This window comes from Micromonospora yongxingensis (assembly GCF_052601155.1).
Window position 1 is genome coordinate 114997 of sequence record NZ_JBQXEO010000001.1, and the last position, 113196, is coordinate 228192.

A 113196-nucleotide genomic window follows, 5' to 3' on the forward strand; every position below is an offset into this window, starting at 1 on the left:
ATCCGGCCCACCGGCTTCTACCGCAACAAGACCGACTCGCTGCTCAAGCTCGGGCAGGCCCTCCTCGACCGGTACGACGGCCGGGTCCCCGGCCGGCTCGTCGACCTGGTGACGCTTCCCGGGATCGGCCGCAAGACCGCCAACGTCATCCTGGGCAACGCATTCGACGTCCCGGGCATCACGGTCGACACGCACTTCCAGCGGCTGGTGCACCGGTGGCGGCTGACCACGGAGACCGACCCGGTCAAGATCGAGCACGCGATCGGCGCGCTGTACGACAAGCGCGACTGGACCATGCTGTCGCACCGGATCATCTTCCACGGGCGGCGGGTCTGCCACGCCCGCAAGCCGGCCTGCGGCGCGTGCACGCTGGCCAAGCTCTGCCCGTCGTACGGCACCGGCCCGACCGAGCCGGCTGCCGCCGCCAAGCTGCTCAAGGGCCCCCGGGCGCGTGACCTGGCAGCGGCGGCCGGGGTCGACCCGGCGCTGGTGCCCGCCCAGGCGGTCGCGGCGGAGGTGCCGTGAACCGGCGCCTCGCCCTGCTGCTCCTGCCACTGCTCCTGCTGGTCGGTGCCGGTTGCACCGACGGCACGGCCGGCGAGCCTCCACCCCGGCCGGCGGCCGCCGAGCGCCCGTCCCCCTTCCAGGACTGCGCCGCGCTGAGCACGGCACCCCCGTCCGCCGCGGGCGTGGCGACACCCGCCTCGGGCGGTCAGGCGCTGCCGGAGCTGACCCTGGCCTGTTTCACCGGCGGCGCCCCGGTCACACTGCCGTCCATCGTCGGTCCGGCGGTGATCAATGTCTGGGCCTCCTGGTGCCCGCCGTGCCGCAAGGAGCTGCCCGCCTTCCAGCGGCTCAGCGAGCGGGCCGCCGGCCGGCTCCAGGTGGTCGGTGTGAACAGCCGGGACAGCCGCAGCGGCGCCCAGTCCATCGGGGAGGACTTCGGCGTCCGGTTCCCGATTCTGGTGGACCAGGGCGAGGCACTGCAACGGGAGCTGCAGCGCAACGCCATCCCGCTGACCCTCTTCGTCGACGCGCAGGGCCGGATCCGGCACGTCGACGCCACCGGCGCGCTCGACGACGCCCGGCTCGCCGAGCTGGTGCGCCAGCACCTCGGCCTGGAGGTGGCGGCGTGACCCGCCGACCGCCCGACTGGATCGAGCCGTTGCTGACGCGGCTCGGCACCGCCCGCGCCGAGGACTTCACCCGGCTGACCACCCCGGCCGAGGGCGGCCGGGAGAGCGCCGTGCTGGTGCTGCTCGGCGAGCAACCCGGCATCGGGCCAGACGTGCTGGTCCTGCAACGAGCCGCCACCCTGCGTAATCACGCCGGTCAGCCGGCCTTCCCGGGTGGCGCGGCCGACCCGGAGGACGCCGACGTCCGGGCAACCGCTCTGCGCGAGGCGAACGAGGAGGTCGGCCTCGACCCCTCCAGCGTGACCGTGCTGGCAGAGCTGCCGAAGCTCTGGATCCCGGTCAGCGACTTCGTGGTCACCCCGGTGCTGGCCTGGTGGCACGACCCGCACCCGGTGCACCCCCGGGAGCCCGCCGAGGTGGCGCACGTGGCCCGGCTGCCGGTCAGCGAGCTGGTCGACCCGGCCAACCGGCTGCGGGTCCGCCACCCCAGCGGCTGGATCGGGCCGGCGTTCTCGGCGCGCGGCATGCTGGTCTGGGGCTTCACCGCCGGGGTGCTGGCCACCCTGCTGGAGATGGGCGGCTGGGCCCGGCCGTGGTCGCGCGGCAGGGTCGTCGAGCTGCCGCCGACCGGGGCGACACCCGCGCCCTCCGCCGGCACCGACGACGTCGACCAGACGGCCCTGCGCTGACCGCGCGGTCACCTTCAGCGAGCGATGGTCATCTGCCGGGCGCGCTGCCCGTACGCTTGACCCGTGTCGGTCGTGGATCTCGTCCTGCTGCTGCTCATGCTCGTGTTCGCGATCAGCGGATACCGGCAGGGTTTCGTCATCGGAATCACGTCGCTGTCCGGGTTCTTCCTGGGGCTGCTGCTGGGCCTCCAGCTCGGGCCGCTGTTCGCCCGACAGTTCGCGGACGCCGGCACCCGGGTGCTGATCTCCCTGGTCGTGGTCTTCGGCCTGGCCGTGGTCGGTCAGGCGCTGGCCGGCTGGCTCGGTTCGCACCTGCGCAAGACGATCACCAGCGACGTGGGTAAGCGGGCCGACGATGTCGGCGGGGCCTTCGTGTCGCTGTTCGCGGTGCTGCTGCTCGCCTGGCTGGTCGCCGTGCCGCTCGGGTCGTCGTCCCTGCCGTGGCTGGCCGCGTCGGTCCGCAACAGCGCACTGATCACGGTGGTGAACCGGGTCCTGCCCGACCAGGCCCACCAGTTCTCCACCGCACTGCGGGACACCGTCGACACCGACGGCTTCCCGGACGTCTTCGGCGACCTCGCACCTACCCGGGCGCGGCAGGTCGAGCCGCCCGATCCGGCGCTGGCCGGCTCCCAGGTGGTGGTCAACGGCCAGCGGTCGGTGGTCAAGGTGCTCGGCTCCGCGCCCAGCTGCTCGCGCCGGATCGAGGGTTCCGGCTTCGTGTACGCCGACGACCGGGTGATGACCAACGCGCACGTCGTGGCCGGCACCCGCTCGGTGGCGGTCGAGCTGGGCGGCGACCGGTACGACGGCGAGGTGGTGGTCTACGACCCCGACCGCGACCTCGCCGTGCTGCTCGTCCCCGGGCTGCCGGGGCCGTCGCTGCGGTTCGCCGCCGGCAACGCGGGCAGCGGTTCCGACGCCATCGTGCTCGGCTTCCCGCTGGACGGCCCGTACAACGCGCAGTCGGCACGGGTTCGTGACGTCGACCGGATCAAGGGGCCGGACATCTACTCCTCCGGTGACGTCACCCGGGAGGTCTACACGATCCGGGCGCTGGTCCGCAGCGGCAACTCCGGCGGCCCGCTCCTCTCCGCCAACGGGCTGGTGCTCGGCGTGATCTTCGCGGCGGCGGCCGACGACCCGAACACGGGCTTCGCGGTGACGGCGGCCGAGGCCCGTCCGGTGGCGTTGGCCGGCGCCGAACGCAACCGGCGCGTCGGCACCGGCGAGTGCACCTGAGCCTCGCCCGGGTCAGCTCCGGGCTGGCGCCGCCGGCCTGCTGCCGGTGGGCAGCTTCGCCCGTCCCCACCTCACCCCCCGGTCGAGCACGCTGCGCGCCATGATCGCCACGCAGGTGCCGCCGTTGAGGAAGGACGCCACCACGTCGCTGGGGTGGTGCATCCCCCGGTACATCCTGGTCAGCGCCACGCCCAGGGGCACCACCAGCAGCAGCGTCCACCAGGCAACCTTCGCGCCGGTGCTCCGTGCCCGGAGCGCCAGCAGCAGCGCGATGCCGACGTAGAGCGCCACCGCCGCCGAGGTGTGCCCGGACGGGAAGCTGGACGTGGGAGGCGAGACGTCCATGTGCTCGACCGCCGGCCGCCGCCGGTCGATCGCCAGCGTGGTCAGCAGGAACACCAGCGCCTGGGCGGTCACCGCCGCGCACAGGAACAGCGGCTCCCGCCAGCGGTTCAGCCAGAGCCGCAGCGCCAGCGCCACCAGGACGGTCACCACGACGATCATCTGGGTGCTGGCCAAGGTGCTGAACACCAGCGACACGTCGTTCCAGCCGGCGGTGCGGTCCCCGGCGAGCTCCCGGTTCACCGAGTCCTCCACCGTGAACGGCCAGGTCCGGGCGAACACGCGGGTGACCAGCAGACCGAGCAGCACCATGACGCCGAGCAGGAGGGACACCGGCAGCAGCACACGCCGGACGATCTGGACCACGGTGTCGGACATGGCCGGCCAGTACCCTGTCGCGGTCGTCGGCACGCCTCAGGTCGCTCCGGGGTGCCGCTCGACCTCCGGAGCGACACCGTCGCGCGTGGGCCGGACGGGCCGCAGACCGGTGTGCGCCCGCCAACTGGTGAAGGCGGCCGTGGTGGCCGCGACCACCGCCGCGCCGAGCAGCCAACCGCCGAGCACGTCGCTGGCGAAGTGCACGCCGAGCGCCACCCGGCTCAGCCCGGTCACCACGACGAGCAGCACCGCGGCGACCCAGAGCACGACCCGCCACACCCCCCGCCCCGCGTACGGCAGGAGCACCAGCAGCAGCACCCCGGCCGCCAGGGTGGCGTTCAGCGCGTGCCCGGAGGGGAACGAGTAACCGGCGGCCCGGGCGACCGGGTCGAGCAGCTCCGGCCGGTCCCGGCCGACGAGCAGCTTGAGCAGCGGGCCGATCAACCCGCCCACCACCATCGTGGTGGTCACCCAGAGGGCCAGCCGGCGCGCTCCCCGGCGCAGCAGCCAGATCACCACGAGCAGGACGACCGCCCGCAGCGGCATCGGTGCGAACACCTCGGTCCAGATCCGCATCAGCGCGACCCAGGCCGGATGGTCGAGCGCATGCCCGTGCAGCGCGGCGGTGATCGTCGCGTCCAGCCGGTGCAGCGGCGCCCAGGCCCCGAGCACCAGCAGGGTGAGCAGCGCGAACGGCACCAGCACCAGGAACGCCGCCGTGGCGGCCAGCGTCAGCCGCAGGCCCAGCGAATGATCCGGGTCGAGACGGCGCCGCCGCCAGGACGGATGGTCGGCGGGGGCCAGGGTGCGCGGGCCGGGCGTACTCATGCGGACGGTTCTACCCCACGGGCGGCGCGATCAGGCCTGCGGGCGGCGGCCGCGATCAGCGGGCGCGCTGGCGGAACCGCCGCACCATCAACACCGCGCCGGTGGCCAGGGCGACGAAGAGCGCGGCCCCGGTCCACAGCTGCTCCGGTGCCGAGTCGTCCTGCGCGCCCGCCGCCCGGGCCGTCCACCGCGTCTGCTGCCGGGGTGCGGTGAGACCGAGCGGGTCACTGCCCGCGCCGGTCACCGCATCGTCGTCGGCGGAACCGGGGGCGGGACCGAAGCCGACCACGCCCGGCGACGTCGAGTCGTCCAACGGGTTGGTGGTCACCGGCGGCACCTCTGCGGTCAGGGCGGCCACCGGATCCACCACCCCGTACCCGAAGCGGTCGTCGCGCCCGGTGGGGCCGAGGTCACGGGCGGTGGCCAGCAGCCGGTTGACCACCTCGCCGGCGGGCATCCGGGGGTAGCGGGAACGGACCAGCGCGGCGGTGGCGGTGACCAGCGGCGCGGCGAAGCTGGTGCCCTGCACCCGCCAGTACCCGCCAGGGGACTTGGCGCCGACCAGGCCGGTGGCGGGGGCGGTCAGCACCGTCGCCCGCCCGGTGATCGAACCGGACCAGAGATTGTCGGTGCTGCGCTCCAGGCCGGCGACCGCGATCACGCCGGGCTCGCGGGCCGGATACCACACCTTCGAGTTGCTGGAGGTGGCCAGGTTGCCGGTGCAGGCGACCACCACCACGTCCCGGGCGAACGCGTAGTCCAGCGCGGCCGCCAGCGCCGGGCTGTCACCACTGCCGCCCAGCGACAGGTTGATCACGCGGGCGCCGTTGTCGACCGCCCAGCGGACTCCCTTGGCGACGATCAGCGCGTCGTCGTACCGGTTCTCCTCGTCGAGCACACGCACCGGCAGGATCCGGGCGTCCGGCGCCAGGCCGACCACGCCCCGCTTGTCGTCGTTGCGCCCGGCGATCAGGCCGGCGACGGTGGTGCCGTGCCCCACCGGATCGGGCCCGGCGCCGCCGTCGGGACCCACCAGGTCCTCGCCGGGCAGCACCTGACCGGCCAGGTCGGGATGGTTGGCGTCCACTCCGGAGTCGACCACCGCGACCGTCACGCCCCGTCCCGTCGAGGTGCGCCACGCCGTCTCGGCGCGCAGCTCGTCGAGCTGCCACTGCTCGTCGCGGACCTGGTCGCCGCGGGCCACGCTGTCACCGGGGGCGAACGCGACCGGCGCGCCGGCGAGCTGTCCCCCCGCCGTGGGCACGGCGACGGGCGTGGCGGCTGCGGCCGGGGCGACGACAGCAAGCGCCGCCACCACACCGAGCACGACGCGGCCGGTCGCCCGTCGGGCCGCTGCCGGACCGCTGTGCCGAACCCCAGTCACATCCTCAGCCATTCATCCCGACGGAACCATGACGATCGGAGATTACCGGTTTCCCCACGTGTCACGGGAGGAACCGGGGAGACAGGTCACGGTGGCGGCAGTTGAGCGAGCTGGACGAGGCGCACGCCCTCCCGCCGAGTGACCAACCGACCACGCCCCGGCGGCAGCGGCCCGGGCCGGACCGGCCCGACGAGCGCGCCCTCCTCCGGGCTGCCCGCCATCACCAGGCCGGCGGTGGACAGCTCCCGCAGCCGCTGCACGATCGGCTCGTACTGGGCGCGGCCCGCACCGCCGGAGCGGCGGGCCAGCACCAGGTGCAGCCCGACGTCGCGGGCGTGCGGCAGGTGCTCCTCCAGTGCCCGCAACGGGTTCGCCGGCCCGGCCGCCACCAGGTCGTAGTCGTCCACCAGCACGAACAGCTCCGGTCCGGACCACCAGGACCGGTCGCGCAACTGCTGCGGAGTGACCTCCGGCCCGGGCGCCCGCCGCTCCAGGTAGCCGGCGGCCGACTCGACGAGGTCGGCGGTGTGCGCCGCCGCGGTGCCGTAACCGATCAGGTGCGGCGTCTCGATGACGCCGAGCAGGCTGCGTCGATAGTCGACCAGGATCACCCGGGCCTGCTCCGGGGTGAACCGGGTGATGATCGAGGTGGCCAACGCGCGCAGGAACGACGACTTGCCGCACTCCGAGTCACCGAAGACCACGAAGTGCGGCTCGGTGGCGAAGTCGAGCACCACCGGGCGCAGGTCCGCCTCGGCGATCCCGATGGGCAGCCGCAGCCCGGTTGTCGCGGAGAGGTCCAGCTCGGCGTACGGCAGCACCGGCGGTAGCAGCCGGACCCGGGGCGCCGGAGGACCGGCCCAACTGCCGGCGACCCGCTTGACCAGGTCGGCGGTGTCCCCGCTGGTGAGCTGGGGCAGCGCGGTGAGGAAGTGCAGGCTCTCCGCGGTCACCCCCCGACCGGGGCGCTCGGGCACGTTCGCCGCCGCCCGCCGCGCCACCAGGGAGTCGGACGGGTCGCCGAGCCGCAGCTCCACCCGTGAGCCGAACAGATCCCGGATCGCCGGGCGGAAGTCCAGCCAGCGCAGCGCCGTCGCGACCACGTGCAGCCCGTACGACAGGCCCCGGGTGGCCAGGTCGGTGACCAGCGGTTCCAGGTCGTCGTACTCGCCGCGCACGGTGCTCCAGCCGTCGATCACCAGGAACACGTCGCCGTACGGGTCGACGCCCGGCTGGCTGGCCGTCCCCACGGCGGCCCGGCGCTGCCGGTACGCGGCCATCGACTCCACGCCCACCTCGGCGAAGCGGCGTTCCCGGTCGGCCAGCAGGGTGGTCATCTCGCCGACGGTGCGCCGCACGGCGGTCGGGTCGGCGCGGCCCGTCACCCCACCCACGTGCGGCAGGTCCCGCAGCGCGGCCAACCCGCCACCGCCGAAGTCGAGGCAGTAGACCTGCACCTCGGTCGGGGTGTGGGTGAGCGCCAGCGCGCAGATCAGCGTGCGCAACGCCGTCGACTTGCCGCTCTGCGGCGCACCGACCACCGCGACGTGCCCGGCCGCGCCGTCCAGCGCCAGCCAGAGCAGATCCCGGCGCTGCTCCAGCGGCCTGTCCACCACGGCCACCGGCACCCCGAGCGCGCCGTGCAGCTCGGGATTGCCCACGCTGAGCCCGCGAGCCGGGTCGACCTCGACCTGGCCGAGCAGCTCGTCCAGGGCGGGCGGTTGCCCGAGCGGCGGGAGCCAGACCTGGTGCGCGGGCGGGCCCTGCCCGACGAGCCGGTCGACCAGCAGGTCGAGCAGGGTCTCCCGGGCACCGTCCTCGTCGGACTCGACGGGCACGGCCGGCGTCGCCGGCTCGGGCACCGGCACGACGTGGGTGGTGAAGGCGAGCAGGCGGGCACCGCCACCGGCGCTGGCACCGGTCGCCGTGGCTCGGCGGTGGACCGCGCCGGAGACGTACGCGGCCTTGAACCGGGCCAGCGGGTCGGTGCCGGCGCGCAGGTAGCCGTGGCCCGGTGACCGGGGCAGCTCGTGCGCGTCCGGCACCCCGAGCACGGTGCGCGACTCCAGAGCGGAGAAGGTACGCAGCCCGATCCGGTACGACAGGTGCGTGTCGAGCCCTCGCAGCCGCCCCTCCTCCAGTCGCTGGCTGGCGAGCAGCAGGTGCACGCCGAGTGACCGGCCGAGCCGGCCGATCTGCACGAACAGGTCGATGAAGTCGGGCTTGGCGGAGAGCAGCTCGGAGAACTCGTCGCAGATCAGCAGCAGCGACGGCAGCGGTGCCAGCGGGCTGCCGGCCGCCCGGGCCCGCTCGTAGTCGCGCACGCTGGCGAAGTTTCCGGCCCGGCGCAGCAGCTCCTGCCGGCGCACCAGCTCCCCGTTGATGGCGTCCACCATCCGGTCGACCAGGGGCAGCGCGTCCGCCAGGTTGGTGATCACGGCAGCGGTGTGCGGCAGCCGGTCGAACGAGGCGAACGTGGCGCCGCCCTTGAAGTCGACGAGCACGAAGTTGAGCTGCTCGGAGCTGTGGGTCGCGGCCAACCCCAGCACCAGCGTGCGGAGCAGCTCGGACTTGCCGGAACCGGTGGCCCCGATGAGCAGGCCGTGCGGGCCCATCCCGTCCTGGGCGGATTCCTTGAGGTCCAGCTCGATGGCCCCGCCGTCGACGCCGACGCCGATCGGCACCCGCAGCCGGTCCCGCGCCGAGCGCGGCGCCCAGCCCTGCTCGGCGGTGAAGCTCTCCGGGTCGCCGAGGCCGAGCAGCTCGGGCAGGCCCAGGTCGGCCTGGAGCGGGGCGTCCGGGCCACGAGCCGCGCCGGCCAGCCGCAGCGGCGCCAGCCGCCGGGCGACCGCCTCGGCGTCGGTGGGGTCGAGCTGGTCGGCCGTGCCCACCTCGGCGTGCCCCTCGACCGACCAGGAGTGCAGCCGCCGGCCGCGCAGTTCCAGCAGCAGCGCGTACCGGTCGAGCAGGCGCGGCGGCGGCGTGTCCAGGTCCAGGACGGTGACCGCGTCGATGCCGCCGTCGCCGGTCAGGTCGGTGGCGCCGGTCAGGTCGCCGCCGTCGAGGACCACCACCACGTGCGGGCCGTCGGTGGCCGGGCCGGCCGGGCTGAACCGGGACCGGCTGGCCAGCACGTCGCCCAGCAGGCGTTCCAGCTCGGCGGCGGAGCTGGCGACCAGTCGTACCGGACCGAGCGCGTCGGTGCGGCCGGGATGGTGGGCGTGCGGAAGCCACTTCACCCACTCCCAGCCGGCCCGGCGTTCCGGCCCGGCGCAGATCGCGAGCAGCAGCTCGTCGGGGGCGTGGAAGACGGCCAGCTGGGTCAGCACGGCCCGGACCAGCGCCTGCGCCGCCGGGTCGCCGGTGGGCGGCCCGCCGGTGGCCGGGCCGGTGCGGCTGCCGGCGGTCCGCACGTGCACCCGGGCGAAGCTGCGCAGCGACAGCGCCACCGGCAGATCCGGCACCACGGAGTACGCGTCCAGGAAGCGGCGCAGCGCGCCGGCGGTCATCGGCTCCAGCTCCTCCAGCGGCCGGGTGACCGGAGGAACGAGCGGGGTGGCCAGCGTCTGCGGCCCGACGGCGACGCGTACCACCGCGAAGTCCGGGTCTGCGGGCCGCCGCTCCCACACCCGGTGGCTGTCCACGGTCGACCACAACCGGCCCGGGTCCGGGTGTCGGTAGTAGAGCCCGGCCCGCTGCTGTCCGGCGGTCTGCCGGACCCGGCGGCGCAGCGTGGCCAGGTGGCGCAGGTACTCACGGCGGGCGGCCATCATCTCGGACTTCTTCGGAGTGCCCGAGGCGCTGCCCCAGGAGGTCACCAGCATCGCCAGCGAGGACAGCCCGAACATCCCGCCCACCACGTACGAGTAGGCCCCACCGCCCCGGCCGAACATCATCGCCATCGCCACCGTGCCGCCGAGCATGGGCAGCAGCATGAGCATCTGCTGCCACCGCCCTCCGGTCACCGCGGGGATCTCCGGCGGTGCCTCGACCGGCAGTTCGCCGGCGGGGATCTCGGGCGCCGCCCGGCGGGGCGGGCGCTTGATGACGACGGTGGACACTCGGCCTCCTGACTGCGCTGGGTAACCCGAGCCTGGCTCATGGTAGGTAAAGTCCTGTCGTCCGCGCAGCCTCCGACCCCCCTCGATATGGAGATCAGTCGATGACAACCGGGCTGGCCCGCGTCACCATCAGCGCTCCGCAACGGCGGGTGGACGTCGCCCTGCCGGAGCAGGTGCCCCTCGCCGAGCTGCTGCCCGACGTGCTCAGGCACGCCGGTGAAGGGCTGGCCGACGACGGTGAGCGGCACGGCGGCTGGGTGCTGCGCCGCACGGACGGCGCACTGCTGGCGACCGCCCAGGCGCTGCTGCCGCAGGGCGTCCGCGACGGTGAGGTGCTGCACCTGGTGCCGGCCCGCGCCCACTGGCCCGAGCTGGAGTACGACGACGTGGTGGAGGCGATCGCCGACGGTGCCCGCCGCCGGGGCGGGGCATGGTCGCCCGCCGCCACCCGGGCGGCCGGCCTGGCCGGCGCCGCCGTGCCGCTCGGCGTCGGGCTGCTCGCGCTGCTCACCGGGGGCCCGGCGCACCGGCCCGGCTGGCTGGCGGCGGCCGTGGTGGCGCTGCTGCTCACCGTGGCCGGCACGGTCGCGTCCCGCGCCAACGGGGACGGCGCCGCCGGGGCGACGCTCGGCGGCTACGCCCTGCCGTACGCGTTCGCGGCCGGCGCCCTCGCCGTCGGCTCGGGCGACCCGGTCGGGCCGCTCGGCCCGGCGCGCTGGGTCGGTGCCCCCGAGCTGCTGGCCGGTTCGGTGGCGCTGCTGTTGGTCGCACTGCTCGGGCTGCTCGGCGTGGCCAGCCGCCTGCGGGTCTTCGTGGCCGGCGTCACGGTCGGCCTGATCGGTGCCGGTGCGGCGCTCGGCGGGCTGCTGCTGACCCCGGCCGGCACGGCCGCGGTGCTGCTCAGCGCGCTGGTGTTCGCCGTCGGGGTGATCCCGCTGCTGGCCATCCGGTTGGGCAAGCTGCCGTTGCCGCCCATCACCCTGCCGGCCGCCGCCCCCGCCGGGGAACCGGAGCGGGTTCGGGACCTGCCGGACCGTGGTCGGGTGCACGCGGCGGTGACCCGCACCGAGGAGATGCTCACCGGGATGCTGCTCGGGCACGCCCTGCTGGCGGTGGCCGCGGCGGCGGTGCTCGGGCTGGCGGGCGGGACGGCCGGCCGGGTGCTGGTGGCCGTGGCCTCGGCCGTGCTGCTGCTGCGGTCGCGGCTGTTCGTGGCGCTGCGGCACCGGGTGCCGCCGGTGCTCGCCGGGCTGGCCGGCTACGCGATCCTGGGCGCGGTGCTGGTCGGCCGGGCCGATGACACCGGGCGGCTGGCGCTGGTCCTCGGCGGCGCCTCGCTGGCGCTGGTGGCTGTCGCGGCCGGCACCGGGTACTCCCGGCGGCCGGTCTCGCCGTACGTGGGCCGGGTGGCGGATCTCGCCGACACGGCCCTGGTGGTCGCCGTGGTGCCGGTCGCCTGCGCGGTGCTCGACCTGTACGACCGGGCCCGGGGGCTGCTCGGTTGAGCGGCCCCCGGGCCCGGTGCGTCAGTGCTCGTCAGTGGTTGGTTTCGCCGCGCGCCTCGGCGTCGCGGGCCCGCTGGTAGGAGGCGTGGATCTCGGCCTCGGCCTCGGTGCGGCCGACCCAGGTCGCGCCCTCCACCGACTTGCCCGGCTCCAGGTCCTTGTACACCTCGAAGAAGTGCTGGATCTCCAGCCGGTCGAACTCGCCCAGGTGGTGGATGTCACGCAGGTGCTCCTGGCGCGGGTCCTCGTAGGGCACGCAGAGCACCTTGTCGTCGCCGCCCTTTTCGTCCGTCATCCGGAACATGCCGATGGTGCGGCAGCGGATCAGACAGCCCGGGAAGGTCGGCTCGGGCACCAGCACGAGAGCGTCCAGCGGGTCGCCGTCCTCTCCCAGGGTGCCCTCGATGAACCCGTAGTCGGCCGGGTACTGGGTGGAGGTGAAGAGGGTGCGATCCAGCCGGATCCGGCCGGTCTTGTGGTCCACCTCGTACTTGTTCCGGTGACCTTTGGGGATCTCAACCGTCACGTCGAAATCCATCTGCACGCTCCCTCGTCTGCCCACGCTGGCTAACGGAAACCACTGGCGGCCCCCCGGACAGGTGAATGCCCACCCGCCGACTCCGGCCGCCGCATAGTCTTCGGACCGAAGTAGTGTCACCCAAGCCGATTTTCGCTGGGGGAGGAGGGGGTCGTGGGGAGGGAAGATTCACACTACCGCCCGGACGGGGGCGACGCGCGCGGTAACGGACGATCCGGCTCCGGCGGTGCCACCGGGCGTGTCCCGGTGCCCGACGCCCACCTTCCTCGGGCGGCCAGCCCGTCGCCCCAGGGCCCGGAGACGGGACCTGAGCGTCCCGCACCGCTGCCCTGGCGTCCGCCGGCAGGGTCGGCACCCACCGGCCCGAGCAGCGGTCGGTTCCCGGTCCTCGGCGGTGATCGACCCACGAGCGCCCCGCCGACCGGGAGGGCGACGATCCCGACCAGCCCGGTGTCCGGCGACGGCCCGACCCCTAGGGTCCCGACCGGCGTCCCGCCGCTGGGTCCGCCGATCTCCGCGCTGCCGGCTCCAGCGGGCGTCCAACCGCCCACCGCCCCGGAGCCCGCGTCCGCCGCGCCACGGCGCCGACGGCTCCCGGTCGTGCTGACCCTGGTGGTGCTCCTGGTGCTCGCCGGTGTCGGGGTCTTCGTGACCCGGCCCGGCCCGGTCGCCGGCTGGCTGGGCGACGACGCCGCGCCGGCGCCGGCCGCCGCCGGCGCGACTCCGGAGCCCGACCCGTCGGAGGTGCTGGCCGCGTCGGACCCGAACGCCCCGCTGCCCACCCCCGAGGGCGTACGCGCCGCACTGGACCCGCTGGTCACCGCCGCCCCCCTGGGCGACCGGGTGAACGTCTCGGTGGCCGACGTGACCTCGGGCCAGACGCTGTTCGCCAAGGGGGCGGACGACGGCACCGTGCCCGCCTCGGTGACCAAGCTGGCGACCGGGGTGACCGTGCTGGCCGCCCGCGGGCCCGGGTACCGGATCCCCACCCGCGCGGTGGCCGGTGCGAAGGACGGCGAGGTCGTGATCGTCGGCGGCGGGGATCCCACCCTCGCGGTCGACAAGAAGGGCTACTACCCGGGGGCGGCGCGCCTCGACGACCTGGCCGCCCAGGTGCGCACCGCGCTCGGCGGCACCGCCCCGACCAGCGTCATCGTGGACGGCTCGGTCTACTCCGGCCCGGTCTACGGCCCGGGCTGGGACGACGACATCCCCACCGGCGGGTACGGCGGCGCGATGACCGCGCTGATGACCGACGGCGCGCGCAAGGACCCGGGTGCCGAGAGCGGTGGCGCCGAGCGGGTCGCCGAGCCGGACCTGGCGGCCGGCCGCTCGTTCGCCCGACTGCTCGGCGTACCGGCCAGCGCCGTCAAGCGCGGTACGGCCCCGGCGCAGGCCCCCGCCACCGGAGGCACTCCGGCGCCGGGCACCGAGCTGGGCGTGGTGCAGTCCCCGCCGCTGATCCGGCTGGTCGACATCATGATCAGCGAGAGCGACAACCTGGTGGCCGAGGGCCTCGCCCGCCAGGTCGCGCTGGCCCGCAACCAGCCGGCCTCCTTCGACGGGGCGGCCGCCGCGATGGACGCGGAGGTCGCCGAGCTGGGCCTGCCCGCCGACGAGATCACCCTCTCCGACGGCAGCGGGCTGTCCCGCCGCAACCGGATCAGCCCGTCGCTGTTGACCGACCTGATCCGGTTGGCCGCCAGCCCGGACCATCCGGAGTTGGCCGGCATCTTCGGTGGCCTTCCGGTGGGTGGCTGGTCCGGCACCCTGGACGACCGCTACCGGGGCGCTCCCGGCACCGCCGCCGGGGCGGGCGCCGTGCGGGCCAAGACCGGCACCCTGACCGGGGTGCACTCCATCGCGGGCCTGGTCACCACGGCCGACGGCCGTCTGCTCACCTTCGCGGTGCTCACCGACCACGCGTCCGGCGGCACGGACACCGCCCAACCGGCGCTGGACCGGATCACCGCCGCGCTGGCCGGCTGCGGCTGCGCCTGACGGCCGTCGTCCCGGCGTTCCCCCCGGTCGACCGAGCCGGGAGGACCGTCGAGCGCCGACGCGAGCCCGGGCCGGGGTGTTGCGGCGCGGGTACGGTGGGTCCATGGCGCAGTTCGTGGACTGGGATCTGGCCGCCGCGACCGCGGGGGCGTTGAGCAAGTCGGGCCCTCGGGTGTCGTACGCCGAGGCCACCGACGTGGTCGGCGACCTCCGTCGGCTGACCGATGAGGCGGCCGGGCACGTTGCCGACTACACGGGGCTGCGGGCGCAGGTGTCGCACCCGCCGGTGCGGGTGGTCGACCGCCGGGACTGGGCCGCCGCCAACATCGCCGGGCTGCGTGAGGTGATCACCCCGCTGGTCAGCCGGCTCTCCGGCGACAAGCAGCCCGGCGCCCTGACCGAGGCGATCGGGTCGCGGCTGACCGGCGTGCAGGCCGGCACTGTTCTGGCGTACCTCTCCGGCCGGGTCCTCGGCCAGTACGAGGTCTTCTCCGCCGACCCGGGCCAGCTGCTGCTGGTCGCACCGAACATCGTCGAGGTGGAGCGGAAGCTGGGCGCGGACCCGCGGGACTTCCGACTCTGGGTGTGCCTGCACGAGGTCACCCACCGCACCCAGTTCACCGCCGTGCCGTGGATGCGGGCCTACTTCCTGAGCGAGGTGCAGGCGTTCGTGGACGCCTCGTCCAGCGGTGGCGAGCACCTGGTCGAGCGGCTGCGGCGCGGGGTGGCCACGCTGTCCGACGCGGTTCGCGACCCGGAGAGCCGCACCAGCGTCCTGGACATCGTGCAGACCCCCGCCCAGCGGGCCGTACTCGATCGGCTCACCGCGCTGATGACCCTGCTGGAGGGCCACGCCGAGTTCGTGATGGACGGCGTAGGGCCGCAGGTCATCCCGAGCGTGGAGCGGATCCGGGCGTCGTTCAACCGCCGCCGCGAGGCGGGCAACCCGCTGGAGAAGGCGATCCGCCGGCTGCTCGGGGTGGACGTCAAGATGCGCCAGTACGCCGAGGGGCGCAAGTTCGTGCACGGCGTGGTCGAGCGGGTCGGCATGGAGGGCTTCAACTCGATCTTCAACTCGCCGCTCACCCTGCCGCGCCTGTCCGAGCTGGGCGACCCGGATGCCTGGGTGGCCCGTGTGCACGGCCCGGCCGGCACCGTCCCGGCCGCCGGCTGACCGTCCGCCGGTGGCCGCGCTCGCCCCGCCGGTGGCGGCGATCCGGGTGGCGGTCCGTCGCGCGCTGACCGGCCTGCCGTCCGGCGGGCCGGTGCTGGTCGCCTGCTCGGGCGGGGCCGACTCGCTCGCCCTGGCGGCGGCCACCGTGTTCGTGGCGCCCCGGCTGGGCCGGACCGCCGGCCTGGTGACCGTGGACCACGGCCTGCAGACCGGTTCGGCACAACGGGCCGAGGCGGTGGCCGCCTGGGCCAGGGAGACCGGGTTCGCGCCGGTGACGGTGGCCCGGGTCGAGGTCGCCGGGCGGTTGGGCGGGCCGGAGGCGGCCGCCCGGGAGGCCCGCTACGAGGCGTTGACCGAGGTGGCCCGGCAGCACGGCGCCGTCGCGGTCCTGACCGGGCACACCCGCGACGACCAGGCGGAGACCGTGCTGCTCGCGCTCGCCCGGGGCGCGGGTCCGCGCGGGCTGGCCGGGATGCCCGCCCGGCGCGAGCTGGCCGGGGTGCCGCTGCTGCGCCCGCTGCTGATGGTCGGCCGGGACGAGACGCGGGCCGCGTGTGCCGTGCTCGGGCTCACCGCGTGGGAGGACCCGCACAACACCGACCGGTCGTACGCCCGGTCCCGGGTACGGGCCGACGTGCTGCCGGCGCTGGTCGGGGCGCTCGGGCCGGGGGTCCTGGACAACCTGGCGCGTACCGCCCTGCTGGTGGCGGCCGACAACGCCGCACTGGACGAGTTGGCGGAGACGGCGCTGGCGGCGGCCCGGCATCCCGACGGTGGGCTTTCCGTGTCGGCGCTGGCCGGCCTGGTTCCCGCGGTGCGCGGCCGGGTGCTGCACACCTGGGCGCGTGAGCTGGGCGCCCCGCCGGGTGCCCTCTCGCACCGGCACGTCAACGCGCTGGACGCCCTGATCACCGAGTGGCACGGTCAGGGCCCCGCCGACCTGCCCGGGGGTGTTCGGGTGCTCCGCCGCGACGGCCGGCTGTCGCCGGTGAATCCCAGCTGATCCGCCGCCGGTCCGCGCCTCGAACGCCCCAAGCCGACGACCCGCCCCCACCACCCTGCGGTCCCTTTGCTCTGCTTCAACCGGCGCAACGCTTGTCGAGCCGCACTGGTGCGTGGGTTGAAGCAGAGCAAAGGCGCCTGGTGGTGCACCGGGGGTCGGCCACCTGCCCTGGTCATCTGGCTCTACGAGGCGGTGTCGGCTGGCTTCAGGCGCTGTGCGCCCGGTCGCGAAAGGTGGTGCGGTAACTGTGCGGGGTGGCGCCGACGCGGCGGCTGAAGTGGTGGCGCAGTGCCGCCGCGTCGGTGAAGCCGGCCTGGTCGGCGACCGCCTCCACGCTCAGCGGGGTCTCCTCCAGCAACCGCCGGGCGAGCAGCACCCGCTGGTTGGTGAGCCAGTCGTGCGGGGTGGTGCCGGTCTCGGCCCGGAACCGCCGGGCGAACGTGCGGGGTGCCATGCCGGCCCTGGCGGCCAGCTCCTCCACCGTGATCGTCCGGTCCAGGTGCCCCATCAGCCACTCGAGCACCGGCTCCAGGGTGGGCGCCTCGGGGGCCTTCGGGATGGGTGCCTCGACGTACTGCGACTGGCCGCCGTCGCGGTGCGGCGGGACGACCATCCGCCGGGCCAGCCGGGTCGCGGTGGCCGAGCCGTGCTCCTGGCGGATCAGGTGCAGGCAGGCGTCGATGCCGGCGGCGGTGCCGGCGCTGGTGAGCAGGCGACCGTCCTGGACGTAGAGCGAGTTGCAGCGGACCCGGGCGCGCGGGTGCCGGTCCTGCAGCTCGTCCACGTACCGCCAGTGGGTGGTGCACTCCCGGTCGTCCAGCAGCCCGGCCTCGCCGAGCAGGAAGGCCCCCGAGCAGACGCTGAACAGGTACGCGCCGCGCGCGGCGGCCCTGCGTAGGGCGTCGAGCACCGGACCCGGGACGCTGGTGCCCTGGCTGTGGGCCGGTACGGCCACCAGGTCGGCGTCCTCCACCGGGCCGAGATCGGCGTGCGGGGTGAGGTGGAAGCCGGACGAGGTGCGTACGGGCGCGCCGTCCGGGCTGCACACGTGGAAGCGGTAACCGGGGAATCCGTCGGCCGTCCGGTCGGTGCCGAACACCTCGGCGAGCACGCCGAGCTCGAACGGAGCGACCTGGTCGAGGGCGAGGACGGCCACGGAGCGAAGCATGTGACGAGGGTAACCCAACAGGTGGCAGGAAATCGATGCCCGATGGCATCTCTGCCACTGTCCGGTCGGCGCGAGTCGTCGCAGACTGGTCTCAGTCCGGTGCGCACCGGCGGCGAAACCGACAGCAATCATGCGAAAGTGAGCGCCGCCATGGAGTTCCTGCTCTTCCTCCTGTTCCTCGTCCTGCTCGTCGCCGCCTCGGCCTCCGGCCTCACCGCCGACAGCCACGATTCGGCCGACTGGAAGCCCAGCGATGACGGCCGCCGCTGGCGGTCCCGTACCAGCTGATGTGTTTGATGGTTTTTGCGGCGAAAATCCCCGGCGGGACCGCGCCAAAAGGTGCGGCCCCGCCGACGGAGGCCATCCGACGTACGGCAGGCTAGGAGTCATGGCTGATGGCTCCTGGTACGACGCCGACATCGACCACGTGATCATCTCCGAGGCGCAGATCCGCGAGAAGACGGCGGAACTGGCCAAGCAGGTCTCCGCGGACTACGCCCACGTGGGCGACGGGCTGCTGCTGGTCTGCGTGCTCAAGGGCGCGGTGATGTTCATGGCCGACTTCGCCCGGGCGCTGGGCCGCAACGGCCCCCCGGCCGAACTCGACTTCATGGCCATCTCCTCCTACGGCCAGGGCACCACCTCCTCCGGCGTGGTCCGCATCCTCAAGGACCTGGACCGGGACATCGCCGGCCGGCACGTGGTGGTCGTCGAGGACATCGTCGACTCCGGGCTGACCCTCTCCTGGCTGCTGCGCTACCTGGAGTCCCGTTCCGCGGCGAGCGTCGAGGTGGTCGCGCTGTTCCGCAAGCCGGACGCGGTCAAGGTGCCGGTCCCGGTGAAGTACGTCGGCTTCGACATCCCGACCGAGTTCGTGGTCGGCTACGGCCTGGACTTCGGTGAGCGCTACCGGGAGCTGCCGTACGTCGGGGTGCTCAAGCCCGAGGTGTACGCCCGCAACTGACGCCGGCCCGGCCCGCGCGTCCGGGCGGTGTGAGGCCAACTCGCATCGGCATCCGTCAAGCCGACGTTCAGCGCACTCTCAGGTGTTGCGGTTACCGTGGAGCGCGGTGGCGCGGAGGCTCATCCGCGCCCGACCCCCTCGACCGCGTGACCGGGCGTTCGGGTGGGCGGGCCGGACTCTCCGCCACGCCGGCTTCTGCCCGGACCCGCCGTACGTGTCGGTGCGGGGCTGGCGAGCCTGCCCACGGTGCGCGCCGTCGATGGCGAACGTGCGCCGAGTGCGGGGCTCGCAAGCTCACTCCTCGCGTACACGGTGTACCGTCGAATGACCGCGGCGCGGCAGTTTGCGCGCTTCGGGGTCGAGGCCGGCCCGCACGGCGGCTCCGGCCGCCGCTCATCGCGGCAACACCATCAGACGGTCAGGACGTCGATCAGGAGGATGCGGGCGCTCCGGCGCTCGACAACAGTATGGAACGTACGCGTTTCTTCCGCCGACCGGTGGTCTGGATCATCCTGGTCATCCTCGGCGCCGTTGTGCTCAGTCAGTTGTTCACCGCTGGTCCCAGCTACCACCGCGTGGACACTTCCGTTGCGCTCGACCAGCTCCACACCGCCAAGATCAATAAGGTCGTCTTCCAGGACAAGGAGCAGACGCTCCAGCTCGACCTGGCCCAGAAGACGAAGTTCGGCGAGACCACCACCAACAAGATCGAGGCCCAGTTCCCGTACCAGGCTGGCGACCAGGTCTGGAACGAGGTGCTGGACGCCAAGGCGAACAACCGGGTCACCGGCCCGGCCGACGCCAAGGTCTCGTCGGACAGCATCTGGGTGAGCCTGCTGGTCAACCTGCTGCCGATCGCGCTGCTCGTGCTCCTTCTGCTGTTCTTCATGTCGCAGATGCAGGGCGGCGGCTCCCGGGTGCTCAACTTCGGCAAGTCCAAGGCGAAGATGATCACCAAGGACACTCCGAAGACGACCTTCGCGGACGTCGCGGGTGCCGAGGAGGCCGTCGAGGAGCTGCACGAGATCAAGGACTTCCTGCAGAACCCGGCGAAGTACCAGGCACTGGGCGCCAAGATCCCGAAGGGCGTGCTGCTGTTCGGCCCGCCCGGCACCGGCAAGACCCTGCTGGCCCGCGCGGTCGCCGGCGAGGCCGGGGTGCCCTTCTACTCCATCTCCGGTTCCGACTTCGTCGAGATGTTCGTCGGTGTCGGCGCCAGCCGGGTCCGTGACCTCTTCGAGCAGGCCAAGGCGAACGCCCCGGCGATCGTCTTCGTCGACGAGATCGACGCCGTCGGCCGGCACCGTGGCGCCGGCATGGGCGGCGGTCACGACGAGCGCGAGCAGACGCTCAACCAGCTGCTCGTCGAGATGGACGGCTTCGACACCAAGGGCGGGGTCATCCTGATCGCGGCCACCAACCGGCCGGACATCCTCGACCCGGCGCTGCTGCGTCCGGGCCGGTTCGACCGGCAGATCCCGGTGGACGCCCCCGACATGGAGGGCCGCAAGGCCATCCTGCGGGTGCACGCCAAGGGCAAGCCGTTCACCCCCGACGTCGACCTCGACTCGGTGGCACGGCGCACCCCGGGCTTCAGCGGCGCCGACCTGGCCAACGTGATCAACGAGTCGGCCCTGCTCACCGCCCGCAAGGACCAGCGGGCGATCAGCAACGACTCGCTCGAAGAGTCGATCGACCGCGTGATCGCCGGTCCGCAGCGGCGGACCCGGGTGATGAGCGACCAGGAAAAGAAGATCACCGCGTACCACGAGGGTGGGCACGCGCTGGTCGCCTGGGCGCTGCCGCACGCCGCGCCGGTGCACAAGGTGACGATCCTGTCGCGTGGCCGCTCGCTGGGTCACACCCTGGTGCTCCCCACGGAGGACAAGTACACCCAGACCCGCGCCGAGATGATCGACACCCTGGCGTACGCGCTGGGCGGTCGGGCCGCCGAGGAACTGGTCTTCCACGAGCCCACCACGGGTGCCGGCAACGACATCGAGAAGGCCACCCAACTGGCCCGCGCGATGATCACCCAGTACGGCATGAGCTCCAAGCTCGGTGCGATCAAGTACGGCACCAGCGGGGACGAGCCGTTCCTCGGCCGCAACATGGGCCACGAGCGGGACTACTCGGACTCGGTGGCCGCCGAGATCGACGGCGAGATGCGGGCGCTGGTCGAGCTGGCGCACGACGAGGCCTGGGAGATCCTGGTCGAGTACCGGGACGTCCTGGACAGCATCGTGCTCGAGCTGATGGAGAAGGAGACTCTCTCCACCGCCGACATGGCCCGGATCTGCGCGCGGGTGGTCAAGCGCCCGCCGCTGGCGCCGTACAACGGCTTCGGCAAGCGCCAGCCCTCCACCGAGCCGCCCGTGCTCACGCCCGCGGAGAAGGACAAGCTCAAGGCACAGGCCGAGGCCGACGGCGCGCAGGCGGCGGTCGGCGGCGGCTCCACCGGATCGAACAACTCGGACGGTACGCACTGAGCAGCGACTCGACGGCCAGCTCCCCGCACCGGGAGCTGGCCGTCTCCGCGACTGAACCCGACGGCGACGACGAGCTGGACTACGTGGCCGCGCGGCTGATCAGCGGCAAGCTGACCGGCCGCCCGGTCGAGGACGCCGTCGACCTCGGCCGGATCGAGAAGGCCGTCCGGGAGATCCTGATCGCGGTCGGCGAGGACCCGGACCGGGACGGGCTCCAGCAGACCCCCGCCCGGGTCGCCCGGGCGTACGCCGAGCTCTTCGCCGGCCTGCGGGTCGACCCGGCCCAGGTGCTCAGTACCACCTTCGAGGCCAACCACGAAGAGCTGGTGATCGTCCGCGACATCGACGTGATGAGCCTCTGTGAGCACCACCTGCTGCCGTTCCGCGGCAGCGCGCACATCGGCTACATCCCCGGGCCGGACGGACGGATCACCGGTCTGTCCAAGCTGGCCCGGCTGGTCGAGGTCTTCGCCCGCCGGCCGCAGGTGCAGGAGCGACTCACCTCCCAGGTCGCCGACCTGCTGATGAGCAAGCTCGCCCCGCGCGGCGTCGTGGTCGTGCTGGAGTGCGAGCACATGTGCATGGCGATGCGCGGCATCCAGAAGTCGGGAGCCAAGACCATCACGTCGGCGGTGCGCGGCATCCTGCAGACGGACTCCAAGTCGCGGGCTGAGGCGATGGCGCTGATCATCCCCCGCTGACACACCGGACACGCGAACGGCCGGCCGACCCCTTCCGGGACGGCCGGCCGTTTCGTCTCCGAACCCGCGCCCTCCGGCCCGGTGCGGTCGGTCAGCCCGCCAGCAGGGCCAGCAACAGGCCGGCCGTGACCAGCACCGCCGGCACCAGGCAGACCAGCGCACCGAAGCGCACCGTGCGATCCAGCCGCTCACCCGGGCCGGCCCGGAACACCCGCCCGACACCCACCCAGGCGGCCACGAAGGCGACCGCCGGCATCGGCAGCCCACAGATCAACGCGGCCACGCTTGCCGCGCCCGCGCCGGTCGCCACGTACACCACGACCTGGATCAGGGGTACCAACAGCGCCAACGGCCCGTACACCAGGAGGTTGCGGGGCCGCGCGGGCCAGGACCCCGGGCGCACCCGACGGCGCGCGGCCAGTGCCGCGTCCGCCGCCTCGGCCTGCCCGCGTGCCACGCGCAGCGCCGCCAGCACGGCCGCCGGGCCGCCGGCCATCGACCGGGCGGCCTCGGTCAGCTCCGGTGGGGACGGCACCAGCGAGATCGCCGGTACGCCCAGCTCACGCAGCCGCTCCTGCTGGCTCGCCAGACCGGTGCGGACGATCGTCAGCTCCTCCCGGGCAGCCTCCGCCGAGCGCGCCTGCTCACCGGCGGCAGCCGCCGCGCTGCGACGTACCCCGTCCAACTGGCGGGCGGCGGCGAGGTACTCCGACCAGGCCGGCACCGGCTCCGCGCCGACCGGCGCGAGGTCCCCGCCGGGCTCGGCGACCCGCTGCCGACCCGGCCCGGTCACCGTCGTCTTCGGACCCATGCCGACACCCCCCGCACGCACCACCGGATCACCCGGCCTCGTCGGCGAACGGCACCAGGACCGTGCCCCGCTCGTCCGGACCATCCCAGAGCACCGCCCGGTCGGGGCGCGCCCGCCACTCCACCGGCCGACCGAAGACCGCGGTGAGCTGGGCCGTCGGCACGTCCAGCACGGCCACCGCGGCGAGCTTGTCCACCTCGCCCTCCGGCTCCAGCAGCGCGGCGAACGGCGGCACCGCCCGCCACCAGCCCAGCAGGTGGCGGCCCGCCGGCGGTCCGTCCCGCAGCAGCGCGCGCAGGCGGTCCACCGGCAGCTCCCGAGGGCCTGGCCGGTCCAGCCCGAAGACCACGAGGTACGTGGGCAGAGCCGTGTCCCCGTCCGCGAGCAGCGTCGACAGGTCGACCATGGTGGCCGGATGCCGGGCGGCCAGCTCCGCCGTCAACGACTCCGCCAGCGGTCGGGCGCCCGGGTCCGGCGCCGCCACCAGGAACCGGGCCGTGCCCGGCTGATGGTGGTCGCCGGTGCTCCGGGCCGCAGTCGCCAGCAGGCCACCCGCCGCCGGACCCGACCCCAGCACCGCCAGGTTGCGCCCCGCAGCCGGACCCAGGGGTACGGCGACCGTCGAGCGGGCCACGTCCACCGCTCTGCCGAGCAGGGCGGCCGGCCCGTGGGCCTGCCCGGCCAACGCCGCCCGGTGTCGCGGATCGTTGGCGAGCAGCGGCCGGGCATAGCCGGCGAAGACCACCGGTGGCACCGACCCGGCCGGCCGGGCCCCCCACAGCTCGTGCCGCAGCCGCTCCACCACCTCCGGGTGGTCCTGCGGATCGGGGTGGCGGATCAGCCGTTCGTGACCACGGATCGCGCCCCGAGGGCCGCCGAGCCCGCCAGCGGTGTTCACCACCGCGCTGCCCACCGGCAGACCGGCCGCCGAATCGTTGGTCGGCTCCAGCACCGGGCCGCCGCCCGGCAACGCCACCCGCACCGGGAACTGCCCCAGCACCGAATCCCGGTGCCCGGCGTCCGCGCGGGCACTCAACCCCAACTCACCCGCGCCGGCCAGCACCAGGTGGACGCCGTACGCCCGGCCGGTGCGGGCCAACCCGTCCAGCTGGGCGGCCACCTCCGCGGCCAGCCGGTCCCGCTCGGCGAAGAGCAGCGGCACATTGTCCAGCACACAGACGATCCGAGCCAGCGGCTTGTGCTGGCGCAACTCCGCGAACCGTTGCCCACCGGCCCGTGCGCCCGCGTCCGCGCGGCGCTGCACCTCGGCCGTCAACTGGTCGAGCAGGTCCCGGACGTACTCCCGGTCGGCGGCCATCGCGGCGGCCCGCACCTGCGGAACCCAGGACCGGTCCCGCTCGGTCTGCAGGAACTCCACGAAGGACTCGCCGTCGCCGAGATCCACCAGGTAGAGCGCCAGGTCGTCGGGGCCGTACCGGGCCGCCAGCCCGAGCAGCGCGGTCGTCAGGAACGCGGCACGGCCCGCCCCGGACCGGCCACTCACCAGCCAGTGCGGGGTCAGCTCGGTGAAACCCAGCGACACCTGCCTGCCACCGGCGTCACCGACCGTGGTGGTCAACCCGTCCACCGGATCCGAACCCCACAGCTGCTCACCCGTCACCGGAAGCAGATCCGAGAGGGCCAACCGGGAGCCCGCCTCCACCTGCGCGGCGAGCCGCCGGCAGACCGCGTCCACCAGTTCCGCCGGCGGATCCGCCTCGACGAAGACCGGCGAGTTCAGCCCGCCCGGCGCATCGGCGCCAGGGCTGGCGAACGACGCCGCCGGTGGATCGCCGAGCAGCGCGTACGCGTTGCGCAGCACCAGTGGTGTGGCGTGCGGCAGCGGTGCCCGCCCGGCGGGAGGCCAACCGGCGACCACCAGGTGCAGCCCGGCCGACGGGCCCCGCTCGGCCAGCGCCTCGATCCGTGCCAGGTCGGTGGGGCCGGTCCGCTCCGGAAGCGCGGCGACCACCAGCAGCAGTGTCCGGTCATGTCGACGCGGTCCGCTCGCACCCGGGGTGACCCACTGCTCCGCCTCGGTCAGCACCGCGCGCAGGCCCGCCACGTCCACCGCCGGAGGCGGCAACAGGCCGGCGTCGGCCAGCGCCCCGAACGGGGCGAGCACGGCACCGGTGGCGTCCACCGCGCGGACCAGCAGGGCACCCGCCGGCGCCCCGCCCAGCGACCGCAGCAGCACGGCCCGCAGCAACCCCGCCACCCGCGGCTCCCGGGCATCGGTGTCGACGCACAGGTGCCCGGTGCCGAACAGCGGCACCAGAGCGGGAAAACGGGCATCGTCCAGCGGCGCCGCCGTGCCGACCCGGACGAAGGGCGGTGGGCCGTCGCCCGCCGGGACGTCCACGGTGAGCGAGTCCAGTGCGGCGCCCGACCAGCCCGGAGCCAGCCCTGCCGCCACGGCCCGCAGCCGGTCCGCCACCTCGTACTGGCGACGCTGATCGGCAGGGGCGGGTCGGGTCTCGTCGAGGATGCCGGCGGCAGCGGTCGCGACAGCCGCCGCCCGGCGGTGCAGAGCTGCGGCGCGGTTCGTGCGTGCCTTCGGACCGGCCACCGCGTCCACCCCCTCTGCCCGAGGTTGGCAACCCCTCCCCGATCAGAGACGGTATCCCAGCCGGAGCCGCTCCTCCGGGAGGTGCCACGGCGGTGCGCCGGTGTTGTCGTGGATCTCACCGGTGGGGAGGGGTCCGTCACGATCCGCTGGATCTGAGGCATTGGCTCCGGGGCGTCCAGCCGATAACTTCAGGAGGTGGAATCAGTGCAGCCCCCCGCCGGTTCCCAGGTCTCCCGCGTACCGGCCCAGCGGACACCGTCCGAGCAGTTGCCACCGGCCCCGGCCACGCCGGCGCCGCAGCCGCCGCGCCGTCGGATGCGGACGGTGCTCACGGTGGTCGGTGGGGTGCTCGCCCTGCTCTGCGTCGGCGCTCTCATCACCGGTTATGTGCTGTACGACCGCGCCTCGGCCCCGGACCGCAGTGCGCCGGACGTGGTGGTGGACAACTATCTACGCGCGTTCCTCGTGGATCGCAACGACACGAGGGCCGATCTCTTCACTTGTGACGGCGGCGGTGCTGAGCTTCAGGCCATGCGGGACCTCCGTCTTGAGGTCGAGCAGCGTGAGACGAAGTTTGACGTGGTCGTGCGAGTCAGCTGGGGTCCGCTGACCAGGACTCCGTCCAGTGAGGGCGAGTCCGTCGGTACGACGCTCACCATTGCCGGCTCTGCCGATGGCGTTCCCAGGAGCAGCCGGCGAGAGAACTGGGTGTTCAGCGTTGTCGAAGACAAGGATGGCTGGCGGGTCTGCGGCGGCACACGCGCCGGTTGACGTCACTCGATCCACAGCAGATGGACCGGGACCTCCAGGGTGGTGGGTGACTGGCCGCGCCAGGCCCAGCGGTACCACTCCACCTCGGGCGTGATCCGGACGCAGATGTCTCCCTCGGCACCGGAATAGGTCTCGGTGACCGCGCGCAGGTCGCGGTGCTCCTGGGTGCCCTCGACATGCACCACCCGGCGCCCGGTCACCGCGTCCGCCTCGAAGACCGGGGTGGGGGACCGGTGAGCCGGGCCGTCGAGCGAGACCAGCCGGATGCCGGTGCTGCTGGGGGTGGGATCCTGGCCCGGCCGGTCGCCGACCGTCTCCACCCAGACCCGGTCCACCGGGACCAGTGGCGCGAACACCTCGACCTGATCGGCCTCGGCCCGGTACCACTCGTGCTCGGGAATCACCGGCACGTAGGTCCGGGCACCCTGCACCACTCGGTCGTCGGCTCGCAGATCTCCCCGCCAGCCCAGCCCGGGAAGCCCGACCAGCACGCGCCGCCCACGCAGCTCCACCCGCTCGGTGGCGGGCACGATCGCCAGCGGTCGGGGTGGCCGGGGCGCCCAGTCGGGCTGGTCCGCGAACGGGTCCGGCAGGGGTTCGTTCATGCCTTCGACGACCTCACGCCGGCCGGCGCAGCGGGGCACCCCGCGCACGCATGAACTGATTTGGGTCGATGGCACCACGGCTGGTCCGGTCGTTGCGTAGGTGCACCTCGAAGTGCAGGTGCGGACCGGAGGAGTTGCCGCTGCTGCCCACCTGGCCGATCACCTCGCCGGCCGCCACCATCTGATTGCGCTGGACGCGGGGCTTGACCACCATGTGGCAGTACCGGGTGATGTAGCCACCGGCGTGCTGCAGGTCGACGAACCAGCCGCAGCCACCCTTGTCGGGGTACCCGTCCACGTCGCAGTCCCGCCGATTGTTGTTGTCCGGGTCACACTCGGCGACCAGCACCCGCCCGGAGGCCGCAGCCCGGATCTCGGTGCCCTTGGCTGCCGCTATGTCGACCCCGTCGTGGCCAGGCCGGCTGGCGGTCCGGAAGCCGGAGCCCACTCGACCGGGGATCGGGGCAGTCCAGCCGGAGGCGGCGATCTGGCCACCCTCGGCCGCGTCGCATATCGCCTTGCCGTTGATCTCAACGGTGCGGGCCGCGCCGCCGGACAACGCGTTCACCATCCGGCTGGCCAACTCCTCGTGTTTGGCGTAGGCGTCCGGGTAGGCGCTGATCTGGACCTGCTGCGCGACAGCGGTCAGCGGTCGTTGTCGCCAGCTCCGCACCCCGACGAGCTTCTCGTAGAACTTGCGGGCCGTGTACGCAGGAGTCATCCGCTCGGCGACCGTGCCCCAACCTGGCCGCTGCTGGAACAGGCCCAGTGAGTCGTGGTCAGCGCCGACGCCCTCGTGCGGCAGGGCCAGCGACGCCGGCACTCCACTGTTCGCCAGGTTGCGGAGGCCGGACTCCTGCATCGCCGTGGCCAGGGCGATCACCCATCCCCGCGAGGGCACCCCCATGTCCTGGCCGACCTTGATGATGATCGCGGCGTTACGGACCTGGGCGTCGCCGTACTCGGTGAACCGTGGCAGCTTGCCGGCGATGTTGACCGGCCGCGCGGGGCCGCAGTCCTCGTTGGCCAGAGTGTCCCCGTCCTCCGCGTCACCGCTGAGACCACTGAGGAAGAAGGCCGCGGTGCCGCCGGTGCAGCAGAGCAGAAGCAGCACCCCGGTCAGCACCGAAGCGAGAACGCCGACCCGCAGTGGCCGGCGGAGGGGGGTGGTGGCCCTGCCGTCGTTCATGGGCGCTCCCAGTCCAGAACGTCAACCAGCCAACCGCCGTCCGCGGCGACCAGTTCCAGTCGGAGTCGACCGGTGTCGAGAGGCAGCAGCACCTCGACGAACGTCTCGGTACGCGACTGCACCACCGGCGGCCCGGTGACCTCCTCGGCCGGGACTCCGCCGGGGTCGGCCCCGTCCAGCTTTTCCGTCAGCGCCGGGGTGGAGAGCGGCCGCAGGCCGGTCTGCCACTGCTCGGCGGTCATTCCGGGCCGGCCGAGCCAGGCGGCGGCGAACCGGTCGGCGGTCTGTTCGGGCGTGCGGTCGCCGGGCCGGGTCACCGGCGACGGCGGTGCGTCGGTGGCGATCAGACCGTCGTCGCCGGCCGTGGGATCAACAGTGGTGATCGGCTGGTTCGGTCGGTTGCTCAACCCGATCCCCGGGTCGCCGGGGCCGGAGACCAGACGGGCCGCTCCGAGTACGCCGAAGACGAGCAGCGCGATCACCAGCGCCACCCCGAGCCGCGACCGCAGCACCCGGGTGACCAGAAACTCCAGTGCCCGTCGCATCGTCGTCACCGCGCCTCTGAGCGCACCCGTGGTCCGGGGCGGTCCGGTGTCTGTTCGACGGAGCCCGGTCGGTAGACCACGAATGACGGGTTCTCGGCCGGCACGTCCGGCTCGGTCCAGGTCGCCGGCTGCCGGCGGCGGGGCCGGGGCGGGACCGGGCGGTTCTGACCGCCCGTCTCCTCCGCTGGCACCTCGTCCGCACGCTCCTTACCGTCCGGGCGCCCGGTACCGGTGCGCTGGCCGTCCGTCGGGCGGGTCGGTGCGGAGCCGGCGTCTTCCTGCCGTGCCTCCGGGCGCAGCGAGGTCCGCTCGGCGACCGGCGACTGACGACGTCCCCCGATCGGCTCTGCCGTACCGCCGGGTTCCGCCACGTCCAGCCGCGCGGCGGTCCGCATGTCCCGGAAGAACCGGCGGTGCCAGGATCCGGCCGAGCTGACCGCCTCGCTGCTGTCCTTGCCTCCGAGCTGCGTGATCCGCCGGTACGGCCGCAGCAGCAGCCAGCCGACCACACCGCAGAGCCAGACCAGCACCACCTGGAGCCAGCCGGGCAGGGTGGGTGTGCTCATGATCAGATCAACTGCGAACAGATAGATGGCCGCCCCGGTGCCGAAGATAGCGATGTTGAAGACTGCGGCGACCACGGCGTTCGCGAGCCGCCGCAGCCCTGCGCTGGCGGGCCGGAGCAGGCCGACGGTGCCGAGGATCGGCGCCGCGATCACCGCCCACCGGAAGATCAGGAAACCGAGGAGGACCAGCAGCGACGCGGTCAGGTCGAACATGGCGAAGAGCACCGAGGCCAGGACGGCGATGAAGCCGGCACCGACCCGGTCCATGTCCCGCACCCCCTGGAGGTACTCGTACGCCTCCGGATCCTCGGTCTGGATCTGCTGAGCCACCCGTGCCCACTGCTGCTGCTTCGCCTTGATCGTCGCGTTCCGGGTGGCCGGGTTGGCGCGCAGCTTCTCCGCCTCCTCCCAGGAGAGGGACTTGGCGTCGTAGAGCGCGGGGCCGTACTTGCGGGCGGTCTCGCTGTCGGCCGAGCCGAGGACCCCGCGCAGCCAGTTGCGGTAGAGCATCGCCTCGGTGGCGGTGTCGCTGGCCCGCACAGCGGGCGGTCGGTTGTCCTTACAAGCCTCAGGATTTGGATCGTCACACTGATCTGGCGGGGTGTCCCGAGCTGCCGGACCGACGGCGCCGTGCACTACGCCCAGTGTGGTGACCAGGGTGCCGTCGGCGATGTTCGCGGATTTGACCGGCCAGGCGGCCAGCGCGGTGACCGCGACCATGACCAGCAACGCCCAACCAGCGGTGGTCATGGCGTTGCTCATGTCCGACTGACGGGAGCGCCAGAGCAGGTAGAGCCCCACTACGCAGAGCGTGACGATTCCGAAGACGCTGAACACCTTCTGGTAGACGGCCTTGGTCGCCTGCTCGACCAGGGGATCGGCCCAACCCCACATCGAACTCGGGTCCCAGGCCCGCTCCCGCAGCGCGTTCGAGGCGCCGATGATCGCGGTGGCGATCATGAATTCGCCGTTGGCCACCGTGGTGGTGAACTTGTAGTCCGGGTGCAGGACCGACGACGCACAGCCGCCGGGGATGTCGTACGTCGGATAGCTGTAGCCGGCATAGCCGTAGTCGCTGTAGAGCCCCTTCGGGCCGGGCTGCTTGGCGGAGTCCGGCCGACCGGCGAACCACCCGGCGAGGCCCGAGTCCGGCGTTCCGGGGGTCGGTGCGTTGCGGCAGGTGACCTCGGTCTCGCTGACCTCCTTGAGCTTGTTCACGCAGGCCCGGAAGTCGGCCTGCCACTCCTGGGTCGTGCAGAGGTCGGCGCGGGCCTGGGCGGCCGGCGGGGCGGCGGCCGCGGCCTCCGCGCCGATCAGTGGCCAGGTGAGAGAGGCCCCGGCCAGTACGCCGAGGGCGAGCAGGAACGCCGCGATCCGTGCCCGGGCCCTCGCCATGTCACGCCTCCAGATCCGGCAGGGGGATGCTCGGCAGCACTCCGGCCGCTGCGGCGATCGCGGCGGGCGTCGTGTCGAGGTGGTCCAGCAGCCCTTCGACGTACGAGACGTCGACGCGGACCTTCTGCACCCGCCCGTCGACGTCGCGCATCACGAACTCGCGGAAGCCGAGCCGGTTGGACGAGCTGGTGTCGGCGGCGGAGAGCGAGGCCAGGGTGGCTTCGTAACCGTCGTTGACCGGCACCCGCAGCAGCCGTAGCGCTTCGGAGGCGATCTCGGCGTCCTCGGCGATCCGGCCGACGAAGACGGTGGAGACGAGGTTCTGGACGTCGAGGCCGAGGATGTCGCGTGGGTTCTGGGAGGCGACGAGGGCGGCCAGGTTCCACTTGCGGGAGTCCCGGGCGAGTCGGACCAGGAACGATCGGCCTGACCGCCAGCCCTCCATGAAGTGGGCCTCGTCCAGGCCGACGAGCTTGCGCGAGGACATCGACCCGCCGTAGCAGCGTCGGACGGCGAGCCGGTGCGCGGTGTGCAGCATCGGCAGGGCGAGTGCCTCCTCGGCGGACCAGTACTCCCGTTCGATCTTGAGGTCGGGCAGTCGCAGCCCGGCCATGGTGATCACCGTGAGGGCCGCGTCCGCGCCGAGCAGCCCTTCCGGTGGCCGGCCGAAGAAGAGCATGGCCAGCGGCATCTCGGCGGTGTCCAGCAGCAGGTTGGCCAGTTCCTTGCCGGCGTCGTCGTCGAGCCGCCCGAGGCAGCTCACGACGTCGTCCAGCGTGGACGTCTCCTCGGCGGGGACCTGGCGGACCGCGTGCCGGAACAGGGTGGCGGTGGACGCCTCCCGGGCCACCTGCGGTGGCACGAGCATCATGCAGATGTCCTGGACGAGCATCCGCCGTTCGGCCCGCGCGTTGGAGACCGCGATCTCGAACTCCCGGTCACCGGCGGCCCCGGCACCGAATTCGCTGCGGAGTGGCGTCGGGATGAGGGAGTACGGCGCCAGGGTGCCGTGCTCCGACCCGGTCAGGTTCAGCACCCGGGAGTACGGCCGTAGCTCGGGCATGGCGCAGAGCCGGGCCAGCGGCCCGGACGGGTCGAGCAGGGTCACCTGGACGCCCCGTCGGGCGGCGAGGTAGCCGAGCGCGCCGAGCAGGGTGGACTTGCCACCGCCCGGCTCGGCCACGAAGACCGCGAGCCCCGAGCGTTCCCGTACCTCCATGGGGAAGTGCAGGTCGAGGAAGACCGGCCGGCGGCAGGTGCCCGCGGTGCGGCCGATCAGGTCACCCCGCCGGTCGCCCACGTTGGAGGCGGCCTGGGGGAGCGCGGCCGCGAGCAGCGGGACGGGCATCCGGCGGACGTAGCCGGTGTTGGCGATCGGCTCGCCGGGGATGAACTCGCGGGCCAGCCAGTCCTGGTTCTTCGGGTGCTGGAGCGAGATGCGCAGCTCCCGGGAGTAGAGCTGGATGAGCCGGCGGGCCCGCTCCAGGCACTCCTCCCTGGTCCGGCCGCCGACCGCGATGCGGTGCCAGCCGTGGGCGCGGGCCGAGTCGACGGGCAGCCCGGTGGTCATCTCGTCGCCGATCACCAGTGCCCGCTTGGCCAGTCGTTCCAGCTCGGGCGGGGCGTCGATGCCGTGCTCGGCGTAGTCGAGCTGCTGGGAGCGGATCATCCGGAGCCGGTGTTCGAGATTGCGGAACGAGTCGCCGGAGCCGAGGATGTCGACCCGGGTGGAGATCTCCATCGGCCAGGGCAGCCGCTCGTGGAAGTGCAGCCAGGGCTCGTGCCGTTCCGGAATCTCCAGGGGTTCCATCCGGCCGACGGCGAGCACGGCGACGTGCCGTTCCTCGCCGGTCATCCGGTTGACCAGCTTGACGGTCGAGCCGTACGGGGTGCGGTAGCGCTCGACCTGTTCGGTCATGGCGAGCAGGTCACCGCGTTCCCAGCGCCCGTCGGTCACGGGCGAGAGCCGGCCGGGCGGTGCCATGCACAGCGCCACCGACCGGTAGAGCAGCCATTCCAGCTCCTGTGCGGTGACGCGTCGGCCGCGCATGCCGAACGCGCCGAGCACCTCGTCGAACTGTTCGACGGTGCGGCCCAGCTTGCGGCGTTCGCCCTCGGCGGTGCCCCGGCCGAAGGTGCGCAGCAACCGCTCGGTGAGCGAGTCGCCGAGCGACCGGCGGGCGAAGGTGACGCCGAGGTAGGTCTGACCCTCGGCGTGGTTGACCGCCATCAGGTGCCGCTGCGCGGCGACCAGGTGGTCGGCCCAGCCGGCGGTGCCGGGCACGTCAGGAAGCGGTGCCGGGGTGTGTGCGTCGATGGTGCGCGCCCACTCGTCGGCGGGGAACGGGCGGGTGGTGCGGCGCAGGTGCAGCCGGAAGCCGGCCAGGCCGGCGTACTGCTCGGAGATCGCCGACAGCAGCGCCTCGCGTTCGGCGTCGGGCCGGAAGGCCCAGCGCACCTCGGGTAGCCAGTACCAGGCGGTGACGGTGTTCGGCGTGAAGGTCAGGTGGCCGGCGATCTCGGTGATGGCCAGCTCGACCGACGGGTCCCGGTCCCCGAATTTGATCTTCGGGGCGCGGACCCGGGTCGGCTTGTCCGGCCGGGCCGCCGGGCGCTGGCGGGGTGTGGCCACCTCCCGCCCGGTCTGCTCGGCACCGACCGCGGTGGGCCGGCCCGGGGCGCCACGCCTCGGCGCGGGTTCCAGGGCGGGCCGGTCCGCCGGTACGGCGCTGGCCGGCTCGGCCGCCCGCTCCGAAGGCGCCGGGTTGGCTGGCAGGGTCGCCGGACCGTTGGCCGAGGACGGCGATGCGCCTCCGGCGGTCGGGTCGGGCTCGTGGGGTGGGCGGAGCATCGGCAGCCGGTCGCCGGCCTGGTGTGGCACCCGGGACTCGACGGCGGGACGGCCGGCCGGGCGCCGCGGCTCGACGGGTCGTCCGACGTCGGTGGACTGGTCGGCTGTCCATGATGGCTCTGAGTCGGGCACCCGACGGGTCGGCTGGGCGGCGGGCGGCTGCTGGGGGATCGCCGGCTGCTCCCGGGTGGCCGGGCCGGCGGTCACGGCCCGTGCTCCGCCGGGCCGGGACGCGCCGAAGAGGTCCAGGAACGGGGAGTCGATGTCGGCGTTCTCGCCGGCCGACACGGCGGTGGGCTCGGCGGGTGGCGTCCGGCGCGGCACCGGTCGGGGCGCCTGGAAGACGCCGACCGCGCCGTGACCGGGAGAGGTCACCAGCGCGGGATCCAGCGCCACCTCGTCCTCGGCGTCGGTGTAGTCAAACGACTGCGCACGGTGACCTGCCGGCCCGGCCGGGCGGCCGGCCGGGGACCCCGGCGTGGAAGAGCGACTCATGCGACCGCCTCACCCGCATCGTGCGACGGACCGATCGGCGTACGCCCGGTCATGCCAGCTCCTCCCGAATCCTGATCCGGCTGCCGACCAGGCGCGGGTCGCGCTGCTCGATCGCCGGCTCCCGGGTGCGTCGCCAGTCGGTCAGTGCGGTGCGGATGACAACCCGCGCCGGCCGATCCGGGTCGACGTGCCGGAAGATGAACGACGTGGTCACGATGGCGAGGGCGATCTCCCAGGCGGGGAACAGCTCGACATTCAGCGTGAACAGCCAGTGGATGAACATGTAGAGGGGGACGAGCAGCATGAAGAGCCCGTACTGGGCGTACGGCAGATGGACCGGAAGGGTGTAACCGGGCGGCCCGAGGTAGACCAGGCGGGCCCGGTAGATGTCGTCGTCGGTGCGCAGCCGCATCTGATGACCGCGCCTATTCGAAGACCAGGTCGATCAGGTAATCGCCGACGAAGAAGAGTGTGGCCGCGCCGGCGATGAAGGCCAGCCCGACGATGGCGATGGCGGAGCTGGTCAGGACCTTGGAGATCTCGCCCCGGCTGGCTCGGCCGATGAAGATGACGCCCAGGACTGCCAGCAGGATCGGCGCGATCTTGCTGGCGAAGAAGGTGACCACACTGTTGGTGTCGATCCCCTTCGGTGCCGGCTCGGCGAGTGGAGCCGACGCCAGGGTGGAGAGCGCGTGGGCGACGCCGGACGACGCCGTCTCCATGAGCTCGAAGGCGATCACTGGAACCTCCCCATAGCGCGGCCGGCGGTGCCGCGGCGGTGCAATAGGCAAGCCTGGCGGGAAATGTGCTCGCAGGGCGCAGCGTTCTCGACCCTGCGTTCGTTACTCACCACGGAGAGTGGCGAGCTTTGGGCGGATTTTCCCCGCTTCGGCCCTCCCTCCACGCTTCGCCATCTCGATGCTGGCCAATTCCAAAGCGTACGGGCCGCCCCGGATTGCGACAAGCCGTGACGGGACTGCCCGATCGTGCCCGGACGACCGATCGTACACCTGTTCCAATGCGCACGTCAGGGGTGGTGAGGCGAGGGCCGACCCGGGTCGGTGGGCGCCGTCGCCGCGACCGGTACCGTCTAGTCGTGACCGATCTGGTACGGGCTCCGGGCCCGGTGGTGATGGGCGTCCTCAACGTCACGCCGGACTCCTTCTCCGACGGCGGACGGTACGCCGACCTCGACGCTGCCGTCGGACATGGCGTCCGTCTGCGCGACGCCGGGGCGCACCTGGTGGACGTCGGCGGCGAGTCGACCCGCCCGGGCGCCGAGCGGATCGACTCGGAAACCGAGGCCGACCGGGTGCTGCCGGTCATCCGGGAGCTGACCGCCGCCGGGGTGCGGGTCAGCATCGACACCAGCCGGGCACGGGTCGCCGAGGCCGCCCTGGGCGCCGGCGCGGCGGTGGTCAACGACGTCTCCGGCGGGCTGGCCGACCCGGACATGGCCCGGGTGGTCCGCGACGCCGGCTGCCCCTGGGTGCTGATGCACTGGCGGGGTCACTCCCGGCAGATGCGCGAGCTGGCCAGCTACACCGACGTGGTGGCCGACGTCCGGGCCGAACTGGCCCAGCGGATCGACGCGGCGCTGGCCGCCGGTGTGGCGGCCGACCGCATCGTCGTCGACCCCGGCCTCGGTTTCGCCAAGACGGCCGCACACAACTGGGAGCTCAGCGCCCGCCTGCCGGAGCTGCTGGACCTGGGGTACCCGCTGCTCTTCGGGGCCAGCCGCAAGTCCTATCTCGGACGGCTGCTCGCCGCCCCGGACGGCACGCCGCGGCCCACCGCGCAGCGGGAGGCGGCCACCGTCTCCACCAGCGTGCTGGCCGTGGCGGCGGGCGCCTGGGGGGTACGCGTGCACGACGTGCGCGCCACCGCCGACGCGCTCGCCGTGTGGGTCGCCACCGGGCGTCCGCGCCTGGCCCCCACGCGGGTCGGTCCGGGGCGGCCCGAATGACCGGCCCACGTCGGGTGCGCCCGACGGCCGCGGCAGCGACCGGTCGGGTGGCCGACCGGCGAGAGGGGATGCGATGACCGACCGGATCCAGCTCACCGGCCTGCGGGCCCGCGGCCGGCACGGGGTGTACGACTTCGAACGCGCCCAGGGGCAGGACTTCGTGGTCGACGCGATCCTCGAACTGGACCTCGCCCCGGCCGCCGCCAGCGACGACGTCACCGCCACCGTCCACTACGGCGAGTTGGCCGAACGCCTGGTCGCGGTGGTGACCGGTGAGCCGGTGAACCTGATCGAGACCCTCGCGGACCGGCTGCTCACGGTCTGCCTGGCCGACGAGCGGGTCGACACCGCCACGATCACCGTGCACAAGCCGGAGGCCCCGGTGCCGCACACGTTCACCGACGTCGCCGTCACCATGACCCGGGCGCGCGCCCGGTGACCAGGGCCGTGCTGTCGCTCGGCAGCAACCTGGGCGACCGGCTGGGCCATCTGCGTACGGCCGTCGCCACGCTCGGCGACAGCGTGCTGGTGCTGTCCGGGGTGTACGAGACTCCACCGTGGGGCGACGTCGACCAGCCCGCGTACCTCAACGCGGTGTTGCTGGCCCAGGACGACGCCGCCGCCCCGCGCGACTGGCTGGAGCGGGCGCGGGCCGCGGAGCGCGCTGCCGGCCGGGTCCGTGACCCACAGCGGCGGTTCGGGCCACGCACCCTCGACGTGGACGTGATCGCGGTCTGGGGTGACGACGACGAGCCGGTGCTCAGCGACGACCCCGAGCTGACCCTGCCGCACCCCCGGGCGCACCTGCGCGCCTTCGTGCTGCGGCCGTGGATCGACATCCAGCCGTACGGGCGGCTGCCCGGGCACGGTTGGCTGACCGACCTGCTCACCACCGGCCCGGCGGCCCGGGACGCGCTGGATCTGCGTCCCCGGCCGGAGTTGGCGTTAGAGTCGACGGCATGACCGAGCGGAGCCGGCCGGCATGACGCAGGCGAAGTCCCCACCACCGGGCGGGCCGGGCCCGGACCGGTCACGGATGGGCCCCACCCGCATCTCCACTCTGGTCGTGGCCGCCCTGGCCGCGGCGGCGGTGGCGTGGCTGCTGATCAGCACCCTCTACTACAGCGGCATCCCCCGGCTGCCCTGGCTGCCGGTGGTGACGCTGGCCGGGCTCGCCGTGCTGGAGGGGTACGCGGCGGTCAACACGAGAGGCCGCATCGAGCGCAAGCCCGGCCGGGATCCGGTGAACCCGCTGATGGTGGCCCGGTTCGTGGTGCTCGCCAAGGCGTCGGCGCTGGCCGCGTCCATCTTCGCCGGCTTCTACGCGGGGCTCACCGGCTGGCTCTTCGTCGAGACCACCCGGGCCGCCACGGAGGATCGTCCGGCCGCCGGGGGCGGCCTGCTCGCCTCACTGGCGCTGGTCGGCGCCGCACTCTGGCTGGAGCGTTCCTGCCGGGTGCCGGAGCGCCCGGACGACGAGCGCGAGCCCGACCAGCGGGAGAGCCGCCCCGGCCAGCGCTGAGCAGGGGGTTACGCCCGGCTCCGGGCGCGGGTACGGTGCCTGCGACCGGAGAGCAACGGCCGCCCCCGGTCCGTCCGCGCGCGGGACCGGGGAGGGCCGGCCAGCGGGGAGGCAGCGTCATGGCGTACGAAGAAACGGGCCGGGACCGGTCGGTGGAGCCCTCGTCCGGGGTGCCCGCCGCGGTTCTGGAGAACGTCTTCGACGACCCCACCCACGGCGAGCCCGGCCGGGACCGGGTCGGCGTGCACGTGTTCTGGGAGATCCTGCTGCTGGTCGGTCTCGCCGTCCTGGGCTGGCTGCTCTGGCGGGCCGACCCGGCCGCGCTGCGCGGCGCCGGCCTGCGGACGCTGCTGGTCGGTGCGGTCGGGCTGGGGTTGCTCGCTCTCGCCGCCGGGCTGAGCCTGCGCACCGCCGCCCCGAACCTGGCCGTCGGGCCGATCGCGGTCGCCGCCGCACTGCACTACGCGGAGCAGGGCGACCAGGGCCTGCGGGACTCCGTGGGCCCGGCCATCGCGGTCGCCGCGCTGGGCGGGCTGGCGCTGGCGCTGGCCGTGGTGGTGCTGCACGTGCCCGGCTGGGCCGCCAGCCTGGCTGGCGCCGCCGGCGTGGTGGTGTACATCGAACGCCGGTCGGCGCCCGTGCTGGTGCAGGGCGACTACGACCCGGGGCGTAGCGCCGGCTATCTCTTCGCCGGGTTCGCGGCGGTCGCGGTCCTCGGAGGGCTGTTCGGCGCGATCCGGGCGATCCGTCGGCTGGTCGGCCGGTACCGGCCGGTCACGGATCCGGCCCGCCGCCGGGGAGTGGTGGCCGCCGTGGTCACCGCCGTCGCGCTGGTCGGCTCGACCGTGCTGGCCGCGCTCGCCGGAGTGCTGCTCGCCGCCAACGGCCCCGGGCCGGTCGCGCCGACGCCCGGGCTGGACTGGACCGTGCTGGCGATCGGGGTGGCCCTGCTCGCCGGCACCAGCGCGTTCGGCCGCCGGGGCGCTGTGTTCGGGACCCTGCTGGCGGTCGGCCTGGTCGCCGTCTTCCAGGCGTACGCGCGGGCGCGCGGTTGGACGGTGGACACCTGGACGGTCGGCGGTGTGGCGCTCGGCATCGGGCTGCTGGTCACCCGACTGGTCGAGACGTTCGGGCGGCCCCGTCCGGGCAGCACCGACAGGCCGGAACCGGTCGGCGACGGCACGATCAGCACGGGCTGGACCGTGCCGCTGTCGCAGCCGGTCGACAACTGGCCCCCGACGCTGCCGACGCCCGCCGCGCCCCAGCAGGTCGATCCGTGGCGGGATCCGCGCTGGGAGGACGGCCCGCGCCGGTGGGACGCCGATGACCGGTGAGCCGTGTCGCGTCCGCGAGCCGGAGCTGATCTCGACGGTTAGGCTCGGCGGCATGACCGACACACCTGCCGCCACCCCCGGCGGAGCCTCGTTCCAGGAGCTCGACCTGCTGTCCACCGAGGAGTTGCGGGAGCGGGCGTTCGCCCGGGCGCGGGAGCATCGCGACGTGGGCTTCTTCTGGTCGGTGCTGCGGCGTCTGCCGAACGCGGACGAGGCGACGGTCCTGGACGGCGCGCCCAACTCGATCGGCCCGACGATCGACGAGGCCGCCGCGCTGTGGCGGGAGCTGACGGGTCACGGTTACGAGGAGTCGGCGCCGCTGCTGCGGGCAGCCTTCATCGACTACCTGCTGAAGCACTGAGCCGGTCGGGGCAGCCCAGGTTTGCCCGGTCGGCCGGGTCGGGCACTGGGCGGATCATGGCACTCTTCCACCGCACCGGCCCGGTCAGCCGCTACGGGACGGCCGCCGGCACCGGCGCCCTCGCCGTGCTGTTCCTGGTCGGCCTGTGTGGCAGCCCGCTGTACACCCGGTGGGCCGGCACCCAGACGGACCCGGAGTCGGGCGTCGCCTTCTACCTGCGGGTGCTCGCCTGGCCGGCCTGGCGGCTGGACGCGGACGGGCAGCCCGGCGGGTTGTTCGCCGCCGACGTGCGGGCGGTCCTGCTGGTGATCCTCGCGGTGGCCCTGCTGTACCTGCTGCCCGCCGCCCAGGTGGCCCGGGTGCCCGGCTCGGTCAGCCAGTTCTTCTCCGGCTGGGCCGCGTACGTGCTGGCCGGCGGGCTGGCCGCCGTACTGGCGGCGCTACTCGGCCCGGAGCCGTCGCTGCTGGCGGCGTTGCGGGGGGCCAGCGAGGGCGCCGGCTACGGCTTCCTCTCCGGGTGGATCATCGGCACCGCCAGCCTCGGCGGCCGGGCGTGATTCGGCCGCACGCACCGGCCTGACCGCTCGGCTGGACACCGTGCAGGCCGCCCGAGCGGGGTCGGCCCGGTCAGTTCGTCGGGTTGCCGAGGTCGAGGAGGCGCTGTCGGCTGAGCGCTCCCACCGGCCGGCCCTCGTCGGTCACCACGAGCCGGTCCTGTCCAGAGGTGAGCAGCACCGCCAGCGCGTCGTACGCGGAGCCGTCCAGTCCGACGGTGGGCAGGTCCGCCGCGGCGTCGCCGGGCACCGGGTCCAGCGCCTCCCGGGTCAGGGGGGTGACCGCGAGCCGGCGGATGCCCCGGTCGGCCCCGACGAACTCGCGTACGAACGGGGTGGCGGGGTCGCCGAGCAGGGCTGCCGGCGTGTCGTACTGCTCCAGGTGCCCGCCCTGCGAGAGCACGGCGATCCGGTCACCGAGCCGGACCGCCTCGTCGAGGTCGTGGGTGACCAGCACGATCGTCTTGCGGACCTCGGCCTGGAGGCGGAGGAACTCCTCCTGGAGACGGGCCCGGACGATCGGGTCGACGGCCGAGAACGGCTCGTCCATCAGCAGCACCACCGGGTCGGCGGCGAGGGCGCGGGCCACCCCGACGCGCTGCCGCTGCCCGCCCGACAGCTCGTGCGGGTAGCGGCGGCCGAACTGGGCGGGGTCGAGGCCGACCAGGTCGAGCAGTTCGTCGACCCGGGTCCGGATCTGACTGCGGGACCAGCCGAGCAGCCCGGGCACGGTGGCCACGTTCGCCCGGACGGTCTGGTGTGGAAAGAGCCCCACGTTCTGGATCACGTAGCCGATCCGGCGGCGCAACCGCACCGGGTCGACGTCGGTGACGTCCTCGTCGCCGAGCATGATCCGCCCGGCGGTGGGCTCGATGAGGCGGTTGATCATGCGGAGCACGGTCGACTTGCCGCAGCCGGACGGCCCGATCAGCACCACCAGCTCGCCGGCCTTGACCTCCAGACTGAGGTCCCGGACGGCCTCGGTGCCGTTCGGGTAGCGCTTCTGGATGCCCTGCAGGGAGATCGACGCGGCGCGAGCGGTCTCGGCCACGCCGGAGGCCTCCGGGGTAACGTCCACGTATGTCCTTCCGCCTGAGCTACCGGGCCGACCCGGGAAACCCCTGGTTCTCCTGGCAGTACGTGCGGGACAACTCTGACACGATCCTCGCCGCCGTGCGTGAACACGCCTCCCTCACCGGGCGCGCGGTGCTGATCGCGGCACTGGTCGCCCTGCCGTTGTCCGTGGTCGCGTACTGGTTCCGCCCGCTGGCCGGCCCGATCCTCGGCATCACCGGCGTGATCTACACCATTCCGTCGCTCGCCCTGTTCGCGTTCATCGCGCCATACCTGGGCACCGGTGCCACCACCGTGCTGGTCGGACTGGTCCTGTACGCGCTGCTGCTGATCGTCCGCAATGTGGTGGCCGGGCTCAACCAGGTGCCACCGGAGGTCCGTGAGGCCGCCGAGGGCATGGGCTACGGGCGGTGGGGACGACTGTTCCGGATCGACCTGCCGTTGGCGATCCCGGGCATCCTGACCGGGCTGCGACTGGCCACCGTGTCGACGGTGGCGCTGGTCACCGTGGGGGTGCTGGTCGGGCACGGCGGTCTCGGGCAGCTGATCTTCGCGGGGTTCCAGAACAACCTCTACAAGGCGGAGATCATGACCGGCACCGTGCTCTGTGTGGCGCTCGCCGTGCTGCTGGACCTGCTGCTGGTCCTGGTCGGCCGCCTGATCACCCCCTGGGCCGCGCGGGGCGCCCGGTGAGCGCCGCGGCGAGCCCCGTGCACCAGGCGGTGCTGTGGCTCAACGACCCACTGAACTGGACCAACCCCGGCGGGATCCTGGACCGCCTCGGCGAGCACCTGGCGATCTCCGCCGCCGCGGTGGCGCTCGGCTGCCTGGTGGCCTGGCCGCTCGGGCTCTGGCTGGGGCACACCGGGCGGGGCGGCGGCCTGGTGGTGCTGGTGTCCAACGCCACCCTGGCGATCCCCACGCTCGCGCTGTTGACCATCCTGCCGCTGACCTTCCTCGGCTTCGGCCGCACGCCGGTGGTGGTGGCGCTGGCCGTCTTCGCCGTTCCGCCGCTGCTGGCCAACGCGTACCTCGGCGTGCGCCAGGTCGACCCGGAGGCGCGCGACGCGGCTCGCGGGATGGGCCTGTCCGGCGGGCAGTTGCTGCGTCGGGTGGAGTTGCCGCTCGCCGTGCCCTACCTGGCCGCCGGTTTCCGGACCGCCGCCGTGCAGGTGATCGCCACCACAGCGCTGGCGTCGTTCGTCAACGGCGGGGGCCTCGGCGAGATCATCCGCACCGGGTTCGGGCTGAGCATCGCGGCCGGTGGGGGTCAGATCGTGGCCGGCGGCCTGCTGGTGGCCGGTCTCGCGCTCCTGGCCGAGGTGCTCCTCAGCGGCCTCGAACGCCTGGTCACGCCCCGTCCGCTGCGGCGCGTACGGCAGGGCGCGGCGCGACCCCGACCCGCCGACGCCACCGGCCGCGCCTGATCCACCCGGGCACGTCCCGACGAGGGGTGATCCGTCCGGGTGAGCGGTCGTCGAACCACCGACCGGCGGCGGGCCGGCCGGTGACGATGCGGTGACGAAGCCCTCCCAAGGTTGTCGGTCGGTTGCGGACGATGTTGGGTGGACATTCGCGGGCGACCAACAGCCAGGTTCGCCCGTCGGACACGCGGCCGGCCCGGGACGGGTCGCGCCGGGACACGGAAGGCGGGCACATGCGCGCACGTACACGTCTGGCGTTCGGGGCGGTCGGCGCCGTCGCCGCGGCGGGGCTCCTCACCGGGTGCGGCGACGCCGGCTCGTCCGGCACCGACGCACCGCAGCAGGGCGCCTCCGGCGCCGGTTGCGCCCCGGTCGCCGGGCAGCAGCTCATCGCACTGCAGGACGACAAGAAGCTCCAGAACTCCGACAACGTCATTCCGGCGGTCAACAGCAAGGCGGCCAACCCGCAGCTGATCGCCGCGTTGGACAAGGTCTCGGCAGCGCTCGACACGCCGAAGCTGATCCAGCTCAACAAGGCCGTCAACGACGACCGCAAGACCCCCAAGGTGGCGGCCGAGGAGTTCGCCTCCGCCAACAACATCACCGCGGGCATCGCCAAGGGCCCGGGCGGCGAGATCGTGGTGGGTGCCGGCAACTTCGCCGAGAGCCAGACGTTGGGCGAGCTGTACCGGATCGCGCTCACCGCCGCGGGCTACCAGGTCAAGGTGCAGCAGATCGGCAACCGCGAGCTGTACGAGCCGGCGCTGGAGAAGGGCGAGGTCCAGGTCGTCCCGGAGTACGCGGCGACGATGGCGGAGTTCCTCAACACCAAGGCCAACGGTCCCAACGCCCAGCCGGTCTCCTCGCCCGACATCAACACCACGGTGACCGCGCTCAAGGCGGAGGGCGACAAGGTGGGCATCACCTTCGGCACCCCGGCCGCCGCGCAGGACCAGAACGCCTTCGCGGTCACGCAGGCCTTCGCCGACAAGTACGGCGTGCGGACCCTCTCCGAGCTGGCGGCGAAGTGCTCCGGCAACGCGACCGTGCTGGGTGGTCCGCCGGAGTGCCAGCAGCGGCCGTTCTGCAAGCCGGGCCTGGAGAAGACGTACGGCCTCTCGGTGGGGTCGTTCTCCTCGCTCGACCAGGGCGGTCCGCTGACCAAGAACGGGCTGCGCACCGGTTCCATCAGCGTCGGCCTGATCTTCTCCTCGGACGGCGCCTTCGCCACCAGCTGAGCCACCTCGTGGCGTGCTGACGACGCCCTCGCCCCACCCGGGGCGGGGGCGTCCGCGCGTGCCGGGGACCCGTTCCCTCGGGTGGGGATCGTCGGTAGGCTGCACAGCCATGCCAGCCCCGGTCACTCCCGACGCCCGGCGTCAACCGCCGCTGCTGACCATGCTGTTCTGGGCCGGCGTGGGCCTGGCTCCGGTGGCGGCGCTGATCCTGCTGGTCGCCGACGGCAACGGGCCGCTGCGCTTCGCGGCGGTGCTCGCCATCGTGGCGGTGGTGCTGATCGGCCTCTCCATCGCGCTGCGGCCCGACGGTGCCTCGGCGCAGGCCGACGAGCTGCTGGACGAGATCGAGGAACTGCGCCGGGAGCTGCGCACCGAGATCGTGGCCGCCGCGCAGCGCGGTAACCAGGCACTCGACCAGGCGCAGCGGGCACAGGAGGGCCTCGCCGCGGTCCGCCGCCGCCTCGACGCCAGCGGTGCGGCTCTCGCCGGTGCCGCCGCCTCCGTCGATCCGGCGGGTGCCGGCCGGGCACGGGTGCCGGCCGCCGAGCCGGTCGAGGTCGCTCCGGCCGCCCGCAATCGGGTGCCGGTGCCGGGTGACACCCCGGCGGGTCGGGCCCGGATGGCAGCCCCCGACGCCGTCCCCGGTCGGGGCCGCCCCGAGCGTGCCGACGACGAGCCTGCGTACCCGCGACCGGCCGCCGACGTCGCCGCCGAGCCTCCGGTCAGCGCCGGGCCGTACGGTGCCGAGCCGCCCACGGCCGGCGGGGTGTACGGCGCGCAGCGAGCCACCGGGTACGGCTCGGCGCCCCGCCCTCGTGACCAGGACCGTTCCGAGCCGGCGCACCGGCCGGTCGGCGTGGTCCGGCACACCGAGACCGTGCACGTGACCACCCGGCACACGGTGGTGGACGGCGGTCCGGCCGAGCCCGGTGGGCGGTACGGCGGTGGATACGGCGGCCAGTGGACCGCGCCGGCGCGGGAGTGGACCCGGGGCGATGGCGTGGACGAGCGTTCCCGGCCGGCGGACCGCTCGTGGGGTGAGCCCGAGGAGCGTCCCCGGCCCGGTTACGGCGACGACCGTGCCCGCCCCGCCGACGGGCCCGGCTGGACGGCCCGCCGCGACGAGCCGGAGTGGCCCGATCCCCGCGACGCGCACGACGAGCCGGACGAGCCCGGCTGGGATGCCGGACCGCAGCACGCTCCGGAGCGGTCGCACCCGGCTGCCTGGGCGAACCCGGACGACCGTCACGACGACCGCGGCTGGTCGGAGCAGCGTGCGCCGGACCGGACGGCGGCACCTCAGCCCGGGCCGCCCCTGCGGGCGGACGACACCGGCGAGTACTGGTCGCAGCTGCGGGCCGGTGACCGGTGGGCGGCCGTCCGGGACGACGAGCACGGCCGTGAGCTGCGCGTCGGTGAGCGCCGGGCCGAGGTGCAGGCGGACGCCACCGGCACCGAGTACCGGGTGGCCGACCGCTGGGCGTCCGTCCGGCAGGAGGATCCCCGTCGGCACGAGGAGCCCCGTCGGCACGAGGGAGCACGCCGGCACGAGGACGCGCGTCGCTACGACGAGCCGCACCGCTACGACGAGCCGCACCGCTACGACGAGCGTGAGCCGTACCCCCGGGACGAGCCGGCGCGCCGGCACGACCGCGACGGCGGCTGGCGGGCCGAGCCGGAGGACCGGCCGGCGCTGCCGGTCGGCGGCGTGCCGGTGCCCGACGAGTGGCGCCCACCGCGCCAGCGCGGTCACCAGGCGGACCCCGCACCGGAGCGGGCCGGCCGGCGCCGCGTCGAGGAGCGGTACGGCTATCCGCCGCAGGACGACGCGCCGCGTGCCGGCGGCGCCCCGGTCACCGACCGCTGGCGCTGAGCCAGGGCCGGGCTCGGGTCACTTGTCGATGTCCCCGACCACGAAGAACATCGAGCCGAGGATGGCGATCAGGTCCGGCACCAGGCAGCCGGGGAGCAGGGTGGCCAGCGCCTGCACGTTGGCGTAGGAGGCGGTGCGCAACTTCAACCGCCAGGGCGTCTTCTCGCCCCGGGACACCAGGTAGTAGCCGTTGATGCCGAGCGGGTTCTCCGTCCAGGCGTAGGTGTGCCCCTCCGGTGCCTTGAGCACCTTGGGCAGGCGGGTGTTGATCGGCCCGGTCAGCCGGTCCACCCGGTCCAGGCACTGCTCGGCGAGGTCGAGTGAGGCGTACACCTGGTCGAGCAGCACCTCGAAGCGGGCGTGGCAGTCCCCGGCGGTCTTCGTCACCACCGGCACGTCCAGCTCGTCGTAGGCCAGGTAGGGGTCGTCGCGGCGCAGGTCCAGGTCGAGCCCGGAGGCCCGGGCCACCGGCCCGGACGCGCCGAACGCGGCGGCGTCTGCGGCGGACAGCACGCCCACCCCCACGGTGCGGGCCAGGAAGATCTCGTTGCGCCGGATCAGGTGGTCCAGGTCGGGCAGTCGCCGTCGTACCTCGCCGATCGCCGCCCGGGCCCGGCCGGTCCAGCCGTACGGCACCTCCTCCTTGAGGCCGCCCACCCGGTTGAACATGTAGTGGATGCGGCCGCCGGAGACCTCCTCCATCACCGCCTGGATGGTCTCCCGTTCCCGGAAGGCGTAGAAGACCGGTGTGATCGCGCCGATCTCCAGCGGGTAGGAGCCGAGGAACATCAGGTGGTTGAGCACCCGGTTGAGCTCCGCGAGGGCCATCCGCAGCCAGGTGGCCCGCTCCGGCACCTCCATGCCCATCAGCCGCTCCACCGCGAGCACCACACCCAGCTCGTTGGAGAACGCCGACAACCAGTCGTGCCGGTTGGCCAGCACGATGATCTGCCGGTAGTCGCGCACCTCGAAGAGCTTCTCCGCGCCCCGGTGCATGTAGCCGACGATCGGTTCGCAGGCGATGACCCGCTCGCCGTCGAGCACCAGCTTCAACCGCAGCACGCCGTGCGTGGAGGGGTGCTGCGGGCCGATGTTCAGCACCATGTCGGTGCCGAGCTGTTGACCGCCGGTCCCGGCGACCAGGCCGGCCCCGGTGCCGACGGTCAGTTCACGGAGGTCCCCGGCGTCGGTGGTCATGCCCGTCATCGTGCCACGGCCGGCCCGAGCGGGATGCCGACCGGTTGCCGCAGCCACCAGTGCCCGCCGAGCCCGGCCGGGTCGGTCAGCTCGGCCACCGCCGACGCGGCGGCCAGCGCCCGCACGTACCCCGCCGGGTCGGTGCCGGCCAGGCTCAGCGGCGGTCGGCCACCGTCGGCCCCGAGCGCCCGCAACGCCTCCCGCTGCGAGACCAGGGAGTACGCGCACCGGGCGACCGCCGCACCGGCGGAGGCAACCGAGTCCATGGCCACGTGGGCGGTCACGTCCCCCGACCCGTCGGGCACCGGAGGCACCTGCCGCCCACCCCGGTACCCGGTCAGCGTCCCGTCGACCGGCCGTCCCTCCCGCAGATGCCCGTAGTCCACCGCGACGGCCATCCCCCGCTCGATCTTCCGCACGGCGTCCGCCCAGGCTTCGTCCCTGCTTCTCCCGATTTCTGCCCGCGTCCCGTGCGCCTGCGGGTGGTCGCCGTGGGGGGTTTCCGGGCAGCCCGGCCGGCTCCGGGCGGTCAGGCTTGATCCCTCCGCCGGCCGGGCTGCCCGGAAACCCGACCCGCGTGCGCTGGTGACGGCAGTTTCGGCCGCCGCCGGACCCGGGTCACGGTCCGCGCTGGGCAGCCTCGTGGGGCTGGGCCACCATGTCGTCAGCCAACCAAGATCAGCGGTGCTGACGGGTTCCCCAAGGGTTTCCACCCCGCTGGTCGGGTCGACCAGCAGGTACCGCCAGCCGTCCTCGGTGTGCACCGCCACGTCCAGCGGAACGTTGTCCAACCACTCGGTGGCCAGGAGCACCCCGGTGATTCCGGCAGGCATCTCGGACACCCAGTCGATGTCCTCTGGCAGGTGTGCGGAGCGAGGTGCCAGCTCAACCGCCGTGAACCGCACCCGTTCCGCGAGCGACGGACGAACGGGGACCGACGACAGCTCATCCCGCGACGGACGGGCCGCGGCCGTGGAGGTCAGGGTTTCCGGGGAGCCCGCCCGCGGAGGGATCAAGCCTGACCGCCCGGAGCGGGTGGGATCCCCGGAAACCCCCACCGCGAGCCCGGCGGCGCCCTCGGACAAGACGAGGCTGAGCAGGGCGGAGAGCAACTCCCCCCGACCAGCACCCACGTCGACCACATCAAGTCGTGCGGGGTGATCGAGGGCCGCGTCGACCTGTGTGATCAGGCGCAGCAGGGCGCTGGCGAAGGCAGGGGAGGCGTGCGCGCTGGTCCGGAAGTGGTCGGCCGGCCCGGCACCGGCGACGAAGAAGCCGCCCGGCCCGTAGAGGGCCTGGCCCATCGCGTCCCGCCAGGAAATGGGCATCAGTTCGTCCCGTGTTCTGGGTGCGTCACCGTGCCGACCCTACGGTCACCTACCCCCCTTCCTCGGGCCGTGAGCGTTTTCACACATGCTTGTCCCGGTTCGGCGGGCCGGGCGCATACTTGCGATCGACCGGTACCCCTTCTCGAGGACTGGATCGTCGTCATGAGCGCACCCCTGCGCCCGCGTCCGGCCGCCCAACTCGGGCCTGCCGCACCGCGGGATCGCGCCGTCATCGGCGCCCCGGCTGCCGCCACCTCCCGCCTGCTCACCGTCGGTGTCGTCGGCGCGGGCCGGGTCGGTGCCGTGTTGGGCGCCGCACTCGCCGCCGCCGGGCACCGGGTGGCCGCCGTCGCCGGCGGCTCCGGAGCCAGCCGCGCCCGGCTCGCCCTGCTGCTGCCCGACGTGCCCCGCCGTCCGGCCGTCGCCGTCGCACACGCCGCCGTCGACCTGCTGCTCATCGCGGTGCCGGACGACGCGCTGGCCGGAGTGGTCGCCGACCTCGCCGACCGGGGCGCGCTGCGCCCGGGTCAGGTGGTCGCACACACCTCCGGCGCGCACGGGCTGTCGGTGCTGGAGCCGGCCGTCGCGGTCGGTGCCCGGCCGTTCGCCCTGCACCCCGCCATGACCTTCACCGGTACGCCGGACGACCTGGCCCGGCTCGCGGGCATCTCGTACGGGGTGACCGCCCCGGCGGAGCTGCGCCCGCTGGCCGCCCGGCTGGTGGCCGACCTCGGCGGAGTGCCCGAGTGGGTGGGTGAGGCGGACCGCCCGCTCTACCACGCCGCGCTGGCGCACGGCGCGAACCACCTGGTGACCCTGGTGAACGAGGCGGCCGACCGGCTGCGCGACGCGGGCGTGGCCCAGCCGGAGAAGGTCCTCGCCCCGCTGCTGCGGGCCGCCCTGGAGAACGCGCTGCGGCTCGGCGACGACGCGCTGACCGGCCCGGTCTCCCGCGGCGACGCGGGCACCGTCCAGCGGCACCTGACCCGGCTGGCCGAGACCGCGCCGGAGTCCGTCCCCGCCTACCTGGCGCTGGCCCGGCGTACCGCCGACCGGGCGATCGCCGCCGGCCGTCTCCGGCCGGTGGACGCGCAGTCGCTGCTCGGCGTGCTGGCCGACAGCGGACGGGAGGTGGCGGCATGACTCAGCTCGTGCACACCCGCGTCGACCTGGCCGAGGCCCGGGCCGCGCTGAAGGGCACGGTGGCCGTGGTGATGACCATGGGCGCGTTGCACTCCGGGCACGAGACGCTGCTGCGTGCCGCACGGGAACGGGCCGACCACGTGCTGGTGACGATCTTCGTGAACCCGTTGCAGTTCGGGCCGAACGAGGACTTCGACCGCTATCCGCGGACGCTCGACGCGGACCTGGAGGTGTGCCGGCGGGCCGGTGCCGACCTGGTCTTCGCCCCGTCGGTGGCCGAGATGTACCCGGACGGTCAGCCCCGGGTGCGGCTCGACCCGGGGCCGCTCGGGTCGGAGCTGGAGGGCGCGAGCCGCCCCGGGTTCTTCCACGGTGTGCTCACCGTGGTGTTGAAGCTGCTCCAGCTGACCCGGCCGGACCTGGCGTTCTTCGGCGAGAAGGACTACCAGCAGCTCACCCTGGTCCGGCGGATGGCCCGCGATCTGGACGTGCCGGTCGAGGTGGTCGGCGTGCCGACCGTCCGCGAGCCGGACGGCCTGGCGCTGTCCAGCCGTAACCGCTACCTGAGCGAGTCGGAGCGGGCCGCGGCGTTGAGCCTGTCCGCCGCGCTGCGGGCCGGTGCGCGGGCCGCCGACGACGGCTTGGACGCGGGGGCGGTGCTGACCGCCGCGCACGCCGCGTTCGGCGCCGGTACGCCCGGTGCGCGGCTCGACTACCTGGTGCTGACCGATCCCGATCTGGAGCCGGGGCCGGTGTCCGGGCCGGCGCGGCTGGTGATCGCCGCGTGGGTGGGCAGCACGCGGTTGATCGACAACGCGGCGATCCACCTCGCCCCCCGCCCCTGATCCGGCCGCACCCTCCACCACCCTCGCGAAAGGCCACCCCGATGCTGCGGACCATGCTCAAGTCGAAGATCCACCGGGCCACCGTGACCCAGGCCGACCTGCACTACGTCGGTTCGGTGACGGTGGACGAGGACCTGCTCGACGCCGCCGACCTGCTTCCCGGCGAGCAGGTGGCGATCGTCGACATCACCAACGGCGCCCGGCTGGAGACGTACGTCATCCCGGGCGAGCGGGGCAGCGGCGTGATCGGCATCAACGGCGCCGCCGCGCACCTGGTGCACCCCGGTGACCTGGTCATCCTGATCTCGTACGGGCAGATGGACGATGCCGAGGCCCGGTCGTACCAGCCGCGGGTGGTGCACGTGGACGCCGACAACCGGGTGGTCGAGCTGGGTGCCGACCCGGCCGCGGCGGCACCGGGCACGGCCGGTGACCCGGTGCCCAGTCCGCTGGCCGTGGCGCGCGTCTGATCCCACGCACGATGATTCCGGTCTGTCACCGGAAGGTCATTTCCGGTTACCCTGGGCACGCCGTCGGAAGATGGTCGGTGGCTGGGGGAGGCCGCGATGCGCCGTGCCATGACGACCCTGTTCGCCACTGCCGTCACGGCGGCTCTGCTGGCCGGCTGCGGCGGGTCCGGCGGCCTGGACGGTGATCTGACCGACGACTGGGCGGCGCTGCCGCCGGCGACGGCGTTCACCCCGGCCGTCGGCGTGTGTCAGGCCGCCGACTTCACCGACGTGGTCACCCTGGCCAGCTACCAGCCGGTGGACTGCGCCGGCCCGCACCGGCTGGAGACCGTGCACGTGGGCGCGTTCCCGGTCGAGCGGGCCGCGCCCCCGGCCGGCGGTTCCGCCGAGCTGCGGGGCGCTTTCGCCGAGTGCGACACGAGGGCCACCGGGTACGTGGGCGACGACTGGCGGGCCGGCCGGCTGCGGTTGTCGGTGGCGCTGCCCTCTGGTCCGGGCTGGGCGGCCGGTTCCCGCTGGTACCGGTGCGATCTCAGCGAGCTGACCACGGTCGAGGCGGCGGCCACGGTGGTGGTCCGGTCGGGCAGTCTGCGGGACGCGTTGAAGGGGGCCTCGGCGCTGCGGCTGGGCTGCCAGCAGACCCGCGGCGGCGCTGGCCGGGGTGTGCAGACACTGGTCCCGGTGGAGTGCGGTGCCCGCCACGACGCGGAGTTCGTCGGGGTGTGGCGAGCGCCGGACACCCCGTACCCGACCCGCGACGCGGACTGGGCGCCCCTCTACACGGGCTGCCGCACGGTCCTGGGCCGGTACGTGGGTGTGCCGGACGACGCCGAGCTGCGGTTCCGCAGCGGTGTGGTGGTCCGCCCGCCAGGTGCGGGGCGCTGGCGCGTCGGCGACCGGGGGGTCCGCTGCTACCTGTGGCTCAGCGACCGTACGGTGACCGCCTCGCTGCGGGGCGCGGGGCCGGCCGGCCTGCCGGTCCGGACGAAGTGACCGTGGGCCGCCGGCAGGGCCGGGGCCGGACGGGGTAGTCCATACCACTCGTCGCGCCCCCGCCGCCCCGGACGAGGACGGTTCGGGTTGACTGGGGGGATGGACCTTCCGACGGTGGACCTGCCGGCCCTGCCCTCGTTGCTGGCCGCCCCGGCGCCCGGCTGGGTGGAGACCACCGACGTGATCGTGGTGGGTTCCGGGGTGGCCGGGTTGACGGCGGCGCTGCACCTGCGTGAGGCGGGCCTGCACGTCACGGTGGTCACCAAGGTCAACATTGACGACGGCTCGACCCGGTGGGCGCAGGGCGGCATCGCCGCGGTGCTCGACCCGGCGGACACCCCGGCGGCGCACGCCCGGGACACCGAGATCGCCGGGGTCGGGCTCTGCGACCCGGCGGCGGTCCGGGCGCTGGTCGAGGAGGGCCCGGTCCGGCTGCGGGAGCTGATGCGGATCGGCGCCGAGTTCGACCGTCACCCGGACGGTTCGCTGATGCTGACGCGTGAGGGCGGGCACCGGGCGGATCGGATCGTGCACGCCGGCGGGGACGCCACCGGGGCCGAGGTGCAGCGGGCCCTGCACGCGGCGGTACGGCGGGACCCGTGGATCCGGCTGGTCGAGCACGCGCTGGTGCTGGACCTGCTGCGGGCCTCCGGCGACGGCCCGGACGGGCTCGGCCCGGCCTGCGGGATCACCCTGCACGTGCTCGGCGAGGGCAGCGAGGACGGTGTGGGGGCGCTGCTGGCCCGGGCGGTGGTGCTGGCCACCGGTGGAATGGGCCAGATCTTCGCCGCCACCACCAACCCCGCGGTCTCCACCGGGGACGGGGTGGCGTTGGCGATGCGGGCCGGCGCGGCGGTGACCGATGTGGAGTTCGTCCAGTTCCACCCGACCGCTCTGATCACCCCGCCCGGCGCGGGTGTGCCCGGTGCCGGGCACGCGCAGCAGCCGCTGGTCTCGGAGGCGCTGCGTGGCGAGGGCGCGTACCTGGTGGACGCGGACGGCAAGCGCTTCATGGTGGGCCAGCACGAGTTGGCCGAGCTGGCTCCGCGGGACGTGGTGGCCAAGGGCATCCACCGGGTGCTGCTGGCCACCGGCGCGGACCACGTCTTCCTCGACGCCCGGCACCTGGGCGGGGCCTTCCTGGCCAGCCGGTTCCCGACCATCGTGGCGTCCTGCCTGGCGATCGGCGTGGACCCGGCCACCGACCTGATCCCGGTCGCCCCGGCCGCCCACTACGCCTCCGGCGGCGTCCGCACCGACCTGCGCGGCCGCACGTCCATCCCCGGCCTGTACGCCTGCGGCGAGGTCGCCTGCACGGGCGTGCACGGCGCGAACCGGCTGGCCAGCAACTCGCTGCTGGAGGGTCTGGTCTTCTCCCGGCGGATCGCCGACGACATCGCGGCCGGCCTGCCCGAGCAGGTCCAGCCGGCCGACACCGGCGCCTGGCGTGGTGGTGCGGGCTGGGTCGTGCCGGCCGAGGCGACGCCGGCCCTGCAACGGGCGATGACCAGGGGCGCGGGTGTGCTGCGCTCCGCGGCGACGCTGGCAGACACGGCCGGGACGCTGACCGAGGTGGGTGCCGCCCGGGGCCGTCCGCGGACCGCGGACTGGGAGGCGACCAACCTGCTCACCGTGGCATCGACGCTGGTGGCGGCCGCGTACGCGCGCGGTGAGACCCGGGGCTGCCACTGGCGGGAGGACTTCCCGACGGCCGACGAGCGGTGGCTGGGCCACCTGGTCGGGTCGGTCGGGGCGCAGGGCATGGTGACGCAGCGGTGGGAGGGAAGGCGATGACGGAGTCGACGCGGCTCGCGTTGCAGGCGGCCGGACTGGACCCGGCTCAGGTGCGGCGGGTGATCGAGGAGGCGCTGGTCGAGGATCTGGGGCCGGGCTTCCTGGACGTCACGAGCGTGGCAACCATCCCGGCGGAGCAGACCGACACCGCCGATCTGGTGGCCCGCGCGGACGGCGTGGTGGCCGGGACGGCGGTGGCTGCCGCCGTGTTCGAGCTGGTCGGTGAGGTGACGGGGTTCGGCCGTACCGTCGAGGTGTCGGTGCTGGCCCGCGACGGCGAGCGGGTGGCCCGCGGCGACGTGCTGGTGACGGTGACCGGGCCGACCCGGCTGCTGCTCACCGCCGAGCGCACCGCGCTCAACCTGTTCTGCCGGATGTCGGGGGTGGCCACCCACACCCGTGCCTGGGCGGACGCGCTGGCCGGCACGAAGGCGATGGTGCTGGACACCCGCAAGACGACGCCGGGCCTGCGGGCGCTGGAGAAGTACGCGGTGCGGGCCGGCGGGGGCACCAACAAGCGGATGGGCCTCTACGACGTGGCCATGATCAAGGACAACCACAAGCTGGCCGCCGGGGGTATCACCGCGGCGTACCGGCGGGTCCGGGAGTCGTTCCCCGAGGTGCCGGTGCAGGTCGAGGTGACCACGGTCGACGAGGCGGTGGAGGCGGTGGAGGCCGGAGCGGGTTTCCTGCTCTGCGACAACATGTCCCCCGAGACGCTGGCCGAGGCGGTGGCGGCCGTGGGTGACCGGGCCGAGTTGGAGGCGACCGGCGGGCTGACCCTGGAGGTGGCCGCCCGGTACGCGGCCACCGGCGTCGACTTCCTCTCGGTGGGGGCGCTGACCCACTCGTCGCCCATCCTGGACATCGCCATGGACCTGCGGATCGAGTGATCGGATGCCCGGCCGGGCGTCACACGGTGGTCAGCGAGGTGGCGGCCAGGTTGAAGATCACCCGGTTCTCGGTGTCCTGCCGGCCGTCCAGGCCGTACTTGGCCCGGAAGAGTTCCAGCACCCGGTTGTAGATCTCCGGCGGCAGCTCGTCGGCCTCGCCGATGGCGAAGGTCTCGCCCTCCGCCTCGGGCCGGTCCAGCACCACGGTCAACCCCGCCAGCCCGTGCCGGGCCACGTTGCGCACCAGGTCGGTGCCGGCGATGTACCAGTCGCCGTCGGAGCGGACGTAGAGCGCCTCGCAGGTTTCCAGGTCCCGACCGGCCTGGCGCAGGCAGAGCCGCAGGGTGAGGCAGGCCGCCAGGTCCTCCAGCGGCGCGGTCTCCCACAACTCGGCGAACCGGTCGTCGACGAACTCACCCAGCGGCGTGGAGATGAACGCCTCGATCTGCTGCGTGTCGAAGGTGCTGCCCTGCACCGGGAAGAAGGAGATGAACGCCTTGCCGTCCCAGCGGTACATCTGCACCGAGGGGGCGGCACTGTAGACCCGGACCTGGAGACGGGCCCGGGCCGACTCGGGCAGCTCCTCGCTGAGCCGTGCCAGGTGCCACAGGTTGTTGAGGATGGCCACGGAGGCGTCCCGCCGGCGCAACTCCTCGCCGCGCAGCCGTACCGCCGGTGAGTCCGGGTCGAGCAGCAGCACCTTGACGGCCGCGCCGTTGGCGAGCGCGGAGCGCAGGGCGGCCACGAACCGGGCCGCGTACGGGCCCTCCAGCATGCTGGTCCAGGTCTCCAGGATGGCCACGATCTCCCGGCACTGGGCGACCCGTTCGATCAACGCGTCCCGGTCCAGCCGGGGGTGCTCGATGATGCTGACCGTCTGGAGTTCGCGGAAGAGCGGGTTGAGCACCACGTAGGTCAGGAGCGTCATGATCAGCGCGGCGCCGATGTTGAGGTAGAGATCGCCGGCGAAGCTGCCGGCCTCCCGCAGGGACGCCCGCCACGATTGCACGATCATCCAGATGGCGCCGCCGGCCAGCGCGACCAGCACCAGCACGTGTCGCCGGCGCCGGCGCAGGGTGTTGCGGCCCCGCATCCACCACGTCCCCGACATGTCCGCTCCCCGTCCGGCCGCGCCGCGGATTGACCTATGTTCATGTCGCGATACGGCCAAGGATACGGTCCGCGGGCCGGTCCGCACCGGCCCGTACGGCGGTTGTCTAGGCTGCGTGCGTGCTGCTCTGCATCGACATCGGAAACACCAACACCGTGCTGGCGACCTTCGACGGCGACAAGCTGGTGCACTCCTGGCGGATCAAGACCGATGCCCGCTCGACGGCGGACGAGCTGGGCCTGATGTTCCGGGGCCTGCTCGCCGGGGACAACGTCGAGATCACCGGGGTGGCCGCCTGCTCCACGGTGCCGGCGGCGCTGCGGTCGCTGCGCACCATGCTCGGCCGTTACTACGCCGACCTGCCGAGCGTGATCGTCGAGCCCGGTGTGCGGACCGGGGTGCAACTGGCGATCGACAACCCGAAGGAGGTGGGCGCCGACCGGGTGGTGAACACCCTGGCCGCGTACACCCTCTACGGCGGGCCGTCGATCGTCGTGGACTTCGGCACCACCACGAACTTCGACGTGATCAGCGGTCGGGGCGAGTTCCTCGGTGGGGCGTTCGCCCCGGGCATCGAGATATCCTTCGACGCGCTCGCCGCGCGCGCCGCCCAGCTGCGCAAGGTCGAGGCGACCAAGCCCCGTTCGGTGATCGGCAAGAACACCGTCGAGTGCCTCCAGTCCGGCCTGTACTTCGGCTTCGCAGGGCAGGTGGACCGGATCGTCGAGCGGATGACCGAGGAACTGGGCACGGTGAAGGCCGTGATCGCCACCGGCGGTCTCGCCTCCCTGGTGATCAACGAGTGCCGCAGCATCACCCACCACGAGCCGATGATCACCCTGATCGGCCTGCGGATGGTCTACGACCGCAACCTCTGACCCCGCCCGGACGGGGCACGTCTCACCGCCGGCGGGCCCGCAGCACGATCGTGCGGTACGGCAGCTCGACCGTCTCCCGCCCGGCCAGCTCCGGGTGGCTGGCGAGGAGCTCCCGCAGCTCCCGCTCCACCGTCTGCCGGGTCTCGGCCGGCGCCGTGAGCCAGTAGGAGCGCGTCCGGATCAGGGCGACCACGTCGTCCGGCGTGAGGGTGGTGGTGTGGGTGAACTCGCCCACCTCGATCGGCGTGAACCCGGGGCCGAAGTCGGTGTACTTCTCGATCACGTTTCCGGCGTTGTCGCCCAGGTGGGCGATCCGCCCCAGCTCCGCCACCCACCCGACCCGCTCGTCCCTGATGTTCCAGATCGGCGCGAACGTACCGCCGGGGCGGAGCACCCGCGCGATCTCGGCGTGCGCGCGCTCCCGGTCGAACCAGTGGTATGCCTGGCCGACCAGCACCGCATCGGCCCCGCCGTCGGCCAGTGGCACCGCCTCGGCGCGGCCCGCCAACGCCGTGGTGCCGGCGGTGCCGCTCTCCAGCTGCGCCCGCATCCCCGGATCGGGCTCCACGGGTACCACCCGGTGGCCCAGGGCCAGCACGGAGCGGCTCAGGATCCCGGTGCCCGCGCCGAGATCGACGACCTGGAGCGGCGTGTCCGCGCCGGTCAAGCTGTCGAGCGCCCACCGTACGGCGGACTCCGGATACCGAGGACGAAACCGGTCGTAATCGGCCGCCGCGACGCCGAACGAGAGAGCCGGAGTGTGATCGGCCATGGCGGGCAGGTTATCCGGTAACGGCCCCCCAGGGGCTTGAGTACGCTCGGGCCTGACCCCCTGTATCTCCGTGACGAGGAAGCGTGCCGTGACCGAGCAGAACCCCGTGCCAGTGGACCCCGCCGACGACCTTCCCGAGCAGATGAAGGTCCGCCGGGAGAAGCGGGACCGGATGCTCGCCGACGGCGTCGAGCCGTACCCGGTGGGATTTCCCCGTACGGCCACCCTGGCGGAGGTGCGGGCCCGCTACGGCGACCTGCCCACCGACACCGCCACCGGCGACCAGGTCTCGGTGACCGGTCGCGTGATCTTCGTACGCAACACCGGCAAGCTCTGCTTCGCGACCCTGCGCGACGGCGACGGCACCGAGCTGCAGGCCATGCTCTCCCTGGACCGGGTCGGGCCGGAGCGCCTGGAGGACTGGAAGCGCCTCGTCGACCTCGGTGACCACGTCGGCGTCACCGGCGAGGTGATCACCAGCCGTCGGGGTGAGCTGTCGGTGCTGGCCGAGCGGTGGGAGATGACCGCCAAGGCGCTGCGGCCGCTGCCGGTGGCGCACAAGCCCCTCTCCGAGGAGGCCCGGGTCCGCCAGCGCTACGTCGACCTGATCGTCCGGCCGCAGGCCCGGCAGATGGTCCGTACCCGGGCCGCGGCGGTGCGCAGCCTGCGCGATTCGCTGCACGGGCAGGGCTTCATCGAGGTCGAAACGCCGATGTTGCAACTGTTGCACGGAGGCGCGGCGGCCCGGCCGTTCGTGACTCACAGCAATGCATTGAGCACCGATCTGTATCTGCGAATCGCCCCGGAACTGTTTCTCAAGCGCGCAGTCGTCGGCGGCGTCGACCGCGTCTTCGAGATCAACCGCAACTTCCGTAATGAGGGTGTCGACTCTTCGCACTCGCCGGAGTTCGCGATGCTGGAGACGTACCAGTCGTACGGCGACTACAACACGATGGCCGAGTTGACCCGCAATCTCGTGCAACAGGCGGCGATCGCGGTCAGCGGCTCGACGGTGGTGACCCACGCCGACGGGCGGGAGTTCGACCTGGGCGGCGAGTGGCGGTCGGTGACCTTGTTCGGGGTGCTTTCCGAGGCGCTCGGCGAGGAGGTCACGGTCCGCACCGAACGGCACCGTCTGGTGGAGTACGCGGACAAGGTGGGATTGGCCGTGGACCCGAAGTGGGGCCCGGGCAAGCTGGCCGAGGAACTGTTCGAGGAACTGGTCGTCCCCGGCCTGCAGGCACCCACCTTCGTTCGGGACTACCCGGAGGAGACCAGCCCGCTCACCCGGGCGCACCGCAGCGAGCCGGGGCTGGCCGAGAAGTGGGACCTGTACGTGCTCGGGTTCGAGCTGGGCACCGCGTACTCCGAGCTGGTCGACCCGGTGGTGCAGCGGGAACGGCTGATGGCCCAGGCGCAGCTCGCCGCTCGTGGCGACGACGAGGCGATGCGTCTCGACGAGGACTTTCTCCGCTCGATGGAGTACGGAATGCCACCCGCCGGCGGTATGGGAATGGGAATCGACCGGCTGTTGATGGCGCTGACCGGGCTCGGAATTCGGGAAACGATCCTCTTCCCGTTGGTCCGGCCCGAGTAGTCTCGGCCGGCTCGCGCCACGTCGATACCGCATCCTATTGACGGGGCGAGCAGCGCGCGGGTTATTGTGCTCTCGTTAGCAGGAGCACCCTGCTCGAAAGGAATGTGGGACGTGGCCAAGCAGATCATTCACAAGCTGGTCGATGACCTGGACGGCGGGGACGCGGACGAGACCGTCAAGTTCGCCCTCGACGGCGTTCAGTACGAGATCGACCTGTCGAGTTCCAACGCCGCGAAATTGCGCGACCTATTCGCGCCGTACGTGGGCGCCGGCACCAAGGTGGGCCGGGGCGGCGTGGTGATCGGTGGGCGTGCCGCCCGCGGTCGGGGTGGCGCGACCGCCGACCGGGAGCAGAACAAGGCGATCCGGGACTGGGCCAAGAAGGCCGGCAAGGACATCTCGGACCGGGGTCGTATCCCGCAGGAGATCGTCGACGAGTTCCACGCGAAGCGCTGATCGTCAGCAGCTTGGTGGCAGCGGCCACCGAAGGGCGACACCGACGCCGGGCCGGGGCATTCTCCGGCCCGGCGTCGCCGTGTCCGCGGCGGGAAGCATTACCGCCCGCCCGACGTTGTCCACAACCAGTGGAGCAGCTATCCACAGCCTGTGGAGAACTTCCCCCAGGGTCGCGCGCGGCGTCCGTCGTCGGCGCCGGCCCCCCTCCCGGCCCCCCTCCAGGGCTGGGAGCGAGCTTCGTCGCGCTGGTCGGATTTCGCTCTGCGCGTAGCGACAGGGGTACCGGAACACCTCCTGAGCGCGGACGGTTGTCCAAAACGACGTGGAACCGACCCGCACCGGAGACACACGACCTCAGCTGAGTCGGTCAGCGACGATAGAGTAAGGAGGCACGGACGCCCGTCCCGGACGTCCGCGCACCGGCCCCGCCGAGATCTAGACCATCAAGGCGCACGGCACGTGAGGAGCACGAGGGCATGTTCGAGCGGTTCACCGACCGAGCGCGACGGGTTGTCGTCCTGGCCCAAGAAGAGGCCCGGATGCTCAACCACAACTACATCGGTACGGAACACATCCTGCTGGGCCTGATCCACGAAGGTGAAGGCGTCGCGGCAAAGGCCCTGGAGAGCCTCGGCATCTCCCTGGAGGGCGTCCGCCAGCAGGTCGAGGAGATCATCGGCCAGGGCCAGCAGGCGCCGAGCGGGCACATCCCGTTCACGCCGCGGGCCAAGAAGGTGCTGGAGCTGTCGCTGCGCGAGGCGCTGCAGCTCGGCCACAACTACATCGGCACGGAGCACATCCTGCTCGGTCTGATCCGTGAGGGTGAGGGCGTCGCCGCCCAGGTGCTGGTCAAGCTCGGCGCCGACCTCAACCGGGTCCGCCAGCAGGTGATCCAGCTCCTCTCCGGTTACCAGGGCAAGGAGCCGGCCGCCGCTGGCGCCGCGCCGGGTGAGGCCGCGCCGTCGACCAGCCTGGTGCTGGACCAGTTCGGCCGCAACCTGACCCAGGCCGCCCGCGAGGGCAAGCTCGACCCGGTCATCGGGCGCGAGAAGGAAATCGAGCGGGTCATGCAGGTGCTCTCCCGCCGTACCAAGAACAACCCGGTCCTGATCGGTGAGCCCGGCGTCGGTAAGACCGCCGTGGTGGAGGGCCTGTCCCAGAAGATCATCAAGGGCGAGGTGCCCGAGACGCTCAAGGACAAGCAGCTCTACACGCTCGACCTCGGTGCGCTGGTCGCCGGTTCCCGCTACCGCGGTGACTTCGAGGAGCGCCTCAAGAAGGTGCTCAAGGAGATCCGCACCCGCGGCGACATCATCCTGTTCATCGACGAGATCCACACCCTGGTGGGTGCGGGTGCCGCCGAGGGCGCGATCGACGCGGCGAGCATCCTCAAGCCGATGCTGGCCCGTGGTGAGCTCCAGACCATTGGTGCCACCACGCTCGACGAGTACCGCAAGCACCTGGAGAAGGACGCCGCGCTCGAGCGCCGGTTCCAGCCGATCCAGGTGGGTGAGCCGTCGCTGGCGCACACCATCGAGATCCTCAAGGGCCTGCGCGACCGCTACGAGGCGCACCACCGGGTGAGCATCACCGACGCCGCGCTCGTGGCAGCCGCCACGCTGGCCGACCGGTACATCTCCGACCGCTTCCTGCCGGACAAGGCGATCGACCTGATCGACGAGGCCGGCGCCCGGATGCGGATCCGCCGGATGACCGCGCCGCCAGACCTGCGCGACTTCGACGAGCGCATCGCCCAGGTGCGTCGCGACAAGGAGTCCGCGATCGACGCGCAGGACTTCGAGCGCGCCGCCCAGCTGCGTGACAAGGAGAAGCAGCTCCTTGGCCAGAAGGCGCAGCGGGAGAAGGAGTGGAAGGCCGGTGACCTGGACGTCGTCAGCGAGGTTGACGACGAGCAGATCGCCGAGGTGCTCGGCAACTGGACCGGCATCCCGGTCTACAAGCTGACCGAGGAGGAGACCTCTCGCCTGCTGCGCATGGAGGACGAGCTGCACAAGCGCGTCATCGGCCAGGAGGACGCGGTCAAGGCGGTCTCGAAGGCGATCCGGCGTACCCGGGCCGGCCTGAAGGACCCGAAGCGCCCGTCGGGCTCGTTCATCTTCGCCGGCCCGTCCGGCGTGGGTAAGACCGAGCTGTCCAAGGCGCTCGCCGAGTTCCTCTTCGGCAGCGAGGATGCTCTCATCCAGCTGGACATGTCCGAGTTCCACGACCGCTACACGGTCTCCCGGCTGGTGGGTGCCCCTCCCGGCTACGTCGGCTACGACGAGGGCGGGCAGCTGACCGAGAAGGTGCGGCGTCGGCCGTTCTCGGTGGTTCTCTTCGACGAGATCGAGAAGGCCCACCCGGACGTGTTCAACACGCTGCTCCAGATCCTGGAGGACGGTCGGCTCACCGACGGTCAGGGTCGGATCGTGGACTTCAAGAACACGGTCATCATCCTGACCACCAACCTGGGCACCCGTGACGTCGCCAAGGCGGTGTCGCTGGGCTTCCAGCAGTCGGAGGACTCCGAGTCCACCTACGACCGGATGAAGCAGAAGGTCAACGACGAGCTCAAGCAGCACTTCCGGCCTGAGTTCCTCAACCGGATCGACGACACCATCGTCTTCCACCAGCTGCGCCAGAACGAGATCCTCTCGATCGTGGACATCATGATCCAGCGGATCGAGTCGCAGCTGCGCAACAAGGACATGGGTCTGGAGCTGACCGACAACGCCAAGAAGTACCTGGCGCTGAAGGGCTTCGACCCGGTGCTCGGTGCTCGTCCCCTGCGTCGCACGATCCAGCGCGACATCGAGGACAACCTCTCCGAGCGGATCCTGTTCAACGAGCTGACCCCGGGTCAGATCGTGGTGGTGGACTGCGAGGGCGACCCGAACGACATCGACAAGTCCAAGCTCGTCTTCCGGGGCGCGGACAAGCCGGTCGAGGTTCCGGACGCCGTGCCGGCCGACCTGGGCGGCACCGCCGCCGCGGGCGCGGACGAGTAGTACAACCAGCAGCAAGGGGCGGGGCCCCGGTGGCGCGAGCCACCGGGGCCCCGCCTTTTCGCCACCACCGAAGGACGGGGCGCGGGTCAGGCGGTGAGGTCGGGGACGGGCATCGACGGGCCGTCGCCGACCAGGCGGAAACTGTCGACCCCGGCGGGCTCCACCAGCCCGTCCTGCACCAGGCCGGCCAGGGCACGGGCGCGCTGCACATCGTCGGTCCAGACCTGGTCCAGCCGCTGGTGCCCGACCGGTCCGGTGGCCTCCCGGAGTACGCCGAGCAGCAGCCCGCGTACCTGCCGGTCGGTGCCCGCGTACCGCTGCGGGCGACGGGTGGGTCCGGCCGGTGCCTCCTGCCCGGAGGCCCTCCACGCGCAGATCGACTCGACCGGGCAGGCCGCGCAGCGGGGCGATCTGGCCGTGCAGATGACCGCTCCCAGCTCCATGAACGCCGCGCTGGCGAGCGCCGCCGCTGGCGGATCGAGCGGGAGAAGCTCCTCGGTGGCGACCAGGTCGGCCGGCCGGGTCACCGGCCCGGCGTCGGCTTCGCCGGCCACCGCCCGGCAGACCACCCGTCGCACGTTCGTGTCGACCACGGGGTGCCGCTGCCCGTACGCGAACGCGGCCACCGCCCGCGCCGTGTACGTGCCGACTCCCGGCAGTGCCAGAAGCTGCTCCAGCCGGTCCGGCACCTGGCCGCCGTGCCGGTCCACGATCGCGACCGCACACTCCCGCAGCCTGACCGCCCGTCGGGGGTACCCGAGGCGTCCCCACATCCGGATCGCCTCGGCCGGGCTGTCGGCCGCGAGCGCAGCCGGGTCCGGCCAGCGTGCCAGCCACGCCTGCCAGGCCGGCACCACCCGGACCACCGGTGTCTGCTGGAGCATGACCTCGCTGACCAGGATGGCCCACGGGCTGACTCCGGGTTCGCGCCAGGGCAGGTCACGGGCGTGCTGTTGGTACCACCGGCTGACCACGGTGGCGAAATCGGGTTGAGTCATCGCGTCGTCGATGATGTCACGCGGTGCATTCCCGCTGGATGGGCGGCTCGGGCGGTGTGTCGCTGCGGCGGCGGACGGATCGGGCAGAATGCGCGGATGAACGAGCTCGCGATCACCGTCATCGGCCGGGACCGGCCGGGCATCGTGGCCGACGTCGCGGAGGTGCTGGCCCGACTGGGCGCGAATCTCACCGACAGCACGATGACCCGCCTACGGGGGCATTTCGCGATGACCCTCATCTGCACCGGCCCGGCCACCGCCGAGGTCGAGGCGGCGCTGGCGCCGCTGGCCGCCGAGGGCCAGCTGTTGGCGACGGTACGCGCCGTCACCCCGGACGGGGAGGTGCCGCCGGCGGGCGAGCCGTACGTGATGGCCGTGCACGGGTCGGACCGGATGGGCATCGTCGCGGCCATGACCCGGGTGCTGGTGGACGCCGGCGGGAACGTCACCGACCTGAGCACCCGGTTGGCCGGCTCGCTCTACGTGGTGCTGGCGGAGGTCGAGTTGCCGCCCGGCGTGGCCGACACGTTGACCAACCGGCTGCACCGGACGGCCACCGAGCTGGGCGTGGAGGTCACCCTCCGGCCGGCGGACCCGGACCTGCTGTGACGGGCGGGCGGAGCGGGGCGGACACGGGCCGGGAGGTCGGCACGTACGCCGGTCTGGGTGACTGGACGCCGGAGTCGCTGGCGGTGCCGGGCGAGGTGCGGCCGGTGGTGTCGGCCCCCCACCCGGTGCTGAGCAGGGCCGGCGGCGAGGTCGACCCGACCGCGGGGGAGACCGTCCGGCTGGCCGCCGACCTGGTGGCCACGATGCGGGTCTCGCCGGGCTGCGTGGGTCTGGCCGCACCGCAGATCGGAGTGGGTGCCCGGGTCTTCGCGGTCGATGTGACCGGGCATCCGAAGGCGGTGACCGTGCACGGCACCTTCGTGCTCTGCAACGCGCGGGTGGTCGAGGCGACGCGGTGGAAGCCGGGCCGGGAGGGGTGCATGTCGGTGCCGGACCTGACCGGGGACGTGAAGCGTGCCAGCCGACTGGTGGTGGAGGGTGACCTGCCGGGGACCGGGGAGGCGGTCCGGCTGGTGACCGACGGCTTCGAGGCGCGGGCGTTGCAGCACGAGATCGACCACTGCGCCGGGCTGCTGTTCCTGGACCGGGTGGCCGGCGCGCACGCCGTCTACCAGCGCAAGGTCTACCTCTGACCCGGCGCTGGACCATCGAACTGTCCGTCCTGATTGGAGAGTCGACCGGTCGAGCCGGTGGCGCTCCGGCGCGTCGCGCCGGGCTGCCGGGTGCCGCGCCGCTACGGTGGGAGGCATCATGCGTCTGACGGTCGGCCCCCTGCCACCCGCCGTGTACTGGCGGCGTCGCGCCGTCGTACTCGGAGCGGGGCTTCTCTTCCTGATTGTCCTGCTCTATTCCTGCACGGGTTCGGGCCGCTCCGGCGGCCGACCGCAGGCAGGGGCGACACCGACGTCGGCGTCGACGTCCGCCGCGGCCCCGGGGCCCGGTGAGTCGGTGTTGACGCCGCAGAGCGGGGCTCCGCCGGCGTCCCGGTCGGCCGATCCGGCCGCGGGGGAGCCCACCCCCGAGATCACCAGCAACGTGCCGCCGCCGGGCGCCGCCGGGTCGGTGGACGACGGCACCTGCACCGACGCGGAGATCACCGTGACCTCGGTGGCGCAGCCCACCTCGGTGCAGCGCGGAGCGGTCGTCGACCTCCAGCTCAAGATCAAAAACACGGCGGAGCGGACGTGCAGCCGCAACGTCGGCGCCGACCTCCAGGAGATCTTCATCAAGTCCGGTGCCGAGAAGATCTGGTCGTCGGACACCTGCGGCAAGGTGCAGGGGTCGGACGTGCAGTCCTTCACGCCCAACTTCGAGCGGGCCTACCAGGTGGGCTGGAACGGCCGGGACACCAGCCGGTGCGACAGCAACGGGCTGGCCGCCGGGCCTTTCCCGCCGGCCGGGACGTACCAGGTGTTCGCCCGGGTCGGCACCAAGCTGAGCGCACCGGCGAAGATCACCATCACCGGCTGAGCCGGGTCAGACGTACCGCTCCAGGATGGATGCCTCGGCGAGCCGGGACAGCCCCTCGCGGACGCCCCGGGCGCGGGCGTCGCCGACCCCCTCGACGGCCTGCAGATCCTCCACCGTCGCACCCAGCAGCCGCTGGAGGCTGCCGAAATGCACCACCAGGCGGTCGACCACGGCCACCGGCAGGCGGGGCACCTTGGCCAGCAGTCGGAAGCCACGGGGGCTGACCGCGGCGTCCAGCGCGTCCGATGCGGCGGGGTAACCGATCGCCTTGGCAACCGACACCAGGTCGATCAGCTCGGTGGCACCCAGCAGGTCAAGCTCGACCAGCGCCTCGTCCAGGGTGCGGGACTTGCGGCCGACCGGGAGGTAATCCCGGATGACCAGCGTCCGGTCGGCGTCCACGCCGGCCATCAGCTCGTCGAGCTGGAGCGCGAGCAGTCGGCCGTCGGTGCCCAGCTCGACCACGTAACCGGCGATCTCGTCGGCGATCCGGCGGACCATCTCCAGCCGCTGCACGACGGCCACGGCGTCCCGCACGGTGACGAGGTCCTCGATCTCCAGAGCGGAGAGCGTGCCGGAGACCTCGTCCAGCCGGAGCTTGTAGCGCTCCAGGGTGGCCAGCGCCTGGTTGGCCCGGGAGAGGATGGCCGCCGAGTCGTCGAGCACGTGCCGCTGGCCGTTGACGTAGAGGCTGATGATCCGCATGGACTGGCTGACCGAGATGACCGGGTAGCCGGTCTGCCGGGCCACCCGCTCGGCGGTGCGGTGGCGGGTGCCGGACTCCTCCGTCGGGATGGACGGATCGGGCATCAGGTGCACCGCCGCCCGGACGATCCTGGTGCCGTCGCTGGAGAGCACCACTGCGCCGTCCATCTTGCACAGCTCCCGCACCCGGGTCGCGGAGAACTCCACGTCCAGGGGGAAGCCGCCGGTGCACAGGCCCTCGACGACCTTGTCGTAACCGAGCACGATGAGCGCGCCCGTGCGGCCGCGCAGGATGCGCTCCAACCCGTCGCGCAGCGCGGTGCCGGGTGCCATCAGGGCGAGGTTGGCCCGCAGCGGATCCCCGGCGCTTCCGGCGGCACCCGCCGTCACGCTCACGCTGATCGGACGGGCGGGCGAGCCCACGCCACCGGTGCGGGCGTGAGGCGGCGCGCCGGCAGGCTTGGTGGTATCGCGGTCGATCGGCACGGGCACAGTCTACGGACTGCCGTGCGGTGGGTGCTGTCGTGGTTACTGTGATGTGTCACGATGCCGCCCTTCGAACCGTTTCCCGCTTGGGGCGTGCTGTCCGGTATCGCCGTCCCCGTCGACACGGTGGGTCACTCGGCGGACGCGCGGGCCGCATGGTGCAGGGCCGAACGCACGTCCGTGACCTCGGTCACCCGCATCTGCTCGGGGCCGGCGCCGGTGCTGGCCGGGCCGCAACCGGGCGGGACCAGGGCCACCTTGAACCCCAGCCGGGCCGCCTCGGCCAGCCGGCGCGGCACCGCCCCGACCCGGCGCACCTCGCCGGTCAGCCCCACCTCGCCGATCGCCACCAGGTGCGGCGCGATGGCGAGGTTGAGCCCCCCGGAGGCGACCGCCAGCGCGACCGCCAGGTCGGCCGCCGGCTCCACCACCCGGATGCCGCCCACGGTGGCGGCGAAGACCTCCCGGTCGTGCAGGGTCAGCCGCTCGGTGCGGCGTTGCAGCACCGCGAGCACCATCGCCAGCCGGGCCGAGTCGAGGCCGGAGACCGTGCGCCGGGGGGAGCCGGCCACCGTCGCGCCGATCAGCGCCTGCACCTCGGTGACCAGGGCCCGACGCCCCTCCATCGCGACGGTCACGCAGGTGCCCGGCACCGGCTCGGAGTAGCGGGTCAGGAACAGCCCGGACGGGTCGGCCAGGCTGCTGATGCCGCCCTCGTGCATCTCGAAGCAGCCGACCTCGTCGGCCGCGCCGAACCGGTTCTTGACGCCGCGCACCAGCCGCAGCGAGGAGTGCTTGTCACCCTCGAAGTGCAGCACCACGTCGACCAGGTGCTCCAGCACCCGGGGGCCGGCCACCTGGCCGTCCTTGGTGACGTGCCCGACCAGCACGGTGGCGATGCCCCGCTCCTTGGCGACCGAGACCAGCGCGGCGGTGACCGCGCGGACCTGGGTCACCCCACCGGGCACGCCCTCGGTGCCGGTGGTCGAGATGGTCTGCACCGAGTCGAGCACCAGCAGGCCGGGCTTGACCGCGTCGAGGTGCCCCAGCACCGCCGCCAGGTCGCTCTCCGCGGCGAGGTAGAGCTGGTCGTGCAGGGTGCCCATCCGCTCGGCGCGCAACCGCACCTGGCTGACCGACTCTTCCCCGCTGACGACCAGCGAGGGGGTGCCGGAGCCGGCGGCCCACTGCTGCGCCACATCCAGCAGCAGGGTCGACTTGCCGACGCCGGGCTCACCGGCGAGCAGCACCACCGCGCCCGGAACCAGGCCGCCGCCGAGCACCCGGTCGAGCTCGCTCACCCCGGTGGGCCGGGCGCGGGCCGGCGCCGCGCTGATGGTGGCGATCGGCCGGGCCGGCTCGGCCGGCAGCCGGGAGCTGACCACCCGACCGGACACGGTCGGACCGGTCACCGTGCTCTCGACCACCGAGCCCCACTCGCCGCATTCCGGGCAACGCCCCACCCACTTGGGCGGCTGGTGGCCGCAGGCGTCGCACTCGTAGGCCGGACGGGGCTCGCGGGCTGTGGACCGGCCGCGGGCGCCACTGGCCGTGCCGCCGCGCGGAGCGGCCGATCGGGAGGTGGTCACATCAGGACGCTAGCCCTCGCGTACGACGAAAACACCCCGGCGTGGTGGTCACCACGCCGGGGTGTTCGTCGATGCCGGGGTCGGTCAGCCGTGGCCGGAGCCACCCTCTTCCTGACCCTCGTAGCCGCCCTCGCGCTCGATGATCGGCGACGGGGGTGCCGCCGGGGTGAGCGGCACCGCGATCGGCGCGGGCCCGGTCACCGTGTTGCCGTTACCGAAGTCGAAGGTCACGAAGACGTTCTGGCCGGAGCGCAGCTCCTCGGTCAGGCCGATCAGCCGGAGCTGCTGGGTGGCCTCGGAGTTGAGCTGGAGGTAGCTCAGCGGCGCCAGCTCGATCCGGGCGGGCTGACCCGGGGCGGAGGGGCTGGCCGAGCCCGACGCCCGTGCCGACTCCGGGGCGGACGGGGTGGCCGAGGACGACCCGGTCTCGGACGGGGTCGCCGACGGGCTGGCCGAGCCGGACCCGGAGGTCGACGGGCTGGGCGAGCCGGACTCGGACGGGCTGGCCGACGCGGAGGCGGACGGCGACGGGCTGGCCGAACCGCCGCTGATCACGACCTCGCGGGCGCTCTCGGTGGTGACGGTTACCGTCACCGTGTCCCTCGAGTCGTTGTAGATCACGGCGTTGAGCAGGGCGTCCTGCCCGGCCTTGTAGCCCTCGGTGCCGGGGTAGTCGACGAGCAGGCCACGCACCGCGAAGGCCCCGTTGCCGGCCGAGAGGTTGACGCCCTGGACCGACGGCTCCTTGTTGGCGGTCTCGGCGATCTGGCCGGCGCCGCACCCGGACGCCAGCAGGCTGGTCGCCGCCGCAATCCCGGACAGCAGCAGGGCCGCCCGCCGGGATCCCCTGATCGAGCGCGTCACGTCGGTCCTCCTCGTCACGATCCCCACCCGGCCGCACGCCGGGCACGGTGGCCATACCCGCGCAGACCGCGCTCCAGGGTAGTTGGAGCTGATCGAGGCCCGCACGCGGACCCGGCAATGCCACCTTCCCGGGCGCCGGTCACACCACCCGACCGCTCGCCACCAGCAGGACCACGTCGATGAGGGCCACCAGCAGCACCGCCCGGAAGGCCGCCACCGGCCGCCGGCCGGACCGGACCGCCGAGCGTCCGGCGTACCAGCTCAGTGGCGGCACCACGGCGGCCGTGCCGATCGCCGCCAGACCGACCGCCGAGGGCGGCCCGGGTGGCCCGAGGACCAGGGCCGCGGTCGCCGCGAGGAGGAGCCCGGCGGCCGCCACCCGGCTGCCGGTCGCGCCCAGCCGGTGTGGCAGGCCGCGCACGCCGGTGCGCGCGTCGTCGGCCAGGTCGGGCAGCACGTTGGCGAAGTGCGCGCCGGCGCCCAGGCAGGCGCCCGCCGTCACCAGCCAGGCCGGCGGGGCCGGTTCGCCCGGTAGTGCCAGCACCACGAAGGCGGGCAGCGCGCCGAAGGAGACCGCGTACGGCAGCACCGAGAGGACCGTGGCCTTGAGCGGCCAGTCGTAGAGCAGCGCGGAGACCAGGGCGACGGTAAGCCAGAACGCCGCCGTGGGGTTCGTGGTCAGCGCCACCAGCGGACAGGCCACCGCGGCCACCGCCGCGGCCCAGGCCGTGGTGCGCCGGCCGACCGCGCCGGCGGCGACCGGCTTGTCGGTACGCCCCACGGTGGCGTCCCGCTCGGCGTCCAGCGCGTCGTTGGTCCAGCCCACGGCGAGTTGGCTGGCCAGCACGGCGAGCACCACCGAGGCGATTCCGGCCGGCCGGTGCCCCACTCCCCAGGCCAGCAGACCGGCCACCGTGGTCACCGCCGCGCCCGGTTCCGGATGGCTCGCCCTGACCAGCCCTAACACCCTCGACGACATAAGGGAAGTCTGGTCGTTACCGAGCAGTCGTGCCACGCTCAGAGCCATGCGAGACGTGGCTGCGGCCGCGGCGTCGACCGGCCCCCGGGTGCTGCCGCGCAACGATCCGCGCCAGTACGACGACCTGGCCGGGGAGTGGTGGCGTCCGGACGGCGCGTTCGCGATGCTGCACTGGCTCGCCGAGGCCCGCGCGGCGATGGTGCCACCGGCCACCCGACCCGACGCGCTCCTGGTCGACCTGGGCTGCGGTGCCGGGCTGCTCGCCCCGCACCTGGCGGGCAAGGGATACCGGCACGTCGGCGTCGACCTGACCCGCTCGGCGCTGGTCCAGGCCGCCGAGCACGGGGTGCGCGTGCTCCAGGCCGACGTCACCGCCATCCCGCTCACCGACGGCTGCGCGGACGTGGTCTCCGCCGGTGAGCTGCTGGAACATGTGCCGGACTGGCGGCGCGCGGTGGCCGAGGCGTGTCGGGTGCTGCGCCCCGGTGGCCTGCTGGTGCTGGACACCCTGAACGACACGGCGTTGGCACGTCTGGTCGCGGTGCGGATCGCCGAGCGACTGCCGACGGTGCCGCGCGGCATCCACGATCCACGGTTGTTCGTGGACGCTCGCGCGTTGGTGGCCGAGTGCGCCCGGCACGGTGTCACACTGCGGCTGCGCGGCATCCGCCCGCAGGTTGGCGGCCTGGTCGCCTGGCTGCTGCGGCGGGCACGCGCGTCCCGGACGCCCGGCGCCGCCACCGGCGGCCGTGCACCGCGCATCGTGCCGACCCGCTCCACCGCCGTGTTGTACCAGGGTCGGGGAGTCCGCAACGGATAGTCGGTCGTGGCGGGGGTAAGGGACGCCGAGAAGGGGGCGATATGACGGTGCACGCGCTTGAGGCGGCCCGCCGGTTGGCGCCGCGGTTCGCCGCGCGGGCGGCACAGTACGACCGGGACGGCTCCTTCCCGGTCGAGGACTTCCATGACCTACGGGAGGCCGGCTTGTTCGGCCTGATGGTGCCCCGGGCCCTCGGTGGCCTGGGTGCCAGCTTCGCCGAGTACGCCGCCGTGGCCACCGAACTTGCCCGGGGCAACGGCGCCACCGCCCTGGTGTTCAACATGCACGCCTCGGTGACCGGTGCGCTGGGCGCGGTCACCGAGGAGCTGGCCGAGGCGCTGGGTGTGCCGGACGAGGCGCTGGCCGCCCGGGACCGGCTGCTCACCGCCGCGGCGCAGGGTTCCTGGTACGCGGTCGCGATGAGCGAGCGCGGCGCCGGTGCCCGGCTCTCCCAGTTGAGCACGGTCTACGAGGCGACCGACGGGGGCTGGCGTCTCAAGGGCAGCAAGACGTTCTGCTCGGGTGCCGGGCACGCGGACGGCTACCTGGTGGCCGCACGCAGTTCCGCCGACCAGTCGATGGTGTCCCAGTTCCTGGTTCCGGCCGGCCCGGAGGGGCTGACCGTCGAGCCGACGTGGGACGCGCTCGGCATGCGCGCCACCTCATCGCACGACCTGCACCTGGACGTGGAGGTGCCGGCGGACCGGCTGCTCGGCGGGGTGGAGGGGCTGGCGCTGGTGGTCGCCCAACTGATGCCGCACTGGCTGGTGGCCAGCTACGCGGCCGTCTACGTCGGGGTGGCGCGCGCGGCGATCGACGCGGCGGCCGAGCATCTCAACGCCCGCAACCTGGCCGGCCTGCCAGCGGTGCGTGCTCGACTGGGGCGGGCGGACGCGGCCACGGCGGCGGCGCAACTGGTGGTGGCCGAGGCCGCCCGCCGGGTGGACGAGATGCCGGGCGACGCGGAGACCAACCGCTGGGTGTGGCGGGCGAAGCTGCTGGCCGGCACCACGGCTGCCGACGTGGCGGCGTCGATGCTGGAGGCGGCGGGCACCTCGGCGACCCGGCGCGGCCATCCGTTGGAGCGGCTCTACCGGGACGCCCGCTGTGGCTCGCTGCATCCGGCCACGTCGGACGTCTGCGCCGACTGGCTCGGCATCGCCGCGCTCGGCGGAGACCCGGACCGCGACGGATCGGCCCCGCGTTGGTGAGCCGCAGCGGTTCGACCGCCGTGGGGGATTGGCCGGCCACGGTGGCCGGTGGGACGGCCCGGGGGAGGACAGCGTCGGACGAGAGGTGGGGATCGTGTCCGTACCAGTGATCGCGGGGCTCGGGACGGCACAGCCGCCGTCCGCCCTGCAGGACGAGTTGTGGGAGGGCTTCTTCTCCCGGCACTTCTCTGGCACCACCCGGTCGTTGGCCCAGCGGATCTTCGCGAACTCGGGCGTCACGCGGCGGCAGGCCGCGGTCAACCCCCTGCTGGAGGACGTGTCGGACTGGCCGACCGAACGGCGGATGCGTCGCTACCAGGTCGAGGCGCTGCCGCTGGGCAAGGAGGCGGTCGGCCGCGCGTTGACGGCGGCCGGGCTGGGCGCCGGCGACGTGGGGTTGTTCATCGTCTGTTCCTGCACCGGGTACGCCACCCCGGGGCTGGACATCCTGCTCGCCCGGGATCTCGGCATGGCCCCGGACACCCAGCGCATGTTCATCGGTCACATGGGCTGCTACGCGGCGTTGCCGGGGCTGGGGGCGGCGAGTGACTTCGTCACCGCGCGGGGTCGCCCGGCGTTGCTGCTCTGCGCGGAGCTGACCAGCCTGCACATCCAGCCGTCCAGCGCACGGGTGGACACCCAGCAGATCGTCTCGCACGCGCTCTTCTCGGACGCCGCGGTCGCCGCCGTGGTCGTGCCGGGCGGTTCGGGGTACGCGATGCGCGAGCTGACCTCGGTCACCGACACCTCCACCGCCGACCACATGACCTGGGACGTCACGGACAGCGGTTTCCGGATGGGGTTGTCGCCGAAGGTCCCGCAGGTGCTCTCCCGGCACGTCCGTGCGCTGGTCGACGACCTGTTGGCCCGGCACGGCACCAGCCGCTCCGACGTGGACGGCTGGGCGGTGCACCCGGGCGGGCCCCGGATCCTCAACGTGGTCGAGCGGGAGCTGGCCCTGCCGCCGCAGGCGTTGGCCGCGTCCCGGGCGACGCTCGACGAGCACGGCAACTGCTCGTCGCCGACCGTCCTGCTGATCCTTGACCGGCTGAGCCGTCAGACGCCGGCGCCGCGACGGATCGTCATGCTGGCGTTCGGTCCCGGCCTGACCCTGTACGCCGCTCTGCTCGATCGGCAGGGCTGAACGTCCGGCGGCCCGGCCGGTACTCTCGCCGCATGGACGCGGCGGCGGACGACCGGCTGCGGTCGGCGGTGCTGGCCGGGGTGACCCTGGCCGCGCTGGCGGTGGGCGGCTGGTGGTGGCGCACCGCCGCGCCCGCTCCGGTGGCCGGGCCGGTCGGCCCGCCGACAGCCGAGCCGAGCGTCAGCACGGAGTTGGAGCGCGTCATGGCCACTGCCGTCCCCGGTGAGCGGGTGACGGTGCGGGTGGATCCCGAGACGGGCGAGGGCTTCAGGGTGCAGAGCGCCCCGAGAGCGATGATCGACCCGACGACGGGCATGATCACCGACATCGACGGCGATCCGGGACTGCTCTTCTCCGAGGGTGATCTGCCCTCGTTCCGCGAGACGATCTGGCGGGAGCAGAGGGAGCTCGTCCCCGGCCAGGGCATGACCCGGCAGTCCACCGATGACGGCGCCCGCTATCTGCTGCAGTACCGGTGCACACGGCCGGGCGCGATGGCGGTGACGAGCACCGGGGCCGAAATCGCCGGCCCACCGCGCATCGACTGCGACGGCATGATCGCCTCCGCCGAGGTGCTGCCCGGTGGCGGGCCGTTCCGGGTGTCCCTGTCGGCTGTCGGCGACCGGCCCGTCGACGTCGAGGCGCAGCTCGTCGCACTGCCCCGCTAGGCGGGCGGTCAGGCGGCGAGGGCGGTCAGGTCTGCGCGGTACGCGTCGACCGGCCCCAGTTCGGGCAGCACCCGGGTCACCACACCGGCACGGTCGACCAGCAGCGCGGTCGCGCTGCCGGGGTGGGCCGGTTGACCCACGAAGGCGCGTAGGCCGCCGGCGGGATCGGCGAGGGCTCGTACGTCCCGTCCGGCCGACGGCTGGGCCGTCACCGTCCGCCCTCCGCTGACGGTGACCACGGAAACCCCGGCGGGTGCCGCGCTCACCGCCTCGGCGACCCGCTCCGGGCAGGTGCAGCCGTCCAACAGGATGATCATGGCGGGCAGCAGGCCACGCAGTGGCACCGGCGCCTGAGTGGCGTCGACCAGGTCGAGTGCGGGCAGCGGCCGCCCGGTGAGGGCGGCGGGCGGCGAGTAGGGGGCGGGAGTCGGGCGGTCGGTGCCGCGACCGGCGCGCGGCCAGGTGACCGCGAGCAGGCCGACCAGCGTGGTGAGCAGCGCCACCAGCAGGACCAGCAGAGGCAGGGCGAGAGCACGGGGGCCGTCGCCGGGCTGGCCGGCGGCCCGGCGCAGCTCACGGCGGAGTTCGGCCGCCTCGGCGGCGAGCGCGGAGGCGTCGTCGGGGACCACCACGCGACCCCACTCGGGTGGCAGGTCGGGCAGCCCTTCGGACGGCCCCTGGCCCTCTGCGTCTGGCCTGCCCATCGGACCCCCTGACAGCGTCTCGAGAGCGGAGTGCGGTTCTGCCTCCAGCGTCCCCCACGAGGGCACCTCCCGCTACACCTGGGCGCAGTTCCGCTCGGCGGGATACCATGAGGTGAGCGCATAGCCCTTGATCTCGACGTTCTGTTCACCCGTACCGGGAAGTCATCCGTACGTTACGGAGCGTGTTCGAACCATTGGTTTGACCGCCTGTCAAGCTGAAGAAAGACCTCTCACAGGGCCCCTGAGCTGCGCCAACGGTCAGGACATCGGTGAGACATCGGTGCCTGACCGTGTTACCCTAGACACAGCGAAAGGGGTTTCGAACCTATGGTTTTCAGTGTCGGCGAGACCGTTGTTTACCCCCACCACGGGGCCGCACTCATCGAGGCAATCGAGACTCGGGTCATCAAGGGCGAGCCCAAGCAGTACCTCGTCCTGAGGGTTGCGCAGGGTGACCTGACGGTCCGGGTGCCGGCCGAGAACGCCGAGATCGTGGGTGTGCGTGAGGTGGTCGGCGAAGAAGGCCTCGGCAAGGTCTTCGACGTTCTTCGGGCTCCGCACACCGAGGAGCCGACCAACTGGTCGCGGCGTTACAAGGCCAACCTGGAGAAGCTGGCCTCCGGCAACCCGCTGAAGGTTGCCGAGGTCGTGCGAGACCTGTGGCGTCGGGAGCGGGAGCGGGGCCTTTCCGCGGGTGAGAAGCGAATGCTCGCCAAGGCCCGTGACATTCTCGTCGGCGAGGTCGCGCTGGCCGAGAAGAGCACCAAGGACGAGGCGGAGACGCTGCTCGACAAGGTGCTCACCGAGGCCTAGTCCGCACAGCATCGTCGTACCCACTTCGTAGCGAACAAACCGAGGACCGTGACGTGACCGCGCAGCTCAATCCGCGCGGTGACGTCGCGGTCCTCGTTCCTGCGGCGGGTGCCGGTGTGCGGCTCGGCCCCGGCCGACCCAAGGCGCTGCGCCTGCTGGCCGGCGAGCCGCTGCTCGTGCACGCCGTGCGCCGGCTGGCCGCGGCGCCCTCGGTGCACACGATCGTGGTGGCCGCGCCGGCGACCGAGGTGACGGCCGTGCGCGAGCTGCTCGCCGCGGTGGCGCCGGTGACCGTGGTGCCCGGCGGCGCCGAGCGGCAGGCGTCGGTGGCCGCCGCGCTGGCCGCGGTGCCCGCCGGCCCGGAGATCATCCTGGTGCACGACGCCGCCCGTGCGCTCACCCCGCCCGAGCTGGTCGAATCCGTCGCCGCGGCGGTCCGGGGCGGGCGGGACGCGGTGATCCCGGTGCTGCCGGTCGTCGACACGATCAAGGAGGTCGGCGCCGGCGAGGTGGTGCTGGGCACCGTCGACCGATCCGCCCTGCGCGCGGTGCAGACCCCGCAGGGTTTCCGCCGTTCCGTGCTCACCGCCGCGCATGCCGCGGCCGGTGATCCGCTCACCGACGACGCCGGTCTGGTCGAGAAGCAGGGCGTCACGGTGGGCTGCGTGCCGGGCTCGGAGTACGCCCTGAAAATCACCCGTCCGTTCGACCTGGCGCTGGCGGAGCATCTGCTGGCTGCCGCCGAGTGACGCGTACCCTCTGATCATGATCGTTCCCCGGGTGGCCATCGGCACCGACGTGCACGCCTTCGAGCCTGGCCGGCCGTGCTGGGTGGCGGGTCTGCTCTGGCCCGACCAGGACGGCCTGGCCGGGCACTCGGACGCCGACGTGGCCGCGCACGCCGCCTGCAACGCGCTGCTCTCCGCCGCCGGCCTGGGCGATCTCGGCTCCGTCTTCGGGGTGGGCCAGCCGGAGTGGGCCGGCGCCACCGGCGTCGCCCTGCTGACCGAGACGGCTCGGCGCGTGCGGGCCGCCGGTTTGGAGATCGGCAACGTGTCCGTGCAGGTGGTCGGCAATCGGCCGAAGATCAGCCGACGCCGCGAGGAGGCCCAGCAGGTGCTCTCCGCTGCCGTCGGTGCGCCGGTGACCCTCTCCGCGGCGACCACCGACGGGCTCGGTTTCACCGGCCGTGAGGAAGGGCTGGCCGGTATCGCGGTGGCCCTGGTGTACGACGCGCCGGCCACCTAGGCTCGCCGCGATGTCCAGCGAACCCGCCCCCGACCAGTCCGCCGCCGACGGCTACCTCCAGCGAGCCCAGCTTCTCGCCGAGCTCGGCCGCCACGACGAGGCGGCCGGGGAGCTGACCTACGGCCTCGCCCTGCAGCCCGACGATCCCGACGTGCTCACCATGCTGGCCCGGGTGCACCTGGCCGCCGGCCGGCCGGCCGACGCGCTCACCGCCGCCGACGCGGCCGTGGCCGCCGCACCGGAGGCGCTCCCGGCCCTGGTCGCCCGAGGCATGGCGCTGGCCGACCTGGAGCGTTACCCCGAGTCCGCCGCCACCGCTGACCGGATCCTCGCGCTCGGCCCGGCCGACGCGTACGCGCAACGCAGCGCGGCGGCGATCCTGGCCGGCGCGCGCAACGGCCAGCCGGCGCTGAACGCGGCCTGGCGTGGGGTCGAGCTGGCCCCGGAGGAGCCGCAGGCGCACCTGGTGCTCGGCCTGGTCGCCGCCCGGCTGGAGCTGTTCGATCTGGCCGAGCGGGCCTACCGGGAGGCGTTGCGGCTCGACCCGCGCCTCGCCGAGGCCCGACACGACGTGGGCGTCATCCGGCTGGAGCAGCGCCGCTGGTCGGAGGCGCTGGAGCACCTCGCCGAGGCGGCCACGATCAGCCCGAAGCGGATGGACTCGGGGCGGACCATCGCCCACGGCCTGCACCGGCTGGTGCTCTACGGCGCGGGCTGGTCGCTGGTGGCCGCGGTGGTGGTGGCGTTCGCCGCCTCGGCGAACGACGGGTTCTCCCGCCTCTTGGCCGTGGTCGCCGCGCTCACCGGTGGCGTCGTGGTGTGGCAACTGGCGGCCCGGCTGCCGGGGCTGACCCGGACCGTCCTGCCCGAGCTGCTGCACTCGGACCGGTCGCTGGCCCTGGCGATCTACGCGGTGGGAGCCGCTCCGGTGCTGCTGCTGGTGTACGCGCTCTTCGGCTCGCCGTGGCCGCTGGTGCTGGCCGTCGCCGCCACCGCGGTCGCCGAGTTCGCCATCTTCACCCGCACCGCCATCCGCTGACCCGGCGCGCGGCCGGCCAGCTCAGGCGCGACGTGCCCACGTCCAGGCGTAGCCGTCGTCCTCGCAACTGGGGGCGGCGTCGCAGAGGTCCAACGGGCGGAAGGTGTCGACCATGACAGCCAACTCGTCGAAGTAGTCCGCGCCGATGGAGCGCTCGGCGGCACCCGGCTGGGGGCCGTGGGTGAAACCGGACGGGTGCAGGGAGATCGAGCCCTGCTCGATGCCGGAGCCGCGCCGGGCCTCGTAGTTGCCGCCGGTGTAGAAGAGCATCTCGTCGGAGTCGACGTTGTGGTGGTTGTAGGGCACGGGGATCGAGTCCGGGTGGTAGTCGACCTTGCGGGGCACGAACGAGCAGATGACGAAGTTGGGGCCCTGGAAGGTCTGGTGCACCGGCGGGGGCTGGTGGATCCGGCCGGTGATGGGCTCGAAGTCGTGGATGGAGAACGCCCACGGGTAGAGGTGCCCGTCCCAGCCGACCACGTCGAACGGGTGGTGGGCGTAGACGTAACGGGTCCAACCACGCCGGTGGCGCACCAGTACCTCCGCCTCCTCGCCGTCGACGAGCAGCGGGGCGTCCGGGCCGCGGACGTCGCGCTCGCAGTACGGCGAGTGCTCCAGGAACTGGCCGCGTACCGAGAGGTAGCGCTTGGGCGGGCCGATGTGTCCGGACGCCTCAATGGTGAGCAGGCGGACGGGCTCGTCACCGGTGGGTACCAGCCGGTGGATGGTCGAGGTGGGGATGACGACGTAGTCACCGGCCACCGCCTCCAGCACGCCGAACGGGGACTCGACCCGCAGCGTGCCCGCCTCGACGTAGAGGCAGTGGTCGCCGGTGGCGTCGCGGAACAGCGGCGAGGGCTGGTCGGCGAGCACGTACCCGATCCGGACGTCGTCGTTGGCGAGCAGGTACTGCCGGCCGAGGATCGGGTCGGCGCCGCCGGTGTCGAGCTTGTGGGTGCGCAGGTGGCGGGGCTTGAGCGGCAGGTTCGGCGTCCGGGTGAACTCCGGTGGGGTGAACTCGTCGGCGGCCAGGATCGCGGTGGGCGCGTGCCGGTGGTAGAGCAGGGACGAGTCGGAGGAGAAGCCCTCCTGGCCCATCAGCTCCTCGGCGTAGAGGCTGCCGTCGGGCTGGCGGAACTGGGTGTGGCGCTTACGCGGCACCTCGCCGACGCTGCGGTAGTACGGCATCTCGCCTCCCGATATGTCCCGTTCACCGGCCGGAGGCGTCCGATAGTCGGACGCTGTTGTCCGTTCCTTGTAGCGTCCCGTACATTCTTGTTCCGTGTCAACGCAGGTGCCCGCACTCCTCGACGGCCTGGTGGACGACGCCGCCGTCTTCCCTCCGGGCAGCGCCGCGCTGCACGAGGCGCTGGCCGCCCACCGTCGCCACCGCACCGCCTGGTACGCCGACCTGGTCGGCCCGCTGCTGGTCCCGGCCTCGACCCTGGCGCGCGGCGACCTGAGCGGCCTCGTCGACCCGGGCGAGGGCCTGGTGGTCGGCGTGATCGGTGACACCGGCATCGGGAACCTGCCCTTCGCGCTGTCGTTCCTCGCGCCGGACGGCGTCACCGCCCGACAGGTCGAGGTCGCGGTCGCCCGGCGGGGCGAGGACCCCCTGCCCGGCATCGCCGAGCTGCTGCGGGTGGCCGACTCCCTGCCGGACGTCGAGGCCGTCTACGCCGAGCTGCCGCTGACCTTCGGGCTGATGGGCGCGTTGGACGCGCTCGCCGCCGCCCGGGCCGACGGGGTGCCGGTCGCGGCCAAGTTCCGCACCGGTGGGCTGGCCGCCGAACTCTTCCCCACCCCGGCCGAGCTGGCCGCGGTGATCTGCGCCTGCCGGGACCGCGACCTGCCCTTCAAGCTGACCGCGGGGCTGCACCAGGCGGTCCGGCACCTCGACCCGGAGACCGGGTTCACCCACCACGGCTACGCCAACGTGCTGGCCGCGACGCTGGCGGCGGCCGAGGGCGACGGCGCGGGCCCGGTCGCGGAGCTGCTCACCGTCGCCGACCCGCGCCCGCTGCTGGAGCGGACGACCGGCCGGCTGGACGCACCCCGCCCGCTCTGGGTCGGCTTCGGCTCGTGCAGCATCCTGGAACCACTGACCGATCTGATCCGGCTGGGGCTGGTGAACGGGGGCTACGACGCATGACCTGGGTGACCGGCGCCGACGGTTCGCCGTACGGGGTGACGAACCTGCCGTACGGGGTGTTCCGGCAGGACGGGGGCCGGCCGCGGATCGGCGTGCGGATCGGGTCGTGGGTGTTCGATCTGGCCGGGGCGGAGGCCGCCGACCTGGTGCTCGCCGCCGGCGCGCTGTGCCGGCCCACCCTGAACGAGTTCATGGCGCTGGGTCGTCCGCAGTGGACGGCGGTGCGGCAGCGGATCACCGAGCTGCTGACCGACCCGGCGCACCGGGGGGCGGTGGAGCCGCTGCTGGTGCCGCTGGACGAGGTGGAGCTGCTGCTTCCCGTCGAGGTCGCCGACTACGTCGACTTCTACTCCTCCGAGCACCACGCGTCGAACGTCGGGCAGATCTTCCGCCCGGGCCAGCCGCCGCTGCTGCCCAACTGGAAGCACCTGCCGATCGGCTACCACGGGCGTGCCGGCACGGTGGTGGTCTCCGGCACGCCGGTGATCCGCCCGACCGGGCAGCGCGCCTCCGCCGAAGGCCCGGTCACCGGCCCGTCCGTACGCCTCGACATCGAGGCGGAGGTCGGCTTCGTGGTCGGTGTGCCCAGCCCGTTGGGCACGCCCGTGTCCGTCGACGACTTCGCCGATCACGTCTTCGGGGTGGTGCTGGTCAACGACTGGTCGGCCCGTGACATCCAGGCGTGGGAGTACCAGCCGCTCGGCCCGTTCCTGGGCAAGTCCTTCGCCACCTCGGTCTCGGCCTGGGTGACCCCGCTGGACGCGCTCGCCGACGCCTTCGTACCGGCCCCCGACCAGGATCCGCCGGTCGCCGACTACCTGCGCGACGTGCCCCACGTGGGGCTGGACCTCCGGCTGGCGGTCGAGTGGAACGGCGAACGGGTCAGCGAGCCGCCGTTCGCCACCATGTACTGGACGCCGGCACAGCAGTTGGCGCACCTCACCGTCAACGGCGCCTCGCTGCGCACCGGCGACCTGTACGCCTCGGGCACCGTCTCCGGCCCGGACCGTGGGCAGGTCGGCTCGTTCCTGGAGCTGACCTGGGGCGGGGCGGAGCCGGTGAAGCTCGGCGACGAGAGCCGCACCTTCCTCGCCGACGGCGACACGGTGACCATCACCGCCACCGCTCCCGGCCCGGACGGCACCACCATCGCCCTCGGCGAGGTCACCGGAACGGTCCGCCCGGCCCGCTGAGTCGCCGGGCCACCAGACGGACCGGGCCGCCGGGAACCGCGTTGGTCACCCACCCGACAGACCCGTCTCGTCGGCGGGACTGTTGATCGCACCCGCTGTGCGATCACCGATCCGGATTTCCCCGTTGATCGTCCCGGATTCCGTCGCCCCGCCGCGCGGTACGGGCCGGTCGTCTGGCCGGCAGCGGTGGGGCATCCCATCGCACACGGAGGTAGATGACGATGCACGATCTCGCGGGCGCGGTCTGGCGTACCAGCAGCCGTTCCAATGACCAGGGGCTCTGCGTGGAGGTGGCGGACAACCTGGTCGACGTCCTCGGTCTGGTCGCGGTCCGCGACTCCAAGGACCAGGCCGGTCCCACACTGGCCGTCAGCCCGCCGGGATGGACAGCCTTCATCGGAGCGATCCGGGCCGGCCGCTTCGAGCGCTGACCGGCGCCGGTCGACGACCGGCGCCGAGCAACCACCGAAATGGACAGCGTGGCCTCCGGGCGGTGGAAATTCCGTCCCGGGGGCCCCGTCCAGCCCTCACCCCGCGTACCGTCGGGATCACGGGAGGGTGGCATGTCGACGGTGGCGGTTACCGGGTTCATCGAGGCGCACGCTGTCGATGTGTGGCGTCTGCTGACCGACCTGCCCGGCCGCGCCTCCCGGCTGACCGCCGCCGGCCCGGTCGAGCTGCTCACCCCCGGCCCCTTCGGGCCGGGCACCGCGTGGCGCGAGGAGCGCGCCCAGCCGGGCGGCGGCACGCTGACCGAGGAGTTCCTGGTGGTGGAGGCGCTCGCCCCCCATCGGCTGGTCCTCTGCTCCTCCGGTGCCGGCGCGGATTACCGGATCACCTGGAGCCTGCGACAGGTCCGGCGTCGCCGCCGCGGCTGCACGGCGGTCACCGTCACCCAGGAAGCGGTGCCGACCGCCCCGTACGGCCGGGTCGTGGCCCTGCTCCTCGGCGGGCTCGCCGCCCGGGCGGTCGAGGTGGCACTCCGCCGTGATCTCGCGGATCTGACCGTCGCGGCCCATGCCGCCGGGTCCGCCGAAGCCGCCTGACCTCGACACCCCAGTCGGCGTGACCTGACCGGGGTCCGGCCGGTTCCGCTGGGTAGGGTGCCGGGCGGAGGTGCGGCATGGGGTTCCCGAAGGGCCGGCGACGGCTCGTGGCGGTGGTGGCGGCGCTGCTGGTTAGCGCGGCGGTCGCGGTCATCGTCCACCGGGTGCTCGCGCCGGCCGAGGTCAGCACGGTGGCCCGGGGCGAGTACCCGGCCTTGGCCGAGCCACCCGCCGGCGTGGTCGGTCGGCTGCCGGTCGCCCCGCTGATCGTGGACGGCCGGCTGCGGGTGTACGCCGCACACCGTCAGGTCTATGCCGACCGCCCGGTCGACGGGCGGCACCGCACCACCCCGTACTGGTCGTACCGGCGCTGGCCGGCCGAACTGACCGGGGTGGTGGCGGATGGCACCACGGTGGTGAGCCGGTGGTCCGACGGTCAGTTGGTCGCGCTGGACGCGCGAACCGGCCGGGTGGCCTGGCTGGCTGACGGCCCGGTGCCGACGGAGGAGCACACTTCCCGGCGAACCGGTGCCGCGACCGTCTGGGCGCCGGCCGGGCTCTACCTCACCCGCACACCGGACGGCCGAGCCGTGCTCGTCGTCAGCGGCTCGGGTGAGGCGCGCGGGGTCGATCTCGCCGGCGGGCGCGAACTCTGGCACACCGCGCTGGCCGCGGAGTGCCACCGTGACGTCGGCACCACCCCCGACGGGCAGTTGGTCGGCGTGGACGCCTGCGCCGGCCCCGCAACGGTCGAGTTCCGGGACGCGACGACCGGTACGGTGACCAACCGGTGGCGCCCGCCAGGGGCGACTGACGAGTTGGACGTCGCTCCGGTGGGGTGCCGGAGCGGCCGGTCGGAGTGTCGGGCGCTGCGTACCGCCGCACCCGGGGGTGCCGGTGGCAAAGGCTGGCTGGTCGGCCCGGGCGAGCCGGCGCCCGCGCCCGCGCTGGACCGGCCTGACACGGAGCTGGTCGGCGACCAGGCCATCGCGGTCGTCGACGGGGCGGTGGTCGGCCGGTCGGCGCGGACCGGCACCGAACTGTGGCGTCGCGCGGACCTGGGATCAGGGCGGGTCATCGCCGTCCAGCCCGGTCGGGTGCACCTGCTGACCGACAGGAACGACCTGGTCACGCTCGATCCCGCGACGGGTGCCGAACGATCCCGCTTCACCTTGAACGCCGGCTCGGACGGCACCGGCTGGGCGCCGGGCGCCGTGTACGCGGTGGACGGCTATCTGGCGGTGGAGCGGCTCCGGAGGCCGGTGGACCCCGACGCGGACGACCAGCGCTACTTCTTCACCTCCGAGCCGTTGATTCTCGCCTCGACGTGACGGACCTGCCCGGATCAGCCGCTCGACAAAACGGACATAAGTTACCTATAGTCTCACTGTGCGACTCCTGGCGGCCCTGTCGGGCGCGATCATCATTCTCGCGACTCCCGCACCGGCTGACGCCGCGCCGCCCTCCCGGGCGGTGGAGCTGGCGCGGACGGTCGGGGTCGACATCACCGTGCCCGCCTCGGTGAACCTGGGTGCGGGCATCGCAGGCGGCACCCTGACCCGCCAACTCGGCACGGTGGAGGTGAGCGACTTCCGGGGGCCGGTGAACCCGAACACCTGGGTCGCCACCGTCTCCGCCACCATCTTCATCACGGGGGCGGGCGGCGCGCAGCGGACGATCGACAAGAGTCGGATCTCCTACTGGTCGGGCCCGGCGACGCGCAGCACCGGCGGTGGCACCTTGGTCCCTGGGCAGGTCACATCGGCCCAGGCGGTCACGCTCGACGTGATCCGGGAGTCGTTCCGCAAGACCGGCGGCAACGGCAACAACACCGTGGCCTGGGTGCCGACCGTCCGGGTGGCGATTCCGACCGGCATCGTCGCCGGCACGTACCGCGGAACCATCACGCATTCCGTCGCCTAACGGGTGGTTTGTCCGTAAACCTCCTAATTCACTGCACGTTGCGATCTAGGTTTCCAGTCATGAAGAAGCCACTTCTTGCCCTGACCGCCGCCGCGGCCACCGTGGTGGCGCTTGCGACGCCCGCCGCGGCCGCGCCGACCGGCGACACCATCGTCACCTTCACCGTCGCCACCGCCGATCTGAACATCACCGTCCCGGCGGCGGTGAACCTCGGCGCCGTCTTCGCCGGCTCCACCATCACCGGTGAAATCGGCACCGTGACGGTCACCGACCAGCGGGCCGCTCTCTCCGCCACCTGGACCGCAACGGTGAGCGGCGGCTCCTTCACCACCGGCGCCGGCACTCCCGAGGAGACCATCGTGCCCGCGCTCGTCGAGTACTGGTCCGGGACTGCCACCAGCACCACCGGCACCGGCACCTTCGTGCCCGGCCAGCCCACCCAGGCCGACGCGGTGAACCTGAGCGTGCCCCGGGTGGCCTTCCTGAAGACGTCGGGCGCCGGCAACAACAGCGCCAGTTGGGCTCCGGACATCCGGATCACCGTCCCCTCCACCGCGGTCGGTGGCACCTACTCGGGAGTGATCAGCCATTCGGTGGCATGACCTGGTACGCACCATCGCCCTGGCCGTTACCGCCCTGGTCGCGGCCGGGGCGGAGGTCTCGGTCACGCAACCCGTGTCCGCTTCCGTCAAGCGGCCGCCGGCACTCGCCGAGCCCCGGACGCCCGAAGCCGAGGTGCCCGTGACCTCCGACGCGGCACCGCCGCACGGGACCCCGCAACCGTCGGTCACACCGAGTCAGGACGAGCCGGCCGCCGGGGTGGGGATACGGCTGCTCGACGCCCCGGTGAACCGGCGCGACGACACCCGGGCGCACAAGTACATCGTCGACCACGTCAAACCCGGCACCACCATCAAGCGCCGGATCATGGTGGAGAACTCCTCGGAGATCCACCGCAGGATCGCCCTCTACGCCGCCGCCGCGGGTGTCAGCGGCGACGGCTTCGAGTTCGCCCCGGACCGGACCGAGAACGAGCTGAGCAGCTGGATCGCGGTCGAGCCGGGCGAAGAGGCGCTCGCCACGGACGAGGAGACCGAAGCCCTGGTGACCATCACCGTGCCGCGCGACGCCGAGGCCGGCGAGCGGTACGCGGTGATCTGGGCGGAGGTGTCCGGCGTGGACGGCCGGAACGTCCGGAACATCGGCCGGGCCGGCATCCGGGTCTACCTCTCCGTCGGCCCCGGCGGAGAGCCGCCGTCGGGCTTCGAGGTGGGCCCGCTCACCGGCGGCCGGGACGCCGGCGGCACGCCGTTCGTGGCCGTCGAGGTACGCAACACCGGCCAGCGGGCGCTCGATCTGGCTGGTGAACTCTGGCTCAGCGACGGCCCGGGTGGCCTCTCCGCCGGGCCGGTCAAAGTCGAGGCGGAGACGCTGCCACTGGATGGCCGGACGGCCATCCGGGTGCTGCTCGACCGGCGGCTCCCCGACGGACCCTGGACGGCGAAGCTCGCCCTGGCCAGCGGCTGGACCAAACGCACCGCCACCGGCACGGTCACCTTCGGCCCGGCACCCGTCGCGGCGAGCAGCAGCGACCGGTCGGAGCAGGTGCTCACTGGTGGCCTGGTCGCGTCGGGCCTGGTGTTGGCGCTCTTCGGGGTCTTCGCGTACCGCAGACGGGTCCGGTTCCGGCAGCCCATGCCGGCCGCCTGATCGTCCGGTCAGTCCGGTCCGCACCGCAAGGGACGGCGGACCGGACCGAGTGCTAGACAGGTCAGGTCAGCGCCGCCTCCGCGGCAACCAGGAACGCGTCGTTCTCGACCGGGGTGCCGATGGTGACCCGCACCCCGTCACCCGGGAACGGCCGGACGATCACCCCGCGCGCCTCACACGACTTGCCGAACGCCACCGCCCGCTCGCCCAACGGCAGCCAGACGAAATTGGCCTGGCTGGTCGGCACGTCGGGCACGAACTTCCGCACCGCCTCGGTCACCCGGTCCCGCTCGGCGACGACCAGGGCGCACCGCCGCTCCATCTCGCCGGCCTGGGTCAGCGCGGCGAGCGCGCCGGCCTGGGCAGCCGTGCTGGTGGAGAACGGGGTCACCACCTTGCGGATCGCCGCCGCGACCACCGGCTGGGCGACCAGCCAACCGACCCGGAGCCCGGCCAGGCCCCAGGCCTTGGACAGGGTGCGCAGCACCGCCACGTTCGGCCGGTCCAGGTAGTCGAGCCCGTCCGGCACGTCCGGGTCGGTGACGAACTCCCGGTACGCCTCGTCGATGACCACCAGCACGTCGTCCGGTACCGCATCGAGGAACCGGTCCAGCTCGGCACGGCGTACCGCGGTGCCCGTGGGGTTGTTCGGGTTGCAGACCAGGATCATCCGGGTCCGGTCGGTCACCGCCGCGGCCAGCGCCGCCAGGTCGTGCCCGTGCCCGGCGTCGTTGGGCACCCGCACGCTGGTCGCGCCGCTGGTCGCCGCGATGATCGGGTACGCCTCGAACGACCGCCACGCGTAGAGCAGCTCGTCGCCCGGCAGGCAGGTGGCCCGGACCAGGTGCTCGGCGAGCGCCACCGACCCGCAGCCGGTGGCGATGCGGTCGGCGTCGACGCCGTACCGCTGGGCCAGCGCCTCACGCAGCGCCACCACGCCCATGTCCGGGTAGCGGTGCGACGCGGTGATCGCCTCGGTGACCGCCTCCACCACGCCGGGCAGCGGCCCGTACGGCACCTCGTTGCTGGCCAGCTTGATCGCCTCCGGCAGACCCAGCTCGCGTGCGAGGTCCGCGGGGCTGCGCCCCGGTACGTAGTTGGGCAGCGCGTCCAGGTCGGCGCGGGTCAGCCGCAGCGCCGGCTGCTGACGTCCGGAGTCGGTCATGGGGTGTCTCCCGAGGGCTGGTTGCGGTCGTTCGGGGCGGCGGAGCCGGTGGTGTGGGGGAGTTGGACGACCACCGTCTGCGCGCGCTTGTCGTGCAGCGCCTGACGCAGCGGGTGGTCGAAGAGGGGGGAGAGCGCGTCGACCAGTTGCAGCACGAGGCCGAGCCCGGCGCAGTACCAGAGCAGGGTGGGCAGGCCCAGCGTGGTCCACCGGCGCAGCGCCCGGCCGAAGCCCAACGGCTGGTCGGCGGCGAGCGGCACCGCGCGGATGCGCATCACCCGCTTGCCGACGGTCTGCCCGCCGGCGGCCATGGCGGGCACCTCGTACGCCAGCCAGAGGGCGGTGGCGATCATCAGGATCACGATCTGGAGAAGCCCGGCCTGCTCGCCGATCGGCGGCAGCCCTTCGGTGGAGGTGTTGCCCTCCAGCGCTCGCCGCATCACCTCCCGCCAGTACGGCAGCAGCTCCTCGACCAGCCGCCAGACGAACCAGCCGTTGACCACCGCGTTCAGTGCGAAGACGATGCCGAAGTCGATCAGCCGGGCGGTCAGCCGGCGACCGTAGCCGGCCAGCTCCAGACCGTGTGGGCGCGGCTCTGGCGGCCGCCCCGGCCACCCCGGCGGGCCGTCCTGCGGAACCCAGCCCGGCGGGACACCCTGCGGTGCCCAACCGGGTGGGCCGGCCTGCGGCCCCCAGCCCGGACCCTGCCCAGGCTGCGGACCGTACCCCGGTTGCGGGCCGGGGTGCTGCGGCCAGCCCGGCGCGGCGCCCACCGGGCCGGGGGTGGCCGGCGTGGTGGGGGCGGCCGGGGTGACCGGCACGGGCGGGGGCTCGACCGGGGGTGGTCCCTCCGGCGGGGTGGCGTCGACGGGGATGGGCGCACCGAGCCAACCCTCGCCGTCCCAGTACCGCCGGGTCTCGGGGTCGGCGGGGTCCACGTACCAGCCGGGTTGCACGCTCACCCGGACACCTTAACGACGATCGTCCGGGCGACCCCGTCGTGGAGGTACTGCCGGGGCACGGCGTACCCCCGGGGGTGTGGACCGGGCGGCGCGAGGCCGCCGGCGGTGGGCGGGGGCCCACCGGCCGGCGGCGTCGGGTACGACGGAGGCTGCGTCACGCCCGCAAGTGTTACAGGTTGCCCCGGGCTTCCTGCTCCCGCTCGATCGCCTGGAAGAGCGCCTTGAAGTTGCCCTTGCCGAAGCCGAGCGAGCCGTGCCGCTCGATCAGCTCGAAGAAGACGGTCGGGCGGTCCTGCACCGGCTTGGTGAAGATCTGGAGCAGGTAGCCGTCCTCGTCCCGGTCGACCAGGATCCGGCGGGCCTTCAGCTCCTCGATCGGCACCCGGACGTTGCCGATCCGGGCGCGCAGCTCCGGGTCCTCGTAGTACGAGTCCGGGGTGTCGAGGAACTCCACCCCGGCGGCGCGCATCGCGTCGACGCTGGCCAGGATGTCGTTCGTGGCGACCGCGATGTGCTGGGCGCCCGGCCCCTGGTAGAACTCCAGGTACTCGTCGATCTGCGACTTCTTGCGGGCGATCGCCGGCTCGTTCAGCGGGAACTTGACCTTGCGGGTGCCGTTCGCCACGACCTTGCTCATCAGGGCCGAGTAGTCGGTGGCGATGTCGTCGCCGATGAACTCCGCCATGTTGGAGAAGCCCATCACCCGCTTGTAAAACTCGACCCACTCGTCCATCCGGCCCAGCTCCACGTTGCCGACCACGTGGTCGACGGCCTGGAAGAAGCGCTTCGGCTGGATGCCGGCGTCGATCATCGGCTGCCGGTCCACGATCGGGCCGCGGGCCACGAAGCCGGGCAGGAACGGGCCGGTGTAGCGGGACCGGTCGACCAGCGTGTGCCGGGTGTCGCCGTACGCGGCGATGGCGGCGAGCCGGACCGTACCGTGCTCGTCGGTCACCTCGTGCGGCTCGACCACGCCGGCGGCGCCCTGCGCGATGGCGTGGGCGTACGCGCTGTCGACGTCCGGCACCTCCAGGGCGATGTCGCTGACTCCGTCGCTGTGCCGGGCCACGTGCTCGGCGCCGTCGGCGTCCGGGCGCACCGCGCCGGTCAGAACGAACCGGGCGGAGCCGCTGGTCAGCACGTACTGGGCGTGGTCGCGGTAGCCCTGCTCCGGCCCGCGGTACGCCACGCAGGTCATGCCGAAGGCGGTGGAGTAGTAGTGCGCGGCCTGCTTGGCGTTGCCGACCAGGAAGTGCACGTGGTCGAGGCCCCTGACCGGGAACGGGTCGTGGCTGATGTCGTGGTCGACGGCGCCGACGAGCTGGTCGACGTCGACGTCCTCGGTCGACTGGGGTCGGTCGATCGCCTGGGTCATGGTGGCCTCCCTCGCGTACCGGCCGGCCTCGTGGGCCGCCGTTGTCGGTTGCTGTGGCGAGGATCGCGCTGCCGCCCCCGGCTGGGCAACTGTCGGAGTAGATGCTGGTCAGGTTGCACATTCGGTATGGTCCTAACCCATGAACGGTGAGCAGGCTGTACAGCTCGACGCACTCGACGTGCGCTTGATCGAACTGCTCGCCGACGAGCCGCGGATCGGGGTGCTGGAGTGCTCCCGGCGGTTGGGCGTGGCCCGGGGCACCGTGCAGGCCCGGCTGGACAAGCTCGTCGACCGGGGTGTCATCCGCGGCTTCGGCCCGGACGTCTCACCCGCCGAGATCGGGTTCGGGGTGACCAGCTTCGTCACCCTGGAGATCAGTCAGCGGCAGGGCCACGACCCGGTCACCGCCCACCTGGCCGCGATCCCCGAGGTGCTGGAGGCCCACACGATCACCGGCTCCAGCGATCTGCTCTGCCGGATCGTGGCCCGCTCCAACACCGACCTGCAACGGGTCATCGACCAGATCGTCTCGTTCGCCGGCATCACCCGGGCGTCGACGATCATCGCGTTGGCCGAGCAGATCCCGTACCGCACGCTGCCCCTGATCCGCAGCGCCGTACGACAGTAGGGGCCCGCCGTCCGGTCGCGCGGGCCCCTGTTAACACCTCCGGCCGCAGAAAGCGCGGCGACACGGCGGCGCGGGCGTACGGAAGATCCGTGATCGTGGCTACGGTGTGCGGTGTGGCGAAGGGGAGCGTGCGCGGTGGCCTGCTGCTCGGCCTCGCCGTGGTCGTCGCCCTCGCCGCCACCGGGGTGTGGAACCCTTTCCCGGGCCTGTGGGACTGGGTGGACCGCAGCCAACCCATCTCCGATCCGGACGTGGTCTGGCAGCAGCGGGTCGGCGGCACGCCGCGCAGCGTGACCATCGCCGGCGACACCGTGGTGGTCGAGCAACGCACCCGGGTCGAGACCCGCAGCCTCGCCACCGGCGACAAGCTCTGGGAGCGCAAGGCCGACTGGTCGGCGGTCGCCGGCGGCGACCGCGACCCGGTCGTCGCCGTGGGCAAGCTGCTGGTCAAGGGCTACGAACTGCTCGACCCGACCACCGGAGCGACCCGGCGGCGCGACGACGACGCGGTGGCCGTCTGGACCTACCGGAACCTGCTGCTGGACGCCCACTGCACGGACGCCACCGACTGCACCCTGAGCGCCTGGGACCCGCGCGGCACCGCACCACTGTGGACGGCCTTCCTGCCCGGGGTGCACAGTGGGCTACTCGCCGACAACCCCGGCCTGCGGGGCACCCGCCGGCTCACCGCCACCCGGGTCGACGACGGGGTTGCCGGGCCAGAGCCGGCACCACCGCTGCTCGGCTTCCCGGTCGACGGCCGCGTGCACGTGGTCGACACCGCCACCGGGCGCGTGCTGCAGAACGTCGAACCGGGCCAGGACGAGCGGCTCTCCGTGGTGGGCGGCCGGATGCTGCGGATCGTCGCCCGCTCCCAGGACGGCAGCTGCTACTTCGCCATCTCCGCGCGGGACCCGGCGACCGGCCAGGAGGCCTGGCAGCGGGCCGGGGTCAACCTGCGCACCGCCGACAGCGCCGGCTGCGTCCAGCGGGAGGACCCGCAGGGCGCGCGGAACGTCCTGATCGGCGTCGGCCCGGACGGCCGTGAGGCGGTGATCGACGGGTACGACGGGCGCCTGCTCTGGGTCGGCGAACCGAACGCCCGGCTGATCGCGGTCGACGACCGTTACGCGGTGTTCCGGGCCGCCGACAAGCGGTCCGTGGTGGCGCGGGAGCTCGGCACCGACCGCGTCCTGTGGACCCGGCCCGCCAGCGGCAAGGCGGGTGCCGCGCTCACCCCGTACGCGGCGGTGGTCGCCGACGAGAAGCCGAACCGGTTGGTCGCCGTGAACCCGCGAACCGGCCGGGAGCTGGCCGCCCTGCGGACGTCCGCCAACGCCCTCGCCGTCGGGCCGCAAGGCATGATCATCGGTGAGGGGCGGGAGATCGGGTACGTCCGCTTCGGCGCCACCGGCGGCGGCCCTGCCCCGCCGCCCGGCGACGGCGGCATCCCCGGCCCGGGAGGCACCGGTTCCAACCCCGACGACGGCGGCACCTGCGGGCCCAAGCGGGAACTCTGCCCCGACCCGGCCGATGGCAAGGACGGCTGAGCTCGCGGTCCGTCGGGGCGTGCCTCGCCCTGAGTGGCGGTGCCCGGGAGGGGTCGGAAGCGCGGGCCCACCCGGCGGATGAGAGCGGCGTCCCACGAGCAGCCCGGCGGGTGGGAATGATCGACCGGTCTGCCCTAGGCTTGCCGCTCATGAGCAGTGCCGCCGCATTCTCGTACGCCCCCCTGCTGCCCACCGGCCCCGACCAGACGGACTACCGCCTGGTCACCGACGAGGGCGTGGACGTCGTACACGGCCCGGGAGGCCGCCGGTTCCTCACCGTGGAGCCGGCCGCGCTCACCGCGCTGACCGCCGAGGCGATGCACGACATCGCGCACTTCCTGCGACCGGCGCACCTGGCCCAGCTCCGGGCGATCATCGACGACCCGGCCGCCTCGCCGAACGACCGGTTCGTCGCCCTGGACCTGCTGCGCAACGCCAACATCGCCGCCGGCGGGGTGCTCCCGATGTGCCAGGACACCGGCACCGCCATCGTGATGGGCAAGCGCGGCCGGCACGTGCTGACCGACGGCGCCGACGCCGAGGCCATCTCCCGGGGCGTCTACCAGGCGTACACCAGGCTGAACCTGCGCTACTCGCAGCTCGCCCCGCTGACCATGTGGGACGAGCGGAACACCGGCAGCAACCTGCCGGCCCAGGTCGACCTGTACGCCGAGGACCCGGACGGGCACCCCGACGCGTACAAGTTCCTGTTCATGGCCAAGGGCGGCGGCTCGGCCAACAAGTCGTACCTCTACCAGGAGACGAAGGCGCTGCTCAACCCGACGCGGATGATGCAGTTCCTGGAGGAGAAGCTGCGGCTGATCGGCACCGCCGCCTGCCCGCCGTACCACCTGGCCGTCGTCATCGGCGGCACCTCCGCCGAGTACGCCCTGAAGACCGCGAAGTACGCCAGCGCCAAGTACCTCGACGCGCTGCCCACCGCCGGCTCGATGAGCGCACACGGCTTCCGTGACCTGGAGCTGGAGGCTCAGGTGCTGGAGCTGACCCGCAACTTCGGCATCGGCGCGCAGTTCGGTGGCCGGTACTTCTGCCACGACGTACGGGTGGTCCGGCTGCCCCGGCACGGCGCCTCCTGCCCGGTGGCCATCGCCGTCTCCTGCTCCGCGGACCGGCAGGCGGTTGCCAAGATCACCCCGTCGGGCGTGTGGCTGGAGCGGCTGGAGACCGACCCGGCGCGCTTCCTGCCCGACGTCACCGACGACTCCCTCGACGCCGAGATGGTCGTCCGGGTCGACCTGAACCGGCCGATGGACGAGATTCGCGCCGAGCTGTCCAAGTACCCGGTGAAGACCCGGCTGTCGCTGTCGGGCCCGCTGGTGGTGGCCCGCGACATCGCCCACGCCAAGATCGCCGAACGGCTGGACGCCGGCGAGCCGATGCCGCAGTACCTGCGGGACCACGCGGTCTACTACGCCGGCCCGGCGAAGACGCCCGAGGGTTACGCCTCGGGCTCGTTCGGCCCGACGACGGCCGGCCGGATGGACGCCTACGTGGAGAAGTTCCAGGCCGCCGGTGGCTCGCAGGTGATGCTGGCCAAGGGCAACCGGTCGGGCCAGGTGACCCGCTCCTGCCAGCAGCACGGAGGCTTCTACCTCGGCTCGATCGGCGGCCCCGCGGCACGCCTCGCCCAGGACTGCATCAAGCACGTCGAGGTCCTGGAGTACCCGGAGCTGGGCATGGAGGCGGTCTGGAAGATCGAGGTGGAGGACTTCCCCGCGTTCATCGTCGTCGACGACAAGGGCAACGACTTCTTCGCCGAGGTCACCAAGCCGGTGCTCACCGTCGGCCGCCGCTGACCCGGCCGACACGCGAGGGGCATCGGGCTGATCGGCCCGATGCCCCTCTGTCGTCCGTGCACTACCGACATCGGTGCGCCCGCCCCGCTGGGGTGGAACGGGCGCACCGCCCCCGTCGGATGTCGTCACCGACAACCCGGAGCGAGTCTCCGGGTTGTCGCTGTCGATCCGCTCTCAGATCACTATCGACGGATCGGGGCGATCCGTGACCGCCGGGCTACTCTGCTGGAAGTTGCACGGTCAATGCGGGGGAAGCAGATGCGGTTCGGGATCCTGGGGCCTCTGCGGGTCGGCGGTGGCGAGTCCACCGTCACCGCCGGTCGCGACCGGATCGTGCTCGCCATGCTGCTGTTGCGCGCCAACCGGCTGGTGCCGGTCGAGGAGCTGGTCGACGCGGTCTGGGAGGAGCACCCGCCGGTCACCGCCCGGGCACAGTTGCAGACCTGCGTGTCGCGGTTGCGGCGCCGGTTCGCCGAGCTCGGGTTGGCGCCGGAGACCATCGTCACCGACCCTGCGGGCTACGGCGTCCGTACCGGGCCTGCGGAGCTGGACGCCGAGGTCTTCACCCGGGGTGTGGAGGCAGCCCGTGCAGCGGTCACGGCCGGGCGGTTGACCGACGCCCGTGACCGGTTCCGTGCTGCCCTGGCGCTCTGGCGGGGGCCGGCGCTCGGCGGCATCCCCGGCCGCAGCGTCCGCCGTCGTGCGCAGGCGCTCGACGAGCAGCGCCTCACCGCGTTGGAGGAGTGCGTCGACGTCGAGCTGCGCCTCGGGCGCGCCGCCGAACTGATCGAGGAGCTGACCGAGAGCGTCGACCAGCACCCCCTGCGGGAGCGGCTGCGGGTCCACCTGATGCTCGCGCTCTCCTCGGTCGGCCGGCAGGCCGACGCGCTCGCGGTCTACCGGGAGGGCCGGCGGATCTACGCCGACGAGTTGGGCATCGAGCCGGGCGCCGAGTTGCAGGAACTGCACCAACGGGTGCTCGCCGGCGACCTTGCCCTGGCCGGCCGGGAAACCCGCCCGGTCGCCCCGGTCCGCTCGCTGCCTCGCGCCATCGGTGACTTCACCGGCCGGCAGCAGACGGTCGCCCGCCTGGTCAAGGAGGTGGAGGAGAACGTCACCCAGATCCAACTGATCGACGGGATGGCCGGCAGCGGCAAGACCACCCTCGCCGTGCACGTCGCCACGGCTCTCGCTGGCCGCTACCCGGACGCCCAGCTCTTCATCGACCTGCACGGGCACAGTGAGCGCAGCCCGTTGACGCCCGGCGCGGCCGTGGCGACCCTGCTGCGTCAGCTCGGGATTCCGGCGGAGCGGGTGCCGGTGAACCTGGACGACCGGCTGGCGCTCTGGCGGACGGAGCTGGCCGGCCGGCGCGCCCTGGTGGTGTTCGACAACGCGGCCAGCGCCGACCAGGTGACCCCGCTGCTGCCCAACAGCCCGCGCTGCCTGGTCCTGATCACCAGCCGCCGTCGGCTGGTCGGGGTGGACGAGGGACGACCGTCGTCACTACCGGTGCTCGACGCCGACGAGGCCGTCGAGCTGCTCGGGCGGGTGGCCGGCGCGGACCGGGTGGCGGCGGAGCCGGAGGCCGCCGCCGAGGTGGTCCGCCGCTGCGGGCACCTGCCGCTGGCCATCCGGCTGGCCGGCGCCCGGCTGGCGCACCGCCCCCGCTGGCGGATCGCCGACCTGGCCGAGCGGCTGACCTCCCGGCGGGACCCGCTGGCCGAGTTCGAAGCGGGCGAGCGGTCCGTAGGCCGCGCCTTCGCCCTGTCGTACGCCCAGGTGTCGCCGGCGGCGCAGCGTGCGTTCCGGCTGCTGGGCCTGCACCCGGGGGTACGGTTCGACAACCCGGTCGTCGCCGTTCTCGCGGAGCTGCCCCTACCCGAGGCGCAGGACCTGCTGGACGAGCTGGTCGACGCGCACCTCGCGGAGGAGGCGGAGCCGGGCCGGTACCGGCTGCACGACCTCGTCCGGGAGTACGCGCGGACGCTGGTCGCCGGGCCGGAGCGGGCCGCCGAGCGACGGGACGGTGTCGAGCGACTGCTCAGCCACCACCTGCACGTCGCCGCGGCGATCGCCCAGAGGACGGAGCTGTCGTCGGGTCACTCGCTGACGCTGTTGCCCGAGCCGGTCCGCCCCGACCTGGTCGCGCTCGTCGCGGAGCAGGGTCGGGCCTGGTTCGACGAGAATCTGCCGGCGTTGAGCGCCCTGGTTCGGCTCGCGGATGCGGAAGGGTTTCCCCGCCACTGCTGGCAGTTGGCGCGGGCCTGCTGGCACGCCCAGTTCGAGGGCGGTCGGCTCGACGAGCTGATCGAGACGCACACCGTCGGCCTGCGCGCCGCCGAGGAGTTGGGTGACGACGCGGCGGTGGCGATGACGCTGAACTACCTCGCGTCGGCTCACTACCGCCTGGGCGGGTTCTCGGAGTCGATCCGACTGATGGAGAGGGCGGTCGACCTCTACCGCCGGCTCGGGTCGCGTCGCGATGTCCGTAACACGCTGGGCAACCTGGGCACCGCGCACGCCGCCAACGGCGACTACCGCCGGGGCCGGGAGTGCTACGACGCGTCCGCCGCGTTGGCGCGGCGGATGCAGGACTCGGTGGCGCTGGCGCACGTGCTCAACAACCTGTCGATCGCCCTGCTCCTTTGGGGCCGGCACGAGGAATCCCTGCGCACGGCGAGACGCCACCTGGCCCTGGGCCGGGAGATCGGCGACCCGCGGCAGATCGGCAACGCCTTCGGGCACCTGGGCATGATCCGGCACCGGATGGGCGACCTGGCGCCGGCCGCCCGGCTGCTGAGGGTGGCGCTGCGTCTCAAGAGGCGGGCCGGTGCTCGTTTCGGCGAGGGCGAGGTGCTCAACGAGATCGCGACCATGGAACGGGAGGCCGGTCACCCGGAGCGCGCCGCCGACCTGCACCGCGCGGCCCTCGTCGCGATGGCCGAGGCGGGGGACCGGATCGCCCAGTGCGCCACGCGCAACCTGTTGGCCCGGGCGATCCTGGATCAGGGTGACGTGACCAGCGCCCTCGACCTGCACCGCCGGGTGCTCGCCGACGCCACCCGGTTGGCCGCCCGTCAGGAGCAGTCCCGGGCGCTGGTGGGGATGGCCCGCTGCGTTCGGTACACGGACCCGGCGGCGTGCCGCGCGCACCTGGTCAGGGCGATGTACCTGTTGCGGGAGATCGACTCGCCGGACCAGCGCGAGGTGGAGCAGTTGCTGGCCGAGTTGGACTGACGGATCATCTGCAAGTCGGCGACGGGCGCGGCAGGATGGTACGCGTGACGACTCCAGAGGCGACCGGTTACCGGATCGAACGTGACTCGATGGGTGAGGTGGAGGTGCCCGCCGAGGCGCTGTGGCGGGCGCAGACCCAGCGTGCGGTGCAGAACTTCCCGATCTCCGGGCGGGGCATCGAGCCGGCCCAGATCAAGGCGCTCGCCCAGATCAAGGGTGCGGCCGCGGAGGTCAACGGCGAGCTGGGTGTGATCGACGCGGACGTGGCGTCGGCCATCGCCGCGGCCGCGGCCCACGTGGCCGACGGCGGCTACGACGACCAGTTCCCGATCGACGTGTTCCAGACGGGGTCGGGGACGTCGTCCAACATGAACGCCAACGAGGTGATCGCCACCCTGGCCACCCGGGAGCTGGGCCGGGACGTGCACCCGAACGACGACGTCAACGCCTCCCAGTCCAGCAACGACGTCTTTCCGTCCTCGATCCACCTGGCCGCCACGCAGTTCATCGTGGAGGATCTGCTGCCGTCGCTGACCCACCTCGCGGAGGCGTTGGAGGCCAAGGCGGCAGAGTTCGAGACCGTGGTCAAGGCCGGGCGTACGCACCTGATGGATGCCACCCCGGTCACGCTGGGGCAGGAGTTCGGTGGGTACGCCGCCCAGGTCCGCTACGGCGTCGAGCGGCTGGAGGCGGCGCTGCCCCGGTTGGCCGAGCTGCCGCTGGGTGGCACCGCCGTGGGCACCGGGATCAACACTCCGCTCGGCTTCGCCGCCGCCGTGATCGGCAAGCTGCGCGAGTCGACCGGGTTGCCGCTGGCCGAGGCGCGCAACCACTTCGAGGCACAGGGTGCCCGGGACGCGTTGGTGGAGACCTCGGGGCAGCTGCGGACGGTGGCGGTCGGCCTTTACAAGATCGCCAACGACATCCGCTGGATGGGCTCCGGTCCCCGGGCGGGCCTGCGGGAGCTGCGCATCCCCGACCTCCAGCCCGGCTCCTCGATCATGCCGGGCAAGGTCAATCCGGTGGTCGCCGAGGCGATGCGGCAGGTCTGTGCCCAGGTGATCGGCAATGACGCCACGGTCGGCTTCGCCGGTTCGCAGGGCGACTTCGAGCTGAACGTGATGCTCCCGGTGATGGGCCGTAACCTGCTGGAGTCGATCCGGCTGCTGGCCGCGACGAGCCGGCTGTTCGCCGACCGCCTGGTGGCCGGCGTGGTCGCGGACGCCGAGGTCTGCCTGGCGTACGCCGAGGGCTCGCCGTCGATCGTCACCCCGCTCAACCGCTACCTCGGGTACGACGAGGCCGCTTCGATCGCCAAGGAGGCGCTGGCCCGGCAGACCTCGATCCGCGAGGTGGTGATCTCCCGGGGGCATGTCGACTCGGGCAAGCTCAGCGAGACCCAGCTCGACGAGGCGCTCGACCTGCTCCGGATGACCCATCCCTGACCGTTGGTCGCTGGAGGGCCGGAAATCGGCTCGACGGTGTCGGTTCGCGGCGCGATGATCCCGTTATGGGCGGAGTAGACGAGGGCCTGCCGCCGGTGACCGAGCGGCTGCGGTTCCGGCGGCTCGCCATGGCCGACGTGGGCGCGTTGGTCGAGCTGGACAGCGATCCCGAGGTGATGCGCTTCCTCACCGGTGGTGTCGCCACCCCGCCGGCCACCGTCCGGGACGAGCAGTTGCCGAGGCTGCTGGCCCAGTACGACCGGCACCCGGGGCTCGGCCGGTGGGCGGCGCTCGACCGGGAGACCGGCGCTTTCCTGGGCTGGTTCGCGCTCGACCCGTCGACGGACGGCACGGAGGCCGAGCTGGGCTACCGGCTGCGCCGCTCGACGTGGGGGCGTGGGCTGGCCACCGAGGGTTCCCGGGCGCTGGTCCGGTACGCCTTCGCCACCGTCGGTGTGCGCCGGGTCTGGGCCGAGACGATGGCGGTCAACGGACGCTCCCGGCGGGTGATGGCGAAGGCGGGCCTGCGCTACGTACGGACCTTCCACCTGCACTGGGACGACCCGATCCCGGGCACCGAGCACGGCGAGGTGGAGTACGAGCTGCGGGCCGGGGAGTGGGCGGACACCGTTCAGGAACGGCCGGCCGCCCGCCGGGCGCGGTAGGCGGTCACGGCGGCGCGGTTGCCGCACCCGGCGTCGCAGAACCGGCGCGACCGGTTGCGGGACAGGTCGACGACCACGTTGTCGCAGTCCGGGTACTCGCAGATCCGCAGCCGGCTCAGCTCCCCGGCACGGACCAGGTCGGCCATCGCCATCGCGGCCTCCACCGCGATCCGGGTGGCCAGCGGCGCATCCCGGGGCACGGCGTGCAGGTGGTACGGCTCGTCGTCGTGCTCGATGAGCTGTGGCAGCGCCCGGTGTTCGAGCAGCAGGCCGTTGACCACGGCGACGATCTCGGCGGGCTCGGCGTACCAGATGCGGCGCAGCCGGGGCCGCAGCTCCCGGACGGCGCGCAGCTCGGCCTCGGTGTGCTCGTGCCGGCCGCTGTAGGAGTGCCGGACGAAGAACGCGTCCAGCGCGGCGATGTCGGGCAGCAGTTCGCCGTCCCGGCCCGCCGTGTTGACGAGCGCGGCGGCGGCGATCAGCGAACATTCGGTGTCATGAGCGAAAAGCAACTTGACTCCTGTCACAGTGGCCGCCTAGCGTCATGAGCACAAGGATAGTTTGCTCATGACACCGTGCCGTCCCGAGGAGCGCGAGATGCAGTCACGACCCGCCGCCGGTGCCGCGCTGGCGCTGCTCTCCGCGGTCACCTTCGCCACCTCGGGCACCTTCGCGAGGTCGCTCATCGAGGCCGGCTGGTCGGCCGAGGCCGCGGTGATCGCCCGGGTCGGCGTGGCCGCCCTGGTGCTGGCGATCCCCGCGCTGCTCTCGCTGCGCGGCCGGTGGCACGTCCTGCGGCAGAACACCGCGGCGATCGGAATGTTCGGGCTGCTGGGCGTGGCGCTGGCCCAGGTCTGCTTCTTCAACGCGGTGCGCTACCTGCCGGTCGGCGTCGCGCTGCTGCTGGAGTACCTGGGCATCATCCTCGTCGTGGCCTGGATGTGGCTGCGGCACGGGCAGCGCCCCCGCCAGCTCACCGTGGCCGGATCCGTGGCCGCCCTGGCCGGGCTGGCGTTCGTGCTGGACCTCGCCGGCACCGCCGACTTCCACCCGGTGGGCGTGCTCTGGGGGCTGGGCGCCGCGCTCGGTCTGGCCGGCTACTTCGTGCTCGCCGGTCGGGTCGACCCCCGGTTGCCCTCGGTCGCCATGGCCAGCGGCGGGATGGCCGTCGGCGCCGCCGCTCTGCTCATCATCGGGCTGACTGGTGTGCTGCCGCTGCGGGCCACCTTCGGTGAGGTCACCTTCGCCGGGCAGCGCACCAGCTGGCTGGTGCCCATCGTCGGGCTCTCCCTGGTGGCTGCCGTGATCGCGTACCTGGCCGGTATCGCCGGCACCCGGATCCTCGGCCCCCGGCTCTCGTCGTTCGTGGGGCTGACCGAGGTGCTCTTCGCGGTGCTGATCGCCTGGCTGTTCCTGGACGAACTGCCCACCGCCTGGCAGTTGTTCGGCGGCGCGATGATCGTCGCCGGGGTCGCCCTGGTGCGCCTCGACGAGCTGCGCGGGTCGCCGTCGGCGCCGGCACCCGCCGCGCCCGAGCCCGCGCTGGCCACCGACAGCCGATAGGCGCCGTGGTGTTCGGCGGGCTGGCCTGCGCGCTCGGTGTGGTTGTACCGGCACGGCCTGCCCCGCCCGACCGGGTGCGTACCCGACGCCGCAGTGTCCACCGTGGCCGATCTTCCGGTGGTCTGCTGGCCGACCTGCCCGCGATGCCGGCTGACCGGCCGGCGGTACGGACCGATCTGCCCGGGGTTCGCGCCGACCCGGACGGGGCTCGCGTCGATCCGGGTGGATGAAGGAGAGATTCATCGCCATAACGGACGCTGACGTGGCGAAAACCGGTCGGGTGCTGTGTGATGGCTGCCACGTCCCTCAACGAGAGGATCCGATGTGGTGAGCAAGCGCTTCACCGCCGGTGCCGTCGCGACCGCGGCTGTGCTGGCACTTACGGCTGCGGGCTTGGGTGTACCGGCCAGCGCCGCGCCGACCAGCTTTCGAACCTTCACCGTCGTCGCCGAGGACGGCGTCGCCGCCGACGCGGCGGTGGCCGCCATCCGTGCCGCCGGCGGCACGGTGGTGACCCGGTCCGACGAGGTCGGCATGTTCCAGGTGACCAGTGACCGGGCCGACTTCGCGGCCAGGGCCACGGCCGCCCCGGCCCTGATCGGCGCCGCCGAGCAGAAGGCCATCGGCCGCAAGCCGAAGCTGGACCGGGTCGAGCAGGAGCAGGTGCTGGCCAACACGGCCCCCGCCGGTGCCGCCGCCAAGAAGGGCGCCAAGCTCGACCCGCTCGACGAGAAGCTCTGGGGCCTGGAGATGATCCGGGCCGACCAGGCCCGCAAGATCGAGCCCGGTGACCGCCGGGTGACCGTCGGCGTGCTGGACACCGGCGTCGACGCCAGCAACCCGGACATCGCGCCGAACTTCAACTGGTCGCTGTCGCGCAACTTCGCGCCCGACATGACCGATGTGGACGGCCCGTGTGAGGTGCCGAGCTGCCTCGACGCGGTGGGCACCGACGACGGTGGGCACGGCACCCACGTGGCGGGCACCATCGGCGCCGCGGCCAACGGTCTCGGCCTCTCCGGCGTCGCCCCGAACGTCTCCCTGGTCGAGCTGAAGGGCGGCCAGGACTCCGGCTACTTCTTCCTCAACCCGGTCGTCAACGCTCTGCTCTACGCCGGCCGGTCCGGGATCGACGTGGTCAACATGTCGTTCTACGTCGACCCGTGGCTCTACAACTGCACCGCCAACCCGGCCGACTCCCCGACGAGCCAGGCCGAGCAGCGGGCCATCATCAAGGCGATGAAGCGCGCGCTGACCTTCGCCCACAACAAGGGCGTCACCCTGGTCGGCGCGCTCGGCAACAACAACGAGGACCTGGGCGCCCCGCGCACGGACACCACCAGTCCGGACTACGGCGCCGCCCCGTACGACCGGCCGATCGACAACAACAGCTGCTGGGACCTGCCCGCAGAGGGTCCGCACGTGATCGGCGTGTCGTCGGTCGGTCCGTCCGGCAAGAAGGCGGACTTCTCCAACTACGGCACCGAGCAGATCTCGGTCGCCGCGCCGGGTGGCTTCGCCCGGGACGGCTTCGGGACCCCGTCGTACAACAGCCCGGGCAACCGGATCCTCTCCACCTACCCGCTGAAGGTGCTCCAGGAGGAGCCGATCTCCGCCACCATCCCGGACCCCCGGGTGGACGCCAACGGCAACATCGACCCGCGGGTGGCCACGCTCGTCTTCAAGCAGTGCAAGGCCAACGGTGAGTGCGGCTACTACACCTACCTCCAGGGCACCTCGATGGCGTCCCCGCACGCCGCCGGTGTGGCCGCGCTGATCGTCAGCCGGTTCGGCAAGGCGGAGCGCCGGGGTGGCTTCGGGATGTCGCCGGACCTGGTCGAGCAGCACCTCTACCGGACGGCGGCCGAGCACGCCTGCCCGGAGCCGCGGCTGCAGCAGTACCGCAATGAGGGCCGGGACGAGACCTACGACGCCTACTGCGCCGGTGGGGTCAACTTCAACGGCTTCTACGGCTACGGGATCGTCGACGCCTACGCGGCGGTGAAGACCCCGCTCAAGCCGAACGCCCAGCCGTAAGGCAGCACGTCGGGGCCCGGTCGACCACGTCGGCCGGGCCCCGACGTCGTCTCCGCGTCTCGGCCGTGCGCCTTGATCGACTCGGGTTCCTTGATGGCGGGGTGTCACGGGCCTGCGGACCGCGCGATTTCCAGGAAGTTGAGTCGACCTTGTCAGTCGGGGCACTCACCGGCGCCAACCCCGACCGGCCAGCGCGCCGCGCACCTCGCGGAGCACCGCCGGGAACTCGGCGTGCAGGCGTCGGCTGGTCACGTGCAGCACCAGCCACCCGGCGCGGACGAGCAGGTTCAGCCGGTGGCGGTCGCGGTGCAGCTGATCAGCGTCGGATTGCCCGTCGTACTCCACCGCCACCCGATACTCGGGCCAGGCCAGGTCGGGATGCAGGACGACACCGTTGGCCAGCCGGACCGGATGCTGGACCACCGGCCGGGGCAGCCCGCCGAGCACCAGCCGAACCCGCAGCTGCGACTCCGGCGGCGACTGGGCGCCCGGGTCGGCCAGCTCGAAGACCCACCGTGCCCGCCGCCCGCCAGACCGGTGCATGTTGCGGGCGGCCACGCCGGCCAGGGTGTCGCGATCCGTCAGCCCCTGCCCCAGCAGCGCGTCGACGATCGTGACCGCGCGGACCGGCTCCAACCAGACGGCCGTCTCCCAGGCGGCCTGACCGGGATCCGAGCGGGGTATCACGTTTCCGACGCCTGCTGAGCACTCCGCTGCGACGTCGGGGAGCGGGGTGATGGCGTTGGCGTGCACGCGCAGGCCGCGTTGCGCGCCGATCCGCAGCGGGGATGGCACCAGGACGTGCACGTCGTCGGTGAAGGTGGCGGCGTGTTGGACGCCGTGCAGGTAGGCGGCTGACGGGCCCGCGACCACCACGCCGGGCGGCAGCCGCAGGAGGGCCGCGCGACAGGCGAGGGCGTGGTCCCGGTCGAGCCGTGCGTCGGCGTAGACGTCGTGGCGCAGTCGCACCCAGGCGGTGCTGCGCAGCTGGTGCTCGGTGAGCAGGTCGTCCCGGACAGCGTCGGAGCCGCGGAAGACCTGCCAGGCCAGAGTCTCGGGTCGGTACGGACGTGGCGGCATGCCCGGCAGCGTGCCGACCGCCGAGCGCCCCTCGAAACCCCTGTGGAAAACCGCGCCCAGGTGCCCGACCAGCCCCTGTGGACAAGCGCGGGCGTACTCGCGGATTGTGGTATGGCACGGGCCATGATCGACTCGCGATCCCGGAAGTCGGGCTGTCGCACGCAGCCGGACACCACGACGTCCGTGATCCCGAGGTGACCGAGCAGTGGGGCAGGGTGTCGAGCCGCGCCTCGGTGAGGTGGTGGGGGTCAGCGGAGGGCGACGGCGACGGCCGTGGCGGCGGCCAGCACCTGGGGGCCGACCGTGTCGACGTCCAGCGGCGCGAGCGCGACCACTCCGACGCTGGCCTCCAGCCCGGGCACACCGAGCACCGGCGCGGCCACCCCGTACGCCCCGGACTGCAACTCACCACTGCTGCTCACCGGCTCCGCCACCCCGGCTCGGCCGGCCAGGATGGCCCGACCGGCAGCGCCCCGGTCCAGCGGATGCCGCGCCCCGGTCCGGTACGCGACGTGGAACGACGTCCAACTCGGCTCGACCACGGCCAGGGCGATGCCCTCGCCGCCCTCCACCACGGTCAGGTGTGCGGTGGCGCCGGCCTGCTCGGCGAGCCGGCGCAGCGCGGGCAGCGCCCCCTCGGCGAGCAGCGGCTGGGCGCGCCGGGCCAGGTGCAGCACCCCGGCACCGAGGCGCAGCCGCCCGTCGCCGTCGCGGCGCAGCATGCCGTGCCCGGTCAGCGGGCCGACCAGCCGGTAGACGGCTGCCCTGCCGATGCCGAGCCGGTTCGCCACCTCGGTGACCGTCAGCCCGCCCGGCGCGTCGGCGACCAGGTGCAGCAGTCGCAGCCCGCGATCCAGGGTCTGTGATGCCTCCCCACCCCGTCCGCCAGCGTCGTCGGCCCGGCGGGCGCTGGCGCTGGGGCGGGCCGGCGGTTCGCCGGGGCGTGCGGTCGCATCCACGCCTGGCAGCGTACGACCCGGCACCGGCGGACTCGGACAGGCGCGGACGGCTACCCTTGTACGGTGACGCTACGCCTGTATGACACCGCCACCCGATCGGTGCGGGACTTCGTCCCGCGGGAAGCCGGCAAGGTGGGGGTCTACCTGTGTGGTCTCACCCTCCAGGCCCCGCCGCACATCGGTCACCTTCGCTCCGGTGTCAACTATGACGTGCTGCGTCGCTGGCTGCTGACCGTCGGCTACGAGGTCACCTTCATCCGCAACCTGACCGATATCGACGACAAGATCCTGGTCAAGGCGGGGGAGCAGGGCCGGCCGTTCTGGTCGATCGCGTACGCCAACGAGCTGATCCTCGCCGAGTCGTACCGGGCGCTGAACGTGCTGCCGCCCACCTACGAGCCGCGCGCCACCGGGCACATCCCCGAGATGCACGAGCTGATCACGAAGTTGATCGCCGACGGGCACGCCTACCCGGCCTCCGACGGCTCCGGAGACGTCTACTTCGACGTGGCCTCCTGGCCGGCGTACGGGTCGCTGTCGGGTCAGTCGCCCGACGCGATGCAGTCGGCCGGGGACGCCCCCGACCGCGGCAAGCGGGACCCGCGCGACTTCGCGCTCTGGAAGGGCGCCAAGCCGGGCGAGCCGGCGGACGCCTACTGGCCGTCGCCGTGGGGGTTGGGTCGCCCGGGCTGGCACATCGAGTGCTCGGCGATGTGCTGGCGCTACCTGGGTCCGGAGTTCGACATCCACGGCGGTGGGCTGGACCTGACGTTCCCGCACCACGAGAACGAGATCGCCCAGTCCCAGGCGGCCGGGCTGCCGTTCGCCCGCTACTGGGTGCACCACGGGCTGCTCAGCATCGGCGGGGCCAAGATGGGCAAGTCCGCCGGCAACGCCCTTGATCTGAGGTACGTGGATTCGCTCGGGGTGCGGCCGGTGGAGCTGCGCTACTACTACGCCGCCGCGCACTACCGCTCCGTGATCGACTACTCGGAGGACTCGCTGCGCGACGCGGCCACCGCGTACCGCCGGATCGAGGGTTTCGTGCTGCGGGCCGCCGAGCGGGTCGGTGCCGGGCACCTCGGCGAGCTGCCGGCCGGGTTCGCCGCGGCGATGGACGACGACCTCAACACCTCCGCCGCGCTGGCCGTGCTGCAACAGCAGCTCCGGGACGGCAACACCGCGCTGAGCACCGGCGACGATGTGACCGTCCGCACCACCCTGGCCTCTGTGCGGGCGATGCTGGATATCCTCGGCATCGACCCCCTCGACCCGGCCTGGACCGGTGGCGGCCGTACGGATGATCTGCGTGCCGTGGTGGACTCCCTGATCGCGCTGGCCCTGGAGCAGCGCGCGCAGGCCCGGGGCCGCAAGGACTGGGCCGCCGCCGACGCGGTACGCGACCAGCTCAAGCTGGCCGGCGTGGTGGTCGAGGACACCCCCCAGGGGCCCCGTTGGACTATTGGAGAGCAGGACTGATGGCCGGCAACTCGCAGCGCCGTGGCCGGCGACTGACGCCGAAGGCGGGCGCCCCCAAGGGCTCCGGCGGCAAGAACAAGGATTCCCTGGCCGGGCGGGGTCGCACCCTTCCCGCCGACGAGCGGCCCTGGCACAAGGGTTACTCGGGCACCGAGAAGCTGCCCCAGCGCACCGCCTGGAAGCAGGACAAGGAGCGTCGGGCGGCGGCCGAGGAGGGGCGTGCCCCGAAGATCGGCCAGCCGGGCAGCAAGGACACCACCTGGGGCAGGGGTGGCGGCCGGGGCGTTCCGGCCAACCGGGGTGGCAGCGCCGGCGGCCGCGGCGGCAAGCCCGGCGGCCGGTCGGGTCCCCGGGTTACCCCCGGGCGCAAGTCCAACCCGGCGAGGGACACGCCGGAGCTGCTGGTCGGGCGCAACCCGGTGCTGGAGGCGCTGCGCGCCCAGGTGCCGGCGACGGCGCTCTACACCGCCCAGGGCATCGACATGGACGACCGGATCAACGAGATCATCCGGACCGCCGCCGACCGGGGTATCGCCAACCTGGAGATCAGCCGGGCCGAGCTGGACCGGATGACCGGCGGGGTGCTGCACCAGGGCGTCGGGCTCCAGGTGCCGCCGTTCGCGTACCAGCCGTTCGAGGACATGGTCGCCGCGGCGGTGGAGCAGCAGGCTCCTCTGCTGGTGGCGCTGGACGGTGTCACCGACCCCCGCAACCTGGGCGCGGTCATCCGGTCGGCTGCCGCGTTCGGCGCGCAGGGTGTCTTCGTACCCGAGCGTCGGGCCGCCGGGATCACGGCGACCGCCTGGCGGACCAGCGCCGGCGCGGCCGCGCGGGTTCCGGTGGCGCAGGTCACCAACCTGACCCGGTCGCTGAGGGCGTGCCGGGACGCCGGGTTCACGGTCGTCGGCCTGGACGCCGACGGCGACACCGACCTCTACGACCTGGAGGCCGCGGTCGGCCCGTTGGTCGTGGTGGTCGGCTCGGAGGGGCGCGGGCTGTCCCGGCTGGTCGGCGAGACCTGCGACCTGACGGTCAGCATCCCGATGATCTCCGAGGTCGAGTCGCTCAACGCCAGCGTGGCCGCCGCGGTCGCCCTGGCCGAGGTCTCCCGTCGCCGCGCGGCGGAACTGTAACGACACGTCGACGAGGCCCCGTTCCCCACCGGTGGGGAACGGGGCCTCGTCGCGTCCGAGGGACCTGACCGGTCCCGGCAGACAGCGGGGGCGGCCCGCCGAAGCGGACCGCCCCCGTTGGTACGGCGTTACGTCAGATCCGGCTGCCGGTGGTGGCGTGGAAGACGTGGCTGCGGCCGGTGCGCGGCTTGACGAACACGGTGTCCCCCATGTTCGGCATCGAGCGCCGGTCGGTGCGGACGACGAAGCGCTCCGAGTTGCCACCCAGGGCGGCGTGGCCGTAGACGTTGGCGTCCGAGCCCAGGTCCTCGACCAGCTCGACGACGACCGGCATGCCGCCCTCGGTTGGGCTGACCAGGTCGCAGTCCTCCGGGCGGAAGCCCACGGTGACCTTGCCGTCGCCGCCCTCGGCCCGGGCCGCCGCGACCTGCTCGCGGGTCAGCGGGATCTGCAGCTCGGCGAACTCGGCGCCCTGCTCGTTCAGCGGGACGGTCTTGATGTTCATGGCGGGGGAGCCCATGAAGCCGGCGACGAAGACGTTGGCCGGGGTGTCGTAGAGCGCCCGCGGGGTGTCCACCTGCTGGAGGACACCGTCGAGCAGCACCGCGACCCGGTGACCCATGGTCATGGCCTCGACCTGGTCGTGCGTGACGTAGACCGTGGTGACGCCCAGCTTGGCCTGCAGCGAGGCGATCTGGGTACGGGTCTGCACGCGCAGCTTGGCGTCGAGGTTCGACAGCGGCTCGTCCATGAGGAAGACCTGCGGCTCGCGGACGATCGCCCGGCCCATCGCGACACGCTGACGCTGACCACCGGAGAGCGCCTTCGGCTTGCGGCTGAGGTACTCCTCCAGCTGGAGCAGCCCGGCTGCCTCCTTGACCCGCCGGTCGATCTCCGACTTGGAGGTCTTGCGCAGCTTGAGGGCGAACGCCATGTTCTCGTACACCGTCATGTGCGGGTAGAGGGCGTAGTTCTGGAAGACCATCGCGATGTCGCGGGCCTTCGGGGGCAGGTGGGTGACGTCGCGCTGGTCGATGTAGATCGAGCCGGCGTCCACGTCCTCCAGGCCGGCGAGCATCCGCAGGCTGGTGGACTTGCCACAACCGGAGGGGCCGACCAGGACGAGGAACTCGCCGTCGCCGATCTCGAGGTCCAGCTCGTTGACGGCGGGACGCTCTTGGCCCGGGTAGACCCGGGATGCCTTGGAATAGGTGACCGTAGCCATGGTGAAGCGCTTCCTTTCACCGGCAGGAACGTGCCGGACGATCCGAGTGAAGGAGCGACCGGCACGGTGGCCGTGCCGGTCAACGGCGGCCGGGTCGGTCGCGAGGGCGACCGCACCTGTCCTCCGTGTCACTGCACCGTAAACGGCTTTCCCCGCGCTGCCAAGGCAGGGGAGTATCAGAGGTGGCGCATTGCCTACACAATCCGGGCACTCGGGCACGGTCAGACATCAATCGACGTACGAGTAGACGGCGTGAGGCCGTAACGGGCGTCGGGTTGTTGACGTTTCCCATGCTCGGGAGGCCTCGCGAGCGGGATAACCGGACGTCAGTCGCTATGCTGACCTCGACGCACGCGCCCCTGTAGCTCAGCTGGCCAGAGCACTCGCCTTGTAAGCGAGATGTCGCCGGTTCGATCCCGGCCGGGGGCTCCAATTCCACCAGGCTTTTCCCGACGGGCACTGCCGTGAGTCGACCGGTTGACGCAACCGGGTCACGACAGCCGCCCATCAAGGCGGCCCGAGAGGGCCGCACGCGCCGCCGCCTGGGCGAGCCTCCGACACGCCGCCATCAGGGCGGGTGGGTTGCGGCGGCCGGGCCCGGCGGTACCTGGCCAGGGCTGAACCCCCGTGGCAAATCATGCCGTTGCGGTAGAACTGTGGAGTGAGCCGAACCCGGCTGGAGGTATTCAGCGATGCGGTCTTCGCAGTCGCGATCACGCTACTCGCGTTGAATCTGGCGGTGGCCGGCCCGGGTCATGGCCCGCTCCTGCATCAAGTCGCCGACCACTGGCCTGCATTTGTCGCCTACCTGATCAGCTTCGCCACGATCGGGCTGATCTGGATCAACCATCACGCCCTCGTCCAGAACGTCGTCGTGGTTGACCGGACCCTGGCCCTCCTCAACCTGGTCCTGCTGCTGTTCGTCGTCCTCATCCCGGTAGATACAGCGACGGTGGCCAAGTACCTCGCACTGGGCGGGCAGGACGCCCGGGTAGCGGTACTTCTGTATGCGGCTGCCTTCATGGGCATGGGGTTCAGCTTCGCCGGGATCTTCGAATGGACCCTGCGTTCCGGGCGGCTCAAGCAGCCGTTGCCGCAGCGGGCCCGTTGGAAGGCGCGGCTGCGATTCGGGGCAGCGTCGGTCCTGTATCTGGCCGCGATCGCCGTCGCGTTCGTCAGCCCGCCGGCGGCACTGGCCATCATCGGCGCCGTCCCCGTTTACTACATCTTCGAACGCCTCGAGGTGGTCGGCTCTCCAACAGCCGAGCGGCAGCAATGAGTCGCTGCCGAGCGAGGGCGTCCTTGTGCCGCTCATGATGATGCTCTTTGTCGCCATGCCGCGGGTCATTGCGGCAGCAACCGCGATCGATGGCCGGCCACTCCTATAGTGCCGGTATCACCGACCGCGAAGGAGTCGCATGAACCCGGTCGTCGCGATCATCGGGAGCGCCCAGGTGGACCGCGCCTACTCGCCCGCCGTGCGTGATCCGGAGGCTGCGGCGGCCGCGGCGGTGGAGCTGGGAGCGGAACTCGCCGCACAGGGGTGCCACATCGTCGTCTACTCCAGCGACCCGAGGTACCTGGAGTGCGACATCGTGCGGGGGTACGTGGGCTCCGGTCGGGCCGAGCGCGGTTCGATCCTGGTTCGCGGGCGGTACGGCAAGGACGTCGGCTTCGAGGAAGCCCACCAGAACCCGTCGGTCTTCACGGTCGTGCCCGAGTCGACCGACGACTGGGAGGTCGCCTTCTACCGGTCGTTGCTGACGGCCGACGCCCTGCTGTTGGTGGGCGGCGGGCGGTCCACGTTCATCGCCGGGCTCCTCGGCCTGTCCCGGCGGGTCCCGATCGCCCCGGTGGCGGCGTTCGGTGGTGGTGCCGAGAAGGTCTGGCACCGGCTCAACGGTGAGCGCAACGTCGCCACCGAAGAGGAGGTGGCGCTGCTGGCCCGGCCGTGGCAGCCGGGCGCCGCCCAGTCGATCGTCACAGCGCTCCGAACCCAGGTCGAGCGCCACCGGGTGCAGGAACAGGCCGCCCGACAGGCCGAGCGCACCACCCGTCGGCGCACGGTGGCCGGCCTGGTCACGGCGTTGGTCCTGCTCGTTCTCGCCGTCGCGACGATCCCTCTGGCCCATGCCGCGCCCACCGGCGGTTGGCAGGCCATCTCGGTGCTGGTGGCGGCTCCGCTGCTGGCGTCGGCCTGGGGGGCCGTCGTCCGCAACGCCTACGACGGCAGCGGCAACTGGCTGCGAGCGGCGGCGGTGGGTTCGGCGGCCGGCGTCATCGCGTTCCTCCTGTTCGTCGCGGCCCAGCTCTCCACCAACCCGGATCTGCTGGCCGACGGCAGCGCGCGGCAGCTCGTGTTCTTCGTGTTGGCCATCGGATTCATCGGTGGCTTCACGTCCGAGACCGTGTACGGGAAGTTGCGGGCACAGGACGTCACCCAGACGTCGGTCCTGCCCCCGTCCGGCGGCTGACCAGCCCCCGGACCGCGGGCGAGCGGCGGCGGCGGGCACCGGCCGTATGCTGGGCGGCAGCACGAGCGCGGGCACCCGCCCGCGACGGTGTCGTCCAGCGGATCGGGTGTGACGCGAGCTGATGAGTCGCGCGGTGGAGGAGTCGAACCGGGCGATGCTGCGTGCCCGCGACGCGATGGACCGCGCGTACGCCGAGCCGCTGGACATTCCGGCGCTGGCCCGGATCGCCCATGTCTCCGAGGCGCACTTCATCCGGACCTTCCGGGCCACCTTCGGTGAGACCCCGCACCGCTACCTGCAACGTCGACGGGTCGAGCGGGCCATGTCGCTGCTGGTGGAGACCCGGCGGGACGTCACCGACATCTGCTTCGCGGTCGGCTTCAGCAGCCTCGGCACGTTCAGCCGGACGTTCCGGCAGATCGTCGGCGAGTCACCCTCGGACTTCCGTCGGCGCGGGACGCCGACCAACGTGCCGTCCTGTTTCACCAAAGCCTGGACCCGACCCAGCAGTTTTGGATAGCAACAGGTCAGTTTTGGATAAGCAGCAGGTCAGAGGCCACGTCTAGCGTGACTGCCATGACGATGAACGCGATCAGCCGCTCTCAGATCTACGTCCTCGACCAGGACGAGGCGCTCGACTTCTACGTGAACAAGCTCGGCATGGAACTCAACACCGACCAGGACCTCGGCTTCATGCGGTGGCTGACGGTCAACCTGCCCGGCGACCCGGAGCGCGAGATCCTGTTGGAGAAGCCGGGCCCGCCGGCGATGGACCCGGCCACCGCGGCGACGGTCCGGGAGTTGCTCACCAAGGGGGCGCTGGGCGGCTCCCTCTTCATGACCACCGACGACGCCCACAAGACGTACGAGGAGCTGGTGGCCAGGGGGGTCGAGATCACCGACGAGCCGACCGAGCGCCCGTACGGGATCGACTTCGGCATCCGGGACCCGTTCGGCAACCGGATCCGCATCGGCCAGATGTTCCCCAGGGCCTGAGGGACCACCGATGAGCCAGGCGGTTCCGTTTCCCGGGGTCCGACCGGCCGTCGCCGGCCTGGACCGTGCGCTGCTGGCCGGCGGCGTGCTCGCCGGTCCGATCTTCGTCGGCTCGGCGCTGCTCCAGGGGCTGACCAGGGACGGCTTCGACTTCCGGCGGCATCCGGCCAGCGTGTTGAGCACCGGTGAGCTGGGCTGGATTCAGATCACCACGTTCCTGGTCACCGGAGTGCTCTGCGTGCTGGCCGCCGGGGCGCTCCGGCGCTCCACCGACACCGGTTCGGCGTGGGTGCCCCGGCTGCTCGTCCTGTACGGGCTGGGCCTGGTGGGTGCGGCGATCTTCAGCGCCGACCCGGCCGACGGGTTCCCCGTCGGCACGCCCCGGGGCGCCGGCCAGATCAGCTGGCACGGCGGCCTGCACTTCCTGGTGGCGGCGGTCGCCTTCGTCTCGCTGATCGTGGCGACGGTGGTCGCCGGCCGCCGGGCCGCGCGGTGTGGGGCGCGAGGTCGGGCCGGGTTCAGCCTGGCGACCGGGGCCTTCTTCGCGGTGGCCTGGGTGGCGCTGATGGTCCGCCCGGCTCCGGCCGTCATGGTGGCGTTCGGCCTGGCGGTGACGGTCGGTTGGCTGTGGGTGTCGGTCACCTTCGCACAGGCGGCGTCCGGCCGGGTGGACTGAGCCGGCTGCCGTCAGACCGGGAGGCGCGGGGTCGACTCCGCGCCTCCCGTGTGCTGGGCTGAGGGACATGATCACCCGGTTGCTGTATCTGGCCCGGCACGGCGAGCAGGAGGACGCGGCGACCGAGTCGCCGGAGGCCGGCCTGTCGGAGCGGGGTCGGCGGCAGGCCAGGCTTCTCGGCGAGCGGCTGCGGGGCCGGCCGTTCACCGCCGTGCACCACGGGCCGCTGCGCCGGGCCGCGGAGACCGCCGAGCTGGTCGCCGCGTCACTGCCCGGCGTTCCGGTGTACGCCACGGCGCTGGCCGGTGATCACCTCCCCCACGACACGGAGCCCGCCGGCCTGCCTCCGGCGTACGCCCATTTCCTGGCCCAGTTCTCGTCGGCCGAACGGGTCGACGGGCCACGGGTGACGGCGGAGGCGGTACGGCGGTTCGCCGGCCCGGTGGCCGCGGAAGCCGGGGGCGTGGCTGCTGCCGAGCCGGTTCGTGAGCTGGTCGTGACACACAGCTTCCTGATCGCCTGGCTGATCCGGCACGCCCTCGACGCGCCGGAGCGGCGGTGGCTGGGTTTGAACCAGCACAACGCGGGGCTGACCGTCATCCGGTACGGCCCGGCCGGCCCGCCGAACCTGGTCGCCGTCAACGACGTGGCGCACCTGCCGCCGGAGCTGCGCGGCACCGGCCTGTCCCCGGACTACCTGGTCTGAGCCCCGGGCGGTCAGCCGGTGGCCCGGAGCAGTAGCTCGACCAGCGCCCGGGTGGCCGGTGGCGGGGCGGGGTCGGCGGGGCAGTCGACGTACCCGGTCTCGACGGTGCCGACGGTCAGTCGGTAGCTGAACGCGTCCGCGCAGCCGGTCGACGCGGTCGGGCGGCGGGCCTCGGCGGTCAGCCGGGGATCGGCGGCCAGTCCCCGCAGCCGACCGAGGTCCGCGGGGTCGAGCCGGCCGGTCCGTCGGCTGCCGGCCCGGTCCACCATCGTCCACCGGCCGTCGGGTTCGACGGTGACGGCGTCGCCGCGGCCGGCGAACCCACCGGAGCGGAACAGCATGACGCGCCCGGTTGCGCCGTCGGTGGCCGTGGGTCCGGTCGGGGCGGGGGCGCCCGGGGTGGTGGGCACCGTGGTCGGCAGCGGTGTGGGGGCGGTCGAGGTCGGGCCGGCGGTTGCGGGGGGTCGGTCCGGGCTGCTGTCGGCCGGGTCGGCGGCGGTGCAGCCGGCCAGGGCGGCGGCCAGGAGGGCGATCATGACGCCGGTCGTCGAGGCGGGTCTCATGCCGCTCGGACGCGCGGCTCGTTTCGTCGGTTCCCTTGTCACACCCCTCATCCGAACGGTCACTGTCGATGTCTGCAAGCGGTCCAAGGCTTCTCTTTTCCTCAACACATAGTTATATCTACATACGTGACTACCCCCGTCACAATCTTTCTCCTTTCAGGAGGGCACGTGAAACGACCACTCGCCGCCGTCAGCGCAGCGCTGCTCACCAGCGGCCTGCTGACCTGCGTCGCCACCTCGGCGCATGCGGCACCACCCACCGCTCCCGCGCCGGACGCCTCCGCCGCGGCCCGGGCGGCGACCGTCCTGCGAGCGAACCCCGGCGCCGTCCAGGGTTCCAGCGCGGAGTCCTACCAGGTGCACAGCACCAGGGTGGATGCCACCGGCGCGGCGCACACCCGCTACACCCGGACCTACCAGGGCCTGCGGGTGTACGGCGGTGACTTCGTCATCCACACCACGCCCAGCGGCACCTACGCCGGCAGCTCCGTCGGCCTGGCCGCGCCGCTGACCCTGGGCACCACGGCCAAGGTCGCCGCCGCGGCGGCGAAGAAGACCGCCCGCGCAGGGTTCACCGGCACGGTCGAGGCCGTCGGCGCCCCGGAACTGTTCGTCGACGCCAGCTCCGGCCAGGGCCGGCTGGCCTGGGAGACCGTGGTCAGCGGTTGGCAGCCCGACGGGCAGACCCCGTCCCGGCTGCACGTGATCACCGACGCCACCACCGGCGCGGCCGTGGGGTCGTACGATGAGATCGAGGCGGTGAACGGCACCGGCAACAGCATCTACTCCGGCGCGGTCACGGTCGACACGACGCTCTCCGGCAGCACGTACCACATGGTCGACCCGTCGCACGGCAACGGCTCGACCTGCGACATGAACAACGGCACGTCGAGCT

At 73.0% G+C, this 113196-nt stretch carries 106 protein-coding genes and 1 tRNA gene (2 of these 107 cut by a window edge); 71 read left to right on the forward strand and 36 right to left on the reverse strand.

Annotated features, from left to right (window positions below):
* The 4 genes from nth to ACTWLT_RS00540 all read left to right on the forward strand — a co-directional run.
* Positions 1-525, forward strand: partial view of an endonuclease III gene (nth, locus tag ACTWLT_RS00525; protein WP_445316688.1) — the 3' portion only. Its footprint begins 264 nt before the window's first position; only the last 525 of its 789 coding nucleotides appear in the window; the start codon falls outside the window, past its left edge; its stop codon occupies positions 523-525.
* A complete protein-coding gene (locus tag ACTWLT_RS00530; RefSeq protein WP_445316689.1) occupies positions 522-1136 on the forward strand; it encodes a TlpA family protein disulfide reductase in 615 nt (204 codons plus the stop codon). Before nth ends, ACTWLT_RS00530 begins: the two co-directional genes overlap by 4 nt.
* Positions 1133-1825: an NUDIX hydrolase gene (locus ACTWLT_RS00535; RefSeq protein ID WP_445316690.1), complete on the forward strand. Its 693-nt coding sequence runs from the start codon at positions 1133-1135 to the stop codon at positions 1823-1825. Before ACTWLT_RS00530 ends, ACTWLT_RS00535 begins: the two co-directional genes overlap by 4 nt.
* A 63-nt stretch (positions 1826-1888) precedes the next feature.
* The gene (locus ACTWLT_RS00540; protein ID WP_252417368.1) at positions 1889-3067 is read left to right on the forward strand and encodes a MarP family serine protease; all 1179 of its coding nucleotides are present in this window, start codon (positions 1889-1891) and stop codon (positions 3065-3067) included.
* Between the two features lie 12 nt (positions 3068-3079).
* Here ACTWLT_RS00540 and ACTWLT_RS00545 read toward each other — a convergent pair whose 3' ends face one another.
* The 4 genes from ACTWLT_RS00545 to eccCa all read right to left on the reverse strand — a co-directional run bounded on the left by ACTWLT_RS00545 (position 3080) and on the right by eccCa (position 10060).
* Positions 3080-3787, reverse strand: coding sequence for a phosphatase PAP2 family protein (locus tag ACTWLT_RS00545; RefSeq protein WP_445316691.1), 708 nt, complete (start codon positions 3785-3787; stop codon positions 3080-3082).
* A 36-nt stretch (positions 3788-3823) separates the two neighbouring features.
* Entirely contained in the window at positions 3824-4615 is a 792-nt protein-coding gene (locus tag ACTWLT_RS00550) for a phosphatase PAP2 family protein (RefSeq protein WP_445316692.1), read from the reverse strand.
* A gap of 55 nt (positions 4616-4670) precedes the next feature.
* The gene (gene mycP / locus ACTWLT_RS00555) at positions 4671-6011 is read right to left on the reverse strand and encodes a type VII secretion-associated serine protease mycosin (RefSeq protein ID WP_445316693.1); all 1341 of its coding nucleotides are present in this window, start codon (positions 6009-6011) and stop codon (positions 4671-4673) included.
* Positions 6012-6085: 74 nt separating this feature from the next.
* The gene (gene eccCa / locus ACTWLT_RS00560; RefSeq protein WP_445316694.1) at positions 6086-10060 is read right to left on the reverse strand and encodes a type VII secretion protein EccCa; all 3975 of its coding nucleotides are present in this window, start codon (positions 10058-10060) and stop codon (positions 6086-6088) included.
* 101 nt (positions 10061-10161) lie between these two features.
* Between eccCa and eccD the strand changes: the two genes are divergently transcribed.
* Positions 10162-11565 (forward strand): type VII secretion integral membrane protein EccD, encoded by a 1404-nt coding sequence (gene eccD, locus ACTWLT_RS00565; protein ID WP_445316695.1) that lies wholly within the window; start codon positions 10162-10164, stop codon positions 11563-11565.
* A 31-nt stretch (positions 11566-11596) separates the two neighbouring features.
* Here the strand turns inward: eccD and ACTWLT_RS00570 are convergent, their stop codons facing one another.
* Positions 11597-12103, reverse strand: a complete 507-nt coding sequence (locus ACTWLT_RS00570; RefSeq protein WP_445316696.1) for an inorganic diphosphatase — start codon at positions 12101-12103, stop codon at positions 11597-11599.
* A gap of 519 nt (positions 12104-12622) precedes the next feature.
* Here ACTWLT_RS00570 and dacB point away from each other — a divergent pair.
* The 3 genes from dacB to tilS all read left to right on the forward strand — a co-directional run bounded on the left by dacB (position 12623) and on the right by tilS (position 16281).
* A complete protein-coding gene (dacB, locus tag ACTWLT_RS00575; RefSeq protein ID WP_445317033.1) occupies positions 12623-14104 on the forward strand; it encodes a D-alanyl-D-alanine carboxypeptidase/D-alanyl-D-alanine endopeptidase in 1482 nt (493 codons plus the stop codon).
* Positions 14105-14207: 103 nt separating this feature from the next.
* Positions 14208-15278 (forward strand): Rv3626c family coenzyme F420 biosynthesis-associated protein, encoded by a 1071-nt coding sequence (locus ACTWLT_RS00580; protein ID WP_445316697.1) that lies wholly within the window; start codon positions 14208-14210, stop codon positions 15276-15278.
* Positions 15279-15288: 10 nt separating this feature from the next.
* Positions 15289-16281: a tRNA lysidine(34) synthetase TilS gene (gene tilS / locus ACTWLT_RS00585; protein ID WP_445316698.1), complete on the forward strand. Its 993-nt coding sequence runs from the start codon at positions 15289-15291 to the stop codon at positions 16279-16281.
* 205 nt (positions 16282-16486) lie between these two features.
* On the opposite strand, the gene ACTWLT_RS00590 is transcribed toward tilS, so the two are convergent.
* The gene (locus ACTWLT_RS00590) at positions 16487-17449 is read right to left on the reverse strand and encodes a GlxA family transcriptional regulator (RefSeq protein ID WP_445316699.1); all 963 of its coding nucleotides are present in this window, start codon (positions 17447-17449) and stop codon (positions 16487-16489) included.
* A 138-nt stretch (positions 17450-17587) separates the two neighbouring features.
* On the opposite strand from ACTWLT_RS00590, the gene ACTWLT_RS00595 reads away from it, so the two are divergent.
* The 4 genes from ACTWLT_RS00595 (at position 17588) to folE (ending at position 21603) form a co-directional block, all read left to right on the forward strand.
* On the forward strand, positions 17588-17737 hold the full coding sequence (locus tag ACTWLT_RS00595) for a hypothetical protein (RefSeq protein ID WP_252417357.1): 150 nt from the start codon (positions 17588-17590) through the stop codon (positions 17735-17737).
* Between the two features lie 100 nt (positions 17738-17837).
* Complete coding sequence (gene hpt / locus ACTWLT_RS00600; protein ID WP_252417356.1) at positions 17838-18413, forward strand: hypoxanthine phosphoribosyltransferase; 576 nt, start codon at positions 17838-17840, stop codon at positions 18411-18413.
* 467 nt (positions 18414-18880) lie between these two features.
* Positions 18881-20902 carry an ATP-dependent zinc metalloprotease FtsH gene (gene ftsH / locus ACTWLT_RS00605; RefSeq protein WP_445316700.1) on the forward strand — a complete coding sequence of 674 codons (2022 nt, stop codon included), beginning with the start codon at positions 18881-18883 and terminating at the stop codon, positions 20900-20902.
* A 35-nt stretch (positions 20903-20937) separates the two neighbouring features.
* Positions 20938-21603, forward strand: coding sequence for a GTP cyclohydrolase I FolE (gene folE, locus ACTWLT_RS00610; RefSeq protein WP_030328001.1), 666 nt, complete (start codon positions 20938-20940; stop codon positions 21601-21603).
* A gap of 91 nt (positions 21604-21694) precedes the next feature.
* Here the strand turns inward: folE and ACTWLT_RS00615 are convergent, their stop codons facing one another.
* Together ACTWLT_RS00615 and ACTWLT_RS00620 are read right to left on the reverse strand one after the other, a co-directional pair.
* Positions 21695-22414 (reverse strand): hypothetical protein, encoded by a 720-nt coding sequence (locus tag ACTWLT_RS00615; RefSeq protein ID WP_445316701.1) that lies wholly within the window; start codon positions 22412-22414, stop codon positions 21695-21697.
* Between the two features lie 28 nt (positions 22415-22442).
* Positions 22443-24992 (reverse strand): FtsK/SpoIIIE domain-containing protein, encoded by a 2550-nt coding sequence (locus tag ACTWLT_RS00620; RefSeq protein WP_445316702.1) that lies wholly within the window; start codon positions 24990-24992, stop codon positions 22443-22445.
* A 195-nt stretch (positions 24993-25187) separates the two neighbouring features.
* On the opposite strand from ACTWLT_RS00620, the gene ACTWLT_RS00625 reads away from it, so the two are divergent.
* Positions 25188-25754, forward strand: coding sequence for a hypothetical protein (locus ACTWLT_RS00625; protein WP_252417352.1), 567 nt, complete (start codon positions 25188-25190; stop codon positions 25752-25754).
* 2 nt (positions 25755-25756) lie between these two features.
* On the opposite strand, the gene ACTWLT_RS00630 is transcribed toward ACTWLT_RS00625, so the two are convergent.
* Genes ACTWLT_RS00630 through ACTWLT_RS00660 form a run of 7 tightly spaced genes read right to left on the reverse strand, consistent with a single transcriptional unit; the run spans position 25757 to position 34140 of the window.
* Positions 25757-26359 (reverse strand): hypothetical protein, encoded by a 603-nt coding sequence (locus ACTWLT_RS00630; RefSeq protein ID WP_445316703.1) that lies wholly within the window; start codon positions 26357-26359, stop codon positions 25757-25759.
* A 13-nt stretch (positions 26360-26372) separates the two neighbouring features.
* Positions 26373-27548, reverse strand: a complete 1176-nt coding sequence (locus tag ACTWLT_RS00635) for a M23 family metallopeptidase (protein WP_445316704.1) — start codon at positions 27546-27548, stop codon at positions 26373-26375.
* Entirely contained in the window at positions 27545-28102 is a 558-nt protein-coding gene (locus ACTWLT_RS00640; protein ID WP_445316705.1) for a hypothetical protein, read from the reverse strand. Before ACTWLT_RS00640 ends, ACTWLT_RS00635 begins: the two co-directional genes overlap by 4 nt.
* A complete protein-coding gene (locus ACTWLT_RS00645) occupies positions 28099-30054 on the reverse strand; it encodes a phosphatidylglycerol lysyltransferase domain-containing protein (RefSeq protein ID WP_445316706.1) in 1956 nt (651 codons plus the stop codon). The genes ACTWLT_RS00640 and ACTWLT_RS00645 overlap by 4 nt, the downstream gene beginning before the upstream one ends.
* 1 nt (position 30055) lies before the next feature.
* Entirely contained in the window at positions 30056-33400 is a 3345-nt protein-coding gene (locus ACTWLT_RS00650) for an ATP-binding protein (RefSeq protein WP_445316707.1), read from the reverse strand.
* 49 nt (positions 33401-33449) lie between these two features.
* Positions 33450-33812, reverse strand: a complete 363-nt coding sequence (locus tag ACTWLT_RS00655; protein WP_252417346.1) for a hypothetical protein — start codon at positions 33810-33812, stop codon at positions 33450-33452.
* Between the two features lie 13 nt (positions 33813-33825).
* On the reverse strand, positions 33826-34140 hold the full coding sequence (locus tag ACTWLT_RS00660) for a hypothetical protein (RefSeq protein ID WP_445316708.1): 315 nt from the start codon (positions 34138-34140) through the stop codon (positions 33826-33828).
* 356 nt (positions 34141-34496) lie between these two features.
* Between ACTWLT_RS00660 and folP the strand changes: the two genes are divergently transcribed.
* The 7 genes from folP (at position 34497) to ACTWLT_RS00695 (ending at position 39140) form a co-directional block, all read left to right on the forward strand.
* Positions 34497-35366, forward strand: coding sequence for a dihydropteroate synthase (gene folP, locus ACTWLT_RS00665; RefSeq protein ID WP_445316709.1), 870 nt, complete (start codon positions 34497-34499; stop codon positions 35364-35366).
* 73 nt (positions 35367-35439) lie between these two features.
* Entirely contained in the window at positions 35440-35805 is a 366-nt protein-coding gene (gene folB / locus ACTWLT_RS00670) for a dihydroneopterin aldolase (protein ID WP_445316710.1), read from the forward strand.
* Entirely contained in the window at positions 35802-36329 is a 528-nt protein-coding gene (gene folK, locus ACTWLT_RS00675) for a 2-amino-4-hydroxy-6-hydroxymethyldihydropteridine diphosphokinase (RefSeq protein ID WP_445316711.1), read from the forward strand. The genes folB and folK overlap by 4 nt, the downstream gene beginning before the upstream one ends.
* A gap of 19 nt (positions 36330-36348) precedes the next feature.
* On the forward strand, positions 36349-36888 hold the full coding sequence (locus tag ACTWLT_RS00680; RefSeq protein ID WP_445316712.1) for a DUF3180 domain-containing protein: 540 nt from the start codon (positions 36349-36351) through the stop codon (positions 36886-36888).
* Between the two features lie 119 nt (positions 36889-37007).
* Positions 37008-38222 (forward strand): ABC transporter permease, encoded by a 1215-nt coding sequence (locus ACTWLT_RS00685; protein WP_445316713.1) that lies wholly within the window; start codon positions 37008-37010, stop codon positions 38220-38222.
* A gap of 52 nt (positions 38223-38274) precedes the next feature.
* Positions 38275-38583, forward strand: a complete 309-nt coding sequence (locus ACTWLT_RS00690; protein ID WP_252417340.1) for a hypothetical protein — start codon at positions 38275-38277, stop codon at positions 38581-38583.
* A gap of 56 nt (positions 38584-38639) precedes the next feature.
* Positions 38640-39140: a hypothetical protein gene (locus tag ACTWLT_RS00695; RefSeq protein ID WP_445316714.1), complete on the forward strand. Its 501-nt coding sequence runs from the start codon at positions 38640-38642 to the stop codon at positions 39138-39140.
* A 70-nt stretch (positions 39141-39210) separates the two neighbouring features.
* Here ACTWLT_RS00695 and ACTWLT_RS00700 read toward each other — a convergent pair whose 3' ends face one another.
* The gene (locus tag ACTWLT_RS00700; RefSeq protein ID WP_445316715.1) at positions 39211-40215 is read right to left on the reverse strand and encodes an ABC transporter ATP-binding protein; all 1005 of its coding nucleotides are present in this window, start codon (positions 40213-40215) and stop codon (positions 39211-39213) included.
* Positions 40216-40217: 2 nt separating this feature from the next.
* On the opposite strand from ACTWLT_RS00700, the gene ACTWLT_RS00705 reads away from it, so the two are divergent.
* The 4 genes from ACTWLT_RS00705 to ACTWLT_RS00720 all read left to right on the forward strand — a co-directional run bounded on the left by ACTWLT_RS00705 (position 40218) and on the right by ACTWLT_RS00720 (position 44746).
* Complete coding sequence (locus ACTWLT_RS00705; protein ID WP_445316716.1) at positions 40218-40904, forward strand: ABC transporter permease; 687 nt, start codon at positions 40218-40220, stop codon at positions 40902-40904.
* On the forward strand, positions 40901-41638 hold the full coding sequence (locus ACTWLT_RS00710; RefSeq protein WP_445316717.1) for an ABC transporter permease: 738 nt from the start codon (positions 40901-40903) through the stop codon (positions 41636-41638). Before ACTWLT_RS00705 ends, ACTWLT_RS00710 begins: the two co-directional genes overlap by 4 nt.
* Positions 41639-41868: 230 nt before the next feature.
* Positions 41869-42873 carry a glycine betaine ABC transporter substrate-binding protein gene (locus ACTWLT_RS00715; RefSeq protein ID WP_445316718.1) on the forward strand — a complete coding sequence of 335 codons (1005 nt, stop codon included), beginning with the start codon at positions 41869-41871 and terminating at the stop codon, positions 42871-42873.
* A 109-nt stretch (positions 42874-42982) separates the two neighbouring features.
* Positions 42983-44746, forward strand: a complete 1764-nt coding sequence (locus tag ACTWLT_RS00720) for a hypothetical protein (RefSeq protein ID WP_445316719.1) — start codon at positions 42983-42985, stop codon at positions 44744-44746.
* 18 nt (positions 44747-44764) lie between these two features.
* Here ACTWLT_RS00720 and ACTWLT_RS00725 read toward each other — a convergent pair whose 3' ends face one another.
* Both ACTWLT_RS00725 and ACTWLT_RS00730 read right to left on the reverse strand, forming a co-directional pair.
* Positions 44765-45952, reverse strand: a complete 1188-nt coding sequence (locus ACTWLT_RS00725) for an NADH-quinone oxidoreductase subunit D (protein ID WP_433536048.1) — start codon at positions 45950-45952, stop codon at positions 44765-44767.
* Positions 45949-47271 carry an SAM-dependent methyltransferase gene (locus ACTWLT_RS00730; protein WP_445316720.1) on the reverse strand — a complete coding sequence of 441 codons (1323 nt, stop codon included), beginning with the start codon at positions 47269-47271 and terminating at the stop codon, positions 45949-45951. Before ACTWLT_RS00730 ends, ACTWLT_RS00725 begins: the two co-directional genes overlap by 4 nt.
* 162 nt (positions 47272-47433) lie before the next feature.
* Here ACTWLT_RS00730 and ACTWLT_RS00735 point away from each other — a divergent pair, with 162 nt between their 5' ends.
* The 6 genes from ACTWLT_RS00735 (at position 47434) to nadC (ending at position 53409) form a co-directional block, all read left to right on the forward strand.
* On the forward strand, positions 47434-48414 hold the full coding sequence (locus ACTWLT_RS00735) for a Rossmann-like and DUF2520 domain-containing protein (RefSeq protein ID WP_445316721.1): 981 nt from the start codon (positions 47434-47436) through the stop codon (positions 48412-48414).
* On the forward strand, positions 48411-49259 hold the full coding sequence (gene panC / locus ACTWLT_RS00740) for a pantoate--beta-alanine ligase (protein ID WP_445316722.1): 849 nt from the start codon (positions 48411-48413) through the stop codon (positions 49257-49259). The genes ACTWLT_RS00735 and panC overlap by 4 nt, the downstream gene beginning before the upstream one ends.
* A 41-nt stretch (positions 49260-49300) precedes the next feature.
* Positions 49301-49729: an aspartate 1-decarboxylase gene (gene panD / locus ACTWLT_RS00745; RefSeq protein WP_445316723.1), complete on the forward strand. Its 429-nt coding sequence runs from the start codon at positions 49301-49303 to the stop codon at positions 49727-49729.
* 96 nt (positions 49730-49825) lie between these two features.
* Positions 49826-50722 (forward strand): septum formation family protein, encoded by an 897-nt coding sequence (locus ACTWLT_RS00750; protein WP_445316724.1) that lies wholly within the window; start codon positions 49826-49828, stop codon positions 50720-50722.
* 99 nt (positions 50723-50821) lie between these two features.
* Positions 50822-52516, forward strand: coding sequence for an L-aspartate oxidase (locus tag ACTWLT_RS00755; RefSeq protein ID WP_445316725.1), 1695 nt, complete (start codon positions 50822-50824; stop codon positions 52514-52516).
* Complete coding sequence (gene nadC, locus ACTWLT_RS00760) at positions 52513-53409, forward strand: carboxylating nicotinate-nucleotide diphosphorylase (RefSeq protein ID WP_252417325.1); 897 nt, start codon at positions 52513-52515, stop codon at positions 53407-53409. Before ACTWLT_RS00755 ends, nadC begins: the two co-directional genes overlap by 4 nt.
* 19 nt (positions 53410-53428) lie before the next feature.
* Here nadC and ACTWLT_RS00765 read toward each other — a convergent pair whose 3' ends face one another.
* Complete coding sequence (locus tag ACTWLT_RS00765) at positions 53429-54520, reverse strand: hypothetical protein (protein WP_445316726.1); 1092 nt, start codon at positions 54518-54520, stop codon at positions 53429-53431.
* A 119-nt stretch (positions 54521-54639) separates the two neighbouring features.
* Between ACTWLT_RS00765 and ACTWLT_RS00770 the strand changes: the two genes are divergently transcribed.
* The gene (locus tag ACTWLT_RS00770) at positions 54640-55398 is read left to right on the forward strand and encodes a type III pantothenate kinase (protein ID WP_252417322.1); all 759 of its coding nucleotides are present in this window, start codon (positions 54640-54642) and stop codon (positions 55396-55398) included.
* A gap of 22 nt (positions 55399-55420) precedes the next feature.
* On the opposite strand, the gene ACTWLT_RS00775 is transcribed toward ACTWLT_RS00770, so the two are convergent.
* Positions 55421-56170: a class I SAM-dependent methyltransferase gene (locus ACTWLT_RS00775; RefSeq protein ID WP_445316727.1), complete on the reverse strand. Its 750-nt coding sequence runs from the start codon at positions 56168-56170 to the stop codon at positions 55421-55423.
* Positions 56171-56258: 88 nt separating this feature from the next.
* Here ACTWLT_RS00775 and lysS point away from each other — a divergent pair, with 88 nt between their 5' ends.
* From lysS to ACTWLT_RS00790, 3 genes are all read left to right on the forward strand, one after another.
* A complete protein-coding gene (lysS, locus tag ACTWLT_RS00780; RefSeq protein ID WP_252417320.1) occupies positions 56259-57767 on the forward strand; it encodes a lysine--tRNA ligase in 1509 nt (502 codons plus the stop codon).
* A gap of 111 nt (positions 57768-57878) precedes the next feature.
* Positions 57879-58223, forward strand: a complete 345-nt coding sequence (locus ACTWLT_RS00785; protein ID WP_252417318.1) for a histone-like nucleoid-structuring protein Lsr2 — start codon at positions 57879-57881, stop codon at positions 58221-58223.
* 476 nt (positions 58224-58699) lie between these two features.
* Positions 58700-61231, forward strand: a complete 2532-nt coding sequence (locus ACTWLT_RS00790; RefSeq protein ID WP_252417317.1) for an ATP-dependent Clp protease ATP-binding subunit — start codon at positions 58700-58702, stop codon at positions 61229-61231.
* An 86-nt stretch (positions 61232-61317) separates the two neighbouring features.
* Here the strand turns inward: ACTWLT_RS00790 and ACTWLT_RS00795 are convergent, their stop codons facing one another.
* The gene (locus ACTWLT_RS00795; protein ID WP_445316728.1) at positions 61318-62229 is read right to left on the reverse strand and encodes an iron-sulfur binding domain-containing protein; all 912 of its coding nucleotides are present in this window, start codon (positions 62227-62229) and stop codon (positions 61318-61320) included.
* Positions 62230-62325: 96 nt separating this feature from the next.
* On the opposite strand from ACTWLT_RS00795, the gene ACTWLT_RS00800 reads away from it, so the two are divergent.
* The 3 genes from ACTWLT_RS00800 to ACTWLT_RS00810 all read left to right on the forward strand — a co-directional run bounded on the left by ACTWLT_RS00800 (position 62326) and on the right by ACTWLT_RS00810 (position 64269).
* Positions 62326-62838 (forward strand): glycine cleavage system transcriptional repressor, encoded by a 513-nt coding sequence (locus ACTWLT_RS00800; protein ID WP_445316729.1) that lies wholly within the window; start codon positions 62326-62328, stop codon positions 62836-62838.
* The gene (locus tag ACTWLT_RS00805; protein WP_445316730.1) at positions 62835-63431 is read left to right on the forward strand and encodes a peptide deformylase; all 597 of its coding nucleotides are present in this window, start codon (positions 62835-62837) and stop codon (positions 63429-63431) included. The genes ACTWLT_RS00800 and ACTWLT_RS00805 overlap by 4 nt, the downstream gene beginning before the upstream one ends.
* Positions 63432-63549: 118 nt before the next feature.
* On the forward strand, positions 63550-64269 hold the full coding sequence (locus tag ACTWLT_RS00810; protein ID WP_445316731.1) for a hypothetical protein: 720 nt from the start codon (positions 63550-63552) through the stop codon (positions 64267-64269).
* A gap of 6 nt (positions 64270-64275) precedes the next feature.
* Here ACTWLT_RS00810 and disA read toward each other — a convergent pair whose 3' ends face one another.
* From disA to ACTWLT_RS00830, 4 genes are all read right to left on the reverse strand, one after another.
* Positions 64276-65460, reverse strand: coding sequence for a DNA integrity scanning diadenylate cyclase DisA (disA, locus tag ACTWLT_RS00815; RefSeq protein WP_252417311.1), 1185 nt, complete (start codon positions 65458-65460; stop codon positions 64276-64278).
* Between the two features lie 131 nt (positions 65461-65591).
* Complete coding sequence (gene radA, locus ACTWLT_RS00820; RefSeq protein ID WP_252417309.1) at positions 65592-67049, reverse strand: DNA repair protein RadA; 1458 nt, start codon at positions 67047-67049, stop codon at positions 65592-65594.
* A gap of 84 nt (positions 67050-67133) precedes the next feature.
* The gene (locus ACTWLT_RS00825; protein WP_445316732.1) at positions 67134-67913 is read right to left on the reverse strand and encodes a hypothetical protein; all 780 of its coding nucleotides are present in this window, start codon (positions 67911-67913) and stop codon (positions 67134-67136) included.
* Positions 67914-68052: 139 nt separating this feature from the next.
* On the reverse strand, positions 68053-68892 hold the full coding sequence (locus tag ACTWLT_RS00830; RefSeq protein ID WP_445316733.1) for a UbiA family prenyltransferase: 840 nt from the start codon (positions 68890-68892) through the stop codon (positions 68053-68055).
* A gap of 46 nt (positions 68893-68938) precedes the next feature.
* Here ACTWLT_RS00830 and ACTWLT_RS00835 point away from each other — a divergent pair, with 46 nt between their 5' ends.
* The 4 genes from ACTWLT_RS00835 (at position 68939) to ACTWLT_RS00850 (ending at position 72735) form a co-directional block, all read left to right on the forward strand.
* The gene (locus ACTWLT_RS00835; RefSeq protein ID WP_445316734.1) at positions 68939-69712 is read left to right on the forward strand and encodes a class I SAM-dependent methyltransferase; all 774 of its coding nucleotides are present in this window, start codon (positions 68939-68941) and stop codon (positions 69710-69712) included.
* 41 nt (positions 69713-69753) lie between these two features.
* Entirely contained in the window at positions 69754-70923 is a 1170-nt protein-coding gene (locus tag ACTWLT_RS00840; RefSeq protein ID WP_445316735.1) for an acyl-CoA dehydrogenase family protein, read from the forward strand.
* 94 nt (positions 70924-71017) lie between these two features.
* Entirely contained in the window at positions 71018-72067 is a 1050-nt protein-coding gene (locus ACTWLT_RS00845; RefSeq protein WP_445316736.1) for a type III polyketide synthase, read from the forward strand.
* Positions 72068-72099: 32 nt separating this feature from the next.
* Positions 72100-72735, forward strand: coding sequence for a flagellar basal body-associated FliL family protein (locus tag ACTWLT_RS00850; RefSeq protein WP_445316737.1), 636 nt, complete (start codon positions 72100-72102; stop codon positions 72733-72735).
* Between the two features lie 8 nt (positions 72736-72743).
* Here ACTWLT_RS00850 and ACTWLT_RS00855 read toward each other — a convergent pair whose 3' ends face one another.
* Entirely contained in the window at positions 72744-73439 is a 696-nt protein-coding gene (locus ACTWLT_RS00855; RefSeq protein ID WP_445316738.1) for a hypothetical protein, read from the reverse strand.
* Between the two features lie 327 nt (positions 73440-73766).
* On the opposite strand from ACTWLT_RS00855, the gene ACTWLT_RS00860 reads away from it, so the two are divergent.
* From ACTWLT_RS00860 to ACTWLT_RS00875, 4 genes are read left to right on the forward strand one after another with little or no spacing between them, the layout of a single operon-like run.
* Positions 73767-74252: a CarD family transcriptional regulator gene (locus ACTWLT_RS00860; protein ID WP_007073334.1), complete on the forward strand. Its 486-nt coding sequence runs from the start codon at positions 73767-73769 to the stop codon at positions 74250-74252.
* A gap of 53 nt (positions 74253-74305) precedes the next feature.
* Entirely contained in the window at positions 74306-75001 is a 696-nt protein-coding gene (gene ispD / locus ACTWLT_RS00865) for a 2-C-methyl-D-erythritol 4-phosphate cytidylyltransferase (protein ID WP_252417301.1), read from the forward strand.
* Positions 75002-75014: 13 nt separating this feature from the next.
* On the forward strand, positions 75015-75500 hold the full coding sequence (ispF, locus tag ACTWLT_RS00870) for a 2-C-methyl-D-erythritol 2,4-cyclodiphosphate synthase (protein WP_252417481.1): 486 nt from the start codon (positions 75015-75017) through the stop codon (positions 75498-75500).
* A 10-nt stretch (positions 75501-75510) separates the two neighbouring features.
* Positions 75511-76539 (forward strand): tetratricopeptide repeat protein, encoded by a 1029-nt coding sequence (locus ACTWLT_RS00875; protein ID WP_445316739.1) that lies wholly within the window; start codon positions 75511-75513, stop codon positions 76537-76539.
* 21 nt (positions 76540-76560) lie between these two features.
* Here the strand turns inward: ACTWLT_RS00875 and ACTWLT_RS00880 are convergent, their stop codons facing one another.
* Entirely contained in the window at positions 76561-77727 is a 1167-nt protein-coding gene (locus ACTWLT_RS00880; RefSeq protein WP_445316740.1) for a homogentisate 1,2-dioxygenase, read from the reverse strand.
* Between the two features lie 94 nt (positions 77728-77821).
* On the opposite strand from ACTWLT_RS00880, the gene ACTWLT_RS00885 reads away from it, so the two are divergent.
* The 8 genes from ACTWLT_RS00885 to ACTWLT_RS00920 all read left to right on the forward strand — a co-directional run bounded on the left by ACTWLT_RS00885 (position 77822) and on the right by ACTWLT_RS00920 (position 84563).
* On the forward strand, positions 77822-78691 hold the full coding sequence (locus ACTWLT_RS00885) for a hypothetical protein (RefSeq protein WP_445316741.1): 870 nt from the start codon (positions 77822-77824) through the stop codon (positions 78689-78691).
* Positions 78688-79884, forward strand: a complete 1197-nt coding sequence (gene fahA, locus ACTWLT_RS00890) for a fumarylacetoacetase (RefSeq protein ID WP_445316742.1) — start codon at positions 78688-78690, stop codon at positions 79882-79884. Before ACTWLT_RS00885 ends, fahA begins: the two co-directional genes overlap by 4 nt.
* 221 nt (positions 79885-80105) lie before the next feature.
* On the forward strand, positions 80106-80315 hold the full coding sequence (locus ACTWLT_RS00895; RefSeq protein ID WP_252417480.1) for a DUF397 domain-containing protein: 210 nt from the start codon (positions 80106-80108) through the stop codon (positions 80313-80315).
* Between the two features lie 132 nt (positions 80316-80447).
* A complete protein-coding gene (locus ACTWLT_RS00900; RefSeq protein WP_252417295.1) occupies positions 80448-80930 on the forward strand; it encodes an SRPBCC family protein in 483 nt (160 codons plus the stop codon).
* A gap of 77 nt (positions 80931-81007) precedes the next feature.
* A complete protein-coding gene (locus ACTWLT_RS00905) occupies positions 81008-82261 on the forward strand; it encodes an outer membrane protein assembly factor BamB family protein (protein ID WP_445316743.1) in 1254 nt (417 codons plus the stop codon).
* 58 nt (positions 82262-82319) lie between these two features.
* Complete coding sequence (locus ACTWLT_RS00910; protein WP_445316744.1) at positions 82320-82853, forward strand: hypothetical protein; 534 nt, start codon at positions 82320-82322, stop codon at positions 82851-82853.
* A gap of 59 nt (positions 82854-82912) precedes the next feature.
* A complete protein-coding gene (locus ACTWLT_RS00915) occupies positions 82913-83455 on the forward strand; it encodes a hypothetical protein (protein ID WP_445316745.1) in 543 nt (180 codons plus the stop codon).
* A gap of 139 nt (positions 83456-83594) precedes the next feature.
* On the forward strand, positions 83595-84563 hold the full coding sequence (locus ACTWLT_RS00920; RefSeq protein ID WP_445316746.1) for a hypothetical protein: 969 nt from the start codon (positions 83595-83597) through the stop codon (positions 84561-84563).
* Positions 84564-84624: 61 nt separating this feature from the next.
* On the opposite strand, the gene hisC is transcribed toward ACTWLT_RS00920, so the two are convergent.
* The 4 genes from hisC to hppD are packed head-to-tail and all read right to left on the reverse strand — an operon-like array spanning position 84625 to position 88065.
* Positions 84625-85728, reverse strand: coding sequence for a histidinol-phosphate transaminase (hisC, locus tag ACTWLT_RS00925; RefSeq protein ID WP_252417293.1), 1104 nt, complete (start codon positions 85726-85728; stop codon positions 84625-84627).
* A complete protein-coding gene (locus ACTWLT_RS00930) occupies positions 85725-86690 on the reverse strand; it encodes an RDD family protein (protein ID WP_445316747.1) in 966 nt (321 codons plus the stop codon). The genes hisC and ACTWLT_RS00930 overlap by 4 nt, the downstream gene beginning before the upstream one ends.
* Positions 86687-86848, reverse strand: coding sequence for a hypothetical protein (locus tag ACTWLT_RS00935; RefSeq protein ID WP_445316748.1), 162 nt, complete (start codon positions 86846-86848; stop codon positions 86687-86689). The genes ACTWLT_RS00930 and ACTWLT_RS00935 overlap by 4 nt, the downstream gene beginning before the upstream one ends.
* A gap of 11 nt (positions 86849-86859) precedes the next feature.
* The gene (gene hppD, locus ACTWLT_RS00940) at positions 86860-88065 is read right to left on the reverse strand and encodes a 4-hydroxyphenylpyruvate dioxygenase (protein WP_445316749.1); all 1206 of its coding nucleotides are present in this window, start codon (positions 88063-88065) and stop codon (positions 86860-86862) included.
* 139 nt (positions 88066-88204) lie between these two features.
* Between hppD and ACTWLT_RS00945 the strand changes: the two genes are divergently transcribed.
* The 6 genes from ACTWLT_RS00945 (at position 88205) to ACTWLT_RS00970 (ending at position 97410) form a co-directional block, all read left to right on the forward strand.
* Entirely contained in the window at positions 88205-88693 is a 489-nt protein-coding gene (locus tag ACTWLT_RS00945; protein ID WP_252417289.1) for an Lrp/AsnC family transcriptional regulator, read from the forward strand.
* A gap of 104 nt (positions 88694-88797) precedes the next feature.
* Entirely contained in the window at positions 88798-90243 is a 1446-nt protein-coding gene (locus ACTWLT_RS00950; protein WP_445317034.1) for an outer membrane protein assembly factor BamB family protein, read from the forward strand.
* A gap of 149 nt (positions 90244-90392) precedes the next feature.
* The gene (locus ACTWLT_RS00955) at positions 90393-92060 is read left to right on the forward strand and encodes a fumarate hydratase (RefSeq protein WP_252417287.1); all 1668 of its coding nucleotides are present in this window, start codon (positions 90393-90395) and stop codon (positions 92058-92060) included.
* Positions 92061-92318: 258 nt separating this feature from the next.
* Entirely contained in the window at positions 92319-95300 is a 2982-nt protein-coding gene (locus ACTWLT_RS00960; RefSeq protein ID WP_445316750.1) for an AfsR/SARP family transcriptional regulator, read from the forward strand.
* 35 nt (positions 95301-95335) lie between these two features.
* The gene (locus ACTWLT_RS00965) at positions 95336-96745 is read left to right on the forward strand and encodes a class II fumarate hydratase (protein WP_445316751.1); all 1410 of its coding nucleotides are present in this window, start codon (positions 95336-95338) and stop codon (positions 96743-96745) included.
* Positions 96746-96810: 65 nt separating this feature from the next.
* The gene (locus ACTWLT_RS00970) at positions 96811-97410 is read left to right on the forward strand and encodes a GNAT family N-acetyltransferase (RefSeq protein WP_445316752.1); all 600 of its coding nucleotides are present in this window, start codon (positions 96811-96813) and stop codon (positions 97408-97410) included.
* On the opposite strand, the gene ACTWLT_RS00975 is transcribed toward ACTWLT_RS00970, so the two are convergent.
* The gene (locus ACTWLT_RS00975; RefSeq protein WP_252417283.1) at positions 97377-97922 is read right to left on the reverse strand and encodes a CGNR zinc finger domain-containing protein; all 546 of its coding nucleotides are present in this window, start codon (positions 97920-97922) and stop codon (positions 97377-97379) included. The two genes, ACTWLT_RS00970 and ACTWLT_RS00975, sit on opposite strands and share 34 nt — an antisense overlap.
* An 85-nt stretch (positions 97923-98007) precedes the next feature.
* Between ACTWLT_RS00975 and ACTWLT_RS00980 the strand changes: the two genes are divergently transcribed.
* Both ACTWLT_RS00980 and ACTWLT_RS00985 read left to right on the forward strand, forming a co-directional pair.
* Positions 98008-98973: an EamA family transporter gene (locus tag ACTWLT_RS00980; RefSeq protein ID WP_445316753.1), complete on the forward strand. Its 966-nt coding sequence runs from the start codon at positions 98008-98010 to the stop codon at positions 98971-98973.
* A 327-nt stretch (positions 98974-99300) separates the two neighbouring features.
* Positions 99301-101010, forward strand: a complete 1710-nt coding sequence (locus tag ACTWLT_RS00985) for a S8 family serine peptidase (protein ID WP_445316754.1) — start codon at positions 99301-99303, stop codon at positions 101008-101010.
* Between the two features lie 165 nt (positions 101011-101175).
* Here ACTWLT_RS00985 and ACTWLT_RS00990 read toward each other — a convergent pair whose 3' ends face one another.
* Both ACTWLT_RS00990 and ACTWLT_RS00995 read right to left on the reverse strand, forming a co-directional pair.
* Complete coding sequence (locus ACTWLT_RS00990; protein ID WP_445316755.1) at positions 101176-102090, reverse strand: hypothetical protein; 915 nt, start codon at positions 102088-102090, stop codon at positions 101176-101178.
* Positions 102091-102338: 248 nt separating this feature from the next.
* Positions 102339-103049, reverse strand: coding sequence for an IclR family transcriptional regulator (locus ACTWLT_RS00995; RefSeq protein WP_374558488.1), 711 nt, complete (start codon positions 103047-103049; stop codon positions 102339-102341).
* A 63-nt stretch (positions 103050-103112) separates the two neighbouring features.
* Between ACTWLT_RS00995 and cysS the strand changes: the two genes are divergently transcribed.
* On the forward strand, positions 103113-104528 hold the full coding sequence (gene cysS, locus ACTWLT_RS01000; RefSeq protein WP_445316756.1) for a cysteine--tRNA ligase: 1416 nt from the start codon (positions 103113-103115) through the stop codon (positions 104526-104528).
* The gene (gene rlmB / locus ACTWLT_RS01005; protein WP_445316757.1) at positions 104528-105661 is read left to right on the forward strand and encodes a 23S rRNA (guanosine(2251)-2'-O)-methyltransferase RlmB; all 1134 of its coding nucleotides are present in this window, start codon (positions 104528-104530) and stop codon (positions 105659-105661) included. The genes cysS and rlmB overlap by 1 nt, the downstream gene beginning before the upstream one ends.
* A gap of 133 nt (positions 105662-105794) precedes the next feature.
* Here the strand turns inward: rlmB and ACTWLT_RS01010 are convergent, their stop codons facing one another.
* Positions 105795-106886 (reverse strand): ABC transporter ATP-binding protein, encoded by a 1092-nt coding sequence (locus ACTWLT_RS01010; protein ID WP_252417275.1) that lies wholly within the window; start codon positions 106884-106886, stop codon positions 105795-105797.
* A gap of 355 nt (positions 106887-107241) precedes the next feature.
* Between ACTWLT_RS01010 and ACTWLT_RS01015 the strand changes: the two genes are divergently transcribed.
* The 7 genes from ACTWLT_RS01015 (at position 107242) to ACTWLT_RS01045 (ending at position 111738) form a co-directional block, all read left to right on the forward strand.
* Positions 107242-107318 (forward strand) — tRNA-Thr (locus ACTWLT_RS01015).
* Between the two features lie 229 nt (positions 107319-107547).
* Positions 107548-108165: a TMEM175 family protein gene (locus ACTWLT_RS01020; RefSeq protein ID WP_252417274.1), complete on the forward strand. Its 618-nt coding sequence runs from the start codon at positions 107548-107550 to the stop codon at positions 108163-108165.
* A 139-nt stretch (positions 108166-108304) separates the two neighbouring features.
* On the forward strand, positions 108305-109360 hold the full coding sequence (locus ACTWLT_RS01025; protein ID WP_445316758.1) for a hypothetical protein: 1056 nt from the start codon (positions 108305-108307) through the stop codon (positions 109358-109360).
* A 121-nt stretch (positions 109361-109481) separates the two neighbouring features.
* Entirely contained in the window at positions 109482-109880 is a 399-nt protein-coding gene (locus ACTWLT_RS01030; protein ID WP_252417272.1) for a helix-turn-helix domain-containing protein, read from the forward strand.
* 56 nt (positions 109881-109936) lie between these two features.
* Positions 109937-110356, forward strand: a complete 420-nt coding sequence (locus tag ACTWLT_RS01035) for a VOC family protein (protein WP_252417271.1) — start codon at positions 109937-109939, stop codon at positions 110354-110356.
* Between the two features lie 10 nt (positions 110357-110366).
* Positions 110367-111032 carry a DUF998 domain-containing protein gene (locus ACTWLT_RS01040; protein WP_445316759.1) on the forward strand — a complete coding sequence of 222 codons (666 nt, stop codon included), beginning with the start codon at positions 110367-110369 and terminating at the stop codon, positions 111030-111032.
* A 67-nt stretch (positions 111033-111099) separates the two neighbouring features.
* A complete protein-coding gene (locus ACTWLT_RS01045; protein WP_445316760.1) occupies positions 111100-111738 on the forward strand; it encodes a histidine phosphatase family protein in 639 nt (212 codons plus the stop codon).
* 11 nt (positions 111739-111749) lie between these two features.
* Here ACTWLT_RS01045 and ACTWLT_RS01050 read toward each other — a convergent pair whose 3' ends face one another.
* On the reverse strand, positions 111750-112274 hold the full coding sequence (locus ACTWLT_RS01050) for a protealysin inhibitor emfourin (protein WP_445316761.1): 525 nt from the start codon (positions 112272-112274) through the stop codon (positions 111750-111752).
* A gap of 195 nt (positions 112275-112469) precedes the next feature.
* Here ACTWLT_RS01050 and ACTWLT_RS01055 point away from each other — a divergent pair, with 195 nt between their 5' ends.
* On the forward strand, positions 112470-113196 hold the beginning of the coding sequence (locus ACTWLT_RS01055) for a M4 family metallopeptidase (RefSeq protein ID WP_445316762.1). Its footprint extends 1667 nt past the window's final position; only the first 727 of its 2394 coding nucleotides appear in the window; it begins with the start codon at positions 112470-112472; its stop codon lies beyond the right edge, outside the window.

Coding starts and splice junctions, on each gene's coding strand:
- ACTWLT_RS00810 (WP_445316731.1), top strand. CDS start 63,550: ATGCGTCTGACGGTCGGCCCCCTGCCACCCGCCGTGTACTGGCGGCGT.
- ACTWLT_RS01045 (WP_445316760.1), top strand. CDS start 111,100: ATGATCACCCGGTTGCTGTATCTGGCCCGGCACGGCGAGCAGGAGGAC.
- ACTWLT_RS00855 (WP_445316738.1), bottom strand. CDS start 73,439: ATGGGCAGGCCAGACGCAGAGGGCCAGGGGCCGTCCGAAGGGCTGCCC.
- ACTWLT_RS00895 (WP_252417480.1), top strand. CDS start 80,106: ATGCACGATCTCGCGGGCGCGGTCTGGCGTACCAGCAGCCGTTCCAAT.
- eccD (WP_445316695.1), top strand. CDS start 10,162: ATGACAACCGGGCTGGCCCGCGTCACCATCAGCGCTCCGCAACGGCGG.
- ACTWLT_RS01025 (WP_445316758.1), top strand. CDS start 108,305: ATGAACCCGGTCGTCGCGATCATCGGGAGCGCCCAGGTGGACCGCGCC.
- ACTWLT_RS00875 (WP_445316739.1), top strand. CDS start 75,511: ATGTCCAGCGAACCCGCCCCCGACCAGTCCGCCGCCGACGGCTACCTC.
- ACTWLT_RS00635 (WP_445316704.1), bottom strand. CDS start 27,548: ATGAACGACGGCAGGGCCACCACCCCCCTCCGCCGGCCACTGCGGGTC.
- ACTWLT_RS00905 (WP_445316743.1), top strand. CDS start 81,008: ATGGGGTTCCCGAAGGGCCGGCGACGGCTCGTGGCGGTGGTGGCGGCG.
- ACTWLT_RS00955 (WP_252417287.1), top strand. CDS start 90,393: ATGAGCAGTGCCGCCGCATTCTCGTACGCCCCCCTGCTGCCCACCGGC.
- ACTWLT_RS00800 (WP_445316729.1), top strand. CDS start 62,326: ATGAACGAGCTCGCGATCACCGTCATCGGCCGGGACCGGCCGGGCATC.
- hppD (WP_445316749.1), bottom strand. CDS start 88,065: ATGACCCAGGCGATCGACCGACCCCAGTCGACCGAGGACGTCGACGTC.
- ACTWLT_RS00775 (WP_445316727.1), bottom strand. CDS start 56,170: ATGGCCGATCACACTCCGGCTCTCTCGTTCGGCGTCGCGGCGGCCGAT.
- ACTWLT_RS01035 (WP_252417271.1), top strand. CDS start 109,937: ATGACGATGAACGCGATCAGCCGCTCTCAGATCTACGTCCTCGACCAG.
- ACTWLT_RS00550 (WP_445316692.1), bottom strand. CDS start 4,615: ATGAGTACGCCCGGCCCGCGCACCCTGGCCCCCGCCGACCATCCGTCC.
- ACTWLT_RS00650 (WP_445316707.1), bottom strand. CDS start 33,400: ATGAGTCGCTCTTCCACGCCGGGGTCCCCGGCCGGCCGCCCGGCCGGG.
- nadC (WP_252417325.1), top strand. CDS start 52,513: ATGACGGAGTCGACGCGGCTCGCGTTGCAGGCGGCCGGACTGGACCCG.
- mycP (WP_445316693.1), bottom strand. CDS start 6,011: ATGGCTGAGGATGTGACTGGGGTTCGGCACAGCGGTCCGGCAGCGGCC.
- ACTWLT_RS00590 (WP_445316699.1), bottom strand. CDS start 17,449: ATGCTTCGCTCCGTGGCCGTCCTCGCCCTCGACCAGGTCGCTCCGTTC.
- folB (WP_445316710.1), top strand. CDS start 35,440: ATGACCGACCGGATCCAGCTCACCGGCCTGCGGGCCCGCGGCCGGCAC.
- ACTWLT_RS00580 (WP_445316697.1), top strand. CDS start 14,208: ATGGCGCAGTTCGTGGACTGGGATCTGGCCGCCGCGACCGCGGGGGCG.
- ACTWLT_RS01030 (WP_252417272.1), top strand. CDS start 109,482: ATGAGTCGCGCGGTGGAGGAGTCGAACCGGGCGATGCTGCGTGCCCGC.
- ACTWLT_RS00900 (WP_252417295.1), top strand. CDS start 80,448: ATGTCGACGGTGGCGGTTACCGGGTTCATCGAGGCGCACGCTGTCGAT.
- ACTWLT_RS00830 (WP_445316733.1), bottom strand. CDS start 68,892: ATGTCGTCGAGGGTGTTAGGGCTGGTCAGGGCGAGCCATCCGGAACCG.
- ACTWLT_RS01010 (WP_252417275.1), bottom strand. CDS start 106,886: ATGGCTACGGTCACCTATTCCAAGGCATCCCGGGTCTACCCGGGCCAA.
- ftsH (WP_445316700.1), top strand. CDS start 18,881: ATGGAACGTACGCGTTTCTTCCGCCGACCGGTGGTCTGGATCATCCTG.
- ACTWLT_RS00750 (WP_445316724.1), top strand. CDS start 49,826: ATGCGCCGTGCCATGACGACCCTGTTCGCCACTGCCGTCACGGCGGCT.
- panD (WP_445316723.1), top strand. CDS start 49,301: ATGCTGCGGACCATGCTCAAGTCGAAGATCCACCGGGCCACCGTGACC.
- ACTWLT_RS00680 (WP_445316712.1), top strand. CDS start 36,349: ATGACGCAGGCGAAGTCCCCACCACCGGGCGGGCCGGGCCCGGACCGG.
- ACTWLT_RS01050 (WP_445316761.1), bottom strand. CDS start 112,274: ATGATCGCCCTCCTGGCCGCCGCCCTGGCCGGCTGCACCGCCGCCGAC.
- ACTWLT_RS00915 (WP_445316745.1), top strand. CDS start 82,913: ATGAAGAAGCCACTTCTTGCCCTGACCGCCGCCGCGGCCACCGTGGTG.
- ACTWLT_RS00725 (WP_433536048.1), bottom strand. CDS start 45,952: ATGACGGGCATGACCACCGACGCCGGGGACCTCCGTGAACTGACCGTC.
- ACTWLT_RS00990 (WP_445316755.1), bottom strand. CDS start 102,090: ATGCCGCCACGTCCGTACCGACCCGAGACTCTGGCCTGGCAGGTCTTC.
- ACTWLT_RS00850 (WP_445316737.1), top strand. CDS start 72,100: ATGGACGCGGCGGCGGACGACCGGCTGCGGTCGGCGGTGCTGGCCGGG.
- ACTWLT_RS00645 (WP_445316706.1), bottom strand. CDS start 30,054: ATGGCGAGGGCCCGGGCACGGATCGCGGCGTTCCTGCTCGCCCTCGGC.
- rlmB (WP_445316757.1), top strand. CDS start 104,528: ATGGCCGGCAACTCGCAGCGCCGTGGCCGGCGACTGACGCCGAAGGCG.
- hisC (WP_252417293.1), bottom strand. CDS start 85,728: ATGACCGACTCCGGACGTCAGCAGCCGGCGCTGCGGCTGACCCGCGCC.
- ACTWLT_RS00945 (WP_252417289.1), top strand. CDS start 88,205: ATGAACGGTGAGCAGGCTGTACAGCTCGACGCACTCGACGTGCGCTTG.
- ACTWLT_RS00655 (WP_252417346.1), bottom strand. CDS start 33,812: ATGCGGCTGCGCACCGACGACGACATCTACCGGGCCCGCCTGGTCTAC.
- ACTWLT_RS00755 (WP_445316725.1), top strand. CDS start 50,822: ATGGACCTTCCGACGGTGGACCTGCCGGCCCTGCCCTCGTTGCTGGCC.
- ACTWLT_RS00965 (WP_445316751.1), top strand. CDS start 95,336: ATGGTACGCGTGACGACTCCAGAGGCGACCGGTTACCGGATCGAACGT.
- ACTWLT_RS00570 (WP_445316696.1), bottom strand. CDS start 12,103: ATGGATTTCGACGTGACGGTTGAGATCCCCAAAGGTCACCGGAACAAG.
- ACTWLT_RS00880 (WP_445316740.1), bottom strand. CDS start 77,727: ATGCCGTACTACCGCAGCGTCGGCGAGGTGCCGCGTAAGCGCCACACC.
- ACTWLT_RS00615 (WP_445316701.1), bottom strand. CDS start 22,414: ATGGGTCCGAAGACGACGGTGACCGGGCCGGGTCGGCAGCGGGTCGCC.
- ACTWLT_RS00685 (WP_445316713.1), top strand. CDS start 37,008: ATGGCGTACGAAGAAACGGGCCGGGACCGGTCGGTGGAGCCCTCGTCC.
- ACTWLT_RS01040 (WP_445316759.1), top strand. CDS start 110,367: ATGAGCCAGGCGGTTCCGTTTCCCGGGGTCCGACCGGCCGTCGCCGGC.
- ACTWLT_RS00735 (WP_445316721.1), top strand. CDS start 47,434: ATGAGCGCACCCCTGCGCCCGCGTCCGGCCGCCCAACTCGGGCCTGCC.
- ACTWLT_RS00835 (WP_445316734.1), top strand. CDS start 68,939: ATGCGAGACGTGGCTGCGGCCGCGGCGTCGACCGGCCCCCGGGTGCTG.
- ACTWLT_RS00705 (WP_445316716.1), top strand. CDS start 40,218: ATGTCCTTCCGCCTGAGCTACCGGGCCGACCCGGGAAACCCCTGGTTC.
- ACTWLT_RS00980 (WP_445316753.1), top strand. CDS start 98,008: ATGCAGTCACGACCCGCCGCCGGTGCCGCGCTGGCGCTGCTCTCCGCG.
- ACTWLT_RS00765 (WP_445316726.1), bottom strand. CDS start 54,520: ATGTCGGGGACGTGGTGGATGCGGGGCCGCAACACCCTGCGCCGGCGC.
- ACTWLT_RS00545 (WP_445316691.1), bottom strand. CDS start 3,787: ATGTCCGACACCGTGGTCCAGATCGTCCGGCGTGTGCTGCTGCCGGTG.
- ACTWLT_RS00970 (WP_445316752.1), top strand. CDS start 96,811: ATGGGCGGAGTAGACGAGGGCCTGCCGCCGGTGACCGAGCGGCTGCGG.
- ACTWLT_RS00790 (WP_252417317.1), top strand. CDS start 58,700: ATGTTCGAGCGGTTCACCGACCGAGCGCGACGGGTTGTCGTCCTGGCC.
- ACTWLT_RS00690 (WP_252417340.1), top strand. CDS start 38,275: ATGACCGACACACCTGCCGCCACCCCCGGCGGAGCCTCGTTCCAGGAG.
- ACTWLT_RS00720 (WP_445316719.1), top strand. CDS start 42,983: ATGCCAGCCCCGGTCACTCCCGACGCCCGGCGTCAACCGCCGCTGCTG.
- panC (WP_445316722.1), top strand. CDS start 48,411: ATGACTCAGCTCGTGCACACCCGCGTCGACCTGGCCGAGGCCCGGGCC.
- ACTWLT_RS00840 (WP_445316735.1), top strand. CDS start 69,754: ATGACGGTGCACGCGCTTGAGGCGGCCCGCCGGTTGGCGCCGCGGTTC.
- ACTWLT_RS00695 (WP_445316714.1), top strand. CDS start 38,640: ATGGCACTCTTCCACCGCACCGGCCCGGTCAGCCGCTACGGGACGGCC.
- ACTWLT_RS00960 (WP_445316750.1), top strand. CDS start 92,319: ATGCGGTTCGGGATCCTGGGGCCTCTGCGGGTCGGCGGTGGCGAGTCC.
- fahA (WP_445316742.1), top strand. CDS start 78,688: ATGACCTGGGTGACCGGCGCCGACGGTTCGCCGTACGGGGTGACGAAC.
- ACTWLT_RS00795 (WP_445316728.1), bottom strand. CDS start 62,229: ATGACTCAACCCGATTTCGCCACCGTGGTCAGCCGGTGGTACCAACAG.
- hpt (WP_252417356.1), top strand. CDS start 17,838: ATGGCTGATGGCTCCTGGTACGACGCCGACATCGACCACGTGATCATC.
- ACTWLT_RS00630 (WP_445316703.1), bottom strand. CDS start 26,359: ATGAACGAACCCCTGCCGGACCCGTTCGCGGACCAGCCCGACTGGGCG.
- ACTWLT_RS00715 (WP_445316718.1), top strand. CDS start 41,869: ATGCGCGCACGTACACGTCTGGCGTTCGGGGCGGTCGGCGCCGTCGCC.
- ACTWLT_RS00860 (WP_007073334.1), top strand. CDS start 73,767: ATGGTTTTCAGTGTCGGCGAGACCGTTGTTTACCCCCACCACGGGGCC.
- ACTWLT_RS00730 (WP_445316720.1), bottom strand. CDS start 47,271: ATGCCCATTTCCTGGCGGGACGCGATGGGCCAGGCCCTCTACGGGCCG.